Origin of the sequence: Paenibacillus mangrovi (assembly GCF_022898935.1) — a bacterium.
Taxonomy (GTDB): Bacteria; Bacillota; Bacilli; order Paenibacillales; family Paenibacillaceae; genus Paenibacillus_AQ; species Paenibacillus_AQ mangrovi.
The window spans coordinates 170,374-285,716 of the sequence record NZ_JALIRP010000002.1 but is presented as its reverse complement, the minus strand read 5'-3'; the positions used below and the strand labels follow the sequence as shown (position 1 = coordinate 285,716).

105 protein-coding genes (1 of these 105 running past the window's edge) are annotated in these 115,343 nt (G+C 48.8%); 85 read left to right on the top strand and 20 right to left on the bottom strand.

Annotated elements, in window-relative coordinates; genetic code table 11:
• Positions 1-68 precede the first annotated feature (68 nt).
• Entirely contained in the window at positions 69-371 is a 303-nt protein-coding gene (locus tag MUG84_RS06045; protein WP_244721830.1) for a rhodanese-like domain-containing protein, read from the bottom strand.
• Positions 372-498: 127 nt separating this feature from the next.
• Between MUG84_RS06045 and aroA the strand changes: the two genes are divergently transcribed.
• From aroA to MUG84_RS06005, 8 genes are all read left to right on the top strand, one after another.
• On the top strand, positions 499-1,791 hold the full coding sequence (gene aroA, locus MUG84_RS06040; RefSeq protein ID WP_244721824.1) for a 3-phosphoshikimate 1-carboxyvinyltransferase: 1,293 nt from the start codon (positions 499-501) through the stop codon (positions 1,789-1,791).
• 43 nt (positions 1,792-1,834) lie between these two features.
• Positions 1,835-2,275: a CoA-binding protein gene (locus tag MUG84_RS06035; protein WP_244721822.1), complete on the top strand. Its 441-nt coding sequence runs from the start codon at positions 1,835-1,837 to the stop codon at positions 2,273-2,275.
• A gap of 212 nt (positions 2,276-2,487) precedes the next feature.
• Positions 2,488-4,374, top strand: coding sequence for a glucose PTS transporter subunit IIA (locus tag MUG84_RS06030; RefSeq protein ID WP_244721819.1), 1,887 nt, complete (start codon positions 2,488-2,490; stop codon positions 4,372-4,374).
• On the top strand, positions 4,371-6,116 hold the full coding sequence (gene ptsP / locus MUG84_RS06025) for a phosphoenolpyruvate--protein phosphotransferase (RefSeq protein ID WP_244721815.1): 1,746 nt from the start codon (positions 4,371-4,373) through the stop codon (positions 6,114-6,116). Before MUG84_RS06030 ends, ptsP begins: the two co-directional genes overlap by 4 nt.
• 247 nt (positions 6,117-6,363) lie before the next feature.
• Positions 6,364-6,795: a hypothetical protein gene (locus MUG84_RS06020; protein ID WP_244721813.1), complete on the top strand. Its 432-nt coding sequence runs from the start codon at positions 6,364-6,366 to the stop codon at positions 6,793-6,795.
• Positions 6,796-6,913: 118 nt separating this feature from the next.
• Positions 6,914-7,261 (top strand): bacillithiol system redox-active protein YtxJ, encoded by a 348-nt coding sequence (gene ytxJ, locus MUG84_RS06015; RefSeq protein ID WP_244721811.1) that lies wholly within the window; start codon positions 6,914-6,916, stop codon positions 7,259-7,261.
• 90 nt (positions 7,262-7,351) lie between these two features.
• On the top strand, positions 7,352-8,362 hold the full coding sequence (ccpA, locus tag MUG84_RS06010) for a catabolite control protein A (protein WP_244721808.1): 1,011 nt from the start codon (positions 7,352-7,354) through the stop codon (positions 8,360-8,362).
• A 152-nt stretch (positions 8,363-8,514) separates the two neighbouring features.
• Entirely contained in the window at positions 8,515-9,213 is a 699-nt protein-coding gene (locus MUG84_RS06005) for a 5'-methylthioadenosine/adenosylhomocysteine nucleosidase (RefSeq protein WP_244721807.1), read from the top strand.
• 75 nt (positions 9,214-9,288) lie between these two features.
• On the opposite strand, the gene MUG84_RS06000 is transcribed toward MUG84_RS06005, so the two are convergent.
• Positions 9,289-9,921: a GNAT family N-acetyltransferase gene (locus MUG84_RS06000; protein WP_244721806.1), complete on the bottom strand. Its 633-nt coding sequence runs from the start codon at positions 9,919-9,921 to the stop codon at positions 9,289-9,291.
• A gap of 297 nt (positions 9,922-10,218) precedes the next feature.
• Here MUG84_RS06000 and acsA point away from each other — a divergent pair, with 297 nt between their 5' ends.
• The gene (gene acsA, locus MUG84_RS05995; protein WP_244721805.1) at positions 10,219-11,943 is read left to right on the top strand and encodes an acetate--CoA ligase; all 1,725 of its coding nucleotides are present in this window, start codon (positions 10,219-10,221) and stop codon (positions 11,941-11,943) included.
• A gap of 164 nt (positions 11,944-12,107) precedes the next feature.
• Here the strand turns inward: acsA and MUG84_RS05990 are convergent, their stop codons facing one another.
• Both MUG84_RS05990 and rpsD read right to left on the bottom strand, forming a co-directional pair.
• The gene (locus tag MUG84_RS05990) at positions 12,108-15,230 is read right to left on the bottom strand and encodes a penicillin-binding protein 1A (protein ID WP_244721804.1); all 3,123 of its coding nucleotides are present in this window, start codon (positions 15,228-15,230) and stop codon (positions 12,108-12,110) included.
• A gap of 300 nt (positions 15,231-15,530) precedes the next feature.
• A complete protein-coding gene (gene rpsD, locus MUG84_RS05985) occupies positions 15,531-16,130 on the bottom strand; it encodes a 30S ribosomal protein S4 (RefSeq protein ID WP_244721802.1) in 600 nt (199 codons plus the stop codon).
• 504 nt (positions 16,131-16,634) lie between these two features.
• Here rpsD and MUG84_RS05980 point away from each other — a divergent pair.
• The 5 genes from MUG84_RS05980 (at position 16,635) to MUG84_RS05960 (ending at position 21,566) form a co-directional block, all read left to right on the top strand.
• Entirely contained in the window at positions 16,635-18,641 is a 2,007-nt protein-coding gene (locus MUG84_RS05980) for a sensor domain-containing diguanylate cyclase (protein WP_244721784.1), read from the top strand.
• A gap of 92 nt (positions 18,642-18,733) precedes the next feature.
• A complete protein-coding gene (locus MUG84_RS05975; protein WP_244721781.1) occupies positions 18,734-19,561 on the top strand; it encodes a hypothetical protein in 828 nt (275 codons plus the stop codon).
• A 114-nt stretch (positions 19,562-19,675) separates the two neighbouring features.
• Entirely contained in the window at positions 19,676-20,791 is a 1,116-nt protein-coding gene (locus tag MUG84_RS05970) for an aminopeptidase (RefSeq protein ID WP_244721777.1), read from the top strand.
• A gap of 107 nt (positions 20,792-20,898) precedes the next feature.
• Complete coding sequence (locus tag MUG84_RS05965; RefSeq protein WP_244721767.1) at positions 20,899-21,144, top strand: HPr family phosphocarrier protein; 246 nt, start codon at positions 20,899-20,901, stop codon at positions 21,142-21,144.
• A gap of 131 nt (positions 21,145-21,275) precedes the next feature.
• Entirely contained in the window at positions 21,276-21,566 is a 291-nt protein-coding gene (locus MUG84_RS05960) for an Fpa/YlaN family protein (protein WP_244721765.1), read from the top strand.
• A 93-nt stretch (positions 21,567-21,659) separates the two neighbouring features.
• Here MUG84_RS05960 and cax read toward each other — a convergent pair whose 3' ends face one another.
• A complete protein-coding gene (gene cax, locus MUG84_RS05955; protein ID WP_244721762.1) occupies positions 21,660-22,730 on the bottom strand; it encodes a calcium/proton exchanger in 1,071 nt (356 codons plus the stop codon).
• 241 nt (positions 22,731-22,971) lie between these two features.
• Here cax and MUG84_RS05950 point away from each other — a divergent pair, with 241 nt between their 5' ends.
• On the top strand, positions 22,972-23,358 hold the full coding sequence (locus tag MUG84_RS05950; RefSeq protein WP_244721760.1) for an Asp23/Gls24 family envelope stress response protein: 387 nt from the start codon (positions 22,972-22,974) through the stop codon (positions 23,356-23,358).
• Positions 23,359-23,414: 56 nt separating this feature from the next.
• Here MUG84_RS05950 and ftsW read toward each other — a convergent pair whose 3' ends face one another.
• Both ftsW and MUG84_RS05940 read right to left on the bottom strand, forming a co-directional pair.
• Positions 23,415-24,641, bottom strand: coding sequence for a putative lipid II flippase FtsW (ftsW, locus tag MUG84_RS05945; protein WP_244721758.1), 1,227 nt, complete (start codon positions 24,639-24,641; stop codon positions 23,415-23,417).
• A 12-nt stretch (positions 24,642-24,653) separates the two neighbouring features.
• Positions 24,654-25,001: a YugN family protein gene (locus tag MUG84_RS05940; RefSeq protein ID WP_244721756.1), complete on the bottom strand. Its 348-nt coding sequence runs from the start codon at positions 24,999-25,001 to the stop codon at positions 24,654-24,656.
• Positions 25,002-25,200: 199 nt separating this feature from the next.
• Here MUG84_RS05940 and MUG84_RS05935 point away from each other — a divergent pair, with 199 nt between their 5' ends.
• The 7 genes from MUG84_RS05935 to MUG84_RS05905 all read left to right on the top strand — a co-directional run bounded on the left by MUG84_RS05935 (position 25,201) and on the right by MUG84_RS05905 (position 32,705).
• On the top strand, positions 25,201-26,376 hold the full coding sequence (locus MUG84_RS05935; RefSeq protein WP_244721754.1) for a M20 family metallopeptidase: 1,176 nt from the start codon (positions 25,201-25,203) through the stop codon (positions 26,374-26,376).
• Positions 26,377-26,520: 144 nt separating this feature from the next.
• Positions 26,521-28,206: a DNA repair helicase XPB gene (locus tag MUG84_RS05930; RefSeq protein ID WP_244721751.1), complete on the top strand. Its 1,686-nt coding sequence runs from the start codon at positions 26,521-26,523 to the stop codon at positions 28,204-28,206.
• Positions 28,203-30,080 (top strand): helicase-associated domain-containing protein, encoded by a 1,878-nt coding sequence (locus tag MUG84_RS05925; protein ID WP_244721750.1) that lies wholly within the window; start codon positions 28,203-28,205, stop codon positions 30,078-30,080. The genes MUG84_RS05930 and MUG84_RS05925 overlap by 4 nt, the downstream gene beginning before the upstream one ends.
• Before the next feature lie 116 nt (positions 30,081-30,196).
• Complete coding sequence (locus MUG84_RS05920) at positions 30,197-30,637, top strand: YlbF/YmcA family competence regulator (RefSeq protein ID WP_244721747.1); 441 nt, start codon at positions 30,197-30,199, stop codon at positions 30,635-30,637.
• Positions 30,638-30,677: 40 nt separating this feature from the next.
• Complete coding sequence (locus MUG84_RS05915; RefSeq protein WP_244721744.1) at positions 30,678-30,941, top strand: YlbG family protein; 264 nt, start codon at positions 30,678-30,680, stop codon at positions 30,939-30,941.
• Positions 30,942-31,290: 349 nt separating this feature from the next.
• Entirely contained in the window at positions 31,291-31,728 is a 438-nt protein-coding gene (locus MUG84_RS05910) for a hypothetical protein (protein WP_244721741.1), read from the top strand.
• A 125-nt stretch (positions 31,729-31,853) separates the two neighbouring features.
• Complete coding sequence (locus MUG84_RS05905; RefSeq protein WP_244721738.1) at positions 31,854-32,705, top strand: PHP domain-containing protein; 852 nt, start codon at positions 31,854-31,856, stop codon at positions 32,703-32,705.
• A gap of 85 nt (positions 32,706-32,790) precedes the next feature.
• Here MUG84_RS05905 and MUG84_RS05900 read toward each other — a convergent pair whose 3' ends face one another.
• Positions 32,791-34,548: an Rqc2 family fibronectin-binding protein gene (locus tag MUG84_RS05900; protein WP_244721735.1), complete on the bottom strand. Its 1,758-nt coding sequence runs from the start codon at positions 34,546-34,548 to the stop codon at positions 32,791-32,793.
• A 224-nt stretch (positions 34,549-34,772) separates the two neighbouring features.
• On the opposite strand from MUG84_RS05900, the gene MUG84_RS05895 reads away from it, so the two are divergent.
• From MUG84_RS05895 to spoVM, 18 genes are all read left to right on the top strand, one after another.
• Positions 34,773-37,574 carry a calcium-translocating P-type ATPase, SERCA-type gene (locus MUG84_RS05895; protein ID WP_244721733.1) on the top strand — a complete coding sequence of 934 codons (2,802 nt, stop codon included), beginning with the start codon at positions 34,773-34,775 and terminating at the stop codon, positions 37,572-37,574.
• A 77-nt stretch (positions 37,575-37,651) separates the two neighbouring features.
• Positions 37,652-38,488, top strand: a complete 837-nt coding sequence (gene dapF / locus MUG84_RS05890; protein WP_244721731.1) for a diaminopimelate epimerase — start codon at positions 37,652-37,654, stop codon at positions 38,486-38,488.
• Between the two features lie 183 nt (positions 38,489-38,671).
• A complete protein-coding gene (locus tag MUG84_RS05885) occupies positions 38,672-40,549 on the top strand; it encodes a bifunctional homocysteine S-methyltransferase/methylenetetrahydrofolate reductase (protein WP_244721728.1) in 1,878 nt (625 codons plus the stop codon).
• Positions 40,550-40,587: 38 nt separating this feature from the next.
• Positions 40,588-41,484, top strand: a complete 897-nt coding sequence (locus MUG84_RS05880) for a YicC/YloC family endoribonuclease (protein WP_244721725.1) — start codon at positions 40,588-40,590, stop codon at positions 41,482-41,484.
• A 59-nt stretch (positions 41,485-41,543) separates the two neighbouring features.
• A complete protein-coding gene (remA, locus tag MUG84_RS05875; RefSeq protein WP_006209218.1) occupies positions 41,544-41,804 on the top strand; it encodes an extracellular matrix/biofilm regulator RemA in 261 nt (86 codons plus the stop codon).
• 16 nt (positions 41,805-41,820) lie between these two features.
• Complete coding sequence (gmk, locus tag MUG84_RS05870) at positions 41,821-42,393, top strand: guanylate kinase (RefSeq protein ID WP_244721722.1); 573 nt, start codon at positions 41,821-41,823, stop codon at positions 42,391-42,393.
• A gap of 45 nt (positions 42,394-42,438) precedes the next feature.
• Entirely contained in the window at positions 42,439-42,666 is a 228-nt protein-coding gene (rpoZ, locus tag MUG84_RS05865) for a DNA-directed RNA polymerase subunit omega (RefSeq protein WP_244721719.1), read from the top strand.
• 178 nt (positions 42,667-42,844) lie between these two features.
• Positions 42,845-44,065: a bifunctional phosphopantothenoylcysteine decarboxylase/phosphopantothenate--cysteine ligase CoaBC gene (gene coaBC, locus MUG84_RS05860; RefSeq protein WP_244721716.1), complete on the top strand. Its 1,221-nt coding sequence runs from the start codon at positions 42,845-42,847 to the stop codon at positions 44,063-44,065.
• A complete protein-coding gene (gene priA / locus MUG84_RS05855; protein ID WP_244721713.1) occupies positions 44,065-46,614 on the top strand; it encodes a primosomal protein N' in 2,550 nt (849 codons plus the stop codon). The genes coaBC and priA overlap by 1 nt, the downstream gene beginning before the upstream one ends.
• Before the next feature lie 90 nt (positions 46,615-46,704).
• Positions 46,705-47,187 carry a peptide deformylase gene (gene def / locus MUG84_RS05850; RefSeq protein WP_244723303.1) on the top strand — a complete coding sequence of 161 codons (483 nt, stop codon included), beginning with the start codon at positions 46,705-46,707 and terminating at the stop codon, positions 47,185-47,187.
• A gap of 6 nt (positions 47,188-47,193) precedes the next feature.
• Positions 47,194-48,126: a methionyl-tRNA formyltransferase gene (gene fmt, locus MUG84_RS05845; RefSeq protein WP_244721710.1), complete on the top strand. Its 933-nt coding sequence runs from the start codon at positions 47,194-47,196 to the stop codon at positions 48,124-48,126.
• 53 nt (positions 48,127-48,179) lie between these two features.
• On the top strand, positions 48,180-49,499 hold the full coding sequence (gene rsmB, locus MUG84_RS05840) for a 16S rRNA (cytosine(967)-C(5))-methyltransferase RsmB (RefSeq protein WP_244723301.1): 1,320 nt from the start codon (positions 48,180-48,182) through the stop codon (positions 49,497-49,499).
• Between the two features lie 155 nt (positions 49,500-49,654).
• A complete protein-coding gene (rlmN, locus tag MUG84_RS05835) occupies positions 49,655-50,695 on the top strand; it encodes a dual-specificity RNA methyltransferase RlmN (protein WP_244721708.1) in 1,041 nt (346 codons plus the stop codon).
• A gap of 7 nt (positions 50,696-50,702) precedes the next feature.
• Positions 50,703-51,479, top strand: coding sequence for a Stp1/IreP family PP2C-type Ser/Thr phosphatase (locus MUG84_RS05830; protein WP_244721706.1), 777 nt, complete (start codon positions 50,703-50,705; stop codon positions 51,477-51,479).
• Positions 51,476-53,626, top strand: coding sequence for a Stk1 family PASTA domain-containing Ser/Thr kinase (pknB, locus tag MUG84_RS05825; RefSeq protein WP_244721693.1), 2,151 nt, complete (start codon positions 51,476-51,478; stop codon positions 53,624-53,626). The genes MUG84_RS05830 and pknB overlap by 4 nt, the downstream gene beginning before the upstream one ends.
• A gap of 81 nt (positions 53,627-53,707) precedes the next feature.
• Positions 53,708-54,625 (top strand): ribosome small subunit-dependent GTPase A, encoded by a 918-nt coding sequence (gene rsgA / locus MUG84_RS05820; protein WP_244721690.1) that lies wholly within the window; start codon positions 53,708-53,710, stop codon positions 54,623-54,625.
• Positions 54,626-54,631: 6 nt separating this feature from the next.
• The gene (gene rpe / locus MUG84_RS05815; RefSeq protein WP_244721687.1) at positions 54,632-55,294 is read left to right on the top strand and encodes a ribulose-phosphate 3-epimerase; all 663 of its coding nucleotides are present in this window, start codon (positions 54,632-54,634) and stop codon (positions 55,292-55,294) included.
• A 171-nt stretch (positions 55,295-55,465) separates the two neighbouring features.
• On the top strand, positions 55,466-55,546 hold the full coding sequence (gene spoVM, locus MUG84_RS05810; protein ID WP_034273235.1) for a stage V sporulation protein SpoVM: 81 nt from the start codon (positions 55,466-55,468) through the stop codon (positions 55,544-55,546).
• Between the two features lie 177 nt (positions 55,547-55,723).
• On the opposite strand, the gene rpmB is transcribed toward spoVM, so the two are convergent.
• Entirely contained in the window at positions 55,724-55,912 is a 189-nt protein-coding gene (rpmB, locus tag MUG84_RS05805; protein ID WP_047910965.1) for a 50S ribosomal protein L28, read from the bottom strand.
• Between the two features lie 283 nt (positions 55,913-56,195).
• Between rpmB and MUG84_RS05800 the strand changes: the two genes are divergently transcribed.
• From MUG84_RS05800 to MUG84_RS05780, 5 genes are all read left to right on the top strand, one after another.
• Positions 56,196-58,001, top strand: coding sequence for a DAK2 domain-containing protein (locus MUG84_RS05800; RefSeq protein ID WP_244721684.1), 1,806 nt, complete (start codon positions 56,196-56,198; stop codon positions 57,999-58,001).
• Between the two features lie 41 nt (positions 58,002-58,042).
• Positions 58,043-58,900: a DegV family protein gene (locus MUG84_RS05795; RefSeq protein ID WP_244721680.1), complete on the top strand. Its 858-nt coding sequence runs from the start codon at positions 58,043-58,045 to the stop codon at positions 58,898-58,900.
• 14 nt (positions 58,901-58,914) lie between these two features.
• Complete coding sequence (gene recG / locus MUG84_RS05790) at positions 58,915-60,966, top strand: ATP-dependent DNA helicase RecG (RefSeq protein WP_244721677.1); 2,052 nt, start codon at positions 58,915-58,917, stop codon at positions 60,964-60,966.
• A 65-nt stretch (positions 60,967-61,031) separates the two neighbouring features.
• Positions 61,032-61,319, top strand: a complete 288-nt coding sequence (locus tag MUG84_RS05785; RefSeq protein WP_244721673.1) for a stage VI sporulation protein F — start codon at positions 61,032-61,034, stop codon at positions 61,317-61,319.
• Between the two features lie 237 nt (positions 61,320-61,556).
• On the top strand, positions 61,557-61,967 hold the full coding sequence (locus tag MUG84_RS05780) for a cupredoxin domain-containing protein (RefSeq protein ID WP_244721670.1): 411 nt from the start codon (positions 61,557-61,559) through the stop codon (positions 61,965-61,967).
• Between the two features lie 83 nt (positions 61,968-62,050).
• Here MUG84_RS05780 and MUG84_RS05775 read toward each other — a convergent pair whose 3' ends face one another.
• From MUG84_RS05775 to MUG84_RS05765, 3 genes are all read right to left on the bottom strand, one after another.
• A complete protein-coding gene (locus tag MUG84_RS05775; protein ID WP_244721667.1) occupies positions 62,051-62,725 on the bottom strand; it encodes an SOS response-associated peptidase in 675 nt (224 codons plus the stop codon).
• Positions 62,726-62,806: 81 nt separating this feature from the next.
• Entirely contained in the window at positions 62,807-63,157 is a 351-nt protein-coding gene (locus tag MUG84_RS05770; RefSeq protein WP_244721664.1) for a YolD-like family protein, read from the bottom strand.
• Complete coding sequence (locus tag MUG84_RS05765) at positions 63,154-64,398, bottom strand: DNA polymerase IV (RefSeq protein ID WP_244721662.1); 1,245 nt, start codon at positions 64,396-64,398, stop codon at positions 63,154-63,156. The genes MUG84_RS05770 and MUG84_RS05765 overlap by 4 nt, the downstream gene beginning before the upstream one ends.
• Positions 64,399-65,078: 680 nt before the next feature.
• Between MUG84_RS05765 and MUG84_RS05760 the strand changes: the two genes are divergently transcribed.
• From MUG84_RS05760 to MUG84_RS05735, 6 genes are all read left to right on the top strand, one after another.
• Positions 65,079-67,301 carry a hypothetical protein gene (locus MUG84_RS05760; protein WP_244721660.1) on the top strand — a complete coding sequence of 741 codons (2,223 nt, stop codon included), beginning with the start codon at positions 65,079-65,081 and terminating at the stop codon, positions 67,299-67,301.
• A 72-nt stretch (positions 67,302-67,373) separates the two neighbouring features.
• The gene (locus MUG84_RS05755) at positions 67,374-68,612 is read left to right on the top strand and encodes a HEAT repeat domain-containing protein (RefSeq protein ID WP_244721659.1); all 1,239 of its coding nucleotides are present in this window, start codon (positions 67,374-67,376) and stop codon (positions 68,610-68,612) included.
• A 43-nt stretch (positions 68,613-68,655) separates the two neighbouring features.
• The gene (locus MUG84_RS05750; protein ID WP_244723299.1) at positions 68,656-70,023 is read left to right on the top strand and encodes a glycosyltransferase family 2 protein; all 1,368 of its coding nucleotides are present in this window, start codon (positions 68,656-68,658) and stop codon (positions 70,021-70,023) included.
• 60 nt (positions 70,024-70,083) lie between these two features.
• Entirely contained in the window at positions 70,084-70,890 is an 807-nt protein-coding gene (locus tag MUG84_RS05745; protein ID WP_244721658.1) for a response regulator, read from the top strand.
• Between the two features lie 50 nt (positions 70,891-70,940).
• On the top strand, positions 70,941-72,302 hold the full coding sequence (locus MUG84_RS05740; RefSeq protein ID WP_244721656.1) for a nucleotide sugar dehydrogenase: 1,362 nt from the start codon (positions 70,941-70,943) through the stop codon (positions 72,300-72,302).
• 19 nt (positions 72,303-72,321) lie between these two features.
• The gene (locus MUG84_RS05735; protein WP_244721647.1) at positions 72,322-73,242 is read left to right on the top strand and encodes a hypothetical protein; all 921 of its coding nucleotides are present in this window, start codon (positions 72,322-72,324) and stop codon (positions 73,240-73,242) included.
• 56 nt (positions 73,243-73,298) lie between these two features.
• Here MUG84_RS05735 and MUG84_RS05730 read toward each other — a convergent pair whose 3' ends face one another.
• Positions 73,299-73,691, bottom strand: a complete 393-nt coding sequence (locus tag MUG84_RS05730; protein WP_244721646.1) for a YhjD family protein — start codon at positions 73,689-73,691, stop codon at positions 73,299-73,301.
• Between the two features lie 174 nt (positions 73,692-73,865).
• On the opposite strand from MUG84_RS05730, the gene MUG84_RS05725 reads away from it, so the two are divergent.
• The 3 genes from MUG84_RS05725 (at position 73,866) to MUG84_RS05715 (ending at position 75,191) form a co-directional block, all read left to right on the top strand.
• Positions 73,866-74,363 carry a Crp/Fnr family transcriptional regulator gene (locus MUG84_RS05725; protein ID WP_244721640.1) on the top strand — a complete coding sequence of 166 codons (498 nt, stop codon included), beginning with the start codon at positions 73,866-73,868 and terminating at the stop codon, positions 74,361-74,363.
• Position 74,364: 1 nt separating this feature from the next.
• The gene (locus MUG84_RS05720) at positions 74,365-74,751 is read left to right on the top strand and encodes a VOC family protein (RefSeq protein ID WP_244721638.1); all 387 of its coding nucleotides are present in this window, start codon (positions 74,365-74,367) and stop codon (positions 74,749-74,751) included.
• Between the two features lie 71 nt (positions 74,752-74,822).
• Positions 74,823-75,191, top strand: coding sequence for a YuzC family spore coat inner layer protein (locus MUG84_RS05715; RefSeq protein ID WP_244721636.1), 369 nt, complete (start codon positions 74,823-74,825; stop codon positions 75,189-75,191).
• Between the two features lie 95 nt (positions 75,192-75,286).
• On the opposite strand, the gene hmpA is transcribed toward MUG84_RS05715, so the two are convergent.
• Entirely contained in the window at positions 75,287-76,486 is a 1,200-nt protein-coding gene (gene hmpA, locus MUG84_RS05710; RefSeq protein WP_244721634.1) for an NO-inducible flavohemoprotein, read from the bottom strand.
• A gap of 500 nt (positions 76,487-76,986) precedes the next feature.
• On the opposite strand from hmpA, the gene MUG84_RS05705 reads away from it, so the two are divergent.
• The 5 genes from MUG84_RS05705 to MUG84_RS05685 all read left to right on the top strand — a co-directional run bounded on the left by MUG84_RS05705 (position 76,987) and on the right by MUG84_RS05685 (position 81,213).
• On the top strand, positions 76,987-77,679 hold the full coding sequence (locus MUG84_RS05705) for a YitT family protein (RefSeq protein WP_244721632.1): 693 nt from the start codon (positions 76,987-76,989) through the stop codon (positions 77,677-77,679).
• 220 nt (positions 77,680-77,899) lie between these two features.
• Complete coding sequence (locus MUG84_RS05700; protein ID WP_244721630.1) at positions 77,900-78,328, top strand: MarR family winged helix-turn-helix transcriptional regulator; 429 nt, start codon at positions 77,900-77,902, stop codon at positions 78,326-78,328.
• Between the two features lie 43 nt (positions 78,329-78,371).
• Positions 78,372-79,994, top strand: a complete 1,623-nt coding sequence (locus MUG84_RS05695; protein WP_244721627.1) for an MDR family MFS transporter — start codon at positions 78,372-78,374, stop codon at positions 79,992-79,994.
• 116 nt (positions 79,995-80,110) lie between these two features.
• The gene (locus tag MUG84_RS05690; protein WP_244721624.1) at positions 80,111-80,614 is read left to right on the top strand and encodes a DUF1572 family protein; all 504 of its coding nucleotides are present in this window, start codon (positions 80,111-80,113) and stop codon (positions 80,612-80,614) included.
• Entirely contained in the window at positions 80,605-81,213 is a 609-nt protein-coding gene (locus MUG84_RS05685; RefSeq protein WP_244721621.1) for a class I SAM-dependent methyltransferase, read from the top strand. The genes MUG84_RS05690 and MUG84_RS05685 overlap by 10 nt, the downstream gene beginning before the upstream one ends.
• Before the next feature lie 84 nt (positions 81,214-81,297).
• On the opposite strand, the gene msrB is transcribed toward MUG84_RS05685, so the two are convergent.
• Both msrB and MUG84_RS05675 read right to left on the bottom strand, forming a co-directional pair.
• Positions 81,298-82,284 carry a peptide-methionine (R)-S-oxide reductase MsrB gene (gene msrB / locus MUG84_RS05680; protein ID WP_425313161.1) on the bottom strand — a complete coding sequence of 329 codons (987 nt, stop codon included), beginning with the start codon at positions 82,282-82,284 and terminating at the stop codon, positions 81,298-81,300.
• Positions 82,284-82,949 (bottom strand): TVP38/TMEM64 family protein, encoded by a 666-nt coding sequence (locus tag MUG84_RS05675; RefSeq protein WP_244721618.1) that lies wholly within the window; start codon positions 82,947-82,949, stop codon positions 82,284-82,286. Before MUG84_RS05675 ends, msrB begins: the two co-directional genes overlap by 1 nt.
• Before the next feature lie 381 nt (positions 82,950-83,330).
• On the opposite strand from MUG84_RS05675, the gene MUG84_RS05670 reads away from it, so the two are divergent.
• Both MUG84_RS05670 and MUG84_RS05665 read left to right on the top strand, forming a co-directional pair.
• Entirely contained in the window at positions 83,331-84,023 is a 693-nt protein-coding gene (locus MUG84_RS05670; RefSeq protein ID WP_244721615.1) for a TerC family protein, read from the top strand.
• Positions 84,024-84,112: 89 nt separating this feature from the next.
• Positions 84,113-84,433, top strand: a complete 321-nt coding sequence (locus MUG84_RS05665) for a hypothetical protein (RefSeq protein WP_244721611.1) — start codon at positions 84,113-84,115, stop codon at positions 84,431-84,433.
• 45 nt (positions 84,434-84,478) lie between these two features.
• On the opposite strand, the gene MUG84_RS05660 is transcribed toward MUG84_RS05665, so the two are convergent.
• Positions 84,479-85,297 (bottom strand): AraC family transcriptional regulator, encoded by an 819-nt coding sequence (locus tag MUG84_RS05660; protein WP_244721608.1) that lies wholly within the window; start codon positions 85,295-85,297, stop codon positions 84,479-84,481.
• Positions 85,298-85,466: 169 nt separating this feature from the next.
• Here MUG84_RS05660 and MUG84_RS05655 point away from each other — a divergent pair, with 169 nt between their 5' ends.
• The 10 genes from MUG84_RS05655 to MUG84_RS05610 all read left to right on the top strand — a co-directional run bounded on the left by MUG84_RS05655 (position 85,467) and on the right by MUG84_RS05610 (position 93,469).
• Positions 85,467-85,679: a hypothetical protein gene (locus tag MUG84_RS05655; RefSeq protein WP_244721604.1), complete on the top strand. Its 213-nt coding sequence runs from the start codon at positions 85,467-85,469 to the stop codon at positions 85,677-85,679.
• Between the two features lie 7 nt (positions 85,680-85,686).
• Positions 85,687-86,454, top strand: a complete 768-nt coding sequence (locus MUG84_RS05650) for a sugar phosphate isomerase/epimerase family protein (RefSeq protein ID WP_244721602.1) — start codon at positions 85,687-85,689, stop codon at positions 86,452-86,454.
• Positions 86,447-87,538 (top strand): Gfo/Idh/MocA family protein, encoded by a 1,092-nt coding sequence (locus MUG84_RS05645; protein WP_244721599.1) that lies wholly within the window; start codon positions 86,447-86,449, stop codon positions 87,536-87,538. The genes MUG84_RS05650 and MUG84_RS05645 overlap by 8 nt, the downstream gene beginning before the upstream one ends.
• A gap of 72 nt (positions 87,539-87,610) precedes the next feature.
• Positions 87,611-88,579 (top strand): sugar phosphate isomerase/epimerase family protein, encoded by a 969-nt coding sequence (locus tag MUG84_RS05640; RefSeq protein WP_244721596.1) that lies wholly within the window; start codon positions 87,611-87,613, stop codon positions 88,577-88,579.
• A 12-nt stretch (positions 88,580-88,591) separates the two neighbouring features.
• On the top strand, positions 88,592-89,323 hold the full coding sequence (locus MUG84_RS05635) for a ThuA domain-containing protein (protein ID WP_244721593.1): 732 nt from the start codon (positions 88,592-88,594) through the stop codon (positions 89,321-89,323).
• A gap of 188 nt (positions 89,324-89,511) precedes the next feature.
• A complete protein-coding gene (locus tag MUG84_RS05630) occupies positions 89,512-89,835 on the top strand; it encodes a winged helix-turn-helix transcriptional regulator (protein ID WP_244721589.1) in 324 nt (107 codons plus the stop codon).
• 207 nt (positions 89,836-90,042) lie between these two features.
• Positions 90,043-90,759, top strand: coding sequence for a hypothetical protein (locus MUG84_RS05625; protein ID WP_244721586.1), 717 nt, complete (start codon positions 90,043-90,045; stop codon positions 90,757-90,759).
• A 157-nt stretch (positions 90,760-90,916) separates the two neighbouring features.
• The gene (locus MUG84_RS05620) at positions 90,917-91,630 is read left to right on the top strand and encodes a hypothetical protein (protein ID WP_244721584.1); all 714 of its coding nucleotides are present in this window, start codon (positions 90,917-90,919) and stop codon (positions 91,628-91,630) included.
• 228 nt (positions 91,631-91,858) lie between these two features.
• Complete coding sequence (gene infC / locus MUG84_RS05615; RefSeq protein WP_244721582.1) at positions 91,859-92,335, top strand: translation initiation factor IF-3; 477 nt, start codon at positions 91,859-91,861, stop codon at positions 92,333-92,335.
• Positions 92,336-92,440: 105 nt separating this feature from the next.
• Positions 92,441-93,469 (top strand): SepM family pheromone-processing serine protease, encoded by a 1,029-nt coding sequence (locus tag MUG84_RS05610; protein ID WP_244721580.1) that lies wholly within the window; start codon positions 92,441-92,443, stop codon positions 93,467-93,469.
• Positions 93,470-93,527: 58 nt separating this feature from the next.
• Here the strand turns inward: MUG84_RS05610 and MUG84_RS05605 are convergent, their stop codons facing one another.
• Both MUG84_RS05605 and MUG84_RS05600 read right to left on the bottom strand, forming a co-directional pair.
• Entirely contained in the window at positions 93,528-94,439 is a 912-nt protein-coding gene (locus MUG84_RS05605) for a hypothetical protein (RefSeq protein WP_244721578.1), read from the bottom strand.
• 470 nt (positions 94,440-94,909) lie between these two features.
• A complete protein-coding gene (locus tag MUG84_RS05600) occupies positions 94,910-95,626 on the bottom strand; it encodes a Crp/Fnr family transcriptional regulator (protein ID WP_244721576.1) in 717 nt (238 codons plus the stop codon).
• Between the two features lie 335 nt (positions 95,627-95,961).
• Between MUG84_RS05600 and adhE the strand changes: the two genes are divergently transcribed.
• The 14 genes from adhE (at position 95,962) to MUG84_RS05530 (ending at position 114,990) form a co-directional block, all read left to right on the top strand.
• A complete protein-coding gene (gene adhE / locus MUG84_RS05595; RefSeq protein WP_244721574.1) occupies positions 95,962-98,580 on the top strand; it encodes a bifunctional acetaldehyde-CoA/alcohol dehydrogenase in 2,619 nt (872 codons plus the stop codon).
• Positions 98,581-98,842: 262 nt separating this feature from the next.
• A complete protein-coding gene (gene pflB / locus MUG84_RS05590) occupies positions 98,843-101,104 on the top strand; it encodes a formate C-acetyltransferase (protein WP_280521196.1) in 2,262 nt (753 codons plus the stop codon).
• Between the two features lie 68 nt (positions 101,105-101,172).
• On the top strand, positions 101,173-101,910 hold the full coding sequence (gene pflA, locus MUG84_RS05585) for a pyruvate formate-lyase-activating protein (RefSeq protein WP_244721573.1): 738 nt from the start codon (positions 101,173-101,175) through the stop codon (positions 101,908-101,910).
• A gap of 254 nt (positions 101,911-102,164) precedes the next feature.
• Positions 102,165-104,543, top strand: coding sequence for a stalk domain-containing protein (locus tag MUG84_RS05580; protein ID WP_244721572.1), 2,379 nt, complete (start codon positions 102,165-102,167; stop codon positions 104,541-104,543).
• A gap of 311 nt (positions 104,544-104,854) precedes the next feature.
• Complete coding sequence (locus MUG84_RS05575; RefSeq protein ID WP_244721571.1) at positions 104,855-105,319, top strand: Fur family transcriptional regulator; 465 nt, start codon at positions 104,855-104,857, stop codon at positions 105,317-105,319.
• Position 105,320: 1 nt separating this feature from the next.
• Positions 105,321-105,569, top strand: coding sequence for a membrane protein insertion efficiency factor YidD (yidD, locus tag MUG84_RS05570; protein ID WP_244721570.1), 249 nt, complete (start codon positions 105,321-105,323; stop codon positions 105,567-105,569).
• A gap of 309 nt (positions 105,570-105,878) precedes the next feature.
• Positions 105,879-107,933 (top strand): methionine--tRNA ligase, encoded by a 2,055-nt coding sequence (gene metG, locus MUG84_RS05565; protein WP_342346095.1) that lies wholly within the window; start codon positions 105,879-105,881, stop codon positions 107,931-107,933.
• A 229-nt stretch (positions 107,934-108,162) separates the two neighbouring features.
• Positions 108,163-109,119: a metal ABC transporter substrate-binding protein gene (locus tag MUG84_RS05560; protein ID WP_244723290.1), complete on the top strand. Its 957-nt coding sequence runs from the start codon at positions 108,163-108,165 to the stop codon at positions 109,117-109,119.
• A gap of 39 nt (positions 109,120-109,158) precedes the next feature.
• Positions 109,159-109,911 carry a metal ABC transporter ATP-binding protein gene (locus tag MUG84_RS05555; RefSeq protein WP_244721568.1) on the top strand — a complete coding sequence of 251 codons (753 nt, stop codon included), beginning with the start codon at positions 109,159-109,161 and terminating at the stop codon, positions 109,909-109,911.
• A gap of 49 nt (positions 109,912-109,960) precedes the next feature.
• On the top strand, positions 109,961-110,755 hold the full coding sequence (locus tag MUG84_RS05550) for a metal ABC transporter permease (RefSeq protein WP_280521222.1): 795 nt from the start codon (positions 109,961-109,963) through the stop codon (positions 110,753-110,755).
• 18 nt (positions 110,756-110,773) lie between these two features.
• Positions 110,774-111,487 (top strand): cytochrome c biogenesis CcdA family protein, encoded by a 714-nt coding sequence (locus MUG84_RS05545; RefSeq protein WP_244721559.1) that lies wholly within the window; start codon positions 110,774-110,776, stop codon positions 111,485-111,487.
• Between the two features lie 352 nt (positions 111,488-111,839).
• Complete coding sequence (mntR, locus tag MUG84_RS05540; RefSeq protein WP_244721556.1) at positions 111,840-112,265, top strand: transcriptional regulator MntR; 426 nt, start codon at positions 111,840-111,842, stop codon at positions 112,263-112,265.
• Between the two features lie 149 nt (positions 112,266-112,414).
• Positions 112,415-113,986, top strand: a complete 1,572-nt coding sequence (locus tag MUG84_RS05535; RefSeq protein WP_244721554.1) for a family 10 glycosylhydrolase — start codon at positions 112,415-112,417, stop codon at positions 113,984-113,986.
• Positions 113,987-114,063: 77 nt separating this feature from the next.
• The gene (locus MUG84_RS05530; RefSeq protein ID WP_244721552.1) at positions 114,064-114,990 is read left to right on the top strand and encodes a patatin-like phospholipase family protein; all 927 of its coding nucleotides are present in this window, start codon (positions 114,064-114,066) and stop codon (positions 114,988-114,990) included.
• 62 nt (positions 114,991-115,052) lie between these two features.
• Here the strand turns inward: MUG84_RS05530 and MUG84_RS05525 are convergent, their stop codons facing one another.
• Positions 115,053-115,343 carry the 3' portion of a hypothetical protein gene (locus tag MUG84_RS05525; RefSeq protein WP_342346094.1) on the bottom strand. The gene runs 39 nt beyond the window's last position, so only the last 291 of its 330 coding nucleotides appear in the window; its start codon lies beyond the right edge, outside the window; its stop codon occupies positions 115,053-115,055.

Genomic DNA, 115,343 nt, shown 5'->3' with positions numbered 1-115,343 from the left:
ACGGGTAGGCGGCCCTGCATCCAAAAAAATCGGCAAGCCCTTGAAAAAGGCCTGCCGATACATACAGCTTATTCTTCTTCGTTCCACTGAAGCATGCCGCCGATCATATTCGTGCATTCGATGCCATACTGCTGCAGGAATTGGCAGGCTCTCATGCTGCGGCCGCCGCTGCGGCAGATCATGATGACCTCGCCTTCCTTCGGAATTTCATCCAGACGGTCAGGGATTTGTCCGAGAGGAATATGTTTGGCTCCGCTGATCATACCTTGAGCGACTTCATCGTCTTCACGGACATCGATCATCTGCAGGGATTCGCCGGCCAGAAGGCGCCGTCTGAGTTCGGACGGTTCTATTTCATAAATGGGTGTCATTTGAGATAACCTCTTTTCAGATTTTTATTATGTAATTATTCCATCATAACCAGGCTCTAAACGGGCTGTCAAACAATTGCTTGCCTGTAAGAGCGTGAATATATTAGTGAAGGAGACAATGGGGCATATGGATTTGATTGTAAAACCGACTCCGCAATTAGAAGGTGAGATTGGGGCGCTTTCCTCCAAAAACTATACAACGCGTTACCTGCTGGTTGCAGCTCTGGCGGAAGGAACCAGCACCGTATTTTTCCCGGCCCACAGCGAGGACAGCGACGCTATGAGACGCTGTATTCAGGACTTGGGGGCGGTACTCGTGGAAGATGAGGAGAAGGCGGTCATTACCGGGTTTGGACGCCATCCCAAACATGTGAAAGAGCTGAATGTCGGCAATGCAGGAGCAGTACTCCGTTTTTTGATGGGCGTCGCCTCGCTTTGTCCTGATGTTACATTCGTAAATACTTATCCCGATTCCCTCGGCAAACGCCCGCATGATGATCTGATCACGGCACTCGAGCAGATGGGGGTTCAGGTGGAGCACAATGATGGCCGCCTGCCGATCCGCATTCAAGGCGGACAACCAAAGGGCGGATCGATTAAAGTATCTGGCTCGGTCAGCTCGCAGTATTTGAGCGCCCTTCTGTTTGTGACACCGCTGCTCGAAGAGGATAGTGAGATCGAGGTGCTGGGCGACCTGAAATCCAAAGTTGTCGTCGGACAAACGCTTGAGGTGCTTGAGCAGGCGGGCATCGTGATCCATGCCAGCGAGGACTACATGCGCTTCCGGGTTCCAGGCAACCAGTCGTATGAGGCTAAATCCTATACCGTGCAAGGTGATTATCCGGGCTCTGCCGCTGTGCTTGCCGCTGCGGCGGTCACACAGTCTGACGTGCTGATTAAGCGTCTGCCTGTGGAGAGCAAGCAAGGGGAGCGGGCTGTCGTGGATGTCCTTCGCATGATGGAGGTCCCGTTGACGCATGAGAACGACGAGGTACATGTGAAAGGAAACGGAAAGCTGAAGGCTACCCAGTTCGACGGTGATGCGGCAACGGATGCCGTGCTGGCGATGGTTGCTGCTGCAGTGTTTGCGGAAGGAACCTCCCGTTTCTACAATGTGGAGAACCTGCGTTACAAGGAATGTGACCGCATTACTGACTATTTGGCAGAGCTTCGCAAAGCGGGTGCCAATGTAGAGGAGCGGCAGGCTGAGATCATCGTGCATGGCCGTCCGGAAGGTGTGGAAGGCGGCGTGGAAATTAATGCTCATTATGACCACCGCGTGATTATGGCACTCACGGTTGTGGGTCTTCGGGCCAAGCAGCCTCTGAAAATCAAAGACGCACACCATGTAGCCAAATCGTATCCACAGTTCTTTGATCATATGAAGGCGCTTGGCGCTCAGGTAGAATGGGTAAAATAACAGTGTAAGTAGTTGTACGCTACTTGGAAAGGCGTGATAAAGCATGGCTTTTGAAAATCCGACTCGTGATGAGATCAAAAAAATTCTGGAGGGCGCCGGTAATATTGCCGTTGTGGGCTTGTCCGATAAAACGGACCGGACTTCATATATGGTTGCCCAAGCGATGCAAAACCGCGGCTACCGGATCATACCCGTGAATCCGGCTGCAGCAGGAAAACAAATTCTAGATGAGACATGCTACGCTTCTCTGAAAGATATTCCTGAACCGGTAGACATCGTGAACGTATTCCGCCGCAGCGAATACTGCGCGGACGTCGCACGGGAAGCTGCTGACATTAAAGCCAACGTGCTTTGGCTGCAGCTTGGAATTGTGAATGACGAAGCGGCTTCCATTGCGGAGCAGAACGGCATGAAAGCGATTATGGATCGCTGCATTAAAGTCGAAGAAGCCGTCACACAGCCAGACAGATCAGGAAAACAGTAAGCAGGAGAACAGCAAGTTAGCTGCATATAACGGAGCACCCACGGTCAACAGTATAGATCGAGGGTGCTTTTTTAATTGGAAAGGGGTGTTTTTTCTTTTTGACAAAATCTTGATGAAAGCGTACCATATTTAAATATGTGCAGATTTGCAGGAATCGGCGAGCGTGAATTTTGCAAACTCTGATGTGCTTTTAGAAAGGAGTGTGCCTTTCCTTGAATTGGCTCGGATCTCTGCAGCAGCTCGGAAGAGCGGTTATACTCCCTACGATGGTACTTCCATCGGCCGCCATACTGCTGAGCGTAGGCAGTCTTCCCTGGGCCGCCTGGGGCCTTCCTCACGTCGCTGAGGTTTGTACATGGGCAGGACAGGGCATCTTCTATTTCCTTCCGTATCTGTTTGCGGTCGGCGTAGCCTGGGGTCTTGCCAATCAGGCGGGACCCGCAGGGCTCGCAGCGCTGGCAGGCATGTTTATTTATGATCAGATTACGAGGCATATGGGCAGTGGTCATATTCAGCCTACGACGCTAATTGGAATTATCTTCGGGATATTATCAGGCGTGGTTTACAACCGCTTTAAGCATATTAAGCTGCCTGAGGTGGTACAGTTTTTTGGAGGCTCGAGGTTTGTCCTGCTGTTTATGGGACTTTTTTCGGCCGTGTTCTCATGGCTGATGCTGTTCATCACTCCTTATTTGCAGCAGGGATTGGATGATCTAACGATCATGATGAATCATTTGGGCGGCTTCGGACTGTTTTTGTACGGGATTTTATACCGGATTTTGACCGCATTTGGTCTCCACCATCTTTTAAACAACATTTTCTGGTTCCAGCTCGGATCCTACCAGACGCCTTCCGGCAACATTGTCCAAGGGGATCTGCCGCGCTTTTTTGCGGGTGACCCGACAGCCGGGACCTTTATGGCGGGTCTGTTTCCGATTATGATGTTCGCGCTGCCGGCCATCGCGCTTGCCATCATCCAGGAAGCGCGTGAGGACTTGAAGCCGAAGATTAAAAAGACTTTTTTAACGGCTGCCCTCGTATGCTTTTTAACAGGGGTGTCCGAGCAGATCGAATTTGCTTTCCTATTTGCGGCACCGTATCTGTTTATTCTGCATGCGGTCATGTCCGGAGTAGCCATGTGGATAACCTATGAGCTTGATATTCATCACGGCTTTTCCTACTCGGCAGGTGCTATAGACTATTTCCTGAATCTGCATCTGTCTCATAACGCATGGATGCTGATTCCTATCGGTATCGCTTACGGGCTCGTCTATTACTTTATGTTCAGATGGGCGATCCGCAGATTCCAGATCCCAACGCCGGGACGCGAGGAAGGATCTACGCTTGAGGATTGGGCGGGAAGCATTCCATACCAGGCTCCACTTATTCTTGAAGCTCTGGGTGGAAAGGAAAACATCGTGCAGGTGGAATCCTGCATCACTCGGCTCAGGCTCACCGTCAAAAACGACCGACTTGTGGATAGCAACGCGCTCAAGCTACTTGGCTCGGCGGGCCTCATTAAGCTTGGCGGGGGCAACGTTCAGGTCGTATTCGGAACCTATTCCGAGCTAATTCGTGAGGAAATCAACAAGCTGATGCAGCGGGATCTGCCGCAGGTACTATTCAGCGCGCCCGTTCAGGGCAGGATGCTTCCGATCGAGGAGGTTCCGGATCAAATATTTGCAGCCAAGCTGGTCGGCGATGGTGTAGCGTTCATGCCTGACCGCGGAGAGCTAGTCTCGCCAGTGTTTGGCACGGTAATGCATGTTTATCCGACCATGCACGCGATCGGCATTTCCACGCCGGAAGGGCTGGAAGTGCTGCTTCATATCGGCATTGATACCTCTCAGCTCAAGGGAGGGCATTTTTCGGCTGTTGTGCAAGAAGGGGATCAGGTTGTACCGGGTCAGCTGCTCGTGAAATTTGATCTAGTTTATATTCGGGAGCATGCCACATCCATTGCGACGCCGATGGTCATTACCAATCCTGATCGCGTCAAATCTTGGAGCTTTGCTCCGTTTAAGGCTGTTAAGAAGGGGCAGACATCAGTTATGTCCATCGTATTACACGACAGAAATGTTGGAGGTTTGGAATCATGATACAAGGCATCGGAGCATCTGCCGGCATCGCAATTGGAAAAGCATTCGTTCTGCCGAACTGGGAGTGGGATCTGCCTGAAACCGGAATAGACGCAGTCGATCTGGCCAATGAATTTGAGCGGCTGTATGAAGGGATACGTACCTCCAAAAACGAGATCGAATATATCAAAAATGAATTTCGGGACATCGTCGGCGAAGAGGAATCCAGTATTTTTGATGCTCATCTGGCCATTCTGGACGATCCCGTGTTTATGAACGAAATCCAGGGAGTCATCGAGCGGCAGTATAAGGCTGCGGAAGTGGCGGTCAAGGAAGCGATCGACCACTTTGTGACCATGTTTGACCTGCTCGATGACGAATATATGAAAGAGCGTGCCATGGACATCAAGGACGTCGGCAACCGCCTGCTGAAGCATCTGCTCGGGGCACCTGAAATTACGCTGCCGTCGGATACGCAGCCTTATATCCTTGTCGTTAAGGAGCTGTCACCATCACAGCTGGCGCATTTGAATCCTTCCCACGTACTGGGCGTGGTGACGATGCTAGGAGGCAAAACGTCCCATTCTTCCATTATGGCGCGTGCTCTCGGCATGCCGCTTGTTGCCGGGCTTGAAAGCAAGCTGACGACACCGATTCAAACGGGCGACTTAATCGTGATGGATGGTGAATCCGGGCATTTGTTCGTCAATCCGGAAAAACGGATCATCGAGCAGTTTGAATGTGCGCGGACCGAGCAGAAGTTGAAGAAAGAACAGCTGGAACTGCTCTCAACCGTCGAATCCGTGACCAAAGACGGTACACATATGCGATTGTCGGCTAATATCAGCTCGGTCAAAGAGCTGGATATGGCTGTGAAATACGGTGCTCTCGGCGTCGGGCTGTTCCGTACGGAGTTTCTTTATATGGATCGGAGCACCTTTCCGAGTGAAGAGGAGCAGTTTGCTGTATATCGTCAGGTCGTTCAGAAAATGGATGGACGTCCGACCGTCATTCGTACGCTCGATATCGGAGGGGATAAACAACTGGAATATTTCCCGCTGCCGCAGGAGGATAATCCGTTTCTCGGATACCGGGCGATCCGGATTAGCCTGGAACGTCAGGAGCTGTTTCAAACCCAGCTCACAGCTATTTTGAGGGCGAGCGCTTACGGAAAAGTCAAAATTATGTATCCAATGATCTCATCAGTGGAGGAGGTCAGACAAGCCAATCTAATTCTCCGCAAGGCTATGGCAGATTTGGATACCCGGGGCATCCCTTATGATGCCGACATTCCCGTCGGAGTCATGATAGAGATCCCGGCTGCCGTCGTGATTGCAGATCTGCTGGCGGAGGAGAGCGATTTTTTCAGCATAGGCACCAACGATCTGGTGCAATATGTGCTCGCTGTTGACCGGATGAACGAGCAGGTTGCTCACTTGTACCATCCGTATCATCCTGCTGTCTTACGTATGCTCCGCACGATCGCGGAAGCCGCTGGTAAGGCGAATATCCCGGTGAGCGTTTGCGGGGAGATGGCGGGGGACGAGCGGTCCATTCCGCTATGGCTCGAGCTTGGCATCAATGATCTAAGCATGTCGATCCAGTCGCTGCTGCGCGTGAAACATCGGGTATTGAACACAACCGCTTCAGCTGCCCGCGAAGCTGCCCGCCAATGCTACAAGCTTGCAACCAGCACGGAAATTGAAAAGTTGCTCACAGACTTTAATGAATCCAGCTGCTTGGATAAGAAGAGCGCAGGATAAAGTGGAAGACAGTCAGTTTCATAATGAAATAGTTGATACAGCATCAAGCCCGCAGCGTTCGTTTTCGAATGCCGCGGGCTTTTTTTCTATAAATGGTTTGATCCCATGAAAGAGATGGGCTTTTTGGTAAATAAAACAGAAGGCCTCTTAGGAAGGATTCAACGTCTGTGTAAGCGAATATCAATCAACAGCTAATTTAACTAAGCTCATCTGAGTGAAAAAGATAGAAATAGCCTGGGGTGGAAACATGTCAATGAAATGTAACTGCGAGCAATACTTAAATCTTGAGCTTCGTACGGTAATGTATACACGGAGCGTGATGATTCGTCATGTCCCCGTGTTTGTCTGCGACCACTGTTTAACTTATGAACTCATGCCTTCCATGAGGCCTAGTTTGAAGAAATGCGTGGAGCTGCTCGGTCCGAATCCTTCGGACACCAGCTTTTCGCTTGCTGACTTTCACGAGCTGGCCCGTTTAATATATGAAGTGATGACGGATGCGGATTATTCCGAGGACGACTTTAAAAGCAAATTGGAATATGAAATACAGGAACGCATCAACCTGCTTCTAGATTTATATAAAGTGGCTGAGAGCATGAACGATCATACATGGATCGGAGAAATTCGCCACCGGCTTTCGCAGTTGTCCGTTATTTTGCCGGAAATGAATGTATTTTGACAAATGTATGAAAATTGAATGGTTTTCAGAATTATTTTCATAGTTAGTTGGATTTTTCACGAGCTTTTTGATACGATAGAATAAGGGATTTTAATCGAAAAAAGGGGATGTATATCAAATGGCGACGATGACCAAACTGACTACTAGCGACCAGTTGCAAACTGCATTGGAAGCCTCAAAAGATAAACCTCTGCTTCTTTTTAAACACAGCACGCGCTGCCCGATTAGTAGTGGGGCCTATCAGCAAGTCATGTCATACTTACAAAACGAGCCAAACGAAGCTGTAGAATACGGTTTAATCCATGTGGTGGAGGATCGTCCGGTTTCTCTTGAAGCAGCGGATACTTTGGGCGTTCAGCATGAGTCCCCACAGGTGATTCTGGTCAAAAATCGGATGTCTGTTTGGCATACATCTCATTCCCATATTACTGTGGATGCTCTCAAACAGCATTTAGAAAGTAAGTAAAGCGTTATCATTGCAGAATGCGACAATTTGTCGTATCATTATTTTAATGGGTTGACGAATGAAAATTTATTGGCAATGGAGAGAAGGAATTTGACGGTAACCATTTACGATGTGGCGCGTGAAGCAGGCGTATCGATGGCAACGGTATCGCGGGTTGTAAACAATAACCCCAACGTAAAGCCTCAGACCCGGAAAAAAGTATATGAAGCGATTGAACGTTTAGGATATCGTCCGAATGCGGTGGCGAGAGGTCTTGCCAGCAAAAAGACGACAACGGTCGGGGTTGTGATTCCCGATATCTCGAACTCTATTTTTGCAGAAATCGCTCGGGGTATTGAAGATATCGCTAACATGTACCACTATAATATTATTTTGTGTAACGCTGATAAGAAAAAGGAAAAAGAAATCCGTGTTATCAACACCCTGCTTGAGAAGCAGGTGGACGGGCTGCTCTTTATGGGCGGTACGGTAACGGAAGAGCATATTCAGGCATTCCAGACTTCTGCAGTTCCGATCGTGCTTTGTGCGACGCGGGATGAGAACGGAACATATCCGTCTGTAGATATTGATCATGAAACTGCAGCATTCGATGCGGTTAATACCTTGATCCGCCATGGACATCGCGAGATTGCCATGATCAGCGGCACGCTTCAAGATCCTGCGAATGGTTATTCCCGTTTTCAGGGTTACAAGAAGGCCTTGGAAAACGCAGGCATCGAATATCAAGAGGACTTGGTCCGCATTGGCAACTACCGCTATGAATCCGGCGTAGAAGCAATGAAATACTTCCTTGGTCTGAAGAAGAAGCCTACGGCGGTCTTCGCGGCAACGGATGAGATGGCGATCGGCGCCATCCACAGCATTCAGGACAAAGGCCTGAGAGTGCCTGAAGATTTCTCTGTTATCAGTGTCGATAATACTCGCATGGCGTCTATGGTCCGTCCGCTGCTCACTACGGTAGCACAGCCGATGTACGATCTTGGTGCGGTTGCCATGCGTCTTTTGACCAAGCTCATGAAGAAGGAAAATGTGGAGAACCCTCGGGTTATTTTGCCGCATGAAACGATTTTGCGCTTGTCTGTAAGCCACGTGAACGAATAAGAATACAGATACTCTCTATGAAAAGAAGCCCAAAGCTGTTCATGAGAGATGAAAAAGGTTAAGATACGCTGAAAAAAAGCTCCTTACGGGAGCTTTTTTTTCGCATATCAGCCTGAATACCTATACCAACTGTCAAAGGGAGAATGGAAATCATGCAGCAAACAATCGGAATTATCGGAGCTATGGACGAGGAAGTGGAGCTGCTTCTAGCCGGAATGCAAAGCTCGGAAACCGTGGTTAAAGCGGGTATCCGCTATTACAAAGGTACATATCATCAACAAAATATTGTCGTATGCAAATCGGGAGTGGGCAAAGTCAATGCAGCGGTAACCACTCAAATCTTGATCGATACTTTCGGTGTATCCAAAGTATTGTTTACAGGCGTGGCGGGCGCCGTTCATCCGCAGCTAAACATTGGAGATATTGTCATTTCTTCTGAATGCCTACAGCATGATATGGATGTGACCGCACTGGGGTATGAGCGGGGGGTCATCCCTTATCAGGAGGTTTCCGCGTTTCAGGCGGATCCGGCACTCACCGCGCTAGCTGAAAAGGCCTGCGGTGAGCTCGGCGAGGTAAACTGCAGAGTTGGACGTGTATTATCCGGAGACCAGTTTATCGCCAGTGTTGAACAGGTTACCTGGTTCTACGAGCATCTGCAGGGAGCATGTGTGGAAATGGAAGGAGCTTCTGTCGCGCAGGTGTGTTATATGAATGGGGTGCCATTTGTCGTTATCCGCTCCATGTCGGATAAGGCTGACGGCTCCGCACACGCGAATTTTGCCGAATTTACAGTTGCTTCCTCACGCCGTTCACATGCTATTCTCGATTATATGCTTGAACATATGTAAATTTAAGACTAGTAAAATACGAAAAACTCCGGATGCTTTTCCGGAGTTTTTTTGGCGTATATATCTAACAAGAGCTTAATACATAAAACGCTGCTGAAAACGAACTCGGTCAAACTGCTCCTTGGAGGAGATCGGGACATCCCGGCCTATTCTCACCATCAGGCAGTTCGCCGGATGCGAGCAAATCTCCGGATCGTCGGTTGCGTACCAGACCATATCTACAACCTTCATCAACCGCTCCATCATTTTTCGGTAATCCCATACGTTTAACCCGCTGCTTTTCAGGTCCCAATGCCAGTAGTATTCCGTTGTGAACACGATATATTGTTCCATCTGGCCATCCTCGAAGGCGGTCTTAATCATCTTTTGGCCCAGACCAAGCGAGCGGTAATCATTGGCGACTTCAATCGCACCAAGTTCCACCAAGTCTACCATATTGCCCTGCGACCAGCGTTCCTGCTCGTCTGGATAGTGGAAGGTTACGTATCCGACAATGACGTCTTCCTCGCGGGTTATGATGATTCGGCCTTCTTCCAGGCCCGCGATCTCCACGAGCGCCTTATGCTGCTCGGTAGGGCGGCGGAAAGCATCAAGATCGGGGTGCATGGTCAGTTCGGACAGCCTTTCGGGCGGTACAGGACCTTCGACGATCAGGCAGCGTTCTTCAAGAGGTATGGTTTGTACATGGTACAGTTTAAGGTGTTCCATCTGGACGCTCCTTTCTGGTTCTAACCTACTTATAGCAAAAAAAAGAATAAATGAAAAGCGATGGCAGGAACTTTCATCCTATGCTATAATGATTTCTGACATAAAATAGCCACAATTTTTGATCTTTTTAACCATCTGCCAGACCTGCTGTAACATATGTTTTACGCTACACAATCCATCATCAGATACTTTTGCTTTGAAGACTGATTACGTGTGTATGTTGTCATTATGGCATGAACTCATACAAGATTGTAAGCGCTGCCCTATCATTTGGGAGAACAGAGGGAGGATGAAATTATGGATCAAAATCAAAATGAAATTTTACCAAGCGTTGCGAATGCGTCCAACCTGGGCGATTATGAAGAAGCTCGCTCGCAGTTCCAGTGGGAAGAGGTAGAGAAGCATTTTAGCTGGCACACCACCGGTAATGTGAATATGGCGTATGAAGCCATCGACCGACACGTGGCGGAAGGCCGTGGTGACAAGAATGCGCTGCTTTACAGTGATGCTTCCCGTGATGAGAGCTATACCTTCGCTGATTTGAAAGAGCAGTCCGATAAATTCGGCAACATTCTCCGTAAAAACGGCATCGGCAAAGGGGACAGGGTGTTCATCTTTATGCCTCGTAGTCCGGAGCTCTACTTCTCACTCATGGGTATTTTGAAGGTGGGAGCTGTTGTCGGACCGCTTTTCGAAGCATTTATGGAAACAGCCGTTAAGGACCGTCTGGAAGACAGCGGTGCTGTTGCACTTGTCACAACGAGCCAACTGCTCGGACGTGTAAAGCGTGACGAATTGCCTGATCTGAAGCATATTATTGTTATTGGCGATCAGGTGGAAGAAGATGAACAAATCATTGACTATGCCAAGGCGATGAAGGAAGCTTCTTCGGATCTTCAAATCGAATGGCTTGATCGCAATGACGGACTAATTATACATTATACCTCCGGTTCCACAGGAAAACCGAAAGGCGTATTCCATGTACAGAATGCCATGATTCAACATTATTATACGGGCAAAATGGTACTGGATCTGCGTGAAGATGATATTTACTGGTGTACAGCTGACCCGGGCTGGGTAACAGGTACTTCATACGGTATCTTCGCACCTTGGCTGAACGGTGTAACGAATGTCATTCGGGGCGGCCGTTTCAGTCCGCAGGACTGGTACGGTACAATTAATAAATATAAAGTTACAGTATGGTACAGTGCTCCGACGGCATTCCGCATGCTGATGGGAGCGGGCTCGGATGTCATTTCCCAGTTCGATCTGAGCAGTCTGCGCCATGTACTCTCCGTAGGTGAACCACTCAATCCTGAAGTGGTTCGCTGGGGTCAAAAGGTATACGGTCAGCGTATCCATGACACTTGGTGGATGACGGAAACTGGCGGCCATTTGATCTGTAACTACCCATCCATGGCTATTAAGCCAGGCTCCATGGGTCGCCCGATTCCGGGCGTACAGGCGGCGATTCTCGATGATAACGGCAATGAAGTTCCGCCTTACACGATGGGCAATCTTGCCATTAAGACACCATGGCCGTCCATGATGAATCAAATCTGGAACAACCCTGCCAAGTATCAGGAATACTTCCGGATTCCAGGCTGGTATATCTCCGGCGACTCGGCTTATATGGACGAAGAAGGCTACTTCTGGTTCCAGGGCCGGGTCGATGATGTCATTAACTCCTCTGGTGAACGGATCGGACCATTCGAAGTCGAGAGTAAGCTGGTTGAGCATCCTGCGGTAGCCGAAGCCGGCGTTATCGGCAAACCGGATGCCACCCGGGGTGAAATCATCAAAGCGTTCATCGCACTCCGTGAAGGTTATCAGGAGTCTGAAGAGCTGAAGAACGAAATCTATAAATTCGTGAAAGAAGGGCTCTCAGCCCACGCAGCGCCGCGTGAAATTGAATTCCGTGATAAGCTGCCGAAGACGAGATCCGGCAAAATTATGCGCCGGGTACTCAAAGCATGGGAGCTCAATCTCCCAACGGGCGATCTGTCCACGATCGAAGATTAATATTGAATGCAGTATCCTTTCAAGGAAGCACCGGATCTTTTAATCCGGTGCTTCCTTTTTTTAAGATTATGACGCCGTATTCAATGATCAAGTGAATGGTTATAAAAAAAAGGAGACTATCCTGCTGTGATAAGCAGGATAGTCTCCATCAAGTCCATTGCGATTTACTTTTTCTCGAAAAACGCAGCTGGTGAAGGCTGCGATTCACCCTTCGCATTGACGGCCATCACCCGGAAGTAGCCTTTGATTGCTGTAGACGTGGTATATTTGAAGCTGGGTTCATGGCTGGTACCGATAGTATTATAGGGACCGCCAGGATTTTCACTGTAAGAAATGTTATATTCAGTCACCATTTCGTCTGCATGTGACGGGTTCCACTGGAACGTGATTCCGTTATCCGATGGCGCGATCTGCAGTCCAGTCGGAGCGGAAGGAGCAGATGCGGGACCTTGCCCCGGTGGATCCGTTACATCTGGAGTGTCCGGAAGGCCGGTGCCTGGGTCGACGACGTCTCCTGGAGTGCCTGGGTCCACCGGTTCACTAGGCACATCCATGATTCCCACGCCGAGGCTGTTGACCGTTATGCTTGGTACAGATTCTTTGCCTGCGACATCGACGGCCGTGATATAGAAGCTTGTGCCTGCATTGGCTGCACTGGTAAAGGCATATGGACCGCCTGTAAGAACGGCGCTTCCTGTCTTTTGGAATGCACCGCCATTTTGGGAGCGGTACAGCCGGTAGCCGACAACATCGGATTGACTAGACGGATTGAATGTAATGCTCGCCTTGCTGCCGTTCAAAGACATTCTGACGTTGCCAGGAGCCGAAGGTGCACTTCCGTCATCGACACGCGGGTCAATCTCGGTCGGGATATCCTCAGCCGCATCACGTGGTATATAGTAGGATAACGGCTCATGCCCACCGCTCATTTTAGCGAAGGCTGCTTCAAGCTCTTTGATCAGGTCTGGAATCGGCTTTTCCCGCTTGACGACAACCTTTTCCTTCAGCATATCATCAGGCGTTCCATCCTTCGGAATATAATTGACGCCGTTATACGTAATATACTTGGCTTGTGCAATTCCGTCATCACTGTCTTTAGGAACATATTTAATATTAAAGAGATCAGTAACATACTTATCCGTTAGTGATGTAGGGAGCTTGCCGCTGTATGCTGAGACCGTCTTGGATACAATTCCATCCGGTTTCTCGAACTTAGGCGTTTTGAATAAATCAGGTTCTTTCTCGACAGCTTCATTCATGATGAGTGTCCAGATGGACTGGGCACGCTTCTTGGCCGCCTTCGTTTCCAGGGTGTATTTTGGCTCCTTGTAGCCCACCCACACACCGAGCGTAACATCTGGCGAGTAGCCCATAAACCATACGTCTGCGTAGTTCTGGGTGGATCCGGTTTTCCCGACAATCGGTACAGCTTTGAAGTGCTTGTAATTATTCCGAACTGTACTGCCTGTGCCGTCCGTAATCACCGTACGCAGCATATCCGTCATCAGATAAGCCGTTTGCTTGGAGTACGCCTGTACTGGTTTGGCTTCATGCTGGTACACGATGTTGCCGTTCGAATCCACAATTTTTTCGATCATATAGGCGTCATTAAAGGTGCCCTGGTTCGCAATGGAACTGTATGCATTGGTCAGTTCCTCAACGGTTACACCGTATTTCAGACCGCCCAGAACGCCCGTCTGAGCCGAGTAATCCTCTTTTTGAATGGTACTAATCCCAAGCTTCTGTGAGAAGGCCCAGGCGTTATCGATACCAACCACATTATTGAAAAGCTTCAGTGCGACGGTATTGACCGATTTGTTGAGCGCGGTACGAGCCGTCATCAAACCGCTGTAGCCAGAGGTCGAGTTTTTAGGGATATGGTAACCCTTGCCACCGTCCTTCAAAATAATCGGAGCATCGTCCAGAACGCTTGCAGGCTGAATGGCACCGGATTCAATCGCGGGCAGATACGCCGCAATCGGTTTCATAGTGGAGCCTGGCTGCCGGATCATCTGCGTAGCATAGTTCATCTGCTCTTTCTTGAAATCGCGGCCTTCAAGCATCCCCAGGATCGCGCCGGTATTATTGTCGATCATCATGGCAGCGGTCTGCTCAGGTCCTTTGGTTTCACTATCCGGACCGAAGTTATCTTTGTTTTCACCAATCTTGTGCATGGAATTGTACACACGCTTATCGATGGTGGTATACACGCGATAGCCGCCGGTTCGGAGCTGCTGATTAGCTGCTTCAAGCAGATCGCTGTTGTCTTCGTTCTGATCCTTTTGATTGGCTCCTGCTTCCTTGAGATTCAGCTGCATAAGTATTTCCGAAGCCTGACGCTCGGTCTCCATCATCAGGTATGGGTAGGTCGCGTACGCCTTATCCATACGCGGTGCCAGAGCTTTACGGATGTCAAAGGCCATGGCCTCCTTGTACTCTGCTTCCGTAATTTTATTCTCTTCCAGCATACGCCGCAACACGAGATGCTGGCGGTCCAAGGCGCGTTTGAAGGCGTCCGGGTTGAATTCGCCTTTGGAATTGAAGGCGGAGTATTTGGTTGGAAGCTGGGGAAGGCCGGCAAGATAGGCTGCCTCGGCGATATTAAGCTTGCTTAAATCGTTTACATTAAAGATGCCTTTTGCTGCCGCTTTAATCCCATATAAGTTGTAACCGCTTGAGCCTTTTCCGAAAGGAACCTTATTCAGATAGGCGGTCATAATTTCTTCCTTTGTCATGAACCGTTCGAGCCGGAGTGAAAGCAGGATCTCTTTGATCTTGCGGTCATCGGTCTTGTCTAGACTCAGAAAGACCCGTCTGGACAACTGTTGAGTCAGCGTACTGCCACCCGTTTGAATAGATTCATGAAACAGCTTTTGCTTGACGGCACGCATGGTGCCTTTCAAATCCACACCCTTATGATTGAAAAAGTTGTTGTCTTCTATTGAAACAACCGCATCGATGACTATTTGGGGAATCTGCTCGTATTCTACAGGACGTCTGTCTTCGTCCGTACGGATCTGGCCGATAGGCGTAGTTTGATCGCGAAAATACGCAAAGCTGGTGATAGAGTTTTCACTCATTTTTTGGTCTATTAGAGCTCTTGAGCGGACGGGATCATCCTTCACTACGGCAGTGACGTAGCCCATAACGGCACCCCCGGCGAACAAGGCTCCCATAAGACCAAAGACAAAAAGCCAGAGAAAAACAAGACCCGTTGTCCGGGCGTAGGACCGTTTACGCCTCGGAGCAGTCTGTTTATCAGGTTTTTGATTGTTATTTTCAACCATTCGCGTGCGTTCCTCCTTTTAACGGAACTATTATAGCATAATTTGCGGATTTTGAATGCAGGGAACGAATGAGGGCTTTTTTTTAGGATATTTGACATAGCTGGGTGATATCAACGCGGAAGTCGCGCTGCGTAACGGGGATGTAATCCAGTCCGGTAAACGGAAGCATGGGAAAATCAGGCTGGATCGATGATGAATTAAAAAAAGAAGAGGGGATAGACCTCTTCTTTTTTACGTGACCCGTCCTTAAACGGCGAAAATCCCGAAGCCAAAGGCTCCGGGATTAGTTCAAAGCAATGATTAACGGTTGTAGAATTCGACGATTTGTTTTTCGTCGATGTCTTGGGAAAGCTCAGCGCGCTCAGGAAAACGGATGAATTTGCCTTCCATAGCTGCATCGTTGTACTCGAGGTAGCCTGCAAGATGGCTGCGGTTTTCCAAAGCTTCTTTAATGGAAGACATACCGCGGCTTCTTTCACGAAGGCTGATAACGTCCCCGGTGTTTACCATGTAAGAAGCAACGTTAACCTTTTTGCCGTTTACAGTGATATGACCGTGGGATACCAGCTGACGTGCGCCTGCACGGGAGTTAGCGAAGCCAAGACGGTAAACGAGGTTGTCCAGGCGGCTTTCCAGCAGGAACATGAAGTTCTCACCAGCGATACCTTGCATTTTTTGTGCTCTGTGGAAGAGGGTGCTGAACTGCTTTTCACCCAAACCGTACATGTGACGCAGTTTTTGCTTTTCAGCGAGCTGCATACCGTAGTTGCTCACTTTTCTCCGTTGGTTAGGACCGTGTTGTCCAGGAGGAAAAGGACGCTTCAATTCTTTGCCAGTACCGCTCAGGGAGATGCCCAGACGGCGGCTCAATTTAAATTTAGGACCAGTGTAACGTGCCATGTTATAGTAGACTCCTTTATTTTCAAATAATTTTAGAAGTAGGGCTCTATTTGCGCCGGGTAAGTTAATTGTGCTAGCCTTATCGGCAAGGCACCTGATTGAAAAGTTCAGCCGCTGTTCAATCAGTAACAAACCACGTGAGGGTGACACAACGTTACGCCCAAATTTCAGACTGTTTAACAGTCTTTTTCATCAATATATTCTATACGAAAGGTAAGGCGTAAGTCAAGTCCTGAGAAATATCGAGAAACGTCTAAATTTGTCGATAGGGCTTTGGTCCTAAAAAAGTAGGGCGGATCTCTGAAATATTGATGCAAAATTAGTTTGAAGAGAGTAGAATAAGATTATATAAAACTAATGAAGTTACCCTCATTTGAATGCGCAAATGAGGTATCATATATATGAGTCTAAAGTCTGCCTACGGCTTCAATGATTTTGAATTATATTCCGAGTGAACAGTGCCGTGCAAGTCACCTTTTAACACGGTGAAAAGGAGCGCCTGCTATGTCAGAACATCATCAGGATTTTTCCAGACATCAAAGTCTATTTCAGACAAATATTGAAGTGGCGTCTCCCATCGAGTCTTCTGATTTGTGGCTGAAGGAGATGGACATTACTGAGTACGATCTGTCCTATATCCGTGAGGTTATTCAGCAATCCTTCGAGGATTGGCGGAAGGAAACCGGCTCGCTGCCTCTCTCGAAGCATTCTTTATGGGCAGTCATTGATTATGAGGGAGCTTATGCCTCTGGCGAGGAAACGGTATATTCATTGCTGGAAGGACCGCATGCGGGGCTGCTGCAACATTGTTTACTGTCCCATGAGCTCGTTTATGACGTGATTGAGCATGAGGATTTTCCAATGTATAAGGGACAGGTTTTGTGCGTGGTTCCGATTCTGTCGCGGAGCGGGCAGTTGGTGATATCTGTGCTAGCCTGCGTGCTTCCGAGGCATATCTCCGAAAGCTCTGGGCTCGACGCCGTGGAAGCGACGGCACTGCATTATCATTCCTGTTTTTTCAGACATTATGAGTACATATTTGTATCTGATGTAATGAAAATTCAAAAGAATGCCGAACGGGAAGCCAGCAGACGTTCGATTCTTTTTCAAATTATGCAGCGAATGCATGACCAGATCGATGTGGATACAGTTCTCACGGAGGTAATCGACAGCATTGCCGTACTGTATCCGTCCATTCAGCTCAGCCTTCTTATGTCCCAGGATCATCAGTACAGCAATCCCAAGGTCAAGACGCTCGTGTTCCATCCATGGGGGGAGGACATCTGCGTACGGGCCTTTATGGACGGGCGGCTTATCATTCAGGACTGCAAGGAAGCTGGCGAAGAGGATATGGTGGAGATCAGCATTCCGCTCGGAGGCAAGCAAGGGATATACGGCGTGTTTCATTTGAAAATGACGCGTGATTTCCAGGAAGACCTGGATTTACAGTTGATCACGATGGTGATTGACACTGCCGGAAATGCCTTTGAGAATGCCAAGCTGTATGAGCAGTCGAATTTGCTGATTCATGAGCTTCGTCTCATCAATGAATTGACGCAGCGGTTGAACCAGAGTCTACAGCTTGCGGACATCTACCAGTTTGCGAGCGAGGAGCTGCTGAACATTTTCAATGCGGATTACTGCTGCTTCCTTCAATTTAATGAAGAGCGTAACGTTCTGGAAGTCGTATCCTGCAATGAACCATCGCTGTCCAAGGATATTTTTAACAAGGATTACGGATTTGGCGGACTTGTGCTTGAGAAGAAGGAACCAGTCATTTTGTCTGATTACCACTTGAACACCAAGGTCTCCTCCAAGCTGATGGAAGTTACCGGATCGCAGTCGCTGATTGCTACCCCGCTGACCGTTAACGGTACGGTGATGGGGGCGATTCTGCTGACACACCGCAGCCCGCATTTCTTCTCTTATGATAATTACCGGTTGCTGCAAACGCTGGCGAGTCATATCGGGCTGTCGGTGAGCAACGCTCTTCTGCATGCTGAGCTTCGCCGAATGGCGAGCCGGGATATGCTGACGGACATGTATGCCCGCCATTACCTGGATGAAGCGATTCAGGATTATCAAACGAATGATTTTTGCGGCTCCTTGATTGTTGTAGATATTGATCAGTTCAAGCAGGTGAATGATACATACGGTCATCAAAAGGGAGACAAAATTCTGAAGCAAGTCAGCGAGATCGTCAAAACCTCCATCAGACCGGTGGATATTCCTGCTCGCTGGGGTGGAGAGGAACTCGCCGTATATCTGCCGCAAATGGGGGTTCATCAGGCAATGAAGGTAGCCGAGGTCATCCGTACCCGGGTGGCGCAGGAAACCGATCCTGAAGTGACCGTATCCAGTGGAATCGCCGAATGGTGTATCATCGATGACAATGTCAGCGTGGACAGTCTGTTTTACAGGGCCGATATGGCTTTGTACCGAGCTAAAAACAGCGGTCGCAATCAAATTCAAATCGAAGAAATCACGGATAAAAGAGCGTACCTGTGCTAGAGGCAGGCGCTCTTTTTTTGGTGGAAGAGATTTGCATAATTGTACAGAGGGCAGGCAAGCCTAAGGCAAAATGTTTAAAGAGGGTTGTCAAAATGAGCAAATGGAACCTAAGCCTTGGTATTGCTGCTTTGCTATGGATATGTGTCTCTTTAACGGGCTGTGGGCTGCTGCAAGATCATAAAAGTCCGGAGAAGTGGTTCAAGCAAACGATTGCTGGGATGGCTGGAAAGGATTCTTTTTCGTTCAGTGGAGAAGCTGCGGTACGTACCCAGTCCCAAAAGGGCTTTCGACAAAACATGGCCTATGAGGGCAGTCTGACCGAGCATGACAAGTTGACGATCCGGAGCATGCTGCCGACTCAAGCCGCCGAAGCCAAGAGTGAAAAATCGGCCAAGGCGAATAATATGCATGCGGCTAAGGCCGGTTTCCGGCGTCAGGACGGCCACTGGGTGCATTTATTCAGTGAAGGCAATACGTCGCTCAATTCTTCACTGGCTCGTTTTAACCCGCTCGCACAGCTGGATGCCATTAGCTATCTACCTAAGCAAATAAGAGAGGCTTCAGGGGCTGCGAGAGGGACAAAGGTGCTGCGTATCGAGCTTGCGCCGGAGGCGGCCAAACAATGGCTGTCTGATCAGCTGGGAGAGGAGATGAACTTAATCCGGCAGCAGACGGTTGCTGGGAGAAAGGACCTTACCACGCAAGAAATGCGGCAGCTATCCGATGTATGGAACAAAGGTAATGCGCAGATGAATCAAATGCTGGAGCATTCGGAGGTGAAAATGGTTTACTACTTGACGGTGGACAAAAAATCGGGGTTTCCTGTCAATCTCTCCTCGGAAAGTGAAATTCTCTATCTGAATCAACATCAACAGGAGGAGAAGGAAACGTTGGTAAATGACGTAAAATTCCATCCTTGAGGATTTCTTTCTTTTCGGCTGACTGAAATGGACAGAAAGTGCTACAATAGAAAACGACTAAATTAACCTTTGTTCAAAAAAGTATTTGTTCGGGGTTTTGGGAGGAAGAATCATATGCGTGATCCAAGAATTCAGAAGCTTGCTGAAAATTTGGTGGGTTACTCGGTAAACGTCCAGCCGGGCGAAAATGTTCTGGTCGAAATGATCGGTCCTGAACGCGATTTGCTAAAAGCTGTCATTGAAGAGGTACATAAACGCGGAGGTAATCCATTTGTTGAGCTGACGGACCGCACAGTTCAGCGTACCATGCTTATGAACGCCACAGAAGAAATGGTGAAGGCATGGGGAGAGCTTGATCTCGAACGCATGAAAAAAATGGACTGCTACATCGGCATCCGTTCAGGCGAAAACGTCAATGACCTGTCGGATGTGCCTGACGAGAAGATGCGTTTGTACAACAGCTTGTACAATCATCCTGTCCATAGCGGTCAGCGCGTAAACCATACAAAATGGGTTGTGCTCCGTTATCCGAATGCGAGCATGGCGCAGTTGTCTAACAAAAGCACGGAAGCCTTTGAAGACTTCTACTTTGACGTATGCAACCTGGACTATGCGAAAATGGATAAGGCGCAGGATCCTCTTGCCGAGCTGATGAGAAAAACGGATAAAGTCCGTATTGTGGGGCCAGGAACGGATCTCAGCTTCTCCATCAAAGGCATTGGTGCAACCAAATGTGCCGGTGAGAAAAATATCCCTGACGGCGAAGTGTACAGCGCCCCTGTCCGTGACTCGGTTAACGGTACAATCAGCTACAATACCAGCACAGTGTACCAAGGCATTACCTTTGAAAATATCAAACTTACGTTCAAAGACGGCAAAATCGTCGAAGCGACAAGCAATGAAACCGAGCGCCTGAACCAGATCCTTGATTCCGACGAAGGTGCACGTTATATCGGTGAGTTCGCGATTGGCTTTAATCCATACATTTTACATCCAATGAAGGATATTCTGTTCGACGAGAAAATTGCGGGCAGCATTCATTTTACGCCTGGACAAGCCTATGAAGATTGCGATAACGGCAACCGCTCGTCCATCCACTGGGATATCGTTTTGATCCAACGTCCGGACTACGGCGGCGGAGAAATTTACTTTGATGATGTGCTGATCCGCAAGGACGGTCTGTTCGTGATAGATGAGCTGAAAGGCCTGAATCCCGATCAATTGGTTTAATCTACAAAAATGAAATAGAAATCCCTTGCGTCAGTAAGCGGATTCAATGTATCATGATAGTGGTAAAAGATAATTATACCTGATACCAAAGCTACGGAGGGATCACTATGTCTAGTAATAACGCAGCTGTTGTGGAAATTGCTCAAACGGCAAGCAAATTTACTTCGTCAATCGTGCTTCAAGCAGACAACAAGTACATTGATGTCAAAAGCATTCTGGGTCTGTTCACGACCCTGGTTAGCAATAAAGGCTATGAGCTTCATGTTCATGGGCCGGATGCGGATGAGGCCAAAGCGGCTATGCAGGAAGTATTTGCAAAACACAGTCTTAAAGTCGAGCTTGTAGAAGACTAAGTGATTAAAAAGCGTTCTGCCGCATTACGGCAGGACGCTTTTTTTTGCAGGTTCTTGTATTGGGCTTTGATTTCGTCTAATATTAGAGAAGAGAACGAGGGTGTGACTTTTGGACATAGGGGGGAAGATGCATGACTTCTTCTGAGCTGCAGGAACAGTTGAACATGAAAGCAATTAGTCTTCTACAAGAAGATGCAGATAAAATACAGAAGCTGATCGAAGTACAAATGGAGAATCTGGCAACCCGCTACTGCCCTCTCTATGAGGAAGTGCTGGACACCCAGATGTACGGATTTTCAAGAGAAGTTGATTTTGCGGTAAGAGCGGGACTTCTGCCTGAAGCTACCGGCAAACAGCTTGTCAGCCAGCTTGAACGTAATCTGGCCATCCTTTACGAGGCCTTGAATAACAAGGAAACATAATAAGCCTGTTTTTGCAGGTTTACATGTTAAAAGCATGAACTCCTATATGGAGTCCATGCTTTTTTTGTAGGCTTTCTATAATGGCTTAAAGAGTTATACCATGAAAAAGGAAACACCCAGAATCACGTATACGACAAGTAGCAGCAGCCCTTCATACCAGTTGGTTTTTCCGTCCTGGATGATCGATTTGGCGATAAAGACGGAGACGCCGATGGCAAGAAGCTCGATTGTAGAAAATACGAGATTCATCGTGTTGCCGTAGAAATAACTTGCGAAGACGAGTACTGGAGTGACGAACAGGGCAATCTGCAGGCTACTGCCTACGGCGATTTCTACGGACGCACCGATTTTGTTCTTCATTGCAAGCATAACAGCGGCGCTGTGTTCCGCAGCATTACCGATAATGGCTACGAGGAAGGCACCGACAAACAGCTCGCTAAGGCCGAAACGGGTCGTGAAGGTCTCGAGTGTGTCGACCAGCCATTCGCTCACGAAGGCAACCATCACGGTTGCGAGGACTAGATACAGAATGGATTTGCCTTTGGACCAATCTGGAGTATGCTCATGCGGCAGCTCTTCTTCGGAATCTTCCGTAACATCGGCTAGATATTTCTTATGGGTGAACATGGAGAAAATCAGCCAGGCAATATATGCGACAATCAATATTCCGGCAACAATGAGACTGAGCGTTTGGGTATCGCTGGTGGTGATCGAGTGTGTGTTCAAAAATACAGCCGGAACAAATAACGCAATGATCGCTACAATCATGAGCGATCCGTTCATGCCGGCAAGGGATACGTTAAAGCTCTGTACTTTGAATTTGGTACCGCCCGCGAAAATACTCAGGCCCAGCACCAGCAGCAGGTTACCGATAATCGAACCGGTCAAACTGGCTTTTACCATATCAAACAGGCCCTCTTTAACGAGGAAAATCGCGATAATTAGCTCGGCCGCGTTACCGAAGGTGGCGTTCAGGAAACCGCCCAGGCGCTGACCTGCATAATGAGCGACGTTCTCAGTTGCTTTGCCCAGGAAGCCGGCTACGAAGATGACGGAAATGGCCGCCAGGATGAACTGGATGATAGGATCCCAGCCTGCAAAATGCGCAGCCGCACTAAGTACAAAGAAGGCAATCAGTAAAAAAGGGCTCAACCATTTTTTCAATTTTAGACACCTCAATCAGAATTATGTATATAAATTGATCTAAAGTTTAATCCTCCCTCTTCTTGATTCACGTTGTTAGTCAAAGAGATAGGTACCTATTCTTTAGTTCAATTTATGTAGAAAAGATTCTTTTTCAATATACCCAAAACGTATTGGGTTGTAAACAAATCTTAGGTGCAATATTTGCTTTTGGTTACTGTAAGATTTACAATACGGATAATGAGGTGAAGGAGGAAGGGGCATGACTGAACAGCTAAAACTGGAAACAGGAATGATTCGGATATCGGATGATGTCGTATCGAAAATCGCCGGTTTGGCGGCTCTGGAAACCCCCGGCATTGCTGCAATGTCCGGCGGATTATCCGAAGGATGGGCCAAACGTCTGAGCGGTAAAAATGTACAAAAGGGTGTTACTGTGGAAGTGGGACAGCTTGAAGCTGCCATTGATCTGCGGATCATCGTTTTGTATGAAACACCAATTCATGAGGTTTGCCGCATGCTGCAGCAAAACGTACGGGAAGCTGTCGAGAGCATGACAGGTCTTCGGGTTGTTGAGGTTAACATCAAGGTTGAAGGCGTTTCTTTCAAAGATGATGAAATTGAAGACATTTCGTCCCGGGCGAAATAATTACGGGCTAACATCTGTGGATGTTATTTTACAACAGCAAACAGTGAAAAAAGAGACTACACGGATCTCCGGTAGTCTCTTTTAATATTTACGGACTTTACAATCTCCTGCTTAACAGGCTGATTGCATTGTCTCGAAATGCTGAGCAAGATTCCCATGGAAAACATCATAATGAGCAGTGACGTTCCCCCGTAACTAATGAAAGGAAGTGTAACCCCGGTCAGCGGAATCGTCTGCGATACCCCGCCAATATTGACGAAGGCCTGAATGGCGATTAGCCCCATGATGCCGATACCGACGAGCGTTCCGAAAGGATCGGGACACCTTAGTGCGATGATGATTCCGCGCCATATGAAGTAAAGGTATACCAGCAGGAAGATGCTTGTTCCAATGAATCCGAATTCCTCTGCCATGACAGCGAAGATGTAATCATTGTAAGGGTTTTTGATGTAATTCAGCTTTTGGATGCTTTTCCCGAAGCCGGTGCCTGTAACCTGGCCGTTCCCGATCGCGGTCAAGGACTGAATGAGGTTGTAGCCCGTGTCCTCCGGATCTTTGTAAGGATCGATCCAGGCCGTGATTCTTCCCACTTTGTAATTGCTGTGCGTCTGCGGCTCATCACTGTGCGCGATCGATTTGATCAAATAATTGGCGCCGAGCACAAGGCTTGCTCCCAGAATCAGAAGGCCTGCCGAGGCGAGCATATGCTTCAGACTGGCGCCCCCTGCATAGATAATGATCGCACTGGTCGCTACAATAATCAAGGTGGATCCCAGGTCTGGCTGCATCATGATGAGTCCCGCAACAAAACCGACGATCACCATGACGGGAATATAGCCTGTCCTCAAATCTCTGAAACGTTCTCCCTTTTTGGAGATCAAAGCAGAGAGGTACAGGATGATCGTTATTTTGGCAAGCTCTGTCGGCTGGATTCCTAATCCCCCGATCTGTAACCAACTGCTCGCTCCATTAATGCCTTCGGTAAAAGGTACGAGTATTAGCAACAGCACGGTAACGAAAAACATGGGAATAAAGAGCTTTTTATACTTGCTGTAATGAATATTCATCGCTACGAACATCACGAATGTGCCGAGTATAGCCCACATGAACTGTCTTTTTGTAAAATAAAGTGGATCATTATTAAATTTACTGCTGGAAATGGTGAGACTTGAACTGGCACTGAACACCATCACCAGCCCAAAACCGACCAACAGAAAAGTAAGGATGAGCAGTTGGAAATCCGGCGTCCCTTTCTTCCTCGGTTGGGGTTTCTCTTGATTCATAAGGGACCTTCTCTAAGCTTCCAGTGCAGCTTTAAATTGCTGGATTTTTGTATTGGCTGTGTTGAGAATTTTCGAAGGAATCGGAGTCTCGTATTCCAAGCCATGAGGGAAGGTTGCTTTTCCCATGTAAACGGCTTCGATTTCGAGAACGGCATGCGGCTTTTCCAGCTTACCTTCCACAGCGCGCGTGTTCATACGCAGGTAGTACTCGGAGTGGCTGTCTGTGTCTTCAATTTTATATTCGTATGTAGCGCGGTAGTATTCCCATTGCCAACGAACAAATCCTGTTTTTTCGGCAACTTCGTCCAAAAATGCCAAGTCGCTCTTCAGCCCGACAAGTCCTGTATTTTCAAAAATCATCCTATTAAATCCTCCTTATTTAAGTACCTGTAAAGTTCTCTACTCATGATATTATGTTTCAGGCACATGTGCAAGCCTTGTCACTCTAGGGGGGACATACCCCATTTTACGCGTTTCTGCTACAATAGAAAAAAGCATTGTATCCAGGTAGTGGAAAAGCATGTGATTGGACATTCTTGGGCGAGAGGACGTGTGGTACATGAGAGAAGAGGCATTGTTAAATGCGCTGCAGCCGCAAATGATAAAATGGAGGCGCTATCTTCACCGTCATCCCGAGCTTTCATACTATGAGGAGAAAACATCGCAATTCGTTGCGGGGAAGCTGCGTGAGCTCGGACTTGAAGTAACCACGCAGGTCGGCGGTGGATATGGCGTACTGGCAGTTTTGAAGGGCGGGAAGTCAGGAAAGACTGTAGCGCTTCGTGCAGATATGGATGCACTGCCAATCCAGGACGAGAAGTCCTGTGAATACGCTTCCGAGGTGAATGGCATTATGCATGCCTGCGGCCATGATGGGCATACCTCGACGCTGCTAGCGGTGGCTGCATATTTCTGTCAACGTCAAAAGGATGTAGAGGGAGAAATCCGTTTTATCTTTCAGCCGGCAGAGGAAGTATGTCCAGGTGGGGCGCGCGGCATGATTGCAGCCGGGGTACTGCAGGGGGTTGACGTCATTTATGGGGTTCACCTGTGGACGCCAATGGAAGCAGGGACGGCGGCAAGCGCACCGGGACCTTTAATGGCGGCGGCAGACGAATTTTTTATAGATATTATCGGCAAGGGCGGCCATGGCGGCATGCCGCATGTTACGGTGGACAGCGTCGTAGCTGGAGCGTCACTTGTCATGCAGCTGCAGAGCATCGTAAGCCGGACGGTAGACCCGCTGAGGCCCGCCGTGGTGACCATCGGCACCATCCAGGGGGGGAGCGCTCAGAATGTGATCGCGGAATCCTGCCGGATTACAGGGACGACACGCACCTTTGACGAAGAGACACGGCAGCTCATCCGCAGACGGATTGAAGATATCAGCCATTTGACGGCCCAGACCTACGGCGCAGAAGCTAAAATCGACTATGTGATGGGTTATCCGCCGCTGGTGAATGATGATGATGAGACCGATCGGTTTTTCCGGGAAGCGCCAGGTGTTTTTGGTGCGGATCATGTCAGCCGCTGCGACAAAATCATGCCTGCTGAGGATTTCTCCTATTATCTTCAGGAAATTCCGGGCTGCTTCATGTTCGTTGGAGCGGGCAATCCCGATATTCAAGCGATCTATCCGCATCATCATCCCCGGTTTGATTTCGATGAATCGGCGATGCTCGGCGCGGCCAAGCTTCTGGTCACGATGACCCAATCGTATCAGGGCTGGGAGTAATCAGGGATTAAGAATGAAACCGGGATCCGGATGAGAATGATTTGGTGATCCATGGGAAAATATAAAAGTATGGAGCCAAAACGGAGAAGTTCATTTCCTGGATCAGGGAATGAACTTTTTTATCGAGATGGAAAGGAGCCGTATATGAACGACATAAAAGCTTGCATCGTTCAGCGGGACCGGACGGTTCTACTGGAATGCGGCCACCCGGGATTCGAGGCGGCACGGGAAAAGCTGTCCCGGTTTGCGGAGCTGGTTAAAAGCCCCTCCTCGTTTCATACCTACAGAATTACACCCTTATCTCTTTGGAATGCAGCTGCGTTAGGCTGTACTGCAGATGAAATTGCAGACGACCTGAGCTCCTTGGCCAAATGGGGGATGCCGGCAGGACTTCAGCATGAGATCCATGAGCTCATTTCCAGATACGGTAAGCTTAAGCTGCAAAAGGAAAGACTAGACGGCGAAAGGCTGCTTCTCATGGCCTCAGATAGCTCTTTTATGGATGAAGTATTGTCACTCCCGGCGCTGGCTGATGTGAAACTGTCCCGCATATCACCAGTAGAAGCCCGGCTTGATGCGGCTACTAGAGGACGTCTCAAACAGGAGCTGATGAGGCAGGGATTTCCCGTGCTGGATTTGGCAGGCTATCATGAGGGGCAGTCTCTTAAGCTGGATTGGAACAGTGGGAATGACGGCGATGCATTTTCTTTAAGGACCTACCAACAGGATGCGGTGGAAGCATTTGAAGGGGTAACAGGTAGCGGAGGCAGCGGCGTGCTGGTTCTGCCTTGTGGTGCGGGCAAAACCGTCATCGGAATTGCGGCGCTGGAACGGCAGCAGTGCGAGTGCCTGATCCTGACATCGAATACGACCTCAGTGGAACAATGGATTCAGGAACTCACGAGCAAGACGACGCTGGAATCTTCTGATGTGGGCCAGTATACGGGCCAGAAAAAAGAAGTGAAGCCGGTAACCGTCGCTACGTATCAAATTCTGACTCACCGCCGATCTAAAGATGATGAATTTGAACATATGAAGCTGTTCAATGAACGGAATTGGGGGCTTATTATCTATGATGAGGTGCATTTGCTGCCTGCGCCGGTATTCCGGGCGACAGCCGACATCCAGGCCACGCGCAGGCTTGGGCTCACGGCTACGCTTGTCCGCGAGGACGGGTGCGAGCAGGATGTATTTTCTTTGATTGGTCCGAGGCGCTATGAAATGCCCTGGAAGGAGCTTGAGGCCAAGGGGTGGATTGCACAGGTGGACTGCTGCGAGATCCGAGTTCCGATGGATGCGGCCCTGCGTGAGAAATACCTGTATGCGCTAGGGAAAGAGAAATTCCGTTTTGCTGCCGAAAATCCGGCCAAAATTCATATCGTGAAGGAGCTGCTTCACAGACATCAGACAGCCGGCATTCTGGTGATCGGGCAATATTTGAAACAACTGCAAGCAATCGCAGAGGCGGTGGGTGCTCCGCTGATCAGCGGGAAAATGCCTCAGCAGCAACGAACGGCTTTATATGCTTCCTTTAAAAGAGGAGAGACCCCTGTGCTGGTGGTATCCAAGGTGGCCAATTTCGCCGTAGACCTCCCTGACGCTTCGGTGGCGATCGAAATCTCGGGAAGCTTTGGTTCGCGGCAGGAGGAGGCTCAGCGGCTTGGGAGATTGCTTCGCCCGAAGGCCGGAGATAACCGTGCATACTTTTACACCCTTGTTTCCGAAAGCAGCAGAGAAGAGGAGTTTGCCGTCCGTCGGCAGATGTTTTTGATAGAGCAGGGATATGAATATACGGTCCATTCCGCTAAGGAGGTACGATCCGGAACATGAACAACGATGAAGCGGAACATTATGAAATCTTAAAACCACTTGCGGCGCCCGACGCCGAACTGCTGCGGATGCTGGTCTGCCGGTTCGGGGGCTTGTCGTTCAGCGAGGAAGCCTGGCAAGGGCTGAGGGCCTTAAACCGGAGCGGGGCGGAGCTGAAGATGTCGTTCATTTATTTAAGAAAAAACGGCTGGGTTCGGGCGGTTAAAAAGTCATGGGGGGAGAGACTGTATTATATTCCGGTGGAGAAGCTAATTCAGGTCCTACCGGTCTTTTTTGAGCCAGTGTTTAAGCCTGTAAACCCGTCTGAGCTCGTGATCCGGTGCGAATCAGGACCCGGGCTTGCACTTGATCTGCTTCATTCGCTGGCCTTTGCAGCAGAGCAGGGGCTGCCCTTGACAGCCAAAGGGACGGTACATAAAAAGAGCTTGCTGAAAATGCAGGAGCTCAATTCTTTAAAGGACGGGCATCTGGGGCGTTTGGCTTTGCATTATGCCCATCAGGAGACGTGTGGTCCTGCGCCTGCCGTGGTGCTGGACCTGCTGTTATGTATGGGCCTGCTGACGAAAACCACTGCTTCTCTGCTGATTGAGGAGGAACGCTTGCGGGAATGGCTGAGCCTGACGGAGCGGGAGATGAACCAAGTACTGCTGCGGACAGTCTGTGAACGTTACAGCCCTAATGAAGCCGGCATGCAGCTGTTCCGCTACCTCATTTGCTTGCCTGGGCCACGTGAGGGAGAATGGTTTGATGTTTCTTCCGTTCTGGATTGGATGGATACTTATGACATGCTGAACTCGGAGACTAGCATGGAAAAGGCAGATGCCTGGCTGTACGCCCTGGCCGGATTCGGCTGGGGAGACGTCGCTGAAACCCGTGACGGAAAAATTGCTTTTCGCTGGAATTTAGATACAGGCTCGTTATTATACGAATCAGCAGTACATAGCGAGCAGGAAACCGAAAGGTTCTACGTTCAGCCTGACTTTGATATTATCTGTCCGCCGGGTGTACCGTTTCGTTTGCGGTGGAAGCTTTTAGCCTGTGTAGATCTGGTTCAATGCGACCGGGTATCCGTGTACAAGCTGACGAGGGCTAGTAGCGCTAGAGCGGTAGAGAAAGGAATGAGCGCAGCTGATATTCTAAGCTTTCTAGCGGAGAGCTCTGCTGGCGACATCCCGGGTCATGTAGCGGCCGCTCTTGGGCAGTGGGATCATGAGATCGGACGGACACGCTTTGAGGAAGTCGTTCTTCTGTCCTGCTTGAGTGAAGATGAAGGGAATTTGATTGCCGCCAATCCTCGCCTGACAGATGGGATCGAGCGGATTGGTCCGAAGCATTTCATCGTTCAGGCTTCGCAGACGGCAGACTTACGCAAAATATTGGAGAGCATGGGACTTGCCCCGCTCAAAAACACCTTCAGCCAGGACCGCCAAGAGCCGGAATATCCGCTGATTCATGACCATGGGATCCAATCCGGGGTGGAAAGAATGGGCTTGCTTTATGAAAGCTTCTATGAGAATCAAGGCTTGGTCTACAGCGGCCGGAATGTACATTTCTTCGAGGCTGACAATGACATTCCCGATCCAGCTTCCCTTTTTCCGGGATATGAGCAGATCCCACCGCGGTGGATGAAGGATTACCGAAGCTACCACAGCTCGACCGCTCAGAATATCGTGGAGCAAGCACAGAGCTGGCAGACGCGAGTGCTTTTGCAGCATAGAGGAAAAAAGGCGGAATTTGCTCCGGTTTCGATTAGCCCCAGTCCTTGGCGTGCCGAAGGCATTCTGCTTGATCTGGAAACAGGAAGGTTCGAACCTCTTGAGCTCTTTTCCGAGGATTTGGGAGAGCTGAAGCTGTTATTGCCTTCTTTTGTATGATATTTGTCCTAGCAAGGAAGTACTGAAATCCCTCTTCTTAAGGGAGAACGGTTATGATATGATAGAAGAGTCCGCTCCTACCCGAGTGGAACTTTTATAGAATTGGGATGAATTTCATGAGCGTATCTGAGGTGCAGACGATGGACATGGCTGCCGTACTGATGAACGCCTATGAATTAGGCGATATGATCAATCAGTCCGTCGAAGTGTCTGATTATTTATATTGGAAGCAGCGCGTAAACAATAGCCCTAGTGTTCAGGAGCTTGTCCGTCTGCTTGCAAAGAAGAAAGAACTCTTTGAAGAAACACAGCGGTTCGGACATTTTCATCCGAATTACCACAGTGCCAAGGATGAAGTTAAGGCCGTGGAGGAGCAGCTGGAGCAGTTCGAAGAAGTAGCCCGCTTCAAGCAAGCGGAGAAGAATCTGGATGATATGCTGCATCAGATGTCCGAAATGATCGCTTTTTCCGTATCGGACACCATCAAGGTGCCAAGCAATGATCCGAATCCGAAACGCGGCTGCGGTGGCGGCGGCAAATGCGGCTGCGGCGGTTGATCATAAAAGAGACAGAGAATAAATAGTGAGGTGGGAAAAGATGTTTGCAGAACGAACAGGTTACATCATTTGGGTAACGGATGTTAAAGCGGCTAAAAATCTTGAGAAATACGGGACCGTTCATTATATTTCGAGACGTATGCATTATGTGGTGATGTATGTAAACGCCGATCGTGCCGAAGAGGTCGCCAAAAATATCCGCAGGCTTTCTTATGTGCGAAAAATTGAGCGCTCTTATCGAAACGAGATCAAAACGGAGTATACCAAGGATGTTCCCGATAAAACCAGATTTTATGGCCTGTAGTCGAACGGGCCGTTCCTTCTGCCACGAACGTGGTCTTCCCACCTGAAAAAAGAGTATTATCAGCAGAGCAGCCCGCTGGGCTGCTTTTTTTTCGCTTAAAACCTGTTTAACTAGGAAAAATGATCTATTCGATGAAAAGCGATATGGACTTATATTATTATATTAAAAAATCGGAATGATTGATAGAAACGCGAATATAGTCTATTAAAAGAAGCTTTTTACAATGCGAGAATCGCCCGGGAATCTATCAATTTTAAGACATTATGCTTGTGTAACATGTGGTAATGATGTAATATAATAGGCAAATGTACTTAGATATAAAGTCCTATGTGGTGGAGAGTGATGTTCCATGCGCGACAAAGGAATGGAAAGATGGAGCACTTATGAACCATTCTACGTTGTTCTGGGTGATAAGAGGGTTGCTGACATTGTCATAACCAATCATGCAAAGAGAAGATATAATGACCGCATTCAGAGCGGAGACAACCAGAACGATGACATTGCAGCATGGATGTGGGAATGTCTGAAGCAAAACCGGATGATCCCCTATTACCGCAATGAACAGGACGTTTATCTGATTGACGAGGATTTAGTCGTTGTAGCCGAATTTACTGAAATCGAGGGCGAGCAGGACATCAGCGGTAATCCCTTGCATAAAATGATCGTGGTTACGTTTCTGGGACGTATGTCCGAGACCATCGAGCTGAGAGATTTGAAATCTTATTACTCCTGGTTGCGCCATTCCCGGAGAATGACTTTGATCAAAAGTACACGCAAGCGCAGATAACGATACATAAATATGAGTAAAGTAGAAACATGGGGTCCGAATCACGGACTCCATGTTTTTTGTATGCCGGCTGCGGATCCTGTACAATAATTGAACATAAACAGAACAATCAGGAGGGAATAACCATGAATCATGCGGAAGGGAGATGCGACTTGCATACCCACACGCTGGCTTCGGACGGAATGCAGAGTCCGGCGGATAATGTAAGGCTCGCTTATGAAAAAGGACTGTCGGCTGTAGCTATCACAGATCATGATACTGTGGTAGGCATTCCGGAGGCAACTGAAGAAGGGGAACGCTGCGGCGTGACCGTCGTACCGGGAGTGGAAATCAGCACCCGTGCAGGCGGAAAAGATATTCATGTGCTCGGGTACTATGTGAACTGCACGAATGAAGAGTTTCTGAAGAGGCTGGCTGATTTAAGAAACACAAGGGAAGAGCGCAACGTTAAAATGATTGCCAGACTACAGGAGCTCGGCGTTCAGATTACGCTCGAAGAGGTGATTGCCGGACTTGGCAGGGAACTTCGTCCGGATGAAACGGTCGGAAGGCCGCATATGGCGGATGTCATGGTTAAAAAAGGTTACGCACAGGATATGAGAGATGCCTTTAACCGTTATCTAGGGGAGGATGCGCCGGCTTATGTTTCGGTTCCGCGGATTTCCCCGCAGGAAGCATGTAATTGGATCCGTGAGGCCGGAGGGGCGCCGGTGCTTGCTCATCCGGGTATTTATGGTGATGACCGTTTGGTGAGAGAAATACTGGAGCAGGCCCAGCCTGCGGGGATTGAGGTCTTTCATTCCGATCATGGAAAGGCCGAAGAGGAACGCTACCAGGCTATGGCGGATGAGTACGGATTAATCGTTACAGCAGGCTCGGATTTTCATGGGGCAAGGCAGGGCGTCATATTCCACGGCGACATCGGCAGCCGTTCGGTTCCCGTATCGGTACTGGATCAGCTGAAGCGAGGCGTCTAGCGGGTAGGTAGATCTGTAAGTCGACAAAAAGCTGCGCGTCAAGTCTTGAGAGACTGACGCGCAGCTTTTTTACGGTTATTTTTATTTATTTCAAAGCGCTCGCAAGACTTTTGATCCGTTCATTGTCCGGAGTAATCACAAGCGTCTTTTGATGATCGTAGATCACAAAACCCGGCTTGGCCCCATTCGGTTTGTGGACATGGCGGATCAGTGTGTAATCGACAGGGACGCTGCTGGATTCCTTGGCCTGACTGTAGAAGGCCGCAAGCAGCGCTGCTTCCTCCAGTGTTTGATCGCCGAATTCGGTGCTGCGGATAACGACGTGTGAGCCAGGGATATCCTTGGTATGCAGCCACGTATCGTTTGAGCTTGCCAGACGGTTGGTCAAATATTCGTTTTGCAGGTTGTTTTTTCCTACGTATATTTCGATGCCTTCCGATGACGTGAACACATGCAGTACAGGGCGGTCATTTTTCTTCTTTTTCTTGACTTTTTTGCTGCGGTCGCGCAGATAACCCTGCTGGATCAGTTCCTCGCGGATTTCGTCAATATCGCTCATGGAGGCGTAGGACAACTGCTGCAGGAGCTCATCCATGTAGCGGATTTCCTCCTTCGTTTTCTCCAGCTGCTCTTTAATGACCACCAGGCTGTTTTTATACTTGTTGTATTTTTTGAAGTAGCGCTGGGCATTGTCCGAAGGCGTAAGCAGCGGATCAAGCGGGATGGCAACTTCCTTCTGATCCTCATCATAGAAATTGACGAGCACCGCGGTTTTGTCGCCTTTCTGCACCGTGTGGAGCGAAGCGAAAAGAAGTTCTCCATAAATGCGATACTGGTCCGCGTCATCGGCTTCGGATAGATCCTCGTGCAGATGATCCAGCTTCTTCATATTTTTGGAACGTTCATTCTGCAGAAAGCGGATGAGATCACTGACCTTTTGTTTGATGGTGTCGCGCTCCGCCTTTTCCCCGTAATAATTCTCCATACAGGCGCTCATCGACTCATATTGCTTAATGTCATCCTTCAGCAGCGTCAGGTTTACCGCGGAAAAAATCATTTTTCCTTTGGCGTTGGCGCCAGTGACCGGTGTGTATTCGTTCTTTTGAACAGGCTCCATCACTGTGTTAAAAGCTTCCCATAAAGCGGAGGTACGCTGGTATACTTCGTCATCGCTCACCTGAAGCTCATACTTACCCGGGGTCCCGGAACGGTGAACGATTTCCTGCGCAATAAGCGGGCTTACCCCGCTGAATGTATCGACAATCCACGAAACGGGCTCCTCGACCTCCGAGCATTTAACGAAAAATTCCTTGCGCTGCGCCGTGAGTGGATTCAGCTTGTGCTGCTGCGGCGGCTCGGTATATCCGAAGCCTGGCATGACGATCCGGTAGCTGCTGATACTTGGTGTGACATGGTGAATCCCGTCCAGGATGTTCCCGGTTGCGTTGTCGGTCAAAATAATGTTACTGTGGCGTCCCATCAGCTCAATAATAATTTTTTTGGTGGATACGTCTCCAAGCTCATCGCGCTGGCGAACGGTTAGATGGATAATTCTCTCCATCCCCACCTGGCTTATTTCCTCGATGATTCCACTTTCGCAGTGCTTGCGCATCAGCATGCAGAACATCGGCGCCTCCTGCGGGTTCACGAAGGTCCGTTCCGTATAATGGACACGGGGGTAGGTCGGGTTGGCCGACAGCAGTAGTTTGACGTTGCCCTCGCGCGTGCGCAGGTGAAACAGAATATCATGGTCGTTTGGTTGATATATTTTGCTGATCCGGGCTCCCCGGCAGGCTTCGAGCTCATGCACGATCGCCCTTGTTACAATTCCGTCCAGTGCCATTGTGATAATTCTCCTATCTATGATTTTGCGAAATTTCGTTTATTCCATTGATATCTTCATTGGTCCAAAAACCGTCTTCTCTATGATGCCATAGTTTGCGCAAAAACTTAAGAGGCGCCTTCTGTGATATTTCAAGTCCTGTCCGAATACATTTACGTTAGAACAGGTGGAAAAGCTGTCGGTACCTCCGGCAGCAGCACAAAGAGCGGGAGGGAAAGGGAAGCATGGAACAAAGAGCATGGCATCAGATGAATACCGAGGATCTGCAGCAGGTTCTGAGCGTACAGCCGCAGCATGGCCTTACGGAAGAACAGGCTGACGAACGAAGAAAGCAGCATGGAAGCAACGAGCTGTCTGAAGGCAAAAAGATCTCTCTATTCGCGCTGTTTTTGAATCAGTTCAAGGATTTTATGGTTCTGGTGCTGATGGGGGCCACGCTGGTGTCCGGACTGCTGGGCGAATATCTGGATGCCATTACAATTATCGCAATCATATTGCTGAATGGCGTGCTGGGGTTTATCCAAGAATTTCGGGCCGAGCGCTCTCTGAATGCGCTGAAGCAGCTGTCTGCCCCGTCAGCGAAAGTGCTTAGAGGTGGCAAAACGATATCGATACCGGCTAAAATGCTGGTTCCGGGCGACATCGTGATGATGGAAAGCGGAGACCGGGTACCTGCAGACGTGCGCTGGCTGGAAACCAGCAGCTGCTATATTGAGGAGTCGGCATTGACAGGCGAATCGGTCCCTGTAGGCAAGCACAGTCAGGCCATTGCCGAATCCGAAGTGCCGCTGGGAGATCAGAAGAACCTTGGCTTTATGGGAACGATGATGACAAGAGGAACGGCTAGAGGAATGGTTGTCCGGACGGGCATGAATACGGAAATGGGCAAAATCGCCGACCTGATCCAAAATACCGATACACAGCAAACACCTCTTCAGCATCGGCTGGAGCAACTTGGCAAGCTGCTGATTATTCTCGCCCTCGGACTCACCGTCATGGTTGTCATCGCGGGTATTTTACACGGACAGCAGCCGGTAGGCATGTTCCTTGCAGGCGTCAGCCTTGCTGTCGCCGCAATTCCCGAAGGGCTTCCGGCCATTGTGACTGTCGCATTGGCTCTTGGCGTACAGCGTATGATCAAGCGAAAAGCTATCGTCCGCAAGCTTCCTTCGGTAGAGACGCTTGGATGTGCATCGGTGATCTGCTCCGACAAGACCGGCACCCTGACTCAGAATAAAATGACCGTCACCCGGCTGTGGATCGGAGGCCGGACTCTGGAGGTTACTGGAGACGGGTATGCACCAACAGGTCAAATTTTGGAAAAGGGCAAGTCGATCGACATTCGAAATGATCAAGGGCTGCGCCGCTTGCTTCAAATCGGAGCACTCTGCAACAATGCCGAGATCTTTGAAATGCAGCCGGTAGAGCCAAAGGGAAAACGCAAGGGCAAGGAAGAACCTGCAGGTCCTCCCGTATGGGGACTCAAGGGGGATCCAACCGAGGGAGCGCTCATTACGCTGTCCTCCAAGATGGGTATGACGTCCGATTCTTTGACGGGACTGTACAAGCGCGACCAAGAGTTCCCATTTGATTCTGAACGAAAGCTCATGTCCGTTGTGCTCAGCCATCAAGGCGGTAGGCTGCTGTGTACCAAAGGAGCACCGGACGTGCTTTTGAATCAATGCACATATATTTTATGGGAAGGAAATGTAGTTCCGTTTACCGCTACGCTGAAGCAGAAAGTGCTTGCAGCCAATGAGCAGATGGCTTCGGAGGCGCTGCGCGTGCTGGGGACAGCATACCGGGATATCCGCGCCCATGATTCGCTAAGTCATGAGAAGGAAGCGGAAAGCCAGCTCGTATTCGTCGGCTTGGCCGGAATGATCGATCCGCCGCGGCGTGAGGTCCGTGATGCGATCAGTACATGCCGGCGTGCCGGAATCAAAACGGTCATGATTACAGGGGATCACGGGACGACGGCAGAAGCGATTGCTCATCAGCTTGGCATCATGCCGCGCGGCGGTGTGGCGATATCCGGTCAGGATCTGAACCGGATCACTGACGATGAACTGGATACCAAGGTGGATAATATCTTTGTATATTCCCGCGTCTCGCCGGAGCATAAGCTGCGCATCGTGAAATCCCTTCAGCGCAAGGGGCATGTGGTCGCGATGACCGGCGACGGCGTGAATGATGCGCCTGCCATTAAGGCCGCAGATATCGGGATTGCTATGGGTATTACTGGAACGGATGTAACCAAGGAAGCATCGTCGCTGGTGCTTAGCGATGACAACTTCTCTACCATCGTGGCCGCCATCGAGGAAGGCCGGAGCATTTACGAGAACATCCGCAAATTCATCCGTTATCTACTCGCATCGAATGTGGGCGAAATATTAACGATGTTTTTCGCGATGATGATGGCTTTGCCGCTCCCGCTGCTCCCGATTCAGATCTTATGGGTCAACCTGGTGACGGATGGTTTGCCGGCCATGGCTCTGGGCGTGGACCAGCCGGAGAAGGATTTAATGGAGCATAAGCCGCGGGGGGCCAGAGAGAACATCTTCGCCCGCCGGCTTGGCTGGAAAATCATCAGCCGCGGCTTTCTGATTGGACTATGTACGCTCGGAGCCTTCTGGCTTACGCTGAGAACCGATCCGGGCAATGCAGCACAAATCGCCAAAGCTCAGTCCGTGGCGTTTGCCACTTTAGTACTGGCCCAGCTTATCCATGTGTTTGACTGCAGAAGCTCACGCTCTATCTTCCACCGTAACCCGCTGCAGAACAAATATTTAGTTCTTGCCGTTTTATCCTCCGTCGTATTGATGCTTGGCGTGATGTACATTGAAGCGATGCAGCCTATTTTCAAGACGGTACCGCTCGGCTTCCGCGAATGGGCGATTTCGATTGTTGCTGCAGGCATTCCGACCTTCTTGATGGGAGCCGGTAGCGTATGGGGCGGCAGACGCCAAAAACGCAAAGGCGGCGGTGGACGCTTCGTGGCGAAAAGTACAAATATTCCGGCATAAAGTTAATACATTTTCAGCCATCCTTACGATATGCTAGTGATCAGTAAACAAGCAGAACTAAGGAGTGGCAAAAGCCAATGGAATTTACGAAAATGCATGGTCTTGGCAATGACTTTATTGTGATATATGGCGAGCAGGCTCTTCCCGATCATGTGGCGGAACTTGCCGTCAAATGGTGTGACCGTTATTTTGGCATAGGTGCAGACGGACTGGTGTATATTCTCCCTTCCGAGCAAGCGGACTACCGAATGAGAATTATCAATTCGGACGGAAGCGAAGCGGAACAGTGCGGAAATGCCATCCGCTGCGTGGCCAAATACGTATACGATCACGGCTATGTACAAAGAGAAGAAATCACGATCGAAACGCTGGGGGCAGGTGTACAGAAGGTTTCCATTCACACGGATAACGGAAAGGCAGCTGCGGTCACTGTAGATATGGGCGAGCCGGTGCTTGAAGGCCTGAAGATACCAACAACGATTGATTCCACGCCTGTCGTCGACGTTCCGCTTGAGGCAGAGGGAGCATCGTTCCAATTTACAGCGGTTTCCATGGGCAACCCTCACTGCGTGATTTATGTGGATGATGCGGTAAGCTTCGATCTAAATACGTGGGGGCCGAAGCTTGAGGTACATCCTTTGTTTCCAAAAAAAGTGAATGTCGAGTTTGCGACGGTTTTGGACCGTCAGACGATCGATATGCGCGTTTGGGAGCGCGGAGCAGGCCCGACGTTTGCTTGTGGCACCGGTGCATGCGCGACGCTCGTGTCATCGGTGCTGAATGGCAAAACAGACCGTAAAGCAGAGGTACGTCTGAAGGGCGGCAGTCTCTTTATACAATGGAATGAACAGGATAATCGCGTTTATATGACAGGCCCTGCGGCGTTTGTATATACCGGGAATGTAGCGCTATAAATTTTGAAGAGACCGAGATTCATTAAAGAGCTTGCTGATCCAGCCTGCGGGCAAGATCGGCAGGCTTTTTTTGGCCCTGAACGATTATTTCTAAAATTCTATTAATTCCGTCCTAATAGGTAGGATTATAAAGGGTTTTGTGATACATTAGTATGAAACTACGGTCAGGTTGGGGGAATAGGAATGAAGCCGGATTTGCGCAAGGTGTTGGATACTCAGGTGCTAGTCGGGGATGGAGCGATGGGTACCTTCTTATATCAGATGGGTTTTCCAGTAGGAATTTCCTATGAGGAACTAAACTTGGTATCCCCGGATGTCATCCGGGATGTTCACCGCCGTTACATTGAAGCGGGTGCACAGGTGCTTGAATCGAATACCTTTTCTGCTAACTTTGACAAGCTGTCCAAGTACGGGCTCGAGTCCAAGGTTAGCGAGATTAACCGGGCAGGTGTGCGTATTGCTCGCGAAGCTGCCGGGGATACCGGTTACGTGGTCGGAGCTGTGGGTTCAATCCGGGGCGGCAAGCGGACGAATGTATCCACCACTGAGCTTAAAAAGTATTTTGAACAGCAGCTTGGGGCGTTGTTAAGCGAGGGTGTGGATGGCATCCTGCTCGAAACTTTTTATGATGTGGAGGAGCTTGCGCTCGCTTTGTCTATCACGCGACGCTTGACCAGTTCTCCCGTCATCTGCCAGTTTGCAGTTGAGGACGTAGCAAGAACGCTGGACGGTTATACCATGCCCGAGGCTTTCCGGATCATGCAGCAGGAGGGGGCCGACGTGATCGGTTTCAACTGCCGCACAGGTCCTAATGGGATCATGAGTGCAATGAAGACTCTTGAGGGCCATCTTCCAGCTCCGATGTCCGTATATCCGAATGCGGGCGTTGCCGATTACGTGGACGGAGAATACCACTACGGAGCCGGTCCGGAGTATTTTGGTCAAATGGCCTTGAAATTTGCGGATCTGGGCTCCCGAATTATCGGCGGCTGTTGCGGCACCACCCCAGCACATATAGCGGCAATTGCCAAAGCGCTCGAAGGCTACATACCACAGGCCGTGGTATATGAGCCTATTCCTGAACAGGCAGCTCCACTTGTTATCCATGAACATCTGCAGCTGGAAGAAGAAAGCCAGGAGCAGCGGGAACCAAGTCTGGTGGATTTGGCTAAGCAGCGCCACACTGTGATTGTGGAGCTGGATCCTCCACGCGATCTGGATATTGCCAAATTCATGCAGGGAGCCGAAAGACTGAAGCAGGCCGGAGCGGATGCGCTTACCCTGGCCGACAACTCCCTTGCCGTGACACGTATGTGCAATATGGCGCTCGGTCATCTGGTTCAGGCTCAAACAGGGTTAAGACCTCTGGTTCATATTGCCTGCCGTGACCGGAACTTGATCGGCACGCAGTCGCATATGATGGGGCTGGATGCGCTTGGCATCGACCATGTGTTGGCCGTAACCGGTGATCCGGCACGCTTTGGTGATCTTCCAGGGTCAAGCTCGGTATATGATCTGACTTCTTTTGAGATTATACGAATGATCAAGCAACTAAATGAGGGCATTGCTTTTTCAGGCAAGCCGCTAAAACAAAAAGCCAAATTCGTGGTAGGCGCGGCGTTTAACCCGCACGGCAAACATCTGCACAAAGCGGTGGCGCGCCTGGAGCGTAAAATTGCCGCAGGGGCCGATTATATCATGACCCAGCCTGTGTACGATCCTGAGCTAATCCGGGCTGTAGGCGAGGCGACAAGCCACCTGGACATCCCTATATTTATGGGAATTATGCCGCTGGCAAGCGGAAGAAATGCAGAGTATTTACACAACGAGGTTCCGGGCATTCAGCTGTCAGATGATGTCCGCGGGCGGATGGCTGGGCTTGAAGGGGAAGAGGGCAGAGCCATGGGGGTTCAGATCGCGAAAGAGCTCCTGGACGTGGCCATGGACCATTTTAACGGCATCTATCTGATGACTCCGTTTATGCTCTATGAAATGAGCGCGCAGCTTATTGAGCATGTATGGGCCAGATCCGGCCGGATATCGCCCCCCTTGTTTCGTTGATCGTAATCAATTACAATAGTGTAATGGATGTGGTGCCGATGTCTTTTAGCATGACCGGTTACGGTCAATCAGCCCTCCAGCACGGAGGGTATAAAGTAGTATTTGAAGTGAAGTCCGTCAATCACCGATACTGCGAAGTTGTGCTTCGTCTACCGCGTGAGTGGACATGCTTCGAGGACACTTTGCGGAGAACGGTGCAGCAGTATGTGAAGCGTGGTCGGGTTGACGTTTACGTTAACAAGGAAGAGAGCGATGAGCATGCTCCACAAGCCATGCTCAATGAGCGAGCCGTACAAACGTATTTGCAGGCGGCGCAGCATCTTTCGCAGAAGCATGGTCTTGATGGCGAGCTGACTGTGAAGGATTTGTTGTCTCTTCCCGGCGTTTGGATCGCCCCCGAGCATAGCTCTTTACCGAGTGAATCCGATTTGGATGAATGGGGAACTGTTCTGGAAAGCGGCCTTCGTAAGGCGCTGGAAGGACTTACAGCCATGCGAAGCCTGGAAGGAAAGCATCTGGCTACGGACGTAGAGCAGCGTTTAAGCAAGCTTCAGGTTCTGCACGGTGAGATGCTGCAGCTGGCACCAACAGTAGTCGAGGACTACCGTAATAAGCTCAAACAAAGGCTGTCTGATCTTAATGACGGTTCGTTTACCTTTGATGAACATAAATTTGGCATGGAAATTGCTATTTTCGCAGACCGTTCCAACATTGATGAAGAACTGATACGGCTGCAGAGCCATTTTGAGCAGTGCAAGGGATTGCTGCGTGCGGATGAACCGGTCGGAAGAAAGCTGGATTTTCTGATTCAGGAAATGAACAGGGAAGTCAATACGATTGGATCGAAGGCCAATCATCTGACTCTGGTAAACCGTGTTGTCGAAATGAAGGCGGAACTGGAAAAAATTCGCGAACAATTGGCCAATATAGAATAAATCGGCAATTTCGACAGAAAACAGACGAGAGTCAAATGTATAGGGGGATAAACCTGGTTATGGCAATCAAACTCATTAACATCGGCTTCGGAAATATTGTATCGGCTAACCGAATCATTTCCATTGTAAGCCCCGAATCAGCACCCATTAAACGAATCATTCAAGAAGCAAGAGACCGTCATATGCTGATCGATGCGACCTACGGACGCCGGACGCGTGCCGTGATCATTACAGATAGCGATCATGTCATCTTGTCCGCGGTGCAGCCGGAAACGGTAGCCCACCGTCTGTCGAGTAAAGACGACGATAATGACGAATAACGAGTTGGGGAGTAATATGTCAAAAGGAATATTGTTTGTATTGTCCGGACCTTCAGGGGTCGGAAAAGGAACCGTCTGTACTGCACTCAGAGGGAAACTTTCGGAGCTCGTGTATTCTGTGTCTGCGACGACGCGGAGTCCAAGGCTTGGCGAGGAAGATGGAGTGAATTATTTCTTCAAGACCCGCGAGCAGTTTCTGGATATGATTCAGAACGATCAGCTTTTGGAGCATGCGGAATACGTGGGGAACTATTACGGAACACCGCGTGACTTCGTGGAGAAGACGCTCGAAAGCGGCAAGGATATTATTTTGGAAATTGAGGTGCAGGGAGCGCTTCAGGTAAAGGAAAAGTTCCCTGGCGGAGTCTTTATTTTCCTGCTGCCGCCATCACTTGATGAGCTGAAGGACCGTATCCAAGGACGCGGTACGGAAAATCAGGCAACGATCGATCACCGTATGTCGGTTGCAGTCGATGAAATCAGTCTGATGGAGCATTATGACTACGGTGTCGTTAATGACGAGATTGATTGCGCGTGTAAACGAATAGAATCTATTATTGTAGCCGAACATTGTAAGGTGAAACGATAGAACGAGATTTTTTTAGACTTTAGAATAAGAAGAGGTGGCAGTAACATGTTGTATCCTTCGATTGATGAAATGATGAATAAAGTCGACAGCAAATATTCGCTGGTGGTCGCTGCTTCAAGACGTGCCAGACAGCTGCGTGAAGGAGAGAAAACCGTACTCAAACATCCGAAATCACATAAATTCGTGGGTGTGGCTCTTGAGGAAATCTACGGTGATCTTATTCTAATCGTTTCTGAACCTGCATCGGAGAAAGACGAAATCAAGAAGCGTTAATTAACGGATTATAGGATCATAAGGCTTCAGCGGTGCTGAACCATTCTATAATCGCAGGAGGAGGCGAGCATGGGTCCATGCCGGTCTGCTTCTTGTCTAAGCGTCAATAGACGCTATAACGAATACAACCGCAAGGTTGTATTTTTTTCTCTATTTCTGGGTGAAAGAGGGGATTTCGATGTTAAGCGGCAAAACGATTGTGCTTGGCGTTACCGGAGGGATTGCGGCATATAAAGCGGCCAGTCTCTGCAGTAAATTGACCCAAAAAGGGGCGGATGTACACGTCATTATGACGTCCTCAGCCAAGCAGTTCATTACGGAGCTGACGCTGCAAAGCCTGTCCAAGAATGCGGTGTTCAGCGACACTTTTGATGAAAGAGATCCGTCTGTGGTCTCCCATATCCGTCTGGCAGATGCAGCTGATTTGGTGCTGATCGCTCCGGCGACAGCCAATATGATCGGCAAAATGGCCCACGGCCTGGCTGATGACATGCTGTCCACCACACTACTCGCGACGATGGCACCGGTTATGGTTGCCCCAGCCATGAATGTACATATGTATGGGCATCCAGCGGTTCAGGAAAATATGAGAATATTGGAGCAGCGTGGCGTGATGATGATCGAGCCTGGCGAAGGACTGCTGGCCTGCGGCTATGTCGGCAAAGGACGCATGGAAGAGCCTGAAAGCATTGTGGCCGTGGTGGAACGCTATTTTGCAGACAAAGAACAAGTGAAACCAGGGCTTTTGCAGGGGAAAAAAGTTGTGGTCACATCAGGGGGCACCATCGAGCGGATCGACCCTGTGCGATATATTACGAATGATTCCTCCGGTAAAATGGGCTTTGCCATTGCCAAAGCTGCACGAGAGATGGGCGCAGCGGTGTACCTGATCCATGGTCATACCGATACGGCTCCACCGGCTGGGATCGATGCTGAGGCGGTACAATCTGCGGATGATATGTACCAGGCTGTGCTGAAGCATTGGCAGGACTGCGATCTGGTTATCAAGGCAGCGGCAGTAGCGGATTACCGTCCAGCCGAAACCTCGAGCAGCAAGATCAAGAAGAAAGGCGATATGATGACGCTTGACCTCGTCAAAACGGTGGATATCCTGGAGCAGCTCGGAAAAAACAAAACGAACCAGTTCCTGATCGGTTTTGCTGCCGAGACTCATGATGTGGAAGTTTACGCTAAGGATAAGCTGGTTCGCAAAAATTGCGACCTGATTGTCGCCAATGATGTGACAGCCGAGGGAGCAGGCTTCCGTTCGGATACCAATATTGTACAGGTGTATGACGCAAAGGGTCTTGTGGAGCAGATGCCTGTCATGTCCAAAGATGAAGTCGCGCGGAGGCTGCTGACCATCGCAGCGGAACGCATGAACGGAGCGGTAAATTGATGGTACTGCCGCAAGTGGCCAAAGTCATCGTCGATGTTCCCGTGAAGGATACCGACCGTCCATTTGATTATCTTATCCCAGAATCCATGCGAGCATGGGTCGAGATAGGCAGCAGGGTCGGAGTTCCTTTCGGTCATAGAACCGTTCAAGGATTTGTGGTAGGGCTGCAAGATGAGCCTTCCCCCGGCGGCATGCGTCTGAAGGCGATACAGGAAGTGCTGGACGTTGTTCCACCTTTATCGTCCGAGCTGGTCAAATTGGCTGAGTGGATGAGCCTAAAATATGCTTGCCGCTATATTACGGCCCTTCAAGTGATGGTTCCGACTGCCTTGAAAGGAAAGGCTGAACGGTATATCTCGCTTGGCGAGGGATCGGAATCTACGCAGGAAGAAGATGAATACGCAGGAGCGCTGGTACGGATTCCTTGGGAGCCGACGGAGGAAGCCCAAACGATTATGGCATATGTCAGGCAAAAAGGGGAAGTCCCGGCCCAGCAGCTGAGCCGTATTTTTCCGGACAGTGCAGATACGATCAAGTCCCTACTTCGTACAGGAGTACTTCAGGAGAATCAGTCCATTAAAGACAAGCTCCAGAAGAAAACGCTCAAGGCCGTTGATTTGGCTGTGGATGCAGATGAAGTGATCGCGGCGCTTGATGATTTTCCAGCCAAGGCTCAGCGTCAGAGGGAAGTGCTGCATTTTATTCTCGAAATGAAGGATTTGCTGCCACTACCGTTAAAAGAAATTCTGACCTCGCTTCAGGTGTCGGCTGCTACCGTCAAGGGGCTTGCGGACAAGGGATTGATCAAGGTCGAGGATGTGGAAGTGTTCCGTGATCCGTATAGGGGACGCCGATTTAAGGCTTCGACCCCGCTACAGTTGAATGATGAGCAGCAGCTGGCTTACGATCGTATTCGGGATACACTGGATGCCCACCGTCATGGCACATTTCTTCTCCATGGCGTAACGGGCAGCGGCAAAACGGAAATCTATCTACAAACCATCCAGCACTGCATCGAGCAGGGGCGTCAAGCCATTGTTCTCGTTCCGGAAATTTCGCTGACGCCGCAGATGGTGGAACGGTTTAAGGGCCGTTTCGGGGACCAGGTTGCCGTTATGCACAGCCGTTTATCAGGCGGAGAACGCTATGATGAGTGGCGGAAGATCCGCGAAGGCAAAGTGAAGGTAGCGATCGGTGCGCGTTCCGCGGTGTATGCGCCGTTCGAACAGATCGGACTCATCATCATGGATGAAGAGCATGAAACCTCCTACAAACAGGAGGAAAGTCCCAAATATCATGCGAGGGATGTGACGGTCAAACGGGCGCAGCAGCATGGGGCTGCCGTTATTTTGGGCTCGGCGACGCCTTCATTGGAGAGTTATCATGCAGCCCGTTCACAATCGGATGACGACTTTGCGCCGATGCTGCTGGAAATGAAGCACCGGGCACTCGGTAACGAACTTCCGGCCGTACAGATCATCGATATGCGGGAGGAGCTGAAGGAAGGCAACCGTTCCATGTTCAGCCGCTCACTGCATCAAGCGATTCAGGTTAGGCTGGAACGGCAGGAGCAGATTGTGCTGCTCTTGAACCGGCGGGGATACTCCACCTTTGTCATGTGCCGGAGCTGCGGCTACGTGGCAGGCTGTCCGGAATGCGACATTTCCTTGACTTATCATCAAAAATCGAATAATCTTCGCTGCCACTACTGTGGTTATGCCGAGCCGGCGCCATCCATATGTCCGGACTGCGGCAGCGAGCATATCCGGTATTTCGGAACAGGCACGCAGCGTGTGGAAGAAGAGCTCGCCAAGCTATTTCCTGGCATCCGTGTCATTCGTATGGATGTGGACACAACCACGGAAAAAGGATCGCATGAAAAGCTGCTCAAGCAGTTCCGCGACAAGAAAGCGGATGTGCTGCTCGGCACGCAAATGGTTGCGAAGGGACTGGATTTCCCAGACGTGACGCTCGTTGGTGTCATTACCGCCGATTCCGCCCTCAATCTGCCGGATTTTCGCGCAGGCGAGAAAACCTTCCAGCTCTTGACGCAGGTCGCCGGGCGTGCGGGACGCCATCAGCTTCCGGGAGAGGTCATGATCCAATCCTACACGCCGGATCACTATTCGATCATCCATGCCAGCGGGCATGATTATCATTCGTTCGTCCGGGACGAGCTGAAGCATCGCCGCAATCTTCATTATCCGCCTTACTGTCGTCTGATTCTGATCACGCTGACCCATGAGCAGCTTCCCCTGCTGGTACGCATGGCTGAAAATATGGTGTCCGTGCTACAAGGAAAAGCAAGACAACGCGGCTGGTTTGGCAGCCTGGACCGGCTTATGACCGACGCATTTGACGTTCTTGGACCGGTCGCTTCGCCCATTCCCCGGATAAAAAATAGATACAGATTTCAATGTATGGTAAAATGGCGTGGGAATATCGATGCCGTCGGGCTGGTGCGGGAAGCGGCCGAACAGCTTGAGGATACGGCACATAATCAAAAGCTTCAGATCAGTATTGATGTGGATCCGCAAATGCTTATGTAATCCCGTCATATGAAATGAACTAAGGAGTAACCAAATACATGAGGATTAAGTAGGAATCCTGACATGAATACCCATAAGGAAGGTGTCATCATGGCAATCCGCATTATCGTAAAAGAACCTGATGCAGTACTGCATAAAACAGCAAAAGAAGTAAAAGAGATTACCCCCAACGTTAAGAAACTGCTGAGTGACATGGCTGAAACTATGTACGATGCGGAAGGCGTCGGCCTTGCCGCTCCGCAGGTCGGAATCCTGAAACGTCTGATCGTTGTGGACGTGGGTGACGATCACGGCTTGATCAAACTTGTGAATCCGGTAATCGTTGAGAAGGAAGGGGAACAGTTCGGACCTGAAGGCTGCCTCAGTATTCCTGGAATCAATGGGGATGTGCGCCGCGCAGAGAAGGTTACCGTGAAGGGACTGGATGAAAACGGCAAAGAGGTTACCATTACAGGTACCGGCCTGTTGTCCCGCTGCTTCCAGCACGAGATCGATCATCTGGATGGCGTTCTGTTTACCGACATTGCCGAAAAAGTATACGATTACGTGCCTGAACGTTCCGGAAGGGAGTAATGCTTCATGAATATCGTATTCATGGGGACACCGGCTTTCGCTGTCCCCAGTCTGCGGATGCTTCTGGATGAAGGGTACAATGTCGTTGCGGTCGTAACCCAGCCAGACCGGCCTCAGGGACGCAAAAAAATATTGATGCCAACTCCGGTCAAAGAGGTCGCTCTGGAGCATGGAATCCCCGTTCTTCAACCGCAGCGCATGCGCAGTCCCGAAGCTGTAGCGGAGATCGCAGCCTATAAGCCGGATTTGATCGTGACCGCTGCATACGGTCAGATCGTTCCAAAGGCACTCCTGGAATTGCCTGCTAACGGCTGTGTAAATGTTCATGGTTCTCTCCTTCCAAAATACAGAGGCGGCGCACCGATTCAACGCTGCATCATCAATGGGGAGAGCGAGACGGGAGTCACGCTGATGTATATGGCTGAAGGGCTGGATACCGGAGACATGATCGCCAAGGTCAAGGTAGCGATTGATGAAGAGGACACCTCCGGCACGATGTTCGAAAAGCTCAGCATTGCCGGAGCTGCGCTGCTCAAAGAGCAAATGCCGCGCCTTGCATCCGGACGGCTTGAGGCCGAGGTGCAGGACGAGCAGCAGGCCACCTATTCGCCAAACTTAAAGCGTGAAGATGAAAAGATCGATTGGAACGCGTCAACCCGTGATATTTATAACCAAGTCCGGGGTCTGGTGCCATTTTCGGGTGCCTTTGCTCTCTGGAATGATGAGGTGTTTAAGGTCTGGTCCACTCGCAAATCGGACAAAGCTTCCAAGGAAGCTGCACCGGGAACGGTACTTCAGCTTACAGACCAGGGAATTGAAGTCAAAACGGGTGACACTTCAATTTGGCTGACCCGTGTTCAGCCAAGCGGCAAAAAGCAGATGGAAGCGGCTGAATTCGGCCGTGGAAACACGATGCATGCAGGGATGGTGCTGGAGTGAGCGGAGGTAACCGTCAAGGCGGCAAGACACGGGTATCGGCCCGTGAACTTGCCATGGATGTTTTGACACGGGTTGAACAGGAAGGAGCCTATAGCAACTTGCAGCTGAATTCTGCTTTGCAGCGGGCTTCCCTGTCCAGAGAAGATACGGGGCTTGCGACTGAGCTGGTATACGGCACGGTCGCCAGACTTAACACACTGGATTATTTTCTGGAACGTTTTGTAGCCAAAGGACTGAATAAGCTGCAGCCATGGGTGCGGAGTTTGCTGCGGCTCAGCTTGTATCAAATGATGTACCTGGACCGGATTCCTCCACATGCCGTCGTCAACGAGGCGGTTAATCTGGCAAAGCGCCGGGGACATCAAGGAATATCTGGAATGGTCAATGGAGTGCTGCGGAACATACTGAGAAACCGGGAGCAGCTTGTACTTCCGGAGGATCTTTCGCCTGCTAAGCGGATTGCGCTTGAGCATTCCCATCCGCTGTGGCTTGTGGAACGCTGGATCAGCCAATATGATGAAGCAGTTGCAGAAGCGATCTGCCGGGCGAATAATGAGCCACCTGCTGTCAGCGTCCGGGTCAACACGACAATGATCAGCCGGGATGAGATGCTGGCCGAAATGAAAGAAGCAGGGCTCGATGCTGTTCCTTCCTCACTTTCGCCGGAGGGAATTCTGGTGCTGAGCGGAGGCAATATGGCTCTATCGGACTGGTACCGTGACGGGCAAATTTCGGTACAGGATGAGAGCTCCATGCTGGTAGCAGGCGCCGTCGGACCGGCGTCCGGCATGAAGATACTGGACTGCTGCGCTGCTCCGGGCGGCAAAACGGCCCATATAGCGGAGCTTATGAAGGATCAGGGCGAGATCATCGCTAATGATCTGCATGAGCATAAGCGGAAGCTAATCGGCGAGCAGGCCGAAAGATTGGGTCTCGATACCATCCATACCGTGACGGGGAACGCGCTGGAACTGGTTCAAAAGTATCCTGCGGGTTCATTCGACCGGATTTTGCTTGATGCTCCCTGTTCGGGTCTTGGCGTCATCCGGCGCAAGCCCGACTTGAAATGGACGAAAACAGCCGGGGATATCGGCGAAATTGCCAGTCTCCAGCGTGAGCTGCTGGATTCTGTTTCTTCGCTGCTTCGTGTCGGCGGGATTCTGGTATACAGCACCTGCACCATCGACTCAGAAGAGAATGAAGGAACGGTACAGCATTTTCTGAAGACACATCCCGGATTTGGACTTCCGGAGGATGCCGGCGAGGAATGGAGTAAGCTGCATTCCAAGACGGAGGGGGTAGGCGTTCAGATTCTGCCGCAGGATTATCACAGCGATGGTTTTTATATTGCCAGACTCCAAAGATTCTCCTAAACTATTGTCATAAGACATGAATGATGCAGCTTATATGATCCCGCTGGGCCTATAGCTTTGGCGGGGTTTCTCTTTTACCGCTACTTTTATTTGTGTTAAAATAGGAAGAATGAGAAACAATATGCATATGAATGATAAAAGACAGGTGTGATAAAATGAAGCCTTTTATATATGATTTGAATCTGGATGATCTCCAGGAGTGGGCAAAAGAAAATGGTGAGCCTTCTTTCCGGGCGGGTCAAGTTTTTGACTGGCTTTATGTAAAGAGAGTGAGTAATTTTCAGGAAATGACCAACTTGTCCAAGGAACTGCGCCAAAAGCTTGAAGACCAGTTCGAATTTGTGACCCTGAAAGAAATTACCAAGATGGAATCGAAGGATGGAACAGTGAAGTTCCTCTTCGGTCTTCATGATGATCATGCGATCGAGACGGTTATTATGAAGCATAACTACGGGAACAGCATCTGCGTAACAACGCAGGTGGGCTGCCGCATCGGATGTACGTTCTGCGCCTCGACGCTGGGCGGGCTCAAACGGAATCTGACGGCTGGTGAAATTGTCGCACAGGTGGTTCAGGCCCAAAAGATTTTGGATGAAAGGGACGAACGCGTCAGCAGCATTGTTATCATGGGCTCCGGTGAGCCATTCGAAAACTATGAAGCTACGATGAAGTTCCTCCGTATTATGATCCATGAAAAAGGCCTTAACATCGGCCAGCGTCATATTACCGTATCCACCAGCGGGATCGTTCCGAATATTTACAAGTTCGCCAATGAGGACACCCAGATCAATCTGGCGATTTCCATTCATGCGCCGAACGATATGCTGCGCTCCAAGCTGATGCCGGTGAACCGCCGCTATCCTTTTGAGGATGTGATGGAGGCGCTGCGCTTCTATCTCGCTAAAACGGGCCGCCGCATCACCTTTGAATACGCCTTGATCGGCGGGGTGAATGACCAGCCGGAGCATGCGCTTGAGCTGGCTACCGTACTGAAGGACATGCTCTGCCATGTCAATTTGATTCCGGTAAACTATGTGCCTGAACGTAAATACGTTCGCACCTCGCGCAATGATATTTTCAAGTTTCAGAAAGTGCTCGCAGAAAATGGCGTAAATGTAACGATTCGTCGTGAACAAGGCCACGATATCGCGGCTGCATGCGGGCAACTGCGTGCCAAGCATATGGAGTTGAGGTGAGAGAAGCTTGATCAAAACAGTTCATGCCAGTAATATCGGACGGGTTCGATCGGTAAACGAGGATTCAGTTTGGATCGGTCAACTGCCGCAAGGCTATACCATCGGTATTGTTGCTGACGGTATGGGTGGCCATCAGGCCGGTGATACCGCGAGCATGCTTGCTGTGGATACGATTGCGGCTGACCTTTCTACACTGGAAGAAGGCATGTCTGCCGAAGGACTGAGTGCTGCTGTGAGTGATGCCATACTGCATGCCAATAGTGTGATCTACAGTGAAGCATCCAAAAATGAAAAATATCACAACATGGGAACGACGGTTGAAGTGCTGCTGCTGCAGGATCTGTCCGGCATTATCGGACATATCGGAGACAGCCGGGCATATAAAATTGTGAATGGTGAAGCCATTCAGTTGACGGAAGACCATACGCTTGTCAATGAGCTGTTTAAGAACGGTCAGATCAGCCATGAGGAGATGAAGACCCATCCGCGCCGCAATGTGATTATGCGCGCTTTGGGCACCGATCCCGAGGTAGCTGTCGATCTGTATCCTGTCACACTATCTGCCGGGGAAGTACTCCTTTTGTGCAGCGATGGACTCAGCAGTCTGGTTAGCGGCGAGCATATTGCCCAAATAACTGGAATGCAGGATGTTCCGCTGGATGAACGGGCGGACCGACTTCTGCAGCTGGCACTTCTCGCCGGAGGCGATGACAACATTACCGTCGCCCTGTTTGAACTTCAAGATGAAATCGCCGGGCAAAGTATAAAGGAGTGGGATTCATGATCGGACACGAATTGGGCGGCCGTTACGAAATTATAGAACGAATTGGTGGCGGCGGAATGGCTCTCGTCTACAAAGCTCATGATCTGCTGCTCGGCCGAAATGTCGCTGTCAAGGTACTACGTCAGCAGTTTGTGCACGATGAGGAGTTTATCCGCCGCTTCCGCCGTGAGGCGCAGTCGGCTGCTTCGCTTTCGCATCCGAACGTTGTCAGCATTTACGATGTGGGGCAGGAAGATGAGATTCATTACATCGTGATGGAATATGTCGAAGGACATAATCTGAACGAAATTATTAAAGAACGGGCACCTCTTCAAGTTGATGAGGCGGTGCGGATCGCGTCTCAAATATGCGATGCGCTGGATCATGCCCACCATAATCAGATAATTCACAGGGATATCAAGCCCCATAATATACTGATTGGCCGCAATGGCAGAGTAAAGGTGACGGATTTCGGGATCGCCCGTGCCGTTACGTCAACGACCATTACCCAAACGGGTTCTGTTATTGGTTCTGTACATTATTTCTCCCCGGAGCATGCCAAGGGTGTCGTGACGGGCGAGAAATCGGATTTATATTCACTTGGTATTGTATTGTATCAAATGCTGACAGCCCGCCTACCTTTTCTTGGGGAAAGCCCGATCAGTGTGGCGCTGAAGCATCTTCAGGAGGAATTTGAGGAGCCACGTGAAGTGAATCCTCTCATTCCCCAGAGCGTGGAAAATATTATTCTCAAATCGATGCGAAAAAATCCGCAGGAGCGGTACCAGAGTGCAAAGGAAATGCTGCATGATCTGGAAACCTGTCTGCTGCCGGAGCGCAGAAATGAGAAGAAAATAGATTTTAACGATATCGATGACGAGGACCGCACCCGCGTCATTCCAGCGATTAAGCCTCAGCATATCGGGGCGAGCCCGGTAAGATCACGGCCGGCACCTGCGGATCATGATGAGGACCAGGATGATCGTCCAGCGCCGGCGGCCAAGCCGAAAAAAACTTGGGGAAAGCCTGCGCTGTGGATCGGTTTGACGCTGCTGCTTCTTCTGGCGATGGCGGGGCTGGCAATGTATGTCAATCATAAGCTCGTCGTTCCGAATGTGACAGTACCAAGCGTCCTCAACAAGACGGAAGCTGATGCCCGCAAAGAGCTTAGCGACCTCGGCCTTGAAGTAGACCCGCAGGTCATTCGTGAATACAAACCGGATGTAAAAGAAGGCTATGTTTATGAGCAGAGCAAGCCTGCTGACACCGTGGTGAAGAAGGGCTCAATCATTCAGCTTTCCGTTGGCGCAGCCAAACCGCTCAAGAAAATGCCGGATCTCAGAGGTTCTTCCTATGAGGAAGCTGTAAGATCCTTGAAAGATCTAGGATTTAAAGAGAATAATATTAAAAAGAATGAGGAATTCAGCGATGAGTCTGTTAATAAGGTCATTTCTCAGGATCCGGGTGCAAACACCGAGCAGGATCCCGATATGGCACAGGTTACATTAACAGTCAGCAAGGGTCCGAAGCAGGTGAAGATGCCGAACCTTATCGATTTGACGCAGGAGAAGGCGGTGCAGAAGCTGAGAGCGAACGGGTTCACCACTGACCCGACGATTGAGCAGGAAGCGAGCTATACCGTTGAGAGAGGTAAAGTCATTAAGCAGTTCCCTTATGACCCCGGGATGGATGCGAATCCTGGAGATAAAATCGTCTTGACGATTAGCTCGGGATATCCGTCTGACTCACTTAAATACACATTTAATCTGCCTGTTGCCCCGGAGTTCGAAGGGCAAAACAGTAAAATTAGTATTGAATACAGTGATGCACGTACCAGCGGTCAAACCAAAGTCTGGGGTACGAAGACCATCAATTCGACACAGGTCTTCCCTATAGAACTGGTGTTGTCTCCAACTATGAACGGGATCGTAACTGTGAAACGGGATGGGCAGATTTTCGATACCTACACGGTAACCTATGAAGATGCCAAGAACGGCACGGTGCCTGCTGCTACTCTGCCGGATAACAGTTTCGGTGACCCGGGAATGCAGGACTATAACGGAGATGGAAACGGCGTAGATGGCGCGACAACCGGCATAGATAACCCAGGGGATGGGAAAGTGAACAAGCATGACTTCCCGGGAAAAGGTAAGAAGAAGGACAACTAAACTGTAATATACAAACATCACCAATAAAGGTTCGAGTCGTTCAACTTGTGAACCTGTCGGAGAAAGTGAGGCCTTTCATGTATGCCTGAAGGAGTGATCGTGAAGGCGTTAAGCGGATATTATTACGTCAAACCGCTCGAAAACGGTATGGCGGCATCGGGAGGAGAGGAAGCCATCCAGTGCAGAGCACGCGGCATTTTTAAGAAAAAGGGCGTGACTCCACTGGTGGGGGATCATATTCTTTATTCCCATACGGAGAACGGGGAGGGCATGGTGGATGAAATTCTGCCGCGCCGCTCCGAACTGATCCGCCCTCCAGTTGCCAACGTGGACCTGGCTGTTCTGGTATTTTCGGTCCGTGAACCCGATCTCAATTTGCAGCTCCTGGACAAGTTTTTGGTCCACATCGAGCACTCGGGGCTGGATACGGTGATCTGTCTGACCAAGCAGGATCTTTTGCCGGATGAACCGGGCGCTGAGGATCCAACTGCTGTGGTAAAAGCACTGTATGAAAAAATCGGCTACCAGGTCATCGTATCAAGCTCACGCTTAGGGCTGGGAACGGATCTGCTAAAGGAAAGATTGAAAGGCCAAATCAGTGTCTTTTCCGGTCAATCCGGTGTAGGCAAGTCATCCCTTCTGAATCGGCTAGTTCCGGGCCTTGCACTTGAGACTAGCGCGATCAGCATGAGGCTCGGCCGCGGCAAACACACGACGCGCCATGTGGAGCTGATTGAGCTTGAGCAAGGGGGATTTGTAGCCGATACGCCGGGCTTCAGCCAGCTTGATTTTCTGGAGCTTGGGGTAGAGGAGCTGTCCACATGTTTCAGGGAATTTGCTTCGTATGCGGACCAGTGCAAATTCCGGGGATGCAGTCATACCCATGAACCGGGCTGCAAAGTCATAGAAGCAGTGGAAGAAGGAAGAGTAGCAGCGAGCCGCTACGAGCATTATGTGCTGTTCTTAACGGAAATGAAAGATAAAAAGCGGAGGTATTAACGACAAATGATTAAAATAGCGCCATCGATATTGTCAGCGGATTTTGCCCAATTGGGACCGGAGGTTGCGGTCGTGGAAGCGGGAGGAGCGGACTGGATCCACGTGGATGTCATGGACGGGCATTTTGTTCCTAACATTACACTTGGACCGGCTATCGTCAGCGCCATTAAGCCGCATACGAGCCTGCCTCTCGACGTTCATCTGATGATCGAGCAGCCGGAACGATATATCGCTGATTTTGCCAAAGCTGGCGCCGACGTAATTACCGTTCATGCCGAAGCCTGCACGCATTTACACCGTGTCATTCATATGATCAAGGAGCATGGAATTAAGGCAGGGGTCGCCATTAATCCTGGAACCCCAGCTTCGATCATACAGGAAGTACTTGAAGACGTGGATTTGGTCCTTGTCATGACGGTCAATCCGGGCTTCGGTGGACAGCAGTTTATCCCTAGAACCGTTCAGAAAGTGCGTCAGGTGCGTCAGTTGCTGAATGAGGCTTCGCTCTTTGATGTTCATATCGAAGTGGACGGCGGGATTACGAGCGAGACGGCACCATTGGTGGCTGATGCAGGTGCCGATGTGCTGGTTGCAGGTAGCGCCGTGTTTGGACAAAAGGATCGCGAGGCAGCGATCATGGCGATCCGGGGTAGTGTTCAGAACAATTAAATTGGGCGGGCTCACTCGTCTGCCTGAGTCATAGGTCATGCATTTTGCGCATACATTGGTTACATGAGCAGGGTTCTCATGTAACCTTTTTTTGTCCGTTTCTGCAGCAAACTAAGCTCAGGGCATACCATACGCGATGACATGAGAATGATGGGGAGGGTGGAATGGAATATGAAATTTTATACGTTTAAGCTGCCAAAGTTCTTGGGAGGCTTCGTAAAAGCCATTTTAAACACATTTCATAAAAGCTGAAGACTCCCTATGGTATGCCGCTTATGCTAAACAACCTCTGAGGCAGGCGGCATGAAATATACCGAATAGGGCCAAAGGCATTAAAAAAAGCACCTGCTGTAAACAAGGTGCTTTTTGCTTATATACGTAAAACGCGGTCTTCCTACTCTGTAGGAAAAACAATACAAGTTTTCCTAATTATACGCGGGTAACTTTACCAGCTTTGAGCGCACGAGTGCTCACATAAACGCGCTTTGGTTTGCCGTCAACAAGAATACGAACTTTTTGCACGTTCACACCCCAAGAACGACGGTTACGGTTGTTAGCGTGGGATACGTGGTTACCGCTTCCTGGCTTCTTGCCAGTTACATAACATTTGCGAGACATAGATTACACCTCCTTGTTCCAAACACCTGCATAAAACAATACTTGTATATAATATCACAGCAAAAAATGCTTCGTCAACCGCTCAAAAACATTTATTTCTCATGCTTCTTATAGTACAATGATGTATAGCCCATACTGGTTGAATATGGGGTGTTAAACTATATCTATAATTTTAAATGCAAAATAACGATTTAGAACGCAAGTGGCGAAACGAAAACGTGAATGTTACGTTTGTATAAGGACGCCCATGGTTTTGGGATCAAGCTAGGAAGGGGATTTATCATTGAGTAAGCGTTCTTTGAATGGGGCAGATTTTACCGCAATGGTTTTGGCTGGAGCGGAGCAGCTGCAGCAGCATGCTGAGCATGTCAATTCCTTAAATGTATTTCCGGTGCCGGACGGCGATACCGGAACGAACATGAACTTGACGATGAATGCAGGTGTAACTGAATTAAAAAGAAATAACTCCGAATCGATTGGACACAGCGCTGGCGTATTATCCAAAGGACTGCTGATGGGCGCGCGCGGAAATTCCGGCGTGATTACATCCCAGCTGTTTCGCGGGTTCGGTCGTTTTGCTGCGCCTTACAATGAGCTGAATGCAATGCAGTTTGCTGCCGCCCTGCAAACAGGCGTAGATGCTGCGTACAAAGCTGTTGTAAAGCCGGTTGAAGGTACGATTTTGACAGTGGCAAAAGAGGCTGCCAAGCATGCGGTTTTCTATGCTCGTCGGACAAACGATATTACGGAATTAATGGAGCAGGTACTCCTGAAGGCGCAGGAGACGCTCTCCCAGACACCTGATATGCTTCCTGTATTAAAACAGGTGGGCGTCGTGGATTCAGGGGGACAAGGACTGGTCTATATTTACGAAGGTTTCCTTTCGTTTCTCCAAGGGGCGCAGTCATCGCCTGAGTATTCATCTCAGTCAGCTGCAAGACAAGCATATCCCGTGAATCAACAGGATACGGCTTCTGCGGCTGTGGTAGGTTCCACTGTCCCTGCTTTTGCAGATCGGCCTGAGCTGGCTCAATCCAGAATTGAAACAGAAGATATTGAATTTCTGTACGACATGGAATTTTTCATTAATCGTCAGCTTGGAGGCACTCCTGCTGCGAAATTCGATGAGGATCAATTCAGAAAAGCGTTATCTGTTAATGGAGACTCTATTATCATTATCGCCGATGATGAGCTGATCAAAGTGCATGTCCACTCCAAGGCGCCGGGCGAGGTGCTGAATCTCGCGCTCCGTTATGGAGAAATCACGCAGATTCATATATTGAACATGCGTGAACAGCATCGGGATCTGCTTACGACTGGTCTGGACATCGCGCCAATGCCTGAGCTTTTTGCGGAAATTCCGGTTGATCCGGTAGAGCATTCGCGGGAGCAGGCTCCGGCTACGCCGCCGGCAGATGAACTTGCACCGTATGGTTTCATCGCGGTAGCTTCCGGTCAGGGCATTGCGGACATTTTCAAAAGTCTTGGTGTGGATGCCGTGCTTTCCGGCGGACAGACCATGAATCCAAGCACAGAGGATTTTGTCAACGCGATCGGATCGATCTCGGCACAGCATATCTATATCCTGCCGAACAATTCCAATATTGTGCTTGCTGCACAGCAGGCTGCAGAGCTGCTTGAAGGCGAGCGCAGTGTGACGGTGATTCCGAGCAAGAGCATTCCTCAAGGAATTGCTGCTGCTTTCGCATTCTCCGAAGAGGATGCCGAGGATATCAATACGAACAATATGATGGAGGCTATTGCACGAATCAAGTCCGGACAGGTGACCTATGCGGTGCGGGATACCCAGATTGACAATCTTGATATCAAAGCCGGCCAGTATATCGGTATTGAAAATTCGAAAATCGTTACGGCAGCTGAGGGGCTTTTGGGTGCATGCCAGGAGCTTCTGAGCAAGATGCTTGTGAGCGGAGATGAAATCGTAACCGTCCTTGCCGGTGAAGAAACACAGCCTGATATGACGGCTGAACTGGCGGATTGGCTAGCCGAGAATTATCCGAACGCTGAAGTGGAAATACATCAAGGCGGCCAGCCGGTGTATTATTATATTTTCTCAGTAGAGTCCTAGTTCAATTTATATCGTGAAATAAGTTAAAGGAGGCCACTCGCATGACTCATGCGGTCATTGTGACGGACAGCACCGCTGACATACCGGAAGAGCTGGTCAGCAAATATGATATTCATGTCATACCACTTCGCCTGATGTTTGGTGAAGAGACCTTCGAGGACGGCGTGGATATTTCAGCTGAGGTGTTCTACAAACGGCTTGTCCAGTCGGATCAGCTGCCTACCACGTCGCAGGCTTCCCCTGCCGATTATATGCATGTATATCAGAATATTATGACCATGCATCCCGGTAGTCCGATCATTTCCATTCATATTTCGTCGGGACTAAGCGGCACGTATCAATCCGCAGTCCTCGCCAAATCGCTGATGGAGGACCCGCCGGAAATTACGGTGGTGGACTCTAAATCGGCCTCCTACGGTTTTGGCCTGCTGGTAGTCCATGCGGCCCGGCTCGCTGCGGAAGGCAAAAGCGTGGATGAAATAGTTTCATCCGTGGAACAGATGCGGCAGCAGCGCAAGCTTTATTTTCTCGTCGACACCTTGGAATATTTGCAAAAAGGCGGGCGGATCGGCAAGGCGGCAGCAATTATCGGAAACCTTCTTAATATCAAGCCAATCCTGTCCATCGACGAAGAAGGCATCATTTATGCGGTAGAAAAGGTCAGAGGCCGCAAGAAAGCAATAGCCCGCATGATTGAAAGGTTTCAAGAGGATCTGGGCGGGATTCAAAACATTAACGTGGCAGTAGGTCATACGGCAGACCCGGCTACAGCTGACCCGGTACTTGAAGAGCTATCCCGGCATTATCATCTGGGGGAAGTCGTGCTCACCAATATCGGTCCGGTTGTCGGCAGCCATGTCGGCCCCGGGACACTGGCCGTATTTGTATGGCCAACTTAAAATGAGGGATGGAAATGAGTCTTAGTTTAGATCAAATCTCAATCCGTCAGGTGCGCGGCGTGAGTGCTCTCAAAGAGGGAGAGCTTCACGCCTTTGGCATCTTTACGGTCAAAGATTTGCTGGAGTATTATCCTTTCCGTTACGAGGATTACCGTCTCCGCTCACTCAGCGAGGTGAAGGATGGGGACAAAATTACCATTCAGGCCAAAATTATGGGCGTTCCCGTACTGCAGCGTTATGGACGGAAATCCAGATTAACCTGCAAGATGATGGCTGATCAGTGGATGTTTACGGCCACCTGGTTTAACCGTCATTTTCTACGTGACCAGCTGACAAGCGGCAGGGAAATCGTACTGGTGGGCAAATGGGATCAGCGGCGCATGCAGTTGACGGTATCCGAATCGGAATTTCCGGACCAGGGAGCCTGGCGCAGCGGGACACTGCAGCCGGTATATTCCATTGGGGGCAAGATCACACAGACGTGGATTCGCAAAACGATGGGACAGGCACTCACCCAATATGGGGAGATGATTCCCGAGATTTTACCGCAGACACTGATGCAAAAATATCATTTTATGCCGCGCAAACAGGCGATTACAACGATCCATCAACCGAACGATACGCGTGAAGGACAGCAGGGGCGTCAGCGTATGGTTTATGAGGAATTGTTCCTGTTCCAGCTGAAAATGCAGGCTTACCGAGCACTGAACCGCAGCCGGATGGACGGAATTGTGCACACGGTGGACAATAAAACCATGCGCGAGTTTGTCCGGAGTCTACCTTTTGAATTGACGGATGCCCAGAAAAAAGTAGAGCTGGAGATTTTGCATGATATGCGATCTCCTTACTGTATGAACCGTTTGCTGCAGGGCGATGTGGGTTCAGGCAAAACCGTCATTGCGGCCATTGCTTTGTATGGTGCGGTCCGGTCCGGTTTTCAGGGGGCTTTGATGGTTCCAACCGAAATTTTGGCCGAGCAGCATATGCGCTCTCTGCAGAAGCTGTTTGAACCGTTTGGCATCTCTGTCGCTCTGCTTACAGGCAGCGTCACCGGGCGCAAGCGGAAAGATTTGCTGGCTTCTCTGCAAATGGGCATGATCGACATTGTAGTCGGAACCCATGCCTTGATCCAGGAGGATGTTTTTTTCCGCCAGTTGGGTCTTGTTGTTACGGATGAACAGCACCGGTTCGGTGTTAATCAGCGGAGCATTCTGCGGCGGAAAGGATATAACCCGGATGTACTGACGATGACGGCTACGCCGATTCCGCGGACGCTGGCGATTACAGCTTTCGGGGATATGGATGTCTCGACGTTGTCCGAACGTCCAAAAGGGCGAATTCCGATTACGACCTACTGGGTCAAGCATGAGATGATGGACCGCGTGCTCGGTTTTATTTCCAAAGAGATTGATCAGGGCAGACAGGCTTATCTGATCTGTCCTCTGATCGAGGAATCGGAGAAGCTGGATGTACAGAACGCGATTGATCTGCATATTCAGATGCAGCAGGCTTTTCCGAAATACAAGGTTGGTTTGCTGCATGGACGGATGACACCAGCCGAGAAGGAAGAGGTTATGCGGGCCTTCAATGAAAACGAAGTACAGCTGCTGGTGTCGACTACGGTCGTGGAAGTCGGTGTGGATGTGCCGAATGCGACGTTGATGGTGATTATGGATGCAGATCGTTTCGGCCTATCTCAGCTGCATCAGCTGCGCGGCCGGGTAGGACGCGGGAAGCATGCCTCCTATTGTGTGCTCATTGCCGATCCCAAGTCTGAAGTAGGACAGGAGCGCATGAGTGTCATGACGGAAACGGATGACGGCTTCGAAGTTTCGCGCCGGGATTTGGATCTTAGAGGCCCGGGAGATTTTTTCGGAACGAAGCAAAGCGGTCTGCCGGAATTTCGCCTGGCGGACATGGTCAGCGATTTTGCCGTACTCGAGAAGGCGCGTGACGATGCATCGCAGCTGGTGGGGGACAGCGCATTTTGGACTTCGCCAACGTATGCTGCCCTTCGGGATTATCTTCAGCAGGAGCAGATTTTCCAGGGAGATTTGGTAGATTAGGCACTTGGGACAGGCACCCCGTCATATACTTAGTTGAATTGGAATTTGACGGGAGGTGCCAAGTTTTGGGTTATCAGCAGTATGGAATCAGTCCTTCTTTAGTAACAAGGGTCAAGAAAAAGATGAAAAATCCTACGACCAAAGAACGGATTATGGGCATCATCGATGGTGTCAATAAAAAGGACCTGCAGGATCCGGCAAAGGTTCAGCGCCTGGTCAAATCGGCAGCGGGAGTGTTGAAGGAGCCGTTAACACAAACCGAAGAACAGCAGCTCGTTCGTTTTGTGGTGGCTCAGCGGATTGATCCGAATAATACATTACATTTAATCAAGCTTTGGGGCATGTTCCGTTAGAGTGATGCGGATAAGAACATACAAAATAAGACCCTTTGAGGAATACCAGTACGGTATTTTTCTGAAGGGTCTTTTTCTGTCTTCTGTGAAAGTAGGTTTTCTCATACAAGCTAGGTCTGCATAGTTCATCCTCTTCCGGTCAAAAATAATACAGGTGCAAGGAAGTATAACATGATGCGAACTGGTTTGAGTTATACGTGTTACAAATTCATCATCATTTTACTGGAGGTCTTACACATGAAAAGATGGATGACATTCGGGTTAACAATGCTGTTGGTATTTGCGCTCAGCGCTTGCGGCAGCAAGACAACTAGCAACCCACCCGGCACAACTACGGGCGGAACAACTACGGGCGGAACAACTACGGGCGGTACAACCGCCGGGGGGGCTCAGGATATCAAAGTCACAGCGACCAACTTCCAGTTTTCGCCTGCGGAAATCAAAGTTAAAAAGGGCGACAAAGTTAAGATCACGCTTCAGAATAAAGAGGGTGCGCATGGCTTCGAAATCCCTGATTTCAAAGTAAACCTGCAAAAAGACGGTTCCGCTGAATTTACGGCTGACAAAGCAGGAACACATGAATTCCATTGCTCTGTGATGTGTGGCGCCGGCCATGACAACATGGTAGGCAAAATCATTGTAGAATAATTGGACAGCAAAAATACCGCTTTGCGGCCTCATGTAAGGCTGGCAAGCGGTATTTTTCGTTGTTTTTCAGGTGCACACGCTGCTTAGAAGCTTTTTTCAATACAAAGCGGAGAATCATTTTTAACCGAATTCACGGTACTGCTCACCGGATAGGCTTCCATTTCGTCAGCCGGAAAAGGAATAAGGAGCTGCTGCAGTTCCTCTGTATTGGCGGTTCCCCGCTGCACCCAGCGGAGCTCGTCCTCCGGACGCAGAATGACCGGCATGCGGTCATGAATGGGCTCCATCAACGAATTGGGACGGGTAGTGATGACGGTGCAGGTCGCAAGCTTGCTTCCGTCACCTTGCACCCATATATCGTACAGACCTGCCATGCTGAACAGTTCGCTGCTTTTTAGCTTGATCCGATAAGGGCGTTTGCCGCCTTCTGTCTTCTGCCATTCATAGAATCCATCCGCAGGGATGAGGCATCTCTTTCGTTCGAAGGGGAGTCTATAGGCCGGTTTCTCAAGCAGCGTTTCGCTTCGTGCATTAATCATGCGGCTGCCCATACTGCTGTCCTTGGCCCAGGCAGGGACCAATCCCCATTTGAGCTCTCCGAGCCGGAGACGGCTTCCGTCATGAATGATGGATAGAACCATCTGCGTCGGCGCAATATTATACTGCGGGTGGTGATAGGGTACGGAATATCCGGGATCCAGCTCATACCGCAGCATAAGTTCTTCCAAAGATACGATCAGCGTAAAACGTCCGCACATACGGCATTAGCCCTCCTTGCTAGGCTGCCTGTCTCTGCTTCCAAAGGCGGATATGGCAGCCTTATTTCTTCCAGTGTACCGCTATATACCGCTTTCCGCCACTGCGCCGATGATTTGATCGAGACGAATCCACTCAGGACCTTCTCCTTCATCACCATCGAAGCGGATCTGTCTCCGGGCCGCATCAATCCGGAGTACATGGCCCGTAAGCCGAATATCTTCAGGCTCGTCAAACAAGGTAATCGTAACCGCCGAGCCGGTGTACAGAGCAGCAGCCATAACCCGGGCCATTTCTTCTTCTGCCTGCGGGTCGATGAGCGGCGGTGTGCGGTGTACCAGATGCTGCTGATGCTGGATATAGGCCTCCCGGTGCTCGGGCAGCATCATCCGCGATGACTCAAATAATCCGTTGCCTTGCAGTTTTTTACTCATTTATAGTGGCCTCCAATCCGTAGAGAGCGTTCCTGCGCCTGACCGGAATCCTGGAGCGAGGAGGCGCGGAGAATGGCGGTCTCGCCAAATTTGCGCTTGATGCCGTCCGTGGCCCGTTCCAGATCCCGTTTGCGGTCGCGGTTTCCGAACAGGGTCAGCTGGACCAGGGAATCCGGGCTGAGGTCGGATAAGGATACGCCGATTTTGCGGACCGGCAGACCGTTCCAGTGCCTACGGAACAGAAGACAAGCTGCACCGTAAATTTCATCGGTAATGTTGGTGGGATCGGAAAGCTTCATCTGCCTGGAAAAACCTGTCGGATGGTCAAAATCTGCGCCCTGACAGCCCACGCTGACAACGAATCCCATCAGCCCCTTTTCCCGGCAGCGCCTGCCAACCAGCTCGCACAACTCCAGCAGCACGACCCGGAGCTCTTTCCAGTCCGTATAGTCGCGCGGAAGCGTCATTTGATGGCCTACGCCCTTCTGCTGCTGCAGTTGGCTGTGGGGCGTAACCGGGGATGAGTCCATCCCGCGGGCGATGCGCCACAGCACTTCGCCGTTAACACCCCAGCGCTCCGTCAGGCGGGGCAGGGGCGTCTTCGCCAAATCGCCGATGCTGTGGATGCCCATCTTATAGAAATGCCGGGTCATTCGCGAGCCGACCATAAACATTTCATGAACCGGCTTGGTCCACAAGGTGTCCGCCAGTTCCTCGCGTTTCAGCGTATAGATGCCATCCTTGTTTTTCTTGGCATAGATATCGCAGGCCATCTTGCTAAGCACCTTGCAATCGCTGATGCCGACCCGTACGTAGACGCCGGTCTCATACATGACCCGGTGCTGAATCCGGCGGGCGATTTCATCGGGACTTCCGAACAAGGCGAGGCTTCCGGTGACATCCAGATGCTGCTCGTCAATGCTGTAGGGCTCCACGAGGTCGGTAAAGGACTGCAGAATTTCCGTAATATGCAGCGATACGCGGATATATTCCGCCATCCGCGGGCGAACGACGATCAGATGCGGACATTTGCGGAGCGCCTCACCGAGGCGCTCGGCCGTCGTGACCCCGTACTTTTTGGCCAGCGGGCAGGCGGCGAGGATAATTCCTGAGCGCCGAGCCGGATCTCCGGATACGACTAAAGGCTTGCCCTCATATTCGGGATGGGCGACTTTCTCGACACTGGCATAAAAGGACTGGCAGTCGGCCAGCATAATGACACGGTTTTTGCTCTTGACCATGGGACTCGCTCCTTATCATTTGAACAGTAGCAGGAACACGTGTTCTTATTTTATTAGAATAACGGAGAAATATTCTATTTTCAACCGGAATTATTTGCAAGGAGCGGGTGCCGGAGATTTGATTTTTGTAAACCTTCTCCATTATGCCTAGTTACAAAGATGGGGAATATCGCCTGGTGAGCATCTCAAAAGTAACCGGATAGTCATACTATTTATATCCATATATATCCATTTTGATAACGGGTTGGGACCGTAAGTCCTGTTCGTGACTCTGTCCTTATTTTTAAAAAAATGCTGTTTTCCGAAAATGCTGTAGTGGTGCGGTTTTTTGCTGTTTCTTCATCGGACTATAGTATCAATTTTGTAATCTTTATGGATAAAGATGTTAAAACGACCACAACTTTAGAAATTTTTCGACGTATACATATCAGTTGCCGCTTCGGCCAAGGAAAGAAACACGCTGTTTAGTTGTCCCTACAGACGTCAGTGCCGAAGAAAAGGCAACTGTCGTTTTTTAGTTACGGGCAGCGGTGGGATAGGTCGCCAGGTTCTGAAAATTCCTTCCAGCAGCCTAGTTTACAGATTGGTAATCTTAGTTGAGAATTGAGTTATGACAAAAATCGAGAGTGCCGGGCCAAGGAAAAGGCCCATGCCAAACCAGAGGTGAGAACTTTCAGGCGATGATCAATCGTAGAACACTATTCATCTGGATCACAGCAGCCGCCGTTCTTATTGCCGGAGGAATCACTGCCGGCTTAACGGTGAACTCTTCTCCGGTAAAGGTATACAAGGATCAAGATGGGACCCAGTTTACATTTAAGACCCAAGGTGACCGTTTTATGCGATATGACAAAGACGGAAACTGGAAGGAGATGTTTGTGAAAGGCGTCAATTTGGGGGCGACAGTACCCGGCTATTTTCCGGGTGAGCTTCCGGCGACCGAAGAGGATTACCTGCGCTGGTTCAAGCAGATCGATGAAATGGGGGCTAACGTTATCCGTGTGTACACGGTGCATCAGCCGGTATTTTATTCAGCGCTTGTGAAATACAACAAGGATAAAGGCGACGATCCTTTGTATTTTATGCAGGGCATATGGTCCCCCGAGGAAGAACTAATCGAGCGCAAGGACGCCTATGCAGAGGACATCAGCAAGCAATTTAAAGCAGAAATACAGAAGGCGGTAGCCGCTGTATACGGTGATGTCACCGTGCCGCCGAAGCAAGGGGCTTCGAGCGGAAAGTACACGGCGAATGCGGGTAAATATTTGATGGCATGGCATGTGGGCACCGAATGGGATCCGGAAATGGTCAAGAACACCAATAAGAAGCACAGCGATGTTCCGGTGTATAAGGGTCAATATTTCTCAGGTACCCAGGATGCTTCTCCTTTCGAAAACTGGCTTGCGGGACTGCTAGACTACACGGCCCAGCAAGAGAAGCAGTATGGATGGGAGCATCCCGTAACTTTTACAAACTGGGTGACCACCGATGTGCTCAGTCATCCCGGCGAGCCGCTGTTTGAAGAAGATATGGTAAGCGTGGATGCCAGACATGTTCAGCCGACGGGCTGGAAAGGCGGATATTTTGCCGCATACCATGTCTACCCGTATTATCCCGATTTCTTCCGGACGGATTCCACGCTGCAGACGATTAAGGATAAGCAGGGAAATTACAATACCTATAAAGCTTATCTGCACCAACTGAAAGCGAAGTTCAAGGACATGCCGATTATGGTCACCGAATATGGAGTACCTTCCTCGATAGGGGTATCCCACTTTGGGCCCGGCGGCCGTGATCAGGGCGGTCATAACGAGCAGGAGCAAGGTGAAATCGATGCATCGCTTACCCGGGATATTTATGACGAAGGCTATGCCGGAGCCATATTGTTTATGTGGCAGGATGAATGGTTCAAGAAGACATGGAACACGATGCCGTTTGAAATACCTGCTGACCGGCGTGCGTACTGGATTAATGTGCTGACCAACGAGAAAATGTTTGGCGTGCTCGGCATGCTTCCGGGCAAGGAAAAACTGCTCACGATCGACGGCAAGCTGAACGATTGGGACAGTCTGGCGCAGGATGAGGTCAAGTACTGGCAGGGTAAGGTTCCGGGCATTCAGGATATGAGAATTACGCATGATGAAGGATATCTGTACCTCGGAATCCGGCTGGACAAAGATTTTGATCCGAAAACATCAAAGCTGTATATCGGTGCCGATACGATTGCGGGCGGGAACGAGCCATCCGCAGCGCAGCTTCCCGGCAAAAAGCTGGAGGGCGGAGCGCCTGAGGCTTTGATCGAAATCGGAAAGGACGAGGAATCCCAGGTAGAGATTGCAGCCGACTATGATTTTCATACGAGACTGTACGGCAAGGAAGGATACTGGATGCTGCCCGAGACGACACAGGAACAGGATACCCCGTTCCATCCTTGGAAGCTTGCGATCAGCCTGCTTATGAATCCGCCGGATACGCGCTTTGCGCATCCATTTATCGACGAAACGATAGGAACATTGAAAAGGGGGACAACGGACCGCAGCAAGGCCCAGTTCGACTCTTCGACTTCTTGGCAGTACAGCGGTAATGAGATAGAGATGCGCATTCCGTGGATGCTTCTGGGCTTTTCCGATCCGAGCTCTCTGCAGGTTATCGATTACAGCCCGCTGAAGGAAGGCCACGCATTCAGCTCAGTCAAAACGGACGGCATCCGGTTGATTCCTTGGCTGGTTGAACAAAGCGGCACCAAGGTGAGCTGGCCAGGAGGGGCGGCAAATACCATGGATATCAATGATATTGTCCCTTACAGCTGGAAGCCTTGGGATACGGTTCAGTACAGCGAGCAGCTGAAGCAAAGCTATTACGTGATGAAAGATATGTATAACCAGCTTCCAGATGAGAGATAGGTAAACGAAACAAACAGGATAGGAGAAAAATTTACAAGAAGGATTAGGCAGAAATCCAAAGAGCGACAGAAATTGGATGATTCCAAATCCTGGAGGGAGGAAACTGCAACCATGTTCTCGCATTTGATCGTCGCATATATTTTTATCTTTATATGCCTCGGACTGATTGGCCTCGGAATTATTCTTTTGTTCCTGATGAAAATATCGCAAAACAAGGAACAGCAGCTTAGAGAAATGTATGAGCAAAAGCATCATGATTACTTCGTATACATCCAGACTCATCTTGAGGATGAAAAGGCGCTGCGGCTTCCACCGGGCAAGCTGAAGCCGCTTGAACGCAGAGTGATCCAGGATAAATACATGGAATGGATCGAGCAGTTCAAGGGTGAATACCGCGCGAAGATGATACAGCTCTGCAGGGATGCGGGGTTGGTGGAAGAAGATCTGAAGGCATTAAAAAGCTTTCGCTATGGCCGCAGGCTGGGCGCGGCTTACCGCCTAGGGGGCATGCGTGCCGGGGAAGCGGTGCCGGCTCTGCTGCAAATGCTTCAAAAAGGCAAATACAATTCGCTGTTAATCATCATCGCGAGGTCTATTGCCAAGAGCGCGCAGAGACCTGAGGATGTGATTGAAATGCTGCGGACGCTATTGTCCCACGGCAAGCCGATCCATCATTTGGCCGCAGACATTATGCTGGAAACGGGCCTCGATACGAGCGGTCTTCTCATGAAGCTGCTTGACGATCAGGACCCGGCCCTCGTCAAGGTTGGACTGGTGGCGATGTGGGGACAGGCTGTTCCCGAAGTCATGCCGGTTCTGGGCAGACTGGTGGGCTCTGAGGAGAAGGATGTCCGCGCCGAAGCCGTCAAGTTGTACCTCAGCTCCAACCCTACGCTTAAGGATGAGACCATCGTCCAGCTGATGAGCGACCGAAACTGGGAAGTACGGGCCGCTGCAGCCAAAGCGCTGGGTCCGCTGCATGCTGCAGGCAGCATTCCGCTTCTGGTCAAGGCCCTTCAAGATGCCAACTGGAAAGTGCGGCATAGCAGCGCCGAAAGCCTTGCAGCTCTGGGCGAAGCCGGATTTGAAGCACTGTGCCAGGCTGCGCTCAGCGGAGCGGGAATCCAGCGTGAGGCTGCTCTGCAGCGTATTGAGCTGGTAATGGAAAAGAAGCAGGAGCACAGCGCAATCGAACAGATGGTGGCCTACAACAAGAAGCGGCTGATTCACGACCGGTATTTCGGAGTGAAGCAGCAGCCGATCAAACGGATGCCTGGCATAGCCGCGGTAGGAGGGGATTACACTGCTTAGAGAGACATTGCTTTTCTACGGCATGGTAGCCGTTTATTATGTCATGATCGTCAACATTCTGTATTTTACGATTATGGCGCTATCGTATCGTAACATTTCAACGATTTACAGAAGAACCAAGTATTCCAGCTATAATACGCTTTCCGGCTCTGAGCTGGTGCCACCGGTATCCTTGTTGGTCCCAGCCTATAATGAAGAGCTGACGATTATCGAAAATGTGTACTGCCTGATGACGCTGAATTATCCGACTTACGAAGTTATCGTCATCAATGATGGCTCAGGCGATAAAACGCTCCCTGTACTGATTAAGGAATTCAAGCTCGAGAAGATACAGAATCCCGAAATCAGGGGGACCATCGACACGGAAACCGTGAGAGGTATATACCATAATCCCGATTATCCACAGCTGTTTATTATAGATAAAGAAAACGGAGGCAAAGCGGATTCGCTGAATGCTGGCATCAACTTTTCGCATTACCCGCTGATCTCCTCCATCGATGCGGATTCTCTTCTGGAAAAGGACGCACTGATCCGGATGGCCCGCATGTATATGGAGAACCCGGAGGAAATGGTGGCTATTGGCGGCGATGTCCGCATCGCAAACGGCTGCCTGATCGAAAACGGGGCAGTAAAAAAGATTTCGCTGCCGCGGAAAATATGGCCGATGTTCCAGTCCATCGAATACTTAAAGGCTTTTCTCGGTGGACGGATCGGCTGGAGCCATATAAACGGCCTCATCATCGTGTCCGGGGCCTTCGGGCTGTTTCGCAAGGATTACGTGATTGCCGTCGGCGGCTACCGGGGCGGTTATCCCGGAGAAGACATGAACATTATCATCAAGCTTCACCGGTACATGCTCAGCCACAAGCTTCCGTATAAAGTAGCATTTTGTCCCGAGGCAGTCTGCTGGACGCAGGCGCCGGACACGTATAATATCATCGCCAATCAACGGAAGCGCTGGGGCCGCGGGAATCTGAAGAACATGATCGAAAACCGCGGGATGCTGTTCAACCCGAAATACAAGATCATGGGCCTCATCACGATGCCTTACAACGTCTTGTTTGAAACATTAAACCCTTATTTTAGAATCACGGGCCTGTTGGCTCTGATAGGATATACGCTTTTGGATATGACGCATTGGCGCATACTGCTTACTTTCATCCTTCTGAACTTCCTGAGTGGTTATCTGCTGGGTGTAGCGGCCATTATTCTGGAAGAGATTGCGTTCCGCAGGTACAAGAAGATTTCCGATTTGTGGAAAATGCTCCTCTTCTCGGCCCTCAAATTCGTCGGATACCATCAACTAGGCGTTTTGTGGCGCGTACAGGGCCATATCCAATACCTCCGGAAAAACAATTCCTGGGGTACGATGACAAGACAAAGCTGGAAGGAAGAAAGCGAGACTGCCTAACTCGGCGTGATTCGCTAGAATCAAAAGTTCAATTAAATCTTTGAAAGGTGGGAATTGATAATGCCGGAGTCTGCAACTTTGCAGCGTGAACAGAGAACCGATGTGTACCAAAATCTCGGAGAACGTTTCAAGGAGACCACCCGGGAGCTCTGCGGAATCATGTTTTTATTTTGCAGCGGTAATCCCCCACAGTTGGAGAATCGGGTACGTGACTTTTTGCAGCATGAATCCGGAATGGAATTCGAGGTGCTCAAAGACAGTTCCACACAGACACTTGCGATTCTGATGCCAGGATTTACACTGGATGCGACCCATTATCAGGCACTGCTGCTGAAGCAGCATTTGCAGGAAACCATGGAGAATGTTGACCCGCGGATTACGCTGACTGTATTTCCAGGACAGGTAGATCCGACCCCTGGAGTCCTAAAGCAAATGGCCGAATCCACAAGGCTCAGCACATCATCCGATATTCATATTTTCACTAAGGAAGAAGCCGTACAGGAGCCGGGACGTATTCTCATCGTCGATAACGATGACGCCATCCGCGAGTTTCTGACCATCCGCCTGAAAATGCAGGGCTATGAGACCCTTGAGGCGCTTGACGGTACATCGGCTCTGGAGCTGATTGAAAAATGGGAGCCGGATCTCGTACTGACAGAACTGAATCTGTACGGTATCGATGGACTGCCATTCATTCACCAGATCAAGCAGCTGCCCGTGGAGAACACGCCGAAAATCGTCGTGCTGACCGAGCAGCGGGTGGAACGCACGATCAGTCAATGCTTCCAAAACGGGGTTAACGACTATGTAACCAAGCCATTTTCTCCGGTTGAGCTGGATGCCAGAATACACCGGTGTTTTCACTAAAAGATCACGCTTTAAACATAAAAAATTACATCTACGGAGGTTGAGTGCTCTTGAATCAGAAATATGAGCAACTGTTGAATGCAATTGAGGATAAAAAGGCTGTACTCGGTGTTGTCGGTTTAGGCTATGTCGGACTTCCGCTGGCAGTCGAGATGGTCAAGCAAGGCTTCACGGTTATCGGTATTGATGTGGATCCGTCCAAGATCGAGCAAATCTATCATGGGGAATCGTATATTTCCGATATCACTTCAGAGGATCTGAAGGCATGTGTCGCAACCGGTCGCTTCAAGCCAACGACGGATTACAGCATGATCTCGGTCATTGATGCACTCAGTATCTGTGTTCCGACTCCGCTCAGCGAAAATCAGGATCCGGATACGTCCTACATTACCAGTGTGGTCGATCAGATCAAGCTGCATATGAAAAAAGGGCTGCTCATTACGCTGGAAAGCACCACCTATCCGGGAACAACCGAAGAGCTGATTCAGGACAAACTCGAAGCTCTTGGCTATCGTGTGGGCGAGGATTTCTTCCTTTGCTTCTCCCCTGAACGCGTCGATCCGTCCAATACACGCTTCAATACATTCAATACGCCTAAGGTTATCGGGGGAACCACCGAAGCCTGCCTGACTCTCGGCACCGCCCTTTATTCGAAATATGTGGAAAAGGTTGTGCCAGTCTCAACGCCGAAGGTTGCAGAAATGTCCAAGCTGCTTGAAAACACCTTCCGCAGCGTCAACATTGCGTTTATCAACGAAATGGCGATGATGTGCGACCGCATGGGAATCGATATTTGGGAGGTTATTGATGCGGCTGCGACGAAGCCGTTCGGCTTCATGCCGTTCTATCCGGGTCCGGGCATCGGTGGGCACTGCATCCCGCTTGATCCGATGTATCTGTCCTGGAAGGCCAAAGGCTTCCGCTTCTACAGCAAATTTATCGAGCTAGCACAATCGACCAATGACAATATGCCGTATTATGTCATCAGCAAAACCTCTACCATTCTGAACGAATACGCCAAGTCAATCAAAAAATCGAACATTCTGGTACTCGGAATGGCCTATAAACCGGACATCAGCGATTTGCGGGAATCTCCGGGGCTCGAGGTATATGAGCTGTACAAAGAAAGCGGCGCGAACGTGGAATACTATGATCCGTATGCCGTCAGCTTCCGTGACAAGAATGGGGAAACTGTCCACAGCGTGGCGTATGACCTTGCGAAGTTCAAGACTTATGATTGCATCGTTCTGATCACCAACCACAGCGGACTGGATTACGGTGAAATCGCATCCTTGGGTGTGCCGATCGTGGATACGCGCAATGCGTTCCGCAGCTTTAACGAGCCGCATATTTATAAAATCGGACATTCCGTCCAGCATCTCCAGGAGCTAGAAATGGCTCTGATCGGATAACAGAAAAAGGAGGAAGAGGATGGGAGCATTACTGGCAAAAGCAAAAGCGAAGCCTCGCCTGGTCCTGGTCGTCTGCTGCTTGCTGCTCTTGCCCTTCCTTTTCAAATCTTCATCTGTAGAAGAAGGTAAAGCTACTTGGCTCTGGGACGCCTCATTAATTGAAAACCCAGGAGAGATTCTGGACTTCTGTAAGGAGCAGGGAGTCAGTGTCATTTTCCTTCAGATCCAAAAAGATGTGGATGTACAGCAGTACAAGCGTTTTATCGCCGCCGCCCATCAGGAAGATATTTCGGTGCATGCCCTGGATGGCCGTCCGCAGTGGGCGTACGAGGAGCACCGGAAGGAAGCGGATCAATTTATCGATTGGGTTCTCGATTATAATGATAAAGCTTCGCCGGAAGAACGTTTTGCCGGTATTCAGCTTGATGTGGAGCCATATCAACTCAAACGCTGGGAACGTGACCAGAGCAGCGTGGTAAGCGAGTGGAGCCGCAATATGGAGGAATGGACGGACAGGGGCCAAAGAGGCGGACTATACATGAGCGCCGCTGTACCGTTCTGGCTCGGGAAAATCGGAGCGGAGGACGGCAGCGGCACTCTGAGCCGCTGGATGCTGGGCCGGTTTGATGCCCTGGCCGTCATGTCCTATCGTGACAGCGGGCAGCAAATATTTGACTTGTCCAAGGGAATGCTGGATGAGGCCGATCAGCTCGACAAATCCATCTGGATCGGCATGGAGCTCGGACACACCGAGGAAGGATCACATGTGAGCTTTTTCGGCAAGCCCCTGCCGGTGATGGAAGAAGAGATGGAGAAGGTATACCAGCTCAGCGAATCCCACTCTTCCTTTGCGGGACTGGCGGTTCATCATTATGAAGCATGGCAGGAAAAGATCGCTTCGGCTGATCCGAAGCGGGAGCAGAGCAGCATGAGAAATTGACATCAGGACAAAAGAGATTAAGGCGTATTCTATGAAGCTTATAGGATACGCCTTTTTCACTTGCCATCATCTGCGATTAGGCTGATCCCCAAATACGTACAGAGCTCAGAAGCGGTCTCCGCTTTGACATACGACCACAGCATGAAAAAACGCCGCTGATATCCCCGGCATAAATAGAGGGCCTCTACGCCTTTGGTGCTCCGGTTTTCCTCATATACCCGAATGCCGCGGGACCGCATGTCTGTCCGGATATCGGTAAGCCGGCGCATGGCTTTGTTTTGTATTCCTGAAAGACCGCGGATATAAACATCGGGCAGCTTGAGGGCAAGTGAACCCATCGTGCGGATATCCCGTTCCAAAACATCCAGTAGGATGACATGCAGCACATAGGTTTTGACCAGCAAGGTGTCTTCTTCGGCCGGGGCAGGAGGAAGGGATGATGCTTTCATAGGAGCACTTCCTTGAAATTATAATGAGAACATACGTTCTAATTATACTCATGTTACGTCAAAAGTATGCATGGTGGCAAGACCAATTCACTGGAAATCATACCTGATCTTTCTGATATAATGGTTGAAGCATAATTAGAAGAAGCTATATCAAGAATTGGGGGAAGATAACATATGATTTTGCATAAAGGGGAAGTATTATTCCATCAGGGGGACGGCGGCGAATATTTGTATCAAATCAAGAGCGGACTTTTTAAAGTCACGCGTCTTCATGAAAATGGAAATATGGTGCTTTTTAACATATTATATCCCGGAGAAACGGTGCCTCATCATTCGCTCATTACCCCGAAGGAGACCCACGGAACGGCGATTGCCCTCATGCGCAGTGAAGTCGAAAGAATTCCGGCTGAAGAATGGTACCGTGAGGTGCGCGAGAATCCGGAGAAGGCGCTTGAGATTGCGCTTCTGCTTCAGGAGAAGGTCCGTTTCATGCAGAAAAGGCTGGATCATCTGACGGTAGGAACACCGGCTGAGCGGCTTGAGCTTTTGTCTGAATGGCTGGACGATTATTCGCATGGCGTTCATTTTACCGATCTGTTGACCCAGGAAGAGATCGGACAACTGATCGGCGTACGCCGTGAGACCATCAACCGTCTGCTGAGAGGGCATTAGGATGCTGCATCATGTCGAAATCAACGTATCGGATTTAAAGCGTAGCCGTGAGTTCTGGGAGTGGTTTCTCACCGGGCTTGGCTACGTTATTTTTCAGGAATGGGAGCAAGGGTTCAGCTTCAAATTTGGACCAACCTATCTGGTATTTGTACAGACGGAAGAGCGTTTTTTGGATACTGCGTATCACCGGAAGGCAACCGGGCTCAATCATTTGGCGTTTCATGCAAAATCCCCTGCACAGGTGAATGAGATGGCGGCTGCGCTCAAGCAAAAAGGGATATCCGTTCTGTATGAGGACAAATATCCCTATGCTGGGGGACCGGAGCATTATGCGGTATTTTTTGAAGATCCGGACCGGATTAAGGTGGAGCTCGCCTGCAGCGTTTAAAAGGGCATCACAAAAGCCTATATGGGCACATATAATGGGTTATCTGTACACAGAGAAAGGAGATAACTCGGATGAGTTCCCCACCGTATTATGGCTATTATATGATTCCGAGCGCCTATGTTCCTAATTATTCTTGGGTCCGCGAATATCCGCCGGTGCAAACCGACACGTTAAACCAATCGTTACAAGACTACTACAAGCTGATGGAAGAGGGCTACCGCATCCTGAACAAGCTGTCCGAGCATGAGTTTGCCTTTCGGGTCATGACCGCCGCCCAAGCCGGACACAGGCAGGAAGTCGATCGGTTAATGAAATCAATCAGCACGACGGCTGTGATTAAGTCTGGATACACTCCCACCGGGATTGGCATAACGGTAGAGCCGAAAGTGCAAAATGAACCCTGCTGCAAATTGGCCATGTTTCTCAAATGGGGCGAGTAATCATATCAAAAAGGGATATCTGTCCTTTAGGCGGACAAATATCCCTTTGGTGTAAGTTGCTTCTGATGGCAAGCCTTTAGATGAAACTTACAGGCTTACAGTGTTCCGGCAGGTCCGAAGAATTCGTAATGGATCCGCTCTTCAGGCACGCCCCACTCTTTTAATGCTTGGTTGACGGCACGCATGAAAGGAACGGGACCGCAGAAATAGAAATCGGAATCCTTGCTGACAACCTCTTGAAGCCAAGGAAGATCGATGTAGCCGGATTTATGGCAGCTGCACTGGCCAAGCGGTTTTTCATAGCACACATACGATTTTAACTGATCATGCTCCGCGTCCAGCTGTTCCACATGCTCTCTCATCGCATGATATCCCTCATTGATGGCTGCATGAATATAGGTTACTTTACGCTCAGGCTGCTCCTTCAGCACGGTTTCGAGCATGCTGATCATCGGAGTCAGGCCTACCCCGCCGCCGATCAGAACGAGTGGAATGGTCTGCTCCTGATCCAGTGTGAACGATCCGGCAGGTGCGGTGATCTCCAGCACATCCCCTTCATTCACTGAGTTGTGCAGATAGGTCGATACGATGCCAGCGGGCTTTCCAGGTGCGGCATCTTCCCGCTTAACCGATATCCGGTAATGGTTTCCGCCGGGTGCAGCGGACAAGCTGTAATGACGGAGATGGGTATAAGATTCATTTTCCGGTTGAACCCGTACTGTAATGTATTGACCCGGCATGTAGCTTGAGATCGCGCCCCCGTCCTGTGGCTTCAAATAGAAGGAAGTGATAACGTCGCTTTCTTTGACCTTGCGTTCAACCACGAAAGAACGAAATCCGCGCCATCCGCCCGGTGCGTCTTCTGCTTCCCGATACATTTCGGCTTCAACACCTATAAAGGCATCGGCGATTACTGCGTAAGCCTGCGCCCAGGCATCCAAAATTTCGGGTGTTGCGGCGTCGCCCAGCACCTTTTTGATCGCGCCCAGCAGGTTCTCTCCGACAATCGGATATTGCTCCGGCAGTATGTTCAGCGCCCGGTGCTTTTGACCGATCTGTTTGACAACAGGCAAAATGTCCTCCAAACGATCGATATTAGCGGCTGCCGCATATACGGTGTTTGCCAGAGCTTCAGGTTGCTTACCTTCCCGTTGATTCGCATGATTGAATATGTTTAGCAGCTCAGGATGATTCTCGAACATCATCTGATAAAAAGTGGAAGTGATTGTTTTACCGTGAATCTCCAGAACAGGAACCGTTGATTTTATAATGTCGATGGTTTCTTTTGATAGCATTTGAATTCCTCATTTCTCGGTAGGATTCTTCATTTTTCTTTCTTTATTCAGTATAGAAAAGGTGAAACAGCATACTTGTGATTCCGATCACATTAAAGTTAGACAATATGTGAACAAGCGGATTTTGGCAATGATGCGGTTCACAGAAAAGCTGTACGGTTAAGAATTTTTTATGTTTTTTTGAAATGTAAATATTGGTTTTCCGCCCATTTCAGCAAAGGATTATGTTATAATAAAGAAGAAATTAAACAAACAAAGAAAGGATCAGGATACCATGTGTCCCCGAAGGAACAATCCCCAAAGGACGATTTGGAAACGTTATGATCTCTCTTACACTTAGCTTCCTATCGTAGAGTACAGTCACTTGGACACCGAGGATGTAAGACAAACTCTGCGAAAGAAGGAAGCTCAAGATGCGAAGGATTTGGTTCTGCAGGTTTCTGCTTGTCGCAAGAGGTTGTCACATCCCTGACTAACCTACACGATAAGAGGGAACTTGTATGAGGAAGAAAGACCATTTGATTTCTAAGACTGCACGAATCGTTATTATGCTGTTCGGAACTTTTTTGCTGGCATTTGCGTATTATCACATCAATTTTCAAAATCATTTATTGGAGGGCGGATTCGTAGGCTTGTCTTTGCTTGGCAAGTACGTGCTGGGAGTGAATCCAGCGCTGAGTATGCTGATTCTGGACATACCGGTAATTCTGATCGCCATGTTTTTGAAAGGCCGTACTTTCGTGATGAATACGCTGCTTGCGACTTTTTCGTTTTCTATCTTTTACGAATTGATTGAACGCCATTCATCGCTGGTCATCGACCTGCACAACAATCTGCTGCTGGCTGCGCTGTTGTCCGGACTGGTCACAGGGTTTGCCACAGGACTGGTTCTCCGATTTGGGGGAGCTACCGGCGGAGATGATATTTTATCGCTGCTCATTAGCCGCTGGAGCGGACTGAAGGTAGGTACCGTATTCATTCTAATGGACGCTGCCGTACTGCTGCTGTCCCTGTTTTATCTGCCGCTGAAGGAAACCTTGTTTACGATCTTGGCGGTTGGCATTGCCGGGCAGACCATCACATTCACATTATCATTCCGTAAGGGAAAAGCGAGAGTTACCGCGATACCCGAACCGGCTCAATCCCAGAAAGTCGCCTCCAAGCCCGTTCATGCGGTGCGGAGTGCTCATTAACAGATAACCGCCTGATTCTGATTGGAATCAGGCGGTTTTTTTTGTGCTCATCAGACCCTAAGAGCTCTTGATTGGCTGGATTACCCCGGATGTAGTTGAAGTAAAAAAATGAAAAAAATTCATATAACAGGGTTGACATATGGTCTTGATAATTTTAATATTTAAACCATTGAAATAATAGTATACTTTACCATATTTGGGCGAGGAAGGGGGATCGGGAATGGAAACGCTGGCCAATCGGCTATATGCTGCCGTGAAATCATTCTGGTGGAGTCTGGAAACAGATGTCTGCAAGGAAATGCAGGAATTTTTAACCGGACCGCAATTATTTATGCTGGGTTACATTCATTCGGAGCGTAAATGCAATCTGTCGAAGGTGGCAGATCGGCTGGAAGTGAAGCCTAGTGCTGTTACAGTTATGGTAGATCGCCTGGAAAAGTCAGGGTTTGTCGTACGATCCCAGGATCCTGCAGACCGGAGAGTGATTTTAGTGGAGGCAACGCCGCTTGGGGAAGAGGTTCTGGCCAAAGCCATCCAAAAAAGGGACCAACGCATCAGAGAGCATTTATCCCGTCTTGAACCTGACGAAGTGCTCATTGTAACCGAGTTGTGTGAAAAGATGATCGGACTGCAGCAAGATAAGTCATAACGTTCAGAAAATAACCATTCACAAAACAAGGAGTGAAGTACGTTTGGAGGATTTATCCCAAAAGAGAAAAGTGACGATCATGGTTGCGATCATTGCTGCCATGTTCTTCTCCGCAATCAATCAGACGATTGTCAGCACAGCTATGCCGCGCATCATCGCCATTCTCGGTGGCATGGATTATTATACGTGGGTCATTACCATTTACATGCTCAGTTCTACGATTGCAACGGTTCTCGTCGGTAAACTGTCGGATATTTATGGCCGCAAGCCATTTATATTAGCGGGTATTGTATTTTTTATCATCGGCGCATTTTTGAGCGGTACTTCCAAAGACATTTTCCAGCTGATTACGTACCGGGGGATACAGGGGATCGGTGCAGGTATTATTATGGCATCAGCCTTTACCGCTGTCGGCGATTTGTTCTCCCCGCGCGAAAGAGGCAAGTGGACCGGAATCATGATGGCTGTCTTTGGTTTCTCCAGCGTGCTTGGTCCAACGCTCGGCGGATGGCTGGTCGACAATCTGCAGTGGAAGTGGCTGTTCTGGATTTTCCTTCCACTGGGCGTTGTAGCGTTTGTTATGATTATGATGCTTTTTCCCAAGGTGCCGCGTAAGAAGTCCGAGAAGATTGACTACTTCGGCTCGCTTTTCCTAACTATGACCATCGTACCGCTGCTGCTCGGTTTCTCCTGGGCCGGTACGAAATATGAATGGGGATCCTGGCAGATTCTGAGCCTGTTCGGTGGTGCGGCAGTGTTCCTTATTTTGTTTATACTCGTTGAGAGAGTCGTTAAAAGCCCGGTGCTTCCTTTGTCGCTGTTCCGCAACGACATTGTGACGATCTCAAATGTCATCGGTTTTATTATGAACGCCGGAATGATGGGGGCTCTCATCTATCTGCCGTTTTTCGTACAGGGCGTTGAAGGCATATCACCGACCTATTCCGGTTATGTTACCATGCCGATGTCGATATCGATGGTTATCGTAAGTACGATTATCGGCCGAATGATTACGAAAACGGGCAAGTACAAAAGGTTTGCGCTTGCGGGCATTCCGATCATGATCGTAGGGATGCTGATTATGGCGGTTATGAACAGTATTTGGCTTGCCGTCGTGGCAATGATCGTATTTGGCCTGGGCCTCGGAATCGGCATGCCGGTATTCTCTCTGACGGTGCAAAATGCGGTCAGACCGGATCAGCTTGGCGTGGCCACTGCATCCTCCCAGTTGTTCCGTAATCTGGGCGGCACCATAGGGATCGCAGTCATGGGTACGATTATGTCCACAAGCCTCACAAGTCATATGAAAAGTGCGATGGCCGCAGGTGAAGGCGCTAATATGCAAAAGTTAGATCCGGAGCTGGCCAAACAACTGGCGCCGTTCCAAAACCCGGAAATGCTGCTGGACCAGCCGAAGCTTCACGAGCTGCAGGAAACGATGCCGAAAGAAGTGCAGGATGTTCTCACGAAAATGATCGATATGCTGAAAGACGCACTGGGTGCTTCCTTGACGACGGTATTTCTGTCAGGAGCGGCTCTTGTGGCAGTAGCGCTGGTGCTGACCTTCTTCCTGCGTGAAATTCCGCTGCGTACTTCCAACAAGCTGCCGGAAACAGGGGCGCAGGCACATCCAGACAAAGCCAAAACAACCGCACCATCTGTGTAACCTAATCAAAAGCCTGGGGGTTTCATGAGCCTCAGGCTTTTTGGCGTTGGATCTTGCCATAGGAACAAACATTCGGTAATATAGAAATACAAAATAAGGAAATGCGAGGTGGAATTGTGGATATAGCTTTCGAATTTATTCAAAGTATGTCGGTCAAGTTTAGATCGGAACAAAGAGGTACTCTTAAAGCAATTGAACAAGTATCGGAAGAAGATATTACATGGTATCCAGCCCCTGAAAGCAACAGTATTGCTAATTTAGTTTCTCATATTAGAGGTGCTGTGCATTCGCGGGTTGAAACAATTCTATTTAACATACCAGACACACGGGATCGGGAAAAGGAATTTGAACGAGGACTTAAGATGACGAAAGAAGAGGCCTATAAACATACAAAGGATGCATTTGATATCATGCTTCAGTATCTTGAACATCTGAACTCCAATCCTCATTTATTGATGTCCCAACCCTTTCTTTATTTGCCACCGCTTACGTACAGCCAGGTAAATAATGAGACAACAGCGCTTAACCTTATGATGGCAATGTTCAGAGAGGTTCATTATCATACTGGACAAATCATTTACATAGCTAAAATGAGGAAGGGGCAATTTAAATGGGATTAACTAAAACTAATCTTGCAAAATCATATGATATTGATTCGCATAGAAGAGTAAATTCTAATCCAGCTGAGTGGAAGTTGGTCGAGAGAGAACATTTTCTGTCTAAGTTACGATCATCGGATAAAAAAAAGCTACTTGAAATTGGTGCTGGTACAGGTATTGATAGTCTTTACTTCAAGGAAAATGGTATTGAGGTAACAAGCGTTGATTTGTCCTCTGAGATGATACGCTATTGCAAGGAAAAGGGACTTCAAGCATATGAAATGGATTTTTACAATTTAGATTTTGCTGACAATACATTTGATGCTGTATATGCCTTAAACTGTCTGTTGCATGTTCCAAAAAATGAAATAGGTGATGTACTTCAAGAAATCAAACGAATAATGAAACCAGATGCTTTATTTTATATGGGACTTTATGGTGGGAACGATTCAGAGGGAATATGGGAAAATGATTGGTGTGATCCTAAACGTTTTTTCGCTTCATATTCTGATCATTCCATTAGAACGTTGGTAGGAAAATATTTTAAAGAAATTAGTTTTAATACGATTCCCTTACAAGATGGGCAGCCGCATTTTCAGGCATTCATATTACAGAAATAATATAGAAAACAGCGGCCAGTCTAAGACTTTTTTCACGTCCTAGTCCGCCGCTGTTACTTTTATCGGATCGGTTTTACATATATTTTACTCGAACAAAACCTTATACTCGCCGTATCCCTGCTGATCCAGATCTTCCTTCGGAACGAACCGGAGTGCGGCGGAGTTGATGCAGTAGCGGAGACCGTTCTGTCCGGGACCGTCGTCGAACACATGCCCCAGATGCGAGTCGGAGCTCTTGCTGCGGACTTCAGTACGGACCATCATGTGGCTAAGGTCCATTTTTTCCTTGATGCTGTAATCACGGATGGGACGCGTAAAACTTGGCCAGCCGCAGCCGGAATCGTATTTGTCACGCGAGCTGAATAATGGCTCTCCAGTCACGATATCCACGTAGATGCCTTCGCCATGATGATCCCAAAATTCATTCTGGAAAGGAGGCTCGGTGGCATTATTTTGGGTTACCTCGTATTGAATCGGGGTTAGGCGCTGCTTCAGCTCACCTTTATCTTTTTCAGGCGCCCATACCTTTTCAAGAAAAGCATCCCGGCCGGAGCCTTTGCGATAGCGCTTGTAATGACCTGGATTCTTTTTGTGGTAATCCTGATGATATTCTTCCGCTGCATAAAAAGGCTTCGCCGGCAGAATCGGTGTCACGATGGGCCTACTGAAGCGGCCGCTTTCCGTAAGCTTGGCTTTAGAAGCTTCTGCTTGAACTCGCTGCTCTTCCGTATGGTAGAAAATAGCCGTCTGGTAAGAGTGTCCGCGGTCATAGAACTGGCCGCCTTCATCCGTAGGGTCAATCTGCTGCCAGAACAGCTCCAGCAGCTTTTCGTATGGGAAAATCTCAGGGTTGTACGTAATCTGAACGGCTTCGACATGTCCAGTCGTATGGGAGCAGACTTCCTCGTAGGTAGGGTTCTCGGTATGGCCGCCTGTATAACCGGATTCGACTTTGATAATACCGGGCAGCTCTTCAAACGGGGCTACCATGCACCAAAAGCATCCGCCTGCAAAGATCGCCTTTTCCTGATGAACCGCTTGTAAATCGCTCATGATATCACTCCGTTTCATTATTTTTCTTCCTCATTATAATCGATACGCATAGTGTAACCAAGAAAACGGCTTTTTGAGCGTGAATGTCCAGTTTTCTGGTAGAGGCGCAGCATCACTCCCGAAAGTAATACATATCCGGATACAGCGATCACGGAAACAAGCGGATGCCTGGTACCTTGGCCGCCCAAAAAAGAATACAGAAAAATGCCCGGAAGCTTGCCGATGCCGGAAGCGGCCGTATAGGTCCAAAAGGGGATGGAAGCCACACCCGCGAACACATTTACCGCCATCTGCGGAATGACAGGGATCAGGCGTCCGCCAATCACGCTGGCAAAAGGGCGGGATTCCACCCAAGAGGTAAAGGTATGCAGAGTTTTAAACCTACCAAGATATTGTCGCCCTTGTTCCCGGAAAACATATCTAACGAGTGCATATACCATCGTGGCAGCGATCATGGTACCCAGCCAGCTGATGGCTGCAGCCCAGGCCGTACCGAAGGAATAACCGAGAGCGGCAATCACCAGCTTGTACGGAATAATCGGAAGTAGAGCGACCAGGGTTGCCATTCCGAGCAGAACGGGAAAGGAACCATGCTGATGCATGTAATCCAGAATCTCATTCCGGTAAATCAAAGCAATCGCAAGAGCGGCCGAATACAATGCGGCTAGCAGCCATTTATTCATGCAGTTTCCCCTTTATTTATCTTTGTTGCATCTGAAGCTTATCATACCAAACGAAGATTTGAAAAATAAAACCATAGAAATTTCCGAAAATAATTGCTATAATGATACCAGTTAATAAGTGAATAGTTCCCAAAGGGGAGTAGCTCATGCAATAAAGTCGTCATTACGGGATCACATCCCCGGCTTTATTGGCAACGTAACGTTGTTTTGCGAGACCTTTGCCTGATTTTCATTAGGTAAAGGTCTTTTTTGGTGGAAAAAAGCGCCATTACCTGATGAAGGTAAGGGGCGCTTTTTATTATTGCGGCGGACTAATCATAGCAATCATTTTAATCAAGGGATATTTATCTACGTCCCGAAAACAGGAGAGGTGGAAGGAAAATGGAATTGTTGACCTTGGAATTTTGGACAGCCTTACTGTCTATTGTCGTCATCGACCTGGTATTGGCCGGAGACAATGCCATCGTCATCGGTCTTGCCGCGCGCAACGTGAGAAAAGAAGATCAGAAGAAGGTCATCGTGTGGGGGACCGTTGGGGCGGTGATCATACGGGTCATTGCGACGCTGCTTGTCGCTAAGCTGCTCTTGATCCCTGGATTGCGCCTGGTCGGGGGGATTGCACTGATATGGATCGCCTACAAGCTTCTAATCGATGAGAAGAAGCATGACATTTCGGCAGGCAATCAAATCTGGGCGGCCATCCGCACCATTATTATTGCGGACGCTATGATGGGTCTCGACAATGTGCTGGCTGTAGCCGGTGCGGCTCATGGAGACTTTCTTCTCGTCATCTTCGGCCTTGCGATATCGGTGCCGATCATGGTGTGGGGCAGCACGATGATCATCAAATTGACCGAACGTTTTCCTGTCGTTATTACTTTCGGATCCGCCGTACTTGCCTGGACAGCTTCTAAAATGCTGGTGGAAGAACCATTCATTCACGGACTGTTTACGAATGCATTTGTGAAATATGCGTTTGAGCTGGTTGTAGTGGCTGCTGTGGTATGGGTTGGACTCCGTTCCAAGAAAAAGAAAGCCGAGGCGGCAAGAAGGCAGGCTGTCGGCATGAGCTAAAGCCGGCTTGTATTCAGTTTATCCCCTAAAAAAGGTATAATGTGTATCGATCAAGGATCGCGGACACGAGTTAAAAGGGGAAATGAAAAATGGATGAAAATCGCAAATCAATCGAAGACGGCATCGTGGAGAGCTACCGCCAAGACGAGGACATGATGATCCTGGTGTTTGCCCAGTGGTGCGTTAATGAAGGATTGAATCCTGAAGAATTATACATGCAGGCCTATCCAGAGCAGCAGAGTAACGAGCGGCTTCAGCGTGTACTGGAACTGACGGTACCCAAGGAAGAGGCCGGTCCGATCCCGGATGATACAGTTCTTGGTGTGCTGTCCCTCTTTGGCAATGAGGATCTGGCTTTTGTGGTATCCGAGGCGATTTCGAACAGAAACGCAACCGGGAAAAGCCGTTGAAAAGGCAAATGAAGCCGGGCTCATCTGAGCCCGGCTTCATTTCATTTAAATCTGTTCCCTGTTCGCGATACGGAATTCCTTGGGGGATTTGCCGAAGCGGGAACGAAATACGCGGTGGAAATACGTGTAATTGGCGAAGCCTGAGGTTTCGGCGATATTCTCAAGAGACATCGGGCTAAAAATAATCCGTTCGCGCGCCATTTCCAGGCGGACATCCAGCGTATATTGCATGATGCTGGTTCCGAACGCTTCTTTAAAAAGGTGAACGGCACGGGAAACACTGATTCCGACATTGGCGGCCACATCCTCCAGCTTAAAAGAAACGGAAGCATGTTCTTCGATGTATTGCTTAATCTGATAGGCCAAATATGTCTTCGGTGTCGTAGAAGGATGCTCGCGCAGCAGGCGGTCTGTCTCCAAACATAGAATCCGCATGTAGTAACCCGAGATTTCCGGGAACGGATTGGATATTTTACGCTGCTCTAGGACAATTTGCCTGAACAGGCTCAGGATGGTTTCGTTCAAAGGGACCTTGATGCGAGTGGGGCGCTTCTGTCTGGACCACCATTCATCAATCCAGGTTCCCCCAAAAAAAATATGATAATCGCCGCTTTCGACCGCAAGCTCGTTCTGGGCGTTTAGCTCCTCTTCAATTCTCAGTTCATAAGGCTCGTCCGGAGAAAATACAAGCAAATCCCCCGGCTCGATCTGAACCATTTTGCCGTCGACGCGGGCCCGGCATCTTCCATCCGTCTGAAGTCGCATCAAATAATTTTTAACACCGTTCATTTCGGTCATATAAAAAGGTTTATGATGAAATGAGAAGCCTGCTGTATAAATGTGTACTGAATCCTGCGTAGACATGAAATGACTCCTTATAGAGTGGTGATTACATGCAAAATCCGGCTCTTTGAAAAATAATGACCAGATTGTTCATGTTTTAATCATATTCTTCATTTTAATATAAATGATTTCGGAATACCATGGTACTAGATTGTTGAAGCCCCTTTCAACATCATGAGGGGGTGGATGCATGAATAATAGAATGAAGGCTGGTAGTATCGGTTGTGGAAATATCGGTGCAGATATATTGCTGAACGTGCTGGCGCACGGGCGGAATAGTTTGCGATTGCAAACGCATTCACTGTGGATGAAATGCTACCATGCATTCATTATACAAGGGTTTTGCTATGTCAAAATCCTACATAACAAAGCGTTCTTCATCAATCCAAAAAAACAGGAGTGAGGCAAACATGTTGAAGCTGGGCTTGCAATTGTACACCGTTCGCGAACAAGCGGAGCAGGATTTTGAGGGTACGTTGAAGAAAATAGCAGAACTTGGGTATCAGGGCGTGGAATTTTTCACCTTTTTCGGACGCCCTGCAGCTGAAGTTAAGGCATTGCTGGATCAATACGGTCTCGTTGCACTTGGTACACATACGCCGTATGACCGCATGCTGAATGCCCTGGATGAGGAAATAGCCTATAACAAGGAAATTGGCAACACCAATCTGATCATCCCTTACCTTGGCGAAGACCAGCGTAAATGGGATGAAGTGTTCGCGAATCTGAAGACGATTGGTGAACGCTGCCAAGAGCAGCAGGCAACGCTGCTGTACCACAACCATGACTTTGAATTCACCGAAAAAATGGGCGGCAAAACGGTGTTTGACTCCATGTATGATGCCGTACCTGCAGATTTGCTCCAGGTTGAGCTGGACACTTGCTGGGCACACTTCGCAGGATACAATCCTGCTGAATATATAGAGGCTTACGCCGGACGCCTTCCTATTGTTCACTGGAAGGATGTGCGCAGACAAGAGGATGGTTCGCCGCTGACGGTTGAGCTTGGTCAAGGTGAAGTGGATTTGAAAGCCGTTGCGGAAGCTGCGGACAAAGCGGGAGTAGAGTGGATCGTTGTAGAGCAGGATTTCTGCCAGAGCCCGCCGCTTGAAAGCATTGCAAAAAGTATGGAGTGGATCAAAAATTACGCTAAAAATGGAGGACCTGTACATGTCTAATTCGAAGCAAACATTGAAAATTGGAATCATCGGCTGTGGAGGAATCGCTAACGGCAAGCATATGCCAAGTCTGGCCAAGCAGCCAAAAGCCGAAATGGTGGCATTCTGCGATATCATCAAGGAACGCGCAGAGAAAGCTGCTGAAGAATTTGGTGTCGAAGGTGCTAAAGTGTACACGGATTATCTTGAGCTTTTGAAAGACAAAAGCATCGATGTTATCCATGTATGTACACCAAATGATTCCCACTCGGAAATCTCCGTAGCATCGATGGAAGCCGGCAAGCATGTTATGTGCGAAAAGCCTATGGCTAAAACAGCTGCCCAAGCGAAAGAGATGGTGGAAGCTGCAAAACGTACAGGCAAAAAGCTGACCATCGGTTACCAAAACCGCTACCGCAATGACAGTCTGTACCTGAAAGACCTTTGCGAAGCCGGAGAGCTTGGCGACATCTATCTCGGCAAGGCTTTGGCGATCCGCCGCCGCGCGGTTCCGACATGGGGCGTATTTTTGGATGAAGAAAAACAAGGCGGAGGCCCGCTGATCGATATCGGCACGCATGCACTCGATTTGACGCTGTGGATGATGGATAACTACAAGCCGAAAAGCGTACTGGGCTCTACGTTCCACAAGCTTGGACACCGTGAGAATGCGGCCAACGCATTTGGTCCTTGGGATCCGGAGCAGTTCAAAGTGGAAGATTCTGCATTCGGATTCATTACGATGGAAAATGGTGCAACGATTATCCTTGAATCCAGCTGGGCACTGAATGTCGTAGAAACAGGCGAAGCCAAAACGATCCTCGCGGGAACTGAGGGCGGCGCGGATATGAAGGACGGACTGCGCATCAATGGCGAGAAAATGAGCCGTTTGTACGACACCAAAATCGACCTGAACGCCGGCGGCGTTGCCTTCTACTCCGGTTCGGCTGAAAATGAATCTGACCGAGAGCAAAGATTGTGGCTGGAAGCGATTCTGGAAGATAAGGAACCAGTAGTCACTCCGGAGCAGGCCTATGTGGTAACGCAAATTCTCGAGGCCATCTATGAGTCTTCCAAAACCGGAAAAGCTGTATATTTTGAGTAATCTTACCGAAAAATGATATAAGGAATCATTCACTTTACCAATTATCTGAATCAAGCTAAGGAGGAATTTCCGTTGAAACTCGGCGTATTTATGGTATTGTTTGGTGACCGCAAGCTGGAGGATGCACTGGATTATGTGGCTTCCAAAGGGCTGAAGGCAGTTGAGATCGGTACGGGAGGCAATCCTGGCAAGGCTCACTGCAATCCTGCAGAACTGCTTGAAAATGAAGCTAAATTGAAAGAATTCAAACATGCGGTGGAATCTCGCGGTCTGATGATCAGTGCTTTGAGCTGCCACGGTAACCCACTCCATCCACAGAAACATCTGGCACAAGCGGATCATGAGGATTTCGTGAACAGCGTGAAGCTGGCAGAGAAGCTGGGCGTTGAGGTGGTTAATACCTTCTCCGGCTGCCCAGGCGACCATGAGAATGCGAAGTATCCGAACTGGCCTGTAGCTCCTTGGCCGAACGATTATCAGGAAATTTTGGCATGGCAGTGGGAAAACAAAGTGATTCCTTACTGGACGGAACAAGCTAAATTTGCTGCAGATCATCATGTGAAAATCGGGCTCGAGCTGCATGGCGGTTTTTCCGTACATACGCCGGCAACACTGCTGCGCTTGCGCGAAGCTGCCGGGGAAGCGATTGGCGCCAACCTGGATCCGAGCCATATGTGGTGGCAGGGCATCGATCCGGTTCAAGCGATCCACATTTTGGGCCGCGCCGGCGCGATCCATCATTTCCATGCCAAGGATACCGTCATTGATCCGATTAACGTCAACCGTTACGGTTTGACCGATATGCAGTCATACACCAACATGCTGGATCGCGCTTGGCAGTTCCGCAGCGTGGGTTATGGCCATGACGTGAAAACATGGGCTGATATCATCAGTGCGCTTCGTCTGGTCGGCTATGATTATGCAGTCAGCATTGAACATGAAGACGGTCTGATGTCCATTGAAGAAGGCTTCTCGAAAGCCGTATCTAACTTACAGCAAGTACTCATCGAAGAGTCGCTTGGCGACATGTGGTGGGTCTAGGGGGAACCAGAATTGATTAACGTAACCATCTGGAATGAATTCGTCCATGAGAATATACATGATGAAGTGAAGGCTGTGTATCCGAAAGGCATTCATATGGCGCTGGCCGAAGGTCTTGAGGCAAATGAATTTGCCATTACGACCGCAACGCTTGATCAGCCGGAGCACGGCTTGACAGAGGATGTGCTGAATAAGGCGGATGTGCTGGTCTGGTGGGGTCATATGGCGCATGACCGCGTCAGCGACGAGATTACGGCCCGGGTTGTCAAGCGTGTACACGAAGGGATGGGACTGATCGTCCTGCACTCCGGACATTTTTCCAAGCCGTTTAAAGCCTTGATGGGCACATCCTGCGATCTGAAATGGCGTGAAGCGGGAGAACAGGAAATTCTGTGGAACGTGAATCCATCTCATCCGATTACTGAAGGTATTGACGCGAAGATCATCCTTGAGCATGAAGAAATGTACGGGGAATACTTTGATATCCCGGCGCCGGATGAACTGGTCTTCATCAGCAATTTTGAAGGCGGAGAAGTCTTCAGAAGCGGCTGTACGTTCCGCCGTGGACGGGGCAAAATCTTTTATTTCCGTCCAGGACATGAAACCTATCCAACTTACTACCAGCCTGAAATCCTCAAGGTCATTGCCAATGGTATCAAGTGGGCATACCCGGCTTCTGGAAATGCACTTCAGTTTGGCAACATGAAGCCGGTCAGAACATTGAAAGAGGTACCCAAGGTATAAATAAGGTGCTTGCACCTTGAGCAAAATGGCGGCAGTGAATACTGCCGCTTTTTGCTGTTTACACAGACAATCTCCTGTGTGTGAGTTTTCTTTTGGCTTAAAATGTGGTAAAATGAAACAAACTAACTTAATGTAAGCTTTCATGAGACATAACTGTTTACATGGATCCTGTAAAGAGGTGAAAGATCATGAACAGTCAGGATTTCAGTATGTGTCCGCGGTTTGAAACTGCTTTTTCCGTTCTGGGTAAGCGTTGGAACGGATTGATTATTTACTCGTTGATGAGTGGACCGAAACGGTTCAAGGATATATCCCACATCATACCTTCCATGAGCGATAAAATGCTGTCCGAGCGTATGAAGGATTTGGAGACCGAAGGCATTTTGGTACGCCATGTGTATCCTGAAACACCGGTCCGGATTGAATACGAATTGACGGAAAAAGGCAAAGCGCTGCAGCCTGTCATGGAACAGGTTCAACATTGGGCGGAACATTGGTGTGAAATTGAATAGGCACCTGAAAAACCAGCTGTAACGACAAACCTTCCTTGTATTTGCGAGGAAGGTTTTTGTTTAATAATCTTTGGAGGGACTTTATTTTGTAGCCCGGCCCGAAACTGAGCCTTTGCTAATTTTAGGCATAGACTTGCACCTTACCACAGGTTCTGTAGTATAATTGGTAAAAAACTGCCTTTTCGGCGCTTAAGGAGGCGGATGACGATGAGAAAAAGAATACTTTCCCAAGAGATTAGGTATGGCAAAGAGGATGTCAATGAACTTGAAAGCGCTTCTATTAAAGTGCGCAATATCTATGATAGAGCCATAGAAATGCTGATGCGCAATTTGCCGGAATCGATGTGGAAGTGTTGGGCCTACCTGAGGCCTGCTCAGGAGTCGCTTTCTGCAGGCGGAGAAAACAGCAGTCCTGTATTTCAAAAGTGGATTCAAAGCCCGTCAGGATGGAAATGCATCGGTAGTGAGCGCCATTACGTAGAAAGCCTTACACCTGACGGGGAGAAGGAAGAGCACGATAAACGCGAATATATATTCCATAACGGCAGGTTCCAGAGCATGCTCCTGCAGGTTCTGATCTGGTCTCAGTTCGAAGAAATTTCACTGTTCCATCCCTTTTTAGGTGATACCCCTTTTTATGATGAAGAGGAGATGAACGTCATCTCCACCTACTTCGTTCCTACCTATGTAAGTCCACTCCCTTTTCAGCAGTCCGGCAAACCCTACAAGAAGCATGATATGCGCATTCCCGTTTTTCAAGAGTTTATATCCGCTCCCCCGCTGCTCGTGCATTTGGATGACGAGGTGCTCGAAGGTACCTGGATGACGGGAGTGTATGTGGATCGAAGCCACTTTTTGGGACTAGGACCTTATCTTAAAAACACAGACGGCAGCAGAACTTTTATGCAAGCACTCATTAACTGAGATTTTTCGCCGAAATCCGCTTATCTCTGTCGAAATGCCTTGTGCGCTTATGTTAAAATAGAGATCTCAGCGTGAGAGCTCTATTTTTTTATAATAATCATATATAAACGTTTTATAGCGCTAGCGCAAGGAATGAATAACAGAAGGTGGTGTTAAGGTGGAGAAAGGAATAAGTACAGCAATTATTTTCATCTTAACGGCCTCGCTCCTGCTTGCAGGCTGCAATGGTGATAAATCCAAGGAGACTTCATCCAAGGTATATGCAGGCGATGGTTCTTCGATCATCATTTCTGAAAAAGATGACTTTTTCTCTCCAGATATCATCCGGGATCTTGAAACCCATTTGCAGCAGGGCGAGACGATTCGTGAAGGTTTGAAAAAAAGCGGAATTGTGACCTTTGCAGAAGATGGTTCCATCCATTCGATCAGTCAAGTGTCGCTTTCTCCTTCATTTGAATGGGGGCTTGAGCTAAACAAGAAGAAACTCGAAAAGGACAAGCTGGACACGGTTCTTCATGAAAATGATGAAATCGGGATTTCGATAGAACGAGCAGATGAGAAGCTGGATAAAGCTGATCCTAAACCAGAATATACGGTGCTTAAGCTGAACGGCGGAACGATCGAGCCGGGACTTTCGCATACTTACATTCTCCCTTTTTCCGCCGACGAGAGCGTACGCACCATATTGCAGAGCATGGATTTCATCAAGCTGACCATGAACAAAAGGTACATTGATACTGTGAAGAGCTATAGTCCAAAAGGGATTGAAAAATGGGTCATAAAAGTGAACGGCAAGGAGCTTTCCGAAAACGGTCTGGATATGAAGCTTGCACCCGAAGATGAGATTGAAATCCGACTGGAAAGAACCTAATTCAGAAAGATATGGACTGTCTCCAAAAGCGAAAAAATTGAAAAAAAAGATGTCTAATTGTGATAATTTAAGTGAAATAATTCACGTTGATTTCCTATGTGCTGGAGGACAGCCTTTTTTATGAGAAAAAGAATTCTAGGGGACTGCAATTCTGACTCAATATCATTATGGTATGTTCAACTGCGATCTGCCCGTTGTAAAATATGGATGGACAGGAGTGTATGAAAAATGATTATGAATGAGAAAATCAAAGCATCTGAAGTGGAGCTTACAGGACTAAATGGTGAAGATCTCGGTATTATGCCTACTGCAGAGGCTCTTGAGATGGCCAAAAAATTAAAAGTTGATCTGGTATGCACGTCTCTTATGAGCAGTCCACCTCCTTGTAAGCTGATTGGAGCGGGAGATGCGAAGAAAGAAAAGCAGCAGGCCAAAGCCTCTGAGCGTCAAATGAAGATCAAGGAAATCCGGCTGACCCCTCAAATTGAGGATCATGATTATGACACCAAACAGCGACAGGCTGAGAAAATACTGCGGTCCGGTGATGCCGTTCTTTTTGTCGTCCGTATCAAAGGTAAGGAAGGTGTGATTGCCAAGGAGCTGCTGGAGCGGCTGGTGAAGGATTTGAGCCACGAGGGCAGCAAGACCACGGGTATTCAACTTAGCGGAAAACAAGCCGCAGTGCAGCTGAATCCGAAAAAATAGTCGAGTTGAAAAAGGCTCAATATCAAGAACTAATTTCAGTTTTGAGCCTAGAAAAAAGTCGATTTTGCTGATCAATCCACATAACCAGGAAGGAATCGTTCGATCGTGAGATTATCTAAAAAAACGAATAAGGTTATTTGGAGCTTGGGGATTGCTATAGTTCTTTTGATCGTCCTGATGATCCCCATGCCATATTATTTGTATCAGCCGGGCGACGTTGAACCGCTATCGCCTGTCGTCACCGTGGAGAACGGAGGGAAGTCGGAGAAGGGGAATTTCTATTTAACGACTGTCACTACTATCAAAACCACGCATTTATACTATTTGATCTACGGCTGGCTGGCTCCGAATACGCAGATTCGCAAGGAGCAAAGCGTGAGCGGCAATTTAAGCCAGGATGAGTATGATTTCCTGCTCAAACATATGATGACCACATCCCAGCAAAATGCGATTGTAGCAGGTCTACGTGCCGCAGGAGAGGTGGTGCCAGTGCAGAACAAGGGAGTTTTCGTTACCAATGTTCTCCCTGTATCGAAAGCCAAGGGTAAAATTGCCGTAGGTGACATTATTACCGAAATTGATGGTAAAGAGATGACGAAATCAGCCGATGTCATTACCTATTTGAGTGCCAAGAAGGCTGGCGATACCGTCAATATCGGATTTATTCATGAGGGAAAACGGCAGCAGGGAACGTTTGAGCTGACTGTGATCAACGATCAAGGGAAAGTTGGACTTGGCATTCAACCGGAAGACGAATATGTCATTTACCCGCCGCGGCAGGTCAAAATCGAAACAAGCCATATCGGCGGACCGTCGGCAGGGTTGATGTTTTCGCTGGAAATCTTAAATCAGGTGCTCCCGGAGGATCTAACCAAAGGTTATCAGATTGCAGGAACAGGGACGATTGACCAGGAAGGGAATGTCGGCCAGATCGGAGGCATTCGTGATAAAATCGTTGCAGCTCATGAAGGCAAGGTAGACATTTTCTTTTGTCCGGCTGATGTGAAGTCTGATGACAGCAATACGAAAGATATTCTGGATGAAGCGAAGAAGAGAAAATATCAGATCAAAATTGTACCCGTCCGCAATATACAGGTAGCGCTGGATTATTTAAAGCAGCTTCAACCAAAGTAACAGTAAAAAAATAAGGGGTGTCCTTTAAGTCGATTGACCTTGAGGAACACCCCTTTTTTCAATTCAAGTCTTTCCAGCCGTCAAAATCGTGAATGGCGATCCCGTTATAAGACGGATTAACTTTGGCCAGCTCGTGAAGCTGAACAAGCTGCTCGTTCATATAGGCCGCGCCTTCCTCATAAAACGTGAGAAAATCGCCTTCGCTGCTTGGCTTGGTTTCAACAGCGGCAAGAGCCTGTTTGCCAAGAGCAGTAGCTTCCTCAAGCTCCTTTTTGGCGATGCTGTTGATGGCTGCAGCCGAATCGCGGTAAGACATGATCGTGACGGAATCATACTGGCTGATCATAAAGCGGCTGAGCGGCGTTTTGCCGTCCGCAGCGGTGTAATTGCTAAGCCAAAACGGAATATCGGCCGAGAGAGGAAGCTGTAGCTTTTCAGCTTCGGAATTCAGATAAAGTACGTTGCTCTGCCACTGGCGGATGACATCCGATTGATCGGTTTTCCACTGGGATAACAAATGGGGCTCAATATCGACATGGATGCCGCTGAATTTCTCCGAAGCTGCAGCCTCTTTTTGATAAGCTCTGACCCAGCTCAAAAAGTTGTCGATTCTATACCGTTCCGATTCCAGTCCCCAACGTGGTGCACCATCGAGTGCCTGTACTTGAATTCCGAGTTTGCTGGAGGCTTTGATAAAGCTTTTATAATATGAAACCGGGATATCGATATTAATCTGAAGATAAACCAGATTGACATTATTTTGTCTCAGGAAGGACAGGACTTCCTGCGGATTGGTACGGATCCGTTCCGTTTTCCACAGCCATGTGGCTTTTTGGTAGCCTTGGGCTGTGGCCTTTTGGTAATAGCCTTGAGCTGTGGCCTGGTGAGGTGAAGGAAGCAAGGTACCGGACACAATAATACTGAAAATGATAACGATGAAACATAAACGTTTAATACATGTTGCTGCCATATAGATTACACTCCTTAAATGGCCTGTTCAGGCGAATGATTCATTATGCCCTTTTGCATAGGGGGTATTAGACTTCAGACCTTCGATGTCACGGGGAGCTGGAGAAGAAGTAGTTCTTAATGGGCTGAAGACTAACCCTCTTAGTATGGCAGTAATCCATTCCTGAATAGGTCATCCAGGAAGAACTACGTAATATAAATGCGACTTGGGTATGTGTTATAAGATCATTTTCGGTTCTTTTATCCGTAATATATATAGGTCTTAAGTCCTTATAATGAGTGTTTTTGGCAATTTTTGTGACATTAATAGGTATTTTGAGGGGTAGAATAAGAAAAAGAATGAAAAATATTCAGAAAAGGAAATGTTTGGGTCTATTTACACACAAAAAAAACTTCCGTAATACCATACGCTGGTTACGGAAGTTTTGTGATCGTGACGTGATTGAGAGGAGGGTGACAAGAAGCATCCATTTAGATTCGGCAAATTTCATTTGGGCACATTTCACAGTGGCAGATATCTTGAAGCATCTCAAGATCTTTAATGACAATCATCCCGTTCTCGTATTCCACGGCGTCCTTTTTGCGCAGATCGCTGAGCATGCGATTGACGCTTTCGCGGGTCGCTCCAATCATATTGGAGAGGTCGGTGTGGGTGATCTTTTTATGAATAAGGATCGTGTCTCCATGTTTTTCGCCATACGTATTACTGAGTCGGATTAGAGTCGAGCAGAGCGCGCCAGGCTTGCCGTACATCATCAGGTCGCGGAATTTGGTTTGCGTCAGACGGTGGTGGATACCCATCCACTTCATGAAATCAATCGCAAAATCGCAGTGCTGGCAGATCAGAACTTCCAGATCCTTTTGATCGATCACTCCGATTTCGCTTTCCTCAAGCACCTCTGCAGTAAAGCTGTGTTTGCTGCTGAAAAATGGATCGGCCTGACCAACCATGTCTCCCGATTGATACATATACAGAATCAGTTCTTTGCCTTCATCCGTCGATTTGGTCAATTTGATCCGACCGCGTTTCACATAAAACAGCTTGTCGGAAAAATCACCCTCCCAGAACAGATGGGAACCTTCAGGCACGATACGTTCCTTCATGATGACCATCAGGCGATCCAGATTTTGGCTCGAAAAACAGCTTGTATTTCCACGGGCTTCGATAACATCCAGTTGGTTACTCATACTCGTTATCCCCTTTGTATCTTTAATTTTTATAAAATTTTAAATTAATTATAACCTGAAAATCCTGGTTTTTGGGGGGGGAAAAGCCATGAAAAGTGTCGAAATTCCGACATTGTGATAAATTTCACTTTTGATTAAATTTCTATATTCATATATTTACATAATCATAAAGAAGGGGATGAGAAAATAGAATTTGGAAATGTAAGCGTTTTGAAAATAAATATTGAAAGTACTCAAACTTTGTGAAAGTTTTCACTTTAAATATTTTTTAGGATGTGTTATGATCAAATCGTAGGAGAGAGAAAAACCAAAATTTACCCGAGAGGATGAAAAAAATGGCTGTAAAAAATGAAATTGTTGCCGATAAAAAACAGCAGTCAGCCGAAGACTACATCCAGACCCTAATCAACAAAGCAAATAAGGCACAAGAGAAATTTATGGGGATGACTCAGGAGCAAATCGACGACATCGTTCAGGCTATGGCCCTAGCAGGACTCGACAAACATATGCACCTGGCAAAGCTCGCGGTAGAAGAAACCGGAAGAGGCGTCTACGAAGACAAAATCACGAAGAATATGTTCTCTACCGAGTATATTTACCACAGTATCAAATATGAAAAAACGGTAGGCGTTATTGAAGATAATCCATATGAAAGCTACCAAAAAATTGCAGAACCAGTCGGTATTATTATGGGGATCACACCTGTAACCAACCCGACATCCACAACAATGTTTAAAGCACTGATCTCTATTAAAACACGAAATCCTATTATTTTTGGCTTCCACCCTTCGGCGCAACAATGCAGCAGAGAGGCAGCAAAGATTTTGCTAGAGGCGGCTGTTAAGCATGGCGCTCCAGCAGATTGCATTCAATGGATCGAAGAGCCGACCATGGACAAAACCAATGCACTGATGAACCATTCGGATGTGGCCCTGATTCTGGCTACCGGTGGTTCGGGTATGGTACGGGCGGCATACAGCTGCGGTAAACCGGCACTCGGCGTAGGACCAGGTAACGTTCCATGCTTCATTGAGAAATCGGCGGATATTGACCAGGCCGTGACAGATTTGATTCTGTCGAAGTCGTTTGACAACGGCATGATCTGCGCGTCGGAACAGGCTGTTATTATCGAGGAGCCTATTTTTGACCAAGTTCGTAAGAAAATGATCGCGAACGGCTGTTATTTCGTCAACAAGGATGAAGCAGCCAAACTGACCGCGGGAGCCATCAATACGGTAAAATGCGCGGTTAACCCAGCCATCGTTGGTCAATCAGCGATTAAGATCGCAGAAATGTGCGGTTTCAGCGTTCCTGCAGGCACCAAAATTCTGGTTGCTGAGATCGAAGGCGTAGGCACAAAGTTCCCGCTGTCGGCGGAAAAGCTTAGTCCGGTGCTGGCTTGCTACAAAGTGAAAAATGCGGCTGAAGGCATTGAGCGTGCAGCTGAGGTTGTATCTTTTGGCGGTATGGGTCACTCGTCGGTTATCCATTCGCATAACGAAGAAGTCATTTCGAAATTCTCGGACCGCTTGCAGACAGGACGTATTATCGTCAATTCGCCATCGACGCACGGGGCGATCGGTGACATCTACAACACGAACCTGCCGTCGCTGACGCTGGGCTGCGGATCGTACGGCCGAAATTCGACGTCGTCGAACGTAACAGCAGTCAATCTCATCAACGTGAAAAGGGTGGCCCGCCGTACCGTGAATATGCAGTGGTTTAAAGTACCTGACAAAATCTACTTCGAAAAAGGATCGACGCAGTATTTGGCTAAAATGCCGGATATCAGCCGTGTGGCGATCATTACGGATCCGATGATGGTTAAGCTGGGTTATGTTGAAAGAGTGGAGCATTACCTTCGTCAGCGCCAGACACCTGTTGTCATTGAAGTCTTCTCGGAAGTGGAACCCGATCCGTCGACCACGACTGTAGACAGAGGTACAGAGATGATGAACCGGTTCCAGCCAGACTGCATTATCGCTCTGGGCGGCGGTTCGCCGATGGATGCCGCGAAAGCGATGTGGCTGTTCTACGAATATCCGGATACCGATTTCGAGAACCTGAAGCAGAAGTTCATGGATATCCGCAAACGCATTTACAAATATCCGCGTCTGGGTCAAAAGGCAAAATTTGTTGCCATTCCAACGACATCTGGTACCGGCTCGGAAGTAACATCGTTTGCTGTTATCACGGACAAAAATCATGGTAATACCAAGTATCCGCTCGCGGATTACGAATTAACGCCGGATGTGGCAATCGTGGATCCAGAGTTTGTATATACTCTGCCAAAAACCGCGGTAGCTGATACAGGAATGGACGTATTGACCCATGCGATTGAAGCTTACGTATCGGTTATGGCGAGTGATTACACAGACGGGCTTGCTATCAAGGCGATTCAGCTGGTATTCCAGTACCTTGAGAAGTCGGCTCTGACCGGTGATAAGGTTGCCCGTGAGAAAATGCACAATGCTTCGACGCTGGCAGGCATGGCATTCGCAAATGCGTTCCTGGGTATCAACCACAGCCTTGCGCATAAATGGGGTGGGGAATACCATACGGCACATGGCCGGACCAACGCCATTCTGATGCCGCATGTCATCCGTTACAATGCGAAGAAACCAACCAAATTCGCTTCGTTCCCTAAATATTCGCATTTCGTCGCTGACGAACGCTATGCGGAAATCGCACGGATCCTAGGTCTGCCTGCCCGTACTACGGAAGAAGGCGTGAACAGTCTGATTATGGCGATCCGCAAGCTGAATAAAGCGCTGGGAATCGAAGAGTCGTTCCAGGAGCTGGGCTTCGACGCTAAGGATTTTGAAGCTCGCGTAGATTATTTGGCAGATCGTGCCTTCGAAGACCAATGTACAACAGCCAATCCGAAGCTGCCGCTCGTGACTGAATTGGCAGATGTTTACCGGAATGCTTTCTACGGACGTTTTGAGGACTAAGCCGGAAATAAAATGATAGCTGCTGTGACAAATATCACCTCAAAAGTGATATTTGTCACAGTGATTTTCAGAAAAGTACAGTAAACTGAACTTGTAAGAAAGAACACCGCATATAACGCGAAAAGAGATAAAGCGTAAACAGAGACTTTAATGTGAAATAAGTCACAATGTTTTAGCCCTAAACGGCGGAATGATGCGGGTTCAGGAGATATGGGATTTCCTTCAAGCTCATGATCTCTAATAAAAATATGGAGGGATTCAGATGTCGGTGCTAGAAAAAGATGTTCAAAACATGCAATCAGGCTGGAGAGGTTTCAAGCAAGGAAAATGGACGAAAGCAGTAAACGTAAATGACTTTATCGAGAGCAATATCAGTCCATACCAAGGCAACGAGGATTTCCTGGCAGGCCCTACGAACAACACCACGGAGCTCTGGAAGATCGTATCCGAGCTTACCAAAAAAGAACGGGAAAACGGCGGAGTGCTGGATGTTGATGTAAATACGCCTTCGACCATTACTTCCCATCAGCCTGGTTATCTGGACAAGGACAAAGAACAAATCGTGGGTGTTCAAACTGACGCTCCGTTCAAACGTTCCATCCAGCCATTCGGCGGCATTCGCATGATGATTGATGCATGCGAGGCTTACGGCTTCGAGCTTCCTGAAGAATTAATCAAAATTTTTACAGATATTCGTAAAACGCATAACCAAGGCGTATTCGATGCATATACATCAGACATGCGGGCTGCACGCAGAGCGGGTATTATCACCGGTCTTCCTGATGCTTACGGCCGCGGCCGGATCATTGGCGACTACCGCCGCGTATCCCTTTACGGCATAGACTTCCTGGTTCAAGAGAAGAAACAGGAACTAATGAATCTTGAAGTGGACGTCATTGATGAAGATGTCATCCGTCTGCGCGAAGAGCTATCCGAGCAAATTCGTGCGCTGGGTGAGCTGAAGAAAATGGCAGCTATGCACGGTTATGATATTTCCAAACCTGCTCAAAACGCCAAAGAAGCATTCCAATGGCTCTACTTCGGTTATCTGGCAGCCATCAAGGAACAAAATGGCGCAGCGATGTCGCTTGGACGTGTATCTTCGTTCCTCGATATCTATATTGAACGCGATTTGGCGGAAGGTAATCTGACGGAAGAGCAAGCACAAGAGCTCGTGGACCATTTTGTCATGAAGCTCAGAATCGTTAAATTCCTGCGTACGCCGGACTATAACGATCTATTCAGCGGTGACCCTACCTGGGTTACGGAATCGATTGGCGGTATGTCTGCAAACGGACAAACCCGCGTAACGAAAAACAGCTTCCGTTTCCTGCATACACTCTACAACCTGGGTGCAGCTCCGGAACCTAACCTGACGGTGCTTTGGTCAGAACAGCTGCCTGAAGCCTTCAAAAAATATTGCTCGAAAGTATCGATCGAGACCAGCTCGATCCAATACGAGAATGACGACCTGATGCGTCCGATTTACGGCGATGATTACGGTATTGCCTGCTGCGTATCGGCGATGCGGATCGGCAAGCAAATGCAGTTCTTCGGAGCCCGCGCGAACCTGGCGAAATGCCTGCTGTACGCGATCAATGGTGGTGTCGACGAGAAGTCCGGTGCACAGGTAGGCCCGGAATATCCAGCTATCAAAGCGGAAGTATTGGAATATGATGAAGTTATCAAACGTTTTAAACCGATGATGGAATGGCTTGCCAAGCTGTATATGAATACATTGAATGTAATTCACTATATGCATGACAAATATTCTTACGAACGCATTGAAATGGCACTCCACGACCGTGATATTTTGCGGACCATGGCATGTGGTATCGCTGGTTTGTCCGTGGCAGCCGATTCGCTGAGTGCGATCAAGCATGCCAAGGTTAAACCGATCCGTAATGAACAAGGCATCGCGGTGGATTTTGAAATCGAAGGCGAGTTCCCTTGCTACGGCAACAACGATGATCGCGTAGACAGCATCGCCGTTGAGCTGGTTGAAACCTTCATGGGCATGATCCGCAAGAATAAAGCTTACCGCAACGCCTTGCCAACCCAATCGATCTTGACGATCACCTCCAACGTGGTATATGGCAAGAAAACAGGTACTACGCCGGATGGACGCAAGGCAGGAGAACCGTTTGCTCCTGGCGCCAACCCAATGCATGGACGTGACAAGAAGGGAGCGCTCGCTTCTCTCAGCTCGGTAGCCAAACTTCCTTATGAGGAGAGCCTTGACGGCATTTCGAACACCTTCTCGATCGTTCCTAAAGCGCTCGGCAAGGAGCCTGAGATCCGCAAATCGAATCTGGTTGCCATGCTGGACGGCTATTTTGGAAGCAAGGCGCATCATCTGAACGTTAACGTATTTGACCGTGAACAGCTGATCGACGCAATGGAGCATCCGGAAAACTATCCGCAGTTGACCATTCGTGTATCGGGTTATGCCGTTAACTTTGTGAAGCTGACCCGTGAACAGCAGCTGGATGTCATTAACCGTACATTCCACGGTTCGATGTAAAGGTAAAAGAATCACAAGTTAAACTGAAATAATTCAAAGAGAAGCGGATGCGGAAAGGGTGACTTCATATGATCAAGGGACATATCCATTCCATGGAGACCTTTGGCACAGTAGACGGACCGGGCATCCGCTTTGTCCTTTTTATGCAAGGCTGCTTGCTGAAGTGCCAGTACTGCCATAACCCAGACACATGGGCACTGGATGAGGGCAAAGAAATGACGACCCAGGAAGTATTAGCCGAAATTGAGCCTTATTTGAATTACTACCGTTCTTCGGGCGGTGGGCTGACGGTTTCCGGTGGCGAGCCTACGCTGCAATCTCATTTTGTTGCAGAGCTGTTCACGGAAGTGAAGAAGCGCTGGAACCTGCATACGACCCTCGATAGCAACGGCTTTAATGAGGCGGAGCGGATTCATCAGCTGCTTGAAGTAACGGACCTCGTCCTGCTCGACATCAAGCATATTGATGACGAAAAGCATCTTAAGCTGACAGGCAAGTCCAACGAACGGACGCTGCGTACGGCGCAATGGTTATCCGAGCATGGACGCAAAATGTGGATCCGGCACGTCTATGTGCCTGGCATTCACGATCAGGAAGAGGATCTGATTAATCTCGGCAGATTTATCGGAACCCTGAATGGGGTGGAGAAATTCGAGATTCTTCCTTACCATCAGATGGGCATATACAAATGGGAAGCGCTGGGTAGAGAATATCCACTGCAGGGCGTCCCAAGTCCTACTGAAGAAGAAGTACAACGGGCTTACCGTTTAATAGAAGAAGGACGTAAACAAACCGCTGCTGAATGATAAAATCAAAAACCAGCAAGAGCTCTTTCCGGATTCTGGAGAGAGCTCTTTTTAGTATAAGGAAGCGAGAATATGCCAAGGAAGGCAAGCTTCCGGTAAATGTTGATGAACAAGGCACGGGAAGAAAAAACTAACGTCAGGGTGATTGAGCCATTCTTTTTTCAATAGAAAGCAACTTTTTAGCAAAATTAGCGTCTAATACTATGTCTATTTGCGGGCGAGATATAAAAATGGGAGCAAAAAGGAGTCTGTACATGAATTTCAAAAAATTAACAATGATTGCTGTGTTAGCTGTAGCACAGACTGCGCTCGTCATTCCACCTGTCGGGGCGGAAGGTATGGGTGCGGTTCAGCCTGAAACTGTTCAAGGCGTCAACATGAATGCGGTTAACAGCGCGGAGAACACGCCAAATGGGCAATCAGGCAACACGGCAGGCATTGCTGGAAATTCCACGGATGGTAATACTAAAAACACAACCACTGGGGATGGCCAGAACATCACAAGCGGAACAAACGGAGACAAGGGTACGTTGAATACGGACAACTCCGGTAACAAAGATGGCAGTACGCCACCGAGCACGTCCTCTCAGAATGGCGATCAGGGAACTGCAAACGGTACCGATACCACAGGTGACGGCAGTTCGGCCGGAGGAGAGACCGGTCAAACGGGAACAACACCGGGAACAACAACCGACACTGGGAACGGTTCCACAACAGATACAGGTACAGTAACTGTAACGCCAACGGCTCAAACAGGTTCGAATGATCTAATCCTGATGATGAACAGCAACAAAATGTATCAAAACGGCAAGCTCTATCTGGCTGCCCAACCCATGGCTGTAAAAAATGGTGTTTCTTATGTATCGATTCGTGCCATGGTGGAACGTGTGGGACTGAGCCTAACGTATGACAACAAAACCAAGGAAACGATCATTTACAAGGACGGCAATGAGCTTCGCTTCAAAACGAACAGCAGTGTCTACCGTGTGAATGGCGTTTCAAAACCGATGAAGGGGCCGTCTTATCAGCAAAACAATGTGTTTATGGTTCCTTTGACATCAATCACTCAAGCGCTGGGCATTCCATATACGGTGGATCAAGCCAACAAAAGAGTGATTCTGTCTCTTTCAACCAAACCGGTAGCTGCTTTTACCGTACAGCCTAAAGAAATTTTTGCCGGTGATACCGTCACGTATACGACCCAATCGAAAGCTTCGAATGGTTTGCAAATTGTTGATGAGCGTTGGGAAGGCAAGCAGGATGTTTTCCAAGAGCCCGGAACTTATAAAGTTACGCATTATGTGAAGGATTCCAGCGGTCAATGGAGTGATCCGTATACCGTAACCGTCAACGTTCTGAAGCCAAACGAACCGCCAGTGGCTAACTTTACAACTGACAAAGACGAATATAAGATGGGTGAATTGGTTAAAATCACGGATCTGAGTACCGATGATGAAAATGCGATTGTGGACCGCCAGTGGATGAACGATCGCAAGGCGTTCTTTACTCCAGGCCCTGTGACGATCCGCCTGGTTGTTACTGATAAGCATGGTGCAGTTAGCGAATACCAAAAGACCATTAACATTTCGAACGAAACGCTGTATACCGAAGATGAATTCAACAAGCTGTATACTCCGGTAGGCGATAAATATACTTTTGAAGGCGGCAAGGTACCTACATGGCAGAGCGTACCGTTCACTTATACCTCTGAGCCGGCAACACTGATCCGCAGCAACAGCCCGGAAACCGTATATTCGGAAGGATTGTTGTATCGTGAAACGGCGCTGGGTAATACACGCTTCATGATTCACCACGTGAATTCGACTGGAAAAAATATGAAGCTATATGTGATCGCCACGAATACGTACACGGACACCCCGGCGCAAATTACGATTTCAAACTTCGGAATGGGAGGTCCTAATCCATATCCAACATTGACCGGTAAAGTATCCAATGATCGCTATTTCCAATCGATACAAAATCCATCGGACACTCAGGTGATCAATCTGGCTCCAGGAGAGAGCAAAGTGATCATGACAGATATCAGTAAAATCAAGATGAAGCAGGGAGATACGATTTCGGCTCTTGCGGATGCGTTCAGTGATTATCCGATTCAATACAGCTTTATCATGATCGATGAAAACAAAGATCCGCTTCAATCCTTGCCATATCTGACGAATCTCGAACGTGATGTTCACAATCGGGGAACCTACCCGGATTCCATCCGTAATATCCGTTATGATGAGCCTGTCGGTACCTCGCCTGTTCGTCTGGTTCTCGGTGACAACAATCAGGATCCGAACCTGAAAGGGATCGACGGCATTTATGGAACGGAAGTTTCAAATGCAGGTAACTTTGGCGTTTTGTACAAAGTGACATTAAGCCATGTCGCTCCGCATACCCTGATTACGATGAACCCTCGTGGTGGTCTATACACCGGAGTATTCATAGTAAACGGTCAAATCGTTCAGGTTGCGAACAATGCATCTGTAAACGCGCCAAATGAAGCCTGCGTATTGTATCGTACAGGTAATTATGAAGAAAATGTGGAGATTATGTATACTCCTTCACCGGGAAGTAACCTTCCGATCAATTTGCTGTTGATGCCTTTGCCACAGGAAAAACAGTCTTAATTGTAAGAGGTTATCCGAATAGGGTTATCATTTTATTTGACATGAATAAGAAGCTGCTCCAACGTCCAATGATGGATGTTAGGGGCAGTTTCTTTTTTGAAGATATGCCCTGCCCAGTTCCCTCTTGCTTCATTGACTGTCATATCGTTTTGAGGCATTATTAGATGTAGAGGTATCAGGAAGCTGCAAAATTCGATTGTTTATGAATATGTAGCACATCTTGATAAATTGAACTGAAATTGGAAGGTAATTCTTTAGTTCAAATTATCATGACTAACGCTTTGCGTTGAAATAACGGGAGGATGAGCGTTATGCTTTCGACAGAACAGATTATTGACGCTATGTCGGAACAGGGACTGCGCATAACCGACCAGCGGAAGACGCTCGCCAGATTATTTGGTGAACATTCGGGGTATTTGTCGGCCAAGGATGTTTATGAGTATATGTGCAAAAAATACAGCGGTCTCAGCTTTGACACGGTATACCGGAATCTGCGGGTCATGCAGGAGCTTGGGGTGCTTGAACAGGTTGTGTTTGAGGACGGAATGAAATTCAAGGCGAGCTGCAGCGAAGACCATCATCATCACCATATGATCTGCCTGCAGTGCCAACGAACTTATCCGATTCAGTTTTGCCCGGTTCATCTGGCCGATGCGCCTGAACACTTCCAGGTTGTGACGCATAAATTCGAAGTATTCGGTTATTGTAAGGACTGCCAGCAGTTCGCTGCGGATGAGGAGCAGCAGGCTTCCTCCAAAGTCGGCAAGGGACGATAAAATGAGAATTGCACGAAAAGCCGTTAAAGGGCCAATTATTTTCTACCGCAAATACATTTCGCCGCTGAAGCCGCCGACATGTCGGTTCTATCCAACCTGCTCCGCCTATGCTCTGGAAGCGGTTGAAGTACATGGGGCTTTGAAAGGGTCGTGGCTGGCCGTCAAACGGATTGCAAAGTGCCAGCCTTTTCACCCGGGTGGTGTGGATCTCGTTCCGCCCCGCAAGGAGAAAAAAGCGATCAAAACTTAAGGGCGGCAGCAGCCGTCTGACTTGACTTCAGATTCAGTAATTCAGTATATTAAGGAATATATGACATTTCCGACGAACGGATGAGTAGAAGAACAGAAGCTTAGCTCAGAGAGCCGGTCATAGCTGCGAGCCGGTCTAAGTGGTTCATCGAATATGGTCCCGGAGGAACTGCTTTCGAGCGGACAGCGGAGAAATTCTGCTGCGTAAGGGAGCGGCGTGTTCCAGCGTTAATGGACGGTATCCGGCATTGTGCCGGGAACCGGTTGAGCCTGCCTTCCGGGAGGAAGCAGGGAAATTGGGTGGTAACACGTGAGAGAACTCTCGTCCCATTGCGGGGCGGGATTTTTTTGTGTTCAAAATGAAGATTTCAGGAGGATGAACAGACGTATGTCCGAAAAAAAGACGTTTTATCTAACAACACCAATCTATTATCCAAGTGACAAATTGCATATTGGCCATGCCTACACGACGGTTGCTGGCGATGCAATGGTCCGTTACAAGAAGCTCCGTGGCTATGATGTCCGTTATCTGACAGGAACGGATGAGCATGGTCAAAAGATCGAACGCAAGGCTGCTGAAGCTGGCAAAACGCCGCAGCAGTTCGTCGATGACATTGTGGCCGGCATCAAGGAATTGTGGAGAAAACTCGACATTTCCAATGATGACTTCATCCGTACCACCGAGCCTCGCCATACCAAAGTCGTTCAGGAAGTGTTCGAACGCCTGCTCGCACAAGGAGATATCTACAAGGGCGAATATGAAGGCTGGTATTGTACACCGGATGAATCCTTCTTCCTTGAAAGACAGCTCGTTAACGGGAATTGTCCTGACTGCGGTCGTCCGGTGGAGCGCGTAAAAGAGGAAAGCTACTTCTTCCGCATGAGCAAATACGTGGACCGTCTGCTTCAATACTACGAAGACCATCCGGACTTTATTCAGCCGGTATCCCGCAAAAATGAAATGATCAACAACTTTATCAAACCAGGTCTTGAAGATTTGGCAGTATCCCGTACAACCTATGAATGGGGTGTCAAAGTCAAAAGCGATCCCAAGCATGTCGTTTATGTATGGATCGATGCATTGTTGAACTATATTACGGCACTCGGATACGGTTCGGAAGACACTTCGCTCTTCGAAAAATACTGGCCTGCCGACGTTCATCTGATGAGTAAGGAGATTGTCCGCTTCCATACTATCTACTGGCCGATTATTCTGATGGCGCTGGATCTGCCGCTGCCGAAGAAAGTCTTCGCGCACGGCTGGCTACTCATGAAGGACGGCAAGATGTCCAAGTCCAAAGGCAACGTCGTAGATCCGGTTACGCTTATTGACCGCTATGGTCTCGACACGCTGCGTTATTATCTGCTTCGCGAGGTGCCTTTTGGCGCGGACGGAACTTTTACGCCTGAGAGCTTTGTGGAGCGCGTCAATTCGGATCTGGCCAATGACCTCGGCAACCTGCTGAATCGTACGGTAGCAATGGTCGATAAGTATTTTGACGGACTTGTGCCTGCATATCAATCGGGTGTAACCGCATTTGATGCCGAGCTTGAAGAAGCGGCTAAAACCGTATATGCCAAGGTAGAGGAAGCCATGGAAAACATGGAATTCTCGGTTGCGCTCACAGCGATCAGCCAGTTCATCAGCCGGAGCAACAAATACATTGACGAGACCCAGCCATGGACACTCGCGAAGGACGAAGCGAAACACGAAGAGCTTGCTTCAGTGATGACGCATTTGGTAGAAAGTTTGCGCATCGCATCCATTTTGCTGCAGCCATTCCTGACTCAGGCCCCACGTAAAATCTGGGAGCAGCTTGGAATTCAAGAAGGAGAGCTGACCTCTTGGGACAGCGGTAAATCCTTCGGATTAATTCCTGCTGGAACGAAGCTGGTTAAAGGGAATCCGATCTTCCCTCGTCTTGAGGTTGACCCGGAGGTTGCATACATTAAGGAAGCCATGACCGGAGCCGCACCTGCCGCTAAGGCAGAAGAAGCGAAAACGGCAGAAGCAGCTGTTGCCGAAGCTCCTGAGCTGAAGGAAGAAATCGGTATCGAGGATTTTGCCAAGGTGGAGCTGCGCGTGGCACAAGTCATCGCCGCTGAGCCGGTGAAAAAAGCCGATAAGCTGCTGAAGCTGCAGCTAGATCTAGGCTTTGAGCAGCGCCAGGTTGTTTCCGGCATCGCTAAGTTCTACACACCGGAGGATATGGTGGGACGCAAAGTCATCTGTGTAACCAACCTGAAGCCTGTCAAGCTGCGTGGGGAGCTATCCCAAGGCATGATTCTCGCTGCCTCCCAAGGCGACCAGCTGACGCTGGCTACCGTGCCTGACAGCATGCCAAACGGAGCCATCGTGAAGTAATCAAAGCCTTCTTGGTCTGAACGGCAGAAAATATAGCAATAATAAGACGGAGTACCTTTTATACAAAGGTGTTCCGTCTTTTCTGTGTTGGAGAAATCGAATGAATGGGATGGAAGCTGTGTTATGCCTGTTTGCATGAGTTGTCTCTGTATGGTTGACAAATTTTCATAGCCCATCTTATAATTTATTAGTAACAATTACGATTAAGGTGGGTCATTAAACGGTGAAGATGAAATTAAGGATAAAAGCCGGAGCGATATTGTCTGTTGTTTTGCTCATGAGCCTATTGGCTACAGGCTGTGGTCCGCAGAGTCAGGGGAAGATAGTAGAAGGTAAGGTCAATGTGGTGACCACCTTTTATCCGATATATGAATTCGCCAAGGCGATCGGCGGTGAGGACGCCAATGTCATCAATCTGCTGCCCGCAGGTGTGGAGCCGCATGATTGGACTCCGCGGAGTCAGGATATTGTGAATACTTCCAAGGCGCAGCTCTTTTTCTATAATGGTGCCGGACTGGAAGGATGGGTTCCGCAGTTTCTGAAAGGACTCAACAAAGACACCAAGGTTAAGGCCTGTGAGGTCAGCAAGGGGGTTAAGCTGATTGAAGCGGATGGGGATTCAGAGCATCAACACGAAGGTGAAGGGCACAGGGATCAGCATCATGTGGATCCGCATACGTGGGTGAGTCCGAAATCGGCCATGATCATGGCGGAAAATATGAAAAACAGCTATATCGAGGTGGACCCTGCCCATAAGGATGGCTATACGCACCGTTACATGGAACTTCAGAAAAAGCTGGAGGATCTGGATAACGAATTTTCAACTACACTGAGCCAAATGCCTCGTAAGGAAATCGTCGTTTCCCATGAAGCTTTCGGATATCTGGCACGGGATTACGGTCTAACGCAGTATTCTATTATGGGGCTGTCCCCTGATGCGGAACCGCGGGCGCGTGATCTAATGCAGCTGTCTAATTTGGTGAAGGAAAAAGGTATTCATTATATCTTTTTTGAACAACTGGTGTCTGACCGTCTGGCCAAAACGCTGGCATCGGAGTCAGGTGCTGAGGTACTGGTTCTTAATCCTGTCGAGGGACTAACCGAGGATCAGATCAAGCACGGAGATGATTATTTCAGCCTGATGCGGAATAATTTGACGAACTTGGTTCTGGCGCTGCAAGAGTAACATTCATAATCGTATTTTAAATAGAGAGGTAGATGTCGCATGTATACACCGTTCAATGATGATTGCCATGAACCAGTAGTGGAACTGGAACATGTCTCGTTTTCCTATAGGGACCAGCAGGTCATCTCCGATCTGAGCTTTACCGTCAAGGAAAGAGATTTTGTGGGAATTATCGGCTCCAACGGTGCCGGAAAGTCTACGCTGATGCGGATGATCGTGGGACTCCTGCCTGCAGGGGCCGGAAGCATCAAGCTGTTTGGACAGCCTATTCGCAAATTCAAGGACTGGGAACGGATCGGATATGTACCGCAAAAAAATTCGTTTAATCCGCTGTTTCCAGCCACGGTCCGGGAAGTCGTGCTTTCGGGGCTGTATAATAATAAAAATCTGTTTCGTAGAGTAAGAAAAAGCCAGCAAACACAATGTGATGATGCTTTAGAGGTTATGGGAATCCAAGACATCGCAGGCAAAAGGATCGGGGAGCTCTCAGGCGGCCAGCAGCAGCGGGCTTTCTTGGCGAGAGCGATGATCAACCATCCTGATTTGCTCATTTTGGATGAGCCTACGGTCGGAATCGACGCCAAAACACAGGCGGATTTTTTTGAACTCATTACGCATATGCATGAGCATCATCATATGACGTTCCTGATGGTTTCTCATGATATGGGAATGGTCGAAAGCTATCTGGGCAAACATCCCAAACAGCAAAATGGAAATATAAACTTTTATGTAAGGCATTCACATGAAATTCAAAATTGCGAAGTGCGGGATCTGCAGCATTCGCTGACTTGATCTGTCACAGTTTCGGGAGAAGGAGTCGTTTTTATTGGCTATCGATATAATGCTTAGTGATTTTTTTCAGCGTGCACTGGCCGGCGGCATCCTGATCGGGATAACTGCGCCATTGATCGGCATTTTTCTGGTGCTGCGCAGGTTGTCCATGATTGGGGATACGCTGGCGCATGTGACTATTGCCGGTGTGGCGCTTGGTTTTTTGATTGGGGTATATCCGCTGGGCGTCGGGCTTGTCTTTGCGGTTTTGGCGTCGTTTGCGATTGAAAAGCTCCGGAAAGCTTATAAAAGCTATGCGGAGCTGTCCATTGCCATCATCATGTCCGGCGGAGTCGCGCTGGCTTCATTGTTCTTTACACTGGGTATGGGTTACAATACTGATGTGATGAGTTATCTGTTCGGAAGCATTTATACGCTGGATACAAAGGATTTGTACGTGGTAGGGGCTGTGACGCTAGTTGTCATCGTGGTCGTTGCGCTCTTTTTCAAAGAATTCTTTCTGCTCAGCTTTGAGGAAGATGCCGCAAGCGTAAACGGACTGCCAGTTCGTATGCTCAATATGCTGATTACTGTATTAACCGCGCTTGTAATCAGTACAGCGATCAAGATCGTGGGTGCGCTGCTCGTGTCAGCGCTGCTTACCATTCCGGTCGCCATTAGTCTGCTGATTGCACGAAGCTTCAAATCTTCCGTCATATTATCGGTGGTCATTTCTGAAATCGCTGTGATCATCGGGCTCGTCATCGCCGGCATCTGGAATTTGGCGCCAGGAGCAACTATCGTACTTCTTTTGATTGCACTTCTGATTCTGACCATGGCCGGTAAAAAAGGATTTTCGAATTAGATTATAGGGGGTGCGGCCTTGTCCAATCTGAATGTTTGGATTGCTTTTCTAGCCGGACTGGCTTCCTTTATCTCTCCTTGCTGTTTGCCATTATATCCGTCTTACTTATCCTACATTACTGGCATGTCGGTTCAACAGCTGAAAACGGAGCAGAATAAAAAAGAAGTCCGTTTCCGGACCATGACGCATACGCTGGCGTTTATTTTAGGATTTTCAGCGGTATTTTACACCCTTGGTGTGGGTGCGGGCCTATTTAGTAATTTCTTTAATAATAATCGGGATTTAATCCGCCAGCTGTCTGCCATTCTGATTATTCTCATGGGATTGTTCCTGTTGGGCATATTCCAACCCAAGTTTCTGATGCGTGATTTCAAAATGGATTTTAAATTCAAGCCTGCTGGCTACATAGGATCTTTTATTTTTGGTATCGGATTCTCCGCCGGCTGGTCTCCGTGTGTTGGGCCGATATTGGCATCGATTATCGCTTTGGCGGCAACGGAACCGGGTGCATGGTTTCCACTAATTACGGCGTATACGCTCGGGTTTGCCATTCCATTTTTCGTGCTGGCGTTCTTTATCGGTTCAACGAAGTGGATCGTGAAGTATTCTGGGATACTGATGAAAATCGGCGGAGCTTTGATGCTGTTGATGGGAATTCTGCTGTTTACGAATCAAATGACCAAAATTACGATTTGGCTGCAGGCCATTACGCCTGAATGGTTGAAATTTTAGATGATGTAATCGATATTAGCCAATGAAAATGCCCAAAAATCCGCTCTGTGATCCATTCGCGCAGGGCGGTTTGCTGTTATTTCACCCATTCCATCATTTTTTTTCTTTGGAATAGTAGAGCGTATCCGGTTTAAAAATAAACAAGGTCCGGCACAAACACCTGGCTCGGTCTCGCAGAGTTAACTGCAGCTTTTTCTTTCCTATTTATTATGTGTGGCGGATTGTGCACCGGTTATGGGAAAGGAAGGTTTCCCGGCAGGACTTGCCAAGTCCTCTTGGAAACATGTATCATTACAAGAGCAGGTATTTTGGTTCCATGATTCATGCTTAAAAAGAGAAAAGAGGGAAGAAGATGCCAACGCCCAGCATGGAGGATTATTTGGAGCGGATCTACAAGCTGATTGACGAAAAAGGATATGCTCGTGTCTCGGATATTGCCGAAGGCTTGGAGGTTCATCCTTCATCGGTTACCAAAATGATTCAAAAACTGGACAAGGACGAGTACCTTATTTATGAGAAGTACCGCGGTCTTGTTCTCACCAGTAAAGGCAAAAAAATGGGTAAACGTTTGGTAGACCGCCACAAGCTGCTTGAAGAATTTTTGACGATGATTGGCGTGTCTGATGAGCATATCTACACGGATGTTGAAGGAATTGAGCATCACTTGAGCTGGGATTCCATCACGCACATTGAAACGCTTGTAGAGTTTTTCCGCCGGGATGAGAAGCGTCTTCAAGATTTGCGGAATATTCACAATGAACTAGTGGGCGATTCGTAAAACAGGCATCTGTCCCTTCCAAGAGACGGATGCCTCTTCGTTTCTCAAGAGGAAAGGCTTGTAAGACCCTATGCGGCATAACCGCAGGCCCTAACTTAGGCTGCGGTTCTCTATGCCTGCAAATCTATCATTTTTGGAGGATTCATAGAATGAGGTTTTGGAAGTTTCACAAATGGATGACCCTGGCACTCGTGTTCCTGTTGCTTTTACCTGTTACCAGTCGTTCTGTTCAAGCGGAAACTTCGAAGCAATCCATCACCATAACCTTGGATGGAAATCAGATTAACACGGATGTTGCTCCCTATATCATACCTAAGGTAAACGTCACCATGGTACCGCTTCGCGTGATCAGTGAAGGTATTGGAGCATCGGTCGATTGGCAGCAAGCGACGAAAACCGTCAATATTGCCCACGACGGCACATCCATGTCGCTGACAAACGGTAAAAAAACAGCACTGGTGAACGGCAGTTCTGTGAATTTGGATGCAACGGTACAGATCACAAACGGCAGAGTGATGGTTCCGATTCGATTCATAAGTGAAAATCTGGGAATGCAGGTGCTGTGGAACCAGCAAGCCAAAAGCATTGCATTACTGTCGGACTCTTACATACCAGATCCGAAGCAGCCGCAAGGGTTGCATGGTGCATGGATCTCTACCGTTACCAACCTGGATTGGCCGTCCGCGAAAGCCGTGGGAAACATAGATAAGCAGAAGCAGGAGTTCACCACTATGCTGGATAAGCTGAAGGCGATGGGAATAAACGCCGTATTCGTTCAAGTACGTCCTGCAGGTGATGCATTCTATCCATCGGATCTGGTCCCATGGTCCAAGTATTTGACAGGCACACAAGGTAAAGATCCGGGTTATGATCCACTGGAGTTCATGATTGAAGAGACTCACAAGAGAGGCATGCAGTTCCATGCCTGGTTTAACCCGTTCCGGGCAAGCATGGATACGGATAAATCAAAGCTCGCTGCAAATTCGGTCGTTAATGAACACCCTGATTGGATTGTACCGGTTAATAACCAGCTGATTATTAATCCGGGGATTCCGGAGGCACGCCAGCATATCATCGATGTCATCATGGAAGTTGTTAAAAAATACGACATTGATGGTGTTCACTTGGATGATTACTTCTATCCATATAGCGGAACCTTTAATGATGACAGTACCTATAAAACCTACAACACTGCCGGTCTTTCAAAAGCCGATTGGCGTAGAGATAATGTGAACAAGTTCGTGCAGCAGCTTGGCAAATCGATTCATGCGGCTAAGCCTTCAGTGCAGTTCGGCATCAGCCCGTTCGGCGTATGGCGCAACAAATCTACGGATCCGACGGGTTCAGACACGAGAGCAGGTGTGACAGCCTATGATACCAACTACGCGGATGTAAGAACATGGATACAGAACCGCTGGGTTGATTACGTGGCTCCACAAATTTATTGGAGCATGTCCTTTAAAGCCGCACAATACGACAAGCTCGTCGATTGGTGGGCTGCTGAAGTTGCAGGCACAGGCGTAGACCTTTACATCGGCCAAGCTGCATACAAGCTAGGTACGACGGAAGTAGGATGGCAAAGCTCGCAGGAGATCATCAACCAGCTGAAATACAATGAAAAATACCCGGACATTAAAGGTAATATCTTTTTTAGAGCGACGAACCTGATTAATAATCCACTCGGACTTATTCCGGCACTTACCGCATATTATCAGCAATAAATACAATTATAACGAGTCATGAATCGACTCCCGTTCTCATACATTATTTTGAGTAGATGAGGACGGGGGTTTTTTGTATGCTCATCAATGCGGTTTTTGAGGGCGGCGGCGTTAAAGGGATCTCGCTTGCGGGTGCGGTAAAGTCGGCCGAGGAATCGGGAGTGGTTTTTAACAGAGTTGCAGGAACCTCATCAGGGTCTATCGTCGCCGCGCTGCTTGCTGCAGGGTTCTCGGCGGACGAAATGAGTGAAATTGTCAGAACAACGCCGTTTACTTCCTTTCTCCATAGGGCACCTATATTTAATGTTAAAATTATTGGACCGGCGGTGCGGCTTTTTATCAAAAAAGGATTGTATTCAGGTGAAGCGCTGGAATTATGGATTCATAATATTCTAAGAAGCAAAGGCATCCGCACATTTTCGGACATCACGCCCGGAAAGCTGATGATTATCGCTTCTGACATCACGAACGGCAAGATCCTTGTACTTCCGGATGATTTGATCAAGCTGGGCATTAATCCGGCAGCCTTTGCAGTTTCCAAGGCGATCCGCATGAGCACAAGTATTCCTTATTTTTTTGATCCGGTCATATTAAGAATGTGTGGAGCGGCCGCACGTGGAAAGTCCTTCAAAGATCAATTTGTTTATGTCGTGGATGGTGGACTGCTCAGCAATTTTCCTTTATGGCTGTTTGACGATACAGCTGCGGAGGCTATTCCAGGCCATAAGGCAATACAGACCATCGGATTCCAGATGGTAGGGCGCAGCTCGGGAAGTCCCCATGTGATTAGAGGGCACATCAGCATGCTGCAAGCCATGTTTGAAACCATGCTGTCTGCCCATGACGAACGTTATATTGAAAAGGTGAACCTGTTCAGAACGATTAAAATTCCGACACTGGGTATCGGAACGACGCAGTTTCATATCACGCCGGAGAAAAGTAAGGAGCTGTATGAATCAGGGGTTCAGGCAGGGAGGAAATTTTTTGCGAGATTTAAAGTATGAATATAAAAGGCGTTTATCTCTTCCGGATGGAAGGAATAAACGCCTTTTATATTCGTTGTAATTTAATGATATTTCGGCTGCTGGTCATCATTTTTTCCTTTGGAGCCTTCAATGACCTGAAAGGGATAACGTTTCCGCTTTCCTGCTGATTGCGGCCGTTTGGCCGCGGCTACCTTTTCCATGGTGCGTGCTGAAGGTTTAACTTTCACCTTAGGCTTCTTGGTGTAGCGTGAGGCTGAATATTTGTAAAGCCCCAGAATCACGCCAAACACAAGAATTGGAACAATCAAACTAACGAGACGTGCGAAATGGTTAAACATAACATCGTCTATAACCCCAAGCACGGCAAGCAC

What these genes read in the sequence shown, in the direction of transcription:
- MUG84_RS06045 (WP_244721830.1), bottom strand. Translation starts at nt 371, where the DNA reads ATGACACCCATTTATGAAATAGAACCGTCCGAACTCAGACGGCGCCTT.
- aroA (WP_244721824.1), top strand. Translation starts at nt 499, where the DNA reads ATGGATTTGATTGTAAAACCGACTCCGCAATTAGAAGGTGAGATTGGG.
- MUG84_RS06035 (WP_244721822.1), top strand. Translation starts at nt 1,835, where the DNA reads ATGGCTTTTGAAAATCCGACTCGTGATGAGATCAAAAAAATTCTGGAG.
- ptsP (WP_244721815.1), top strand. Translation starts at nt 4,371, where the DNA reads ATGATACAAGGCATCGGAGCATCTGCCGGCATCGCAATTGGAAAAGCA.
- MUG84_RS06020 (WP_244721813.1), top strand. Translation starts at nt 6,364, where the DNA reads ATGTCAATGAAATGTAACTGCGAGCAATACTTAAATCTTGAGCTTCGT.
- ytxJ (WP_244721811.1), top strand. Translation starts at nt 6,914, where the DNA reads ATGGCGACGATGACCAAACTGACTACTAGCGACCAGTTGCAAACTGCA.
- MUG84_RS06005 (WP_244721807.1), top strand. Translation starts at nt 8,515, where the DNA reads ATGCAGCAAACAATCGGAATTATCGGAGCTATGGACGAGGAAGTGGAG.
- MUG84_RS06000 (WP_244721806.1), bottom strand. Translation starts at nt 9,921, where the DNA reads ATGGAACACCTTAAACTGTACCATGTACAAACCATACCTCTTGAAGAA.
- acsA (WP_244721805.1), top strand. Translation starts at nt 10,219, where the DNA reads ATGGATCAAAATCAAAATGAAATTTTACCAAGCGTTGCGAATGCGTCC.
- MUG84_RS05990 (WP_244721804.1), bottom strand. Translation starts at nt 15,230, where the DNA reads ATGGTTGAAAATAACAATCAAAAACCTGATAAACAGACTGCTCCGAGG.
- rpsD (WP_244721802.1), bottom strand. Translation starts at nt 16,130, where the DNA reads ATGGCACGTTACACTGGTCCTAAATTTAAATTGAGCCGCCGTCTGGGC.
- MUG84_RS05980 (WP_244721784.1), top strand. Translation starts at nt 16,635, where the DNA reads ATGTCAGAACATCATCAGGATTTTTCCAGACATCAAAGTCTATTTCAG.
- MUG84_RS05975 (WP_244721781.1), top strand. Translation starts at nt 18,734, where the DNA reads ATGAGCAAATGGAACCTAAGCCTTGGTATTGCTGCTTTGCTATGGATA.
- MUG84_RS05970 (WP_244721777.1), top strand. Translation starts at nt 19,676, where the DNA reads ATGCGTGATCCAAGAATTCAGAAGCTTGCTGAAAATTTGGTGGGTTAC.
- MUG84_RS05965 (WP_244721767.1), top strand. Translation starts at nt 20,899, where the DNA reads ATGTCTAGTAATAACGCAGCTGTTGTGGAAATTGCTCAAACGGCAAGC.
- MUG84_RS05960 (WP_244721765.1), top strand. Translation starts at nt 21,276, where the DNA reads ATGACTTCTTCTGAGCTGCAGGAACAGTTGAACATGAAAGCAATTAGT.
- MUG84_RS05950 (WP_244721760.1), top strand. Translation starts at nt 22,972, where the DNA reads ATGACTGAACAGCTAAAACTGGAAACAGGAATGATTCGGATATCGGAT.
- ftsW (WP_244721758.1), bottom strand. Translation starts at nt 24,641, where the DNA reads ATGAATCAAGAGAAACCCCAACCGAGGAAGAAAGGGACGCCGGATTTC.
- MUG84_RS05940 (WP_244721756.1), bottom strand. Translation starts at nt 25,001, where the DNA reads ATGATTTTTGAAAATACAGGACTTGTCGGGCTGAAGAGCGACTTGGCA.
- MUG84_RS05935 (WP_244721754.1), top strand. Translation starts at nt 25,201, where the DNA reads ATGAGAGAAGAGGCATTGTTAAATGCGCTGCAGCCGCAAATGATAAAA.
- MUG84_RS05930 (WP_244721751.1), top strand. Translation starts at nt 26,521, where the DNA reads ATGAACGACATAAAAGCTTGCATCGTTCAGCGGGACCGGACGGTTCTA.
- MUG84_RS05925 (WP_244721750.1), top strand. Translation starts at nt 28,203, where the DNA reads ATGAACAACGATGAAGCGGAACATTATGAAATCTTAAAACCACTTGCG.
- MUG84_RS05920 (WP_244721747.1), top strand. Translation starts at nt 30,197, where the DNA reads ATGAGCGTATCTGAGGTGCAGACGATGGACATGGCTGCCGTACTGATG.
- MUG84_RS05915 (WP_244721744.1), top strand. Translation starts at nt 30,678, where the DNA reads ATGTTTGCAGAACGAACAGGTTACATCATTTGGGTAACGGATGTTAAA.
- MUG84_RS05910 (WP_244721741.1), top strand. Translation starts at nt 31,291, where the DNA reads ATGCGCGACAAAGGAATGGAAAGATGGAGCACTTATGAACCATTCTAC.
- MUG84_RS05905 (WP_244721738.1), top strand. Translation starts at nt 31,854, where the DNA reads ATGAATCATGCGGAAGGGAGATGCGACTTGCATACCCACACGCTGGCT.
- MUG84_RS05900 (WP_244721735.1), bottom strand. Translation starts at nt 34,548, where the DNA reads ATGGCACTGGACGGAATTGTAACAAGGGCGATCGTGCATGAGCTCGAA.
- MUG84_RS05895 (WP_244721733.1), top strand. Translation starts at nt 34,773, where the DNA reads ATGGAACAAAGAGCATGGCATCAGATGAATACCGAGGATCTGCAGCAG.
- dapF (WP_244721731.1), top strand. Translation starts at nt 37,652, where the DNA reads ATGGAATTTACGAAAATGCATGGTCTTGGCAATGACTTTATTGTGATA.
- MUG84_RS05885 (WP_244721728.1), top strand. Translation starts at nt 38,672, where the DNA reads ATGAAGCCGGATTTGCGCAAGGTGTTGGATACTCAGGTGCTAGTCGGG.
- MUG84_RS05880 (WP_244721725.1), top strand. Translation starts at nt 40,588, where the DNA reads ATGTCTTTTAGCATGACCGGTTACGGTCAATCAGCCCTCCAGCACGGA.
- remA (WP_006209218.1), top strand. Translation starts at nt 41,544, where the DNA reads ATGGCAATCAAACTCATTAACATCGGCTTCGGAAATATTGTATCGGCT.
- gmk (WP_244721722.1), top strand. Translation starts at nt 41,821, where the DNA reads ATGTCAAAAGGAATATTGTTTGTATTGTCCGGACCTTCAGGGGTCGGA.
- rpoZ (WP_244721719.1), top strand. Translation starts at nt 42,439, where the DNA reads ATGTTGTATCCTTCGATTGATGAAATGATGAATAAAGTCGACAGCAAA.
- coaBC (WP_244721716.1), top strand. Translation starts at nt 42,845, where the DNA reads ATGTTAAGCGGCAAAACGATTGTGCTTGGCGTTACCGGAGGGATTGCG.
- priA (WP_244721713.1), top strand. Translation starts at nt 44,065, where the DNA reads ATGGTACTGCCGCAAGTGGCCAAAGTCATCGTCGATGTTCCCGTGAAG.
- def (WP_244723303.1), top strand. Translation starts at nt 46,705, where the DNA reads ATGGCAATCCGCATTATCGTAAAAGAACCTGATGCAGTACTGCATAAA.
- fmt (WP_244721710.1), top strand. Translation starts at nt 47,194, where the DNA reads ATGAATATCGTATTCATGGGGACACCGGCTTTCGCTGTCCCCAGTCTG.
- rsmB (WP_244723301.1), top strand. Translation starts at nt 48,180, where the DNA reads ATGGATGTTTTGACACGGGTTGAACAGGAAGGAGCCTATAGCAACTTG.
- rlmN (WP_244721708.1), top strand. Translation starts at nt 49,655, where the DNA reads ATGAAGCCTTTTATATATGATTTGAATCTGGATGATCTCCAGGAGTGG.
- pknB (WP_244721693.1), top strand. Translation starts at nt 51,476, where the DNA reads ATGATCGGACACGAATTGGGCGGCCGTTACGAAATTATAGAACGAATT.
- rsgA (WP_244721690.1), top strand. Translation starts at nt 53,708, where the DNA reads ATGCCTGAAGGAGTGATCGTGAAGGCGTTAAGCGGATATTATTACGTC.
- rpe (WP_244721687.1), top strand. Translation starts at nt 54,632, where the DNA reads ATGATTAAAATAGCGCCATCGATATTGTCAGCGGATTTTGCCCAATTG.
- spoVM (WP_034273235.1), top strand. Translation starts at nt 55,466, where the DNA reads ATGAAATTTTATACGTTTAAGCTGCCAAAGTTCTTGGGAGGCTTCGTA.
- rpmB (WP_047910965.1), bottom strand. Translation starts at nt 55,912, where the DNA reads ATGTCTCGCAAATGTTATGTAACTGGCAAGAAGCCAGGAAGCGGTAAC.
- MUG84_RS05795 (WP_244721680.1), top strand. Translation starts at nt 58,043, where the DNA reads ATGACTCATGCGGTCATTGTGACGGACAGCACCGCTGACATACCGGAA.
- recG (WP_244721677.1), top strand. Translation starts at nt 58,915, where the DNA reads ATGAGTCTTAGTTTAGATCAAATCTCAATCCGTCAGGTGCGCGGCGTG.
- MUG84_RS05780 (WP_244721670.1), top strand. Translation starts at nt 61,557, where the DNA reads ATGAAAAGATGGATGACATTCGGGTTAACAATGCTGTTGGTATTTGCG.
- MUG84_RS05775 (WP_244721667.1), bottom strand. Translation starts at nt 62,725, where the DNA reads ATGTGCGGACGTTTTACGCTGATCGTATCTTTGGAAGAACTTATGCTG.
- MUG84_RS05770 (WP_244721664.1), bottom strand. Translation starts at nt 63,157, where the DNA reads ATGAGTAAAAAACTGCAAGGCAACGGATTATTTGAGTCATCGCGGATG.
- MUG84_RS05765 (WP_244721662.1), bottom strand. Translation starts at nt 64,398, where the DNA reads ATGGTCAAGAGCAAAAACCGTGTCATTATGCTGGCCGACTGCCAGTCC.
- MUG84_RS05760 (WP_244721660.1), top strand. Translation starts at nt 65,079, where the DNA reads ATGATCAATCGTAGAACACTATTCATCTGGATCACAGCAGCCGCCGTT.
- MUG84_RS05750 (WP_244723299.1), top strand. Translation starts at nt 68,656, where the DNA reads ATGATCGTCAACATTCTGTATTTTACGATTATGGCGCTATCGTATCGT.
- MUG84_RS05745 (WP_244721658.1), top strand. Translation starts at nt 70,084, where the DNA reads ATGCCGGAGTCTGCAACTTTGCAGCGTGAACAGAGAACCGATGTGTAC.
- MUG84_RS05735 (WP_244721647.1), top strand. Translation starts at nt 72,322, where the DNA reads ATGGGAGCATTACTGGCAAAAGCAAAAGCGAAGCCTCGCCTGGTCCTG.
- MUG84_RS05730 (WP_244721646.1), bottom strand. Translation starts at nt 73,691, where the DNA reads ATGAAAGCATCATCCCTTCCTCCTGCCCCGGCCGAAGAAGACACCTTG.
- MUG84_RS05725 (WP_244721640.1), top strand. Translation starts at nt 73,866, where the DNA reads ATGATTTTGCATAAAGGGGAAGTATTATTCCATCAGGGGGACGGCGGC.
- MUG84_RS05720 (WP_244721638.1), top strand. Translation starts at nt 74,365, where the DNA reads ATGCTGCATCATGTCGAAATCAACGTATCGGATTTAAAGCGTAGCCGT.
- MUG84_RS05715 (WP_244721636.1), top strand. Translation starts at nt 74,823, where the DNA reads ATGAGTTCCCCACCGTATTATGGCTATTATATGATTCCGAGCGCCTAT.
- hmpA (WP_244721634.1), bottom strand. Translation starts at nt 76,486, where the DNA reads ATGCTATCAAAAGAAACCATCGACATTATAAAATCAACGGTTCCTGTT.
- MUG84_RS05705 (WP_244721632.1), top strand. Translation starts at nt 76,987, where the DNA reads ATGAGGAAGAAAGACCATTTGATTTCTAAGACTGCACGAATCGTTATT.
- MUG84_RS05700 (WP_244721630.1), top strand. Translation starts at nt 77,900, where the DNA reads ATGGAAACGCTGGCCAATCGGCTATATGCTGCCGTGAAATCATTCTGG.
- MUG84_RS05685 (WP_244721621.1), top strand. Translation starts at nt 80,605, where the DNA reads ATGGGATTAACTAAAACTAATCTTGCAAAATCATATGATATTGATTCG.
- msrB (WP_425313161.1), bottom strand. Translation starts at nt 82,284, where the DNA reads ATGAAACGGAGTGATATCATGAGCGATTTACAAGCGGTTCATCAGGAA.
- MUG84_RS05675 (WP_244721618.1), bottom strand. Translation starts at nt 82,949, where the DNA reads ATGAATAAATGGCTGCTAGCCGCATTGTATTCGGCCGCTCTTGCGATT.
- MUG84_RS05670 (WP_244721615.1), top strand. Translation starts at nt 83,331, where the DNA reads ATGGAATTGTTGACCTTGGAATTTTGGACAGCCTTACTGTCTATTGTC.
- MUG84_RS05665 (WP_244721611.1), top strand. Translation starts at nt 84,113, where the DNA reads ATGGATGAAAATCGCAAATCAATCGAAGACGGCATCGTGGAGAGCTAC.
- MUG84_RS05660 (WP_244721608.1), bottom strand. Translation starts at nt 85,297, where the DNA reads ATGTCTACGCAGGATTCAGTACACATTTATACAGCAGGCTTCTCATTT.
- MUG84_RS05655 (WP_244721604.1), top strand. Translation starts at nt 85,467, where the DNA reads ATGAATAATAGAATGAAGGCTGGTAGTATCGGTTGTGGAAATATCGGT.
- MUG84_RS05650 (WP_244721602.1), top strand. Translation starts at nt 85,687, where the DNA reads ATGTTGAAGCTGGGCTTGCAATTGTACACCGTTCGCGAACAAGCGGAG.
- MUG84_RS05645 (WP_244721599.1), top strand. Translation starts at nt 86,447, where the DNA reads ATGTCTAATTCGAAGCAAACATTGAAAATTGGAATCATCGGCTGTGGA.
- MUG84_RS05630 (WP_244721589.1), top strand. Translation starts at nt 89,512, where the DNA reads ATGAACAGTCAGGATTTCAGTATGTGTCCGCGGTTTGAAACTGCTTTT.
- MUG84_RS05625 (WP_244721586.1), top strand. Translation starts at nt 90,043, where the DNA reads ATGAGAAAAAGAATACTTTCCCAAGAGATTAGGTATGGCAAAGAGGAT.
- infC (WP_244721582.1), top strand. Translation starts at nt 91,859, where the DNA reads ATGATTATGAATGAGAAAATCAAAGCATCTGAAGTGGAGCTTACAGGA.
- MUG84_RS05605 (WP_244721578.1), bottom strand. Translation starts at nt 94,439, where the DNA reads ATGGCAGCAACATGTATTAAACGTTTATGTTTCATCGTTATCATTTTC.
- MUG84_RS05600 (WP_244721576.1), bottom strand. Translation starts at nt 95,626, where the DNA reads ATGAGTAACCAACTGGATGTTATCGAAGCCCGTGGAAATACAAGCTGT.
- adhE (WP_244721574.1), top strand. Translation starts at nt 95,962, where the DNA reads ATGGCTGTAAAAAATGAAATTGTTGCCGATAAAAAACAGCAGTCAGCC.
- pflB (WP_280521196.1), top strand. Translation starts at nt 98,843, where the DNA reads ATGTCGGTGCTAGAAAAAGATGTTCAAAACATGCAATCAGGCTGGAGA.
- pflA (WP_244721573.1), top strand. Translation starts at nt 101,173, where the DNA reads ATGATCAAGGGACATATCCATTCCATGGAGACCTTTGGCACAGTAGAC.
- MUG84_RS05580 (WP_244721572.1), top strand. Translation starts at nt 102,165, where the DNA reads ATGAATTTCAAAAAATTAACAATGATTGCTGTGTTAGCTGTAGCACAG.
- MUG84_RS05575 (WP_244721571.1), top strand. Translation starts at nt 104,855, where the DNA reads ATGCTTTCGACAGAACAGATTATTGACGCTATGTCGGAACAGGGACTG.
- yidD (WP_244721570.1), top strand. Translation starts at nt 105,321, where the DNA reads ATGAGAATTGCACGAAAAGCCGTTAAAGGGCCAATTATTTTCTACCGC.
- MUG84_RS05560 (WP_244723290.1), top strand. Translation starts at nt 108,163, where the DNA reads ATGAAATTAAGGATAAAAGCCGGAGCGATATTGTCTGTTGTTTTGCTC.
- MUG84_RS05555 (WP_244721568.1), top strand. Translation starts at nt 109,159, where the DNA reads ATGTATACACCGTTCAATGATGATTGCCATGAACCAGTAGTGGAACTG.
- MUG84_RS05550 (WP_280521222.1), top strand. Translation starts at nt 109,961, where the DNA reads ATGCTTAGTGATTTTTTTCAGCGTGCACTGGCCGGCGGCATCCTGATC.
- mntR (WP_244721556.1), top strand. Translation starts at nt 111,840, where the DNA reads ATGCCAACGCCCAGCATGGAGGATTATTTGGAGCGGATCTACAAGCTG.
- MUG84_RS05535 (WP_244721554.1), top strand. Translation starts at nt 112,415, where the DNA reads ATGAGGTTTTGGAAGTTTCACAAATGGATGACCCTGGCACTCGTGTTC.
- MUG84_RS05530 (WP_244721552.1), top strand. Translation starts at nt 114,064, where the DNA reads ATGCTCATCAATGCGGTTTTTGAGGGCGGCGGCGTTAAAGGGATCTCG.